At 74.1% G+C, this 114,159-nt stretch carries 102 protein-coding genes and 1 tRNA gene (2 of these 103 only partly in view); 60 read left to right on the forward strand and 43 right to left on the reverse strand.

Annotated elements, in window-relative coordinates; translation table 11 throughout:
- From V6V16_RS01295 to V6V16_RS01315, 5 genes are all read left to right on the forward strand, one after another.
- Positions 1-89, forward strand: partial view of an acylase gene (locus tag V6V16_RS01295; protein WP_334558659.1) — the 3' end only. It extends 2,290 nt beyond the left edge of the window; only the last 89 of its 2,379 coding nucleotides appear in the window; its start codon lies off the left edge, out of view; it ends in the stop codon at positions 87-89.
- A gap of 300 nt (positions 90-389) precedes the next feature.
- On the forward strand, positions 390-1,532 hold the full coding sequence (locus tag V6V16_RS01300) for a hypothetical protein (RefSeq protein ID WP_334558661.1): 1,143 nt from the start codon (positions 390-392) through the stop codon (positions 1,530-1,532).
- Positions 1,533-1,684: 152 nt separating this feature from the next.
- Positions 1,685-2,119 (forward strand): membrane protein insertion efficiency factor YidD, encoded by a 435-nt coding sequence (yidD, locus tag V6V16_RS01305; protein ID WP_334558664.1) that lies wholly within the window; start codon positions 1,685-1,687, stop codon positions 2,117-2,119.
- Positions 2,120-2,190: 71 nt separating this feature from the next.
- A complete protein-coding gene (locus V6V16_RS01310; RefSeq protein WP_334558666.1) occupies positions 2,191-2,679 on the forward strand; it encodes a WapI family immunity protein in 489 nt (162 codons plus the stop codon).
- A 96-nt stretch (positions 2,680-2,775) separates the two neighbouring features.
- Positions 2,776-3,591 (forward strand): hypothetical protein, encoded by an 816-nt coding sequence (locus tag V6V16_RS01315; RefSeq protein ID WP_334558668.1) that lies wholly within the window; start codon positions 2,776-2,778, stop codon positions 3,589-3,591.
- Position 3,592: 1 nt separating this feature from the next.
- On the opposite strand, the gene V6V16_RS01320 is transcribed toward V6V16_RS01315, so the two are convergent.
- Complete coding sequence (locus V6V16_RS01320) at positions 3,593-4,111, reverse strand: VOC family protein (protein ID WP_334558671.1); 519 nt, start codon at positions 4,109-4,111, stop codon at positions 3,593-3,595.
- A gap of 99 nt (positions 4,112-4,210) precedes the next feature.
- Complete coding sequence (locus V6V16_RS01325; RefSeq protein WP_334558673.1) at positions 4,211-4,654, reverse strand: MarR family winged helix-turn-helix transcriptional regulator; 444 nt, start codon at positions 4,652-4,654, stop codon at positions 4,211-4,213.
- A gap of 79 nt (positions 4,655-4,733) precedes the next feature.
- Here V6V16_RS01325 and V6V16_RS01330 point away from each other — a divergent pair, with 79 nt between their 5' ends.
- Together V6V16_RS01330 and V6V16_RS01335 are read left to right on the forward strand one after the other, a co-directional pair.
- Positions 4,734-5,966, forward strand: a complete 1,233-nt coding sequence (locus V6V16_RS01330) for a multidrug effflux MFS transporter (protein WP_334558675.1) — start codon at positions 4,734-4,736, stop codon at positions 5,964-5,966.
- A 100-nt stretch (positions 5,967-6,066) separates the two neighbouring features.
- A complete protein-coding gene (locus V6V16_RS01335; RefSeq protein WP_334558677.1) occupies positions 6,067-7,242 on the forward strand; it encodes an aminoglycoside phosphotransferase family protein in 1,176 nt (391 codons plus the stop codon).
- A 64-nt stretch (positions 7,243-7,306) separates the two neighbouring features.
- Here the strand turns inward: V6V16_RS01335 and V6V16_RS01340 are convergent, their stop codons facing one another.
- The 4 genes from V6V16_RS01340 to V6V16_RS01355 all read right to left on the reverse strand — a co-directional run bounded on the left by V6V16_RS01340 (position 7,307) and on the right by V6V16_RS01355 (position 10,220).
- Entirely contained in the window at positions 7,307-7,513 is a 207-nt protein-coding gene (locus V6V16_RS01340) for a DivIVA domain-containing protein (RefSeq protein ID WP_334558679.1), read from the reverse strand.
- Between the two features lie 121 nt (positions 7,514-7,634).
- Positions 7,635-8,105 carry a macro domain-containing protein gene (locus V6V16_RS01345; RefSeq protein ID WP_334558681.1) on the reverse strand — a complete coding sequence of 157 codons (471 nt, stop codon included), beginning with the start codon at positions 8,103-8,105 and terminating at the stop codon, positions 7,635-7,637.
- A 12-nt stretch (positions 8,106-8,117) separates the two neighbouring features.
- Positions 8,118-9,128, reverse strand: coding sequence for a hypothetical protein (locus tag V6V16_RS01350; RefSeq protein WP_334558684.1), 1,011 nt, complete (start codon positions 9,126-9,128; stop codon positions 8,118-8,120).
- 378 nt (positions 9,129-9,506) lie between these two features.
- Positions 9,507-10,220 (reverse strand): poly-gamma-glutamate hydrolase family protein, encoded by a 714-nt coding sequence (locus tag V6V16_RS01355; protein WP_334558686.1) that lies wholly within the window; start codon positions 10,218-10,220, stop codon positions 9,507-9,509.
- A 440-nt stretch (positions 10,221-10,660) separates the two neighbouring features.
- Between V6V16_RS01355 and V6V16_RS01360 the strand changes: the two genes are divergently transcribed.
- From V6V16_RS01360 to V6V16_RS01380, 5 genes are all read left to right on the forward strand, one after another.
- Positions 10,661-10,924 carry a hypothetical protein gene (locus V6V16_RS01360; RefSeq protein WP_334558688.1) on the forward strand — a complete coding sequence of 88 codons (264 nt, stop codon included), beginning with the start codon at positions 10,661-10,663 and terminating at the stop codon, positions 10,922-10,924.
- Positions 10,921-11,217, forward strand: coding sequence for a hypothetical protein (locus V6V16_RS01365; protein WP_334558690.1), 297 nt, complete (start codon positions 10,921-10,923; stop codon positions 11,215-11,217). The genes V6V16_RS01360 and V6V16_RS01365 overlap by 4 nt, the downstream gene beginning before the upstream one ends.
- A gap of 113 nt (positions 11,218-11,330) precedes the next feature.
- Entirely contained in the window at positions 11,331-12,677 is a 1,347-nt protein-coding gene (locus tag V6V16_RS01370; protein WP_334558692.1) for an AAA family ATPase, read from the forward strand.
- Positions 12,678-12,793: 116 nt separating this feature from the next.
- Positions 12,794-13,438, forward strand: a complete 645-nt coding sequence (locus V6V16_RS01375; RefSeq protein ID WP_334558693.1) for a hypothetical protein — start codon at positions 12,794-12,796, stop codon at positions 13,436-13,438.
- 186 nt (positions 13,439-13,624) lie between these two features.
- Positions 13,625-14,530, forward strand: coding sequence for a hypothetical protein (locus V6V16_RS01380; protein ID WP_334558696.1), 906 nt, complete (start codon positions 13,625-13,627; stop codon positions 14,528-14,530).
- 108 nt (positions 14,531-14,638) lie between these two features.
- Here the strand turns inward: V6V16_RS01380 and V6V16_RS01385 are convergent, their stop codons facing one another.
- Positions 14,639-15,550 carry a cellulose binding domain-containing protein gene (locus V6V16_RS01385; RefSeq protein WP_334558698.1) on the reverse strand — a complete coding sequence of 304 codons (912 nt, stop codon included), beginning with the start codon at positions 15,548-15,550 and terminating at the stop codon, positions 14,639-14,641.
- Positions 15,551-15,754: 204 nt separating this feature from the next.
- Between V6V16_RS01385 and V6V16_RS01390 the strand changes: the two genes are divergently transcribed.
- The 4 genes from V6V16_RS01390 to V6V16_RS01405 all read left to right on the forward strand — a co-directional run bounded on the left by V6V16_RS01390 (position 15,755) and on the right by V6V16_RS01405 (position 20,635).
- A complete protein-coding gene (locus V6V16_RS01390) occupies positions 15,755-16,453 on the forward strand; it encodes a hypothetical protein (RefSeq protein WP_334558701.1) in 699 nt (232 codons plus the stop codon).
- A 16-nt stretch (positions 16,454-16,469) separates the two neighbouring features.
- Complete coding sequence (locus V6V16_RS01395; protein WP_334558703.1) at positions 16,470-16,730, forward strand: hypothetical protein; 261 nt, start codon at positions 16,470-16,472, stop codon at positions 16,728-16,730.
- Positions 16,727-17,128 (forward strand): hypothetical protein, encoded by a 402-nt coding sequence (locus V6V16_RS01400; protein WP_334558705.1) that lies wholly within the window; start codon positions 16,727-16,729, stop codon positions 17,126-17,128. Before V6V16_RS01395 ends, V6V16_RS01400 begins: the two co-directional genes overlap by 4 nt.
- A 150-nt stretch (positions 17,129-17,278) precedes the next feature.
- Positions 17,279-20,635, forward strand: a complete 3,357-nt coding sequence (locus V6V16_RS01405; RefSeq protein ID WP_334558707.1) for an ATP-binding protein — start codon at positions 17,279-17,281, stop codon at positions 20,633-20,635.
- Positions 20,636-20,756: 121 nt separating this feature from the next.
- Here V6V16_RS01405 and V6V16_RS01410 read toward each other — a convergent pair whose 3' ends face one another.
- From V6V16_RS01410 to V6V16_RS01420, 3 genes are read right to left on the reverse strand one after another with little or no spacing between them, the layout of a single operon-like run.
- On the reverse strand, positions 20,757-21,617 hold the full coding sequence (locus V6V16_RS01410; protein WP_334558709.1) for an ABC transporter permease: 861 nt from the start codon (positions 21,615-21,617) through the stop codon (positions 20,757-20,759).
- Positions 21,614-22,627: an ATP-binding cassette domain-containing protein gene (locus V6V16_RS01415; protein ID WP_334558711.1), complete on the reverse strand. Its 1,014-nt coding sequence runs from the start codon at positions 22,625-22,627 to the stop codon at positions 21,614-21,616. The genes V6V16_RS01410 and V6V16_RS01415 overlap by 4 nt, the downstream gene beginning before the upstream one ends.
- 26 nt (positions 22,628-22,653) lie before the next feature.
- Positions 22,654-23,208, reverse strand: a complete 555-nt coding sequence (locus V6V16_RS01420) for an NADPH-dependent FMN reductase (RefSeq protein ID WP_334558713.1) — start codon at positions 23,206-23,208, stop codon at positions 22,654-22,656.
- A 613-nt stretch (positions 23,209-23,821) separates the two neighbouring features.
- On the opposite strand from V6V16_RS01420, the gene V6V16_RS01425 reads away from it, so the two are divergent.
- A complete protein-coding gene (locus V6V16_RS01425) occupies positions 23,822-25,288 on the forward strand; it encodes a serine hydrolase domain-containing protein (RefSeq protein WP_334558715.1) in 1,467 nt (488 codons plus the stop codon).
- A 47-nt stretch (positions 25,289-25,335) separates the two neighbouring features.
- On the opposite strand, the gene V6V16_RS01430 is transcribed toward V6V16_RS01425, so the two are convergent.
- The 5 genes from V6V16_RS01430 to V6V16_RS01450 form a co-directional block, all read right to left on the reverse strand.
- Complete coding sequence (locus V6V16_RS01430) at positions 25,336-26,754, reverse strand: amino acid permease (protein ID WP_334558718.1); 1,419 nt, start codon at positions 26,752-26,754, stop codon at positions 25,336-25,338.
- Positions 26,755-26,971: 217 nt separating this feature from the next.
- Complete coding sequence (locus V6V16_RS01435) at positions 26,972-27,511, reverse strand: SOUL family heme-binding protein (RefSeq protein WP_334558721.1); 540 nt, start codon at positions 27,509-27,511, stop codon at positions 26,972-26,974.
- 39 nt (positions 27,512-27,550) lie between these two features.
- A complete protein-coding gene (locus tag V6V16_RS01440; RefSeq protein WP_334558724.1) occupies positions 27,551-28,294 on the reverse strand; it encodes a YqeB family protein in 744 nt (247 codons plus the stop codon).
- Between the two features lie 2 nt (positions 28,295-28,296).
- Complete coding sequence (locus V6V16_RS01445) at positions 28,297-29,088, reverse strand: ABC transporter permease (RefSeq protein WP_334558727.1); 792 nt, start codon at positions 29,086-29,088, stop codon at positions 28,297-28,299.
- Positions 29,085-29,981, reverse strand: coding sequence for an ABC transporter ATP-binding protein (locus V6V16_RS01450; RefSeq protein WP_334558729.1), 897 nt, complete (start codon positions 29,979-29,981; stop codon positions 29,085-29,087). Before V6V16_RS01450 ends, V6V16_RS01445 begins: the two co-directional genes overlap by 4 nt.
- A gap of 132 nt (positions 29,982-30,113) precedes the next feature.
- Here V6V16_RS01450 and V6V16_RS01455 point away from each other — a divergent pair, with 132 nt between their 5' ends.
- The 3 genes from V6V16_RS01455 to V6V16_RS01465 all read left to right on the forward strand — a co-directional run bounded on the left by V6V16_RS01455 (position 30,114) and on the right by V6V16_RS01465 (position 32,529).
- Positions 30,114-31,367, forward strand: a complete 1,254-nt coding sequence (locus V6V16_RS01455) for a sensor histidine kinase (RefSeq protein ID WP_334558731.1) — start codon at positions 30,114-30,116, stop codon at positions 31,365-31,367.
- Entirely contained in the window at positions 31,346-32,071 is a 726-nt protein-coding gene (locus tag V6V16_RS01460) for a response regulator (RefSeq protein ID WP_442934012.1), read from the forward strand. Before V6V16_RS01455 ends, V6V16_RS01460 begins: the two co-directional genes overlap by 22 nt.
- Positions 32,072-32,169: 98 nt before the next feature.
- Positions 32,170-32,529 carry a hypothetical protein gene (locus tag V6V16_RS01465; protein ID WP_334558737.1) on the forward strand — a complete coding sequence of 120 codons (360 nt, stop codon included), beginning with the start codon at positions 32,170-32,172 and terminating at the stop codon, positions 32,527-32,529.
- A gap of 98 nt (positions 32,530-32,627) precedes the next feature.
- On the opposite strand, the gene V6V16_RS01470 is transcribed toward V6V16_RS01465, so the two are convergent.
- Positions 32,628-33,416, reverse strand: a complete 789-nt coding sequence (locus V6V16_RS01470) for a D-Ala-D-Ala carboxypeptidase family metallohydrolase (RefSeq protein WP_334558739.1) — start codon at positions 33,414-33,416, stop codon at positions 32,628-32,630.
- A gap of 304 nt (positions 33,417-33,720) precedes the next feature.
- Between V6V16_RS01470 and V6V16_RS01475 the strand changes: the two genes are divergently transcribed.
- Both V6V16_RS01475 and V6V16_RS01480 read left to right on the forward strand, forming a co-directional pair.
- Positions 33,721-34,359 (forward strand): DUF6642 family protein, encoded by a 639-nt coding sequence (locus tag V6V16_RS01475; protein ID WP_334558741.1) that lies wholly within the window; start codon positions 33,721-33,723, stop codon positions 34,357-34,359.
- A gap of 77 nt (positions 34,360-34,436) precedes the next feature.
- On the forward strand, positions 34,437-34,901 hold the full coding sequence (locus tag V6V16_RS01480; RefSeq protein WP_334558743.1) for a PPOX class F420-dependent oxidoreductase: 465 nt from the start codon (positions 34,437-34,439) through the stop codon (positions 34,899-34,901).
- 48 nt (positions 34,902-34,949) lie between these two features.
- Here V6V16_RS01480 and V6V16_RS01485 read toward each other — a convergent pair whose 3' ends face one another.
- A complete protein-coding gene (locus V6V16_RS01485; RefSeq protein WP_334558746.1) occupies positions 34,950-35,591 on the reverse strand; it encodes an NAD(P)-dependent oxidoreductase in 642 nt (213 codons plus the stop codon).
- A gap of 179 nt (positions 35,592-35,770) precedes the next feature.
- On the opposite strand from V6V16_RS01485, the gene V6V16_RS01490 reads away from it, so the two are divergent.
- Positions 35,771-36,643, forward strand: coding sequence for a hypothetical protein (locus tag V6V16_RS01490; protein ID WP_334558749.1), 873 nt, complete (start codon positions 35,771-35,773; stop codon positions 36,641-36,643).
- Between the two features lie 15 nt (positions 36,644-36,658).
- On the opposite strand, the gene V6V16_RS01495 is transcribed toward V6V16_RS01490, so the two are convergent.
- A complete protein-coding gene (locus V6V16_RS01495; protein WP_334558752.1) occupies positions 36,659-37,891 on the reverse strand; it encodes a serine hydrolase domain-containing protein in 1,233 nt (410 codons plus the stop codon).
- Positions 37,892-37,969: 78 nt separating this feature from the next.
- Between V6V16_RS01495 and V6V16_RS01500 the strand changes: the two genes are divergently transcribed.
- From V6V16_RS01500 to V6V16_RS01515, 4 genes are all read left to right on the forward strand, one after another.
- Positions 37,970-38,563 (forward strand): pentapeptide repeat-containing protein, encoded by a 594-nt coding sequence (locus tag V6V16_RS01500; RefSeq protein WP_334558754.1) that lies wholly within the window; start codon positions 37,970-37,972, stop codon positions 38,561-38,563.
- A 46-nt stretch (positions 38,564-38,609) separates the two neighbouring features.
- Positions 38,610-39,056 carry a pyridoxamine 5'-phosphate oxidase family protein gene (locus tag V6V16_RS01505; protein WP_334558757.1) on the forward strand — a complete coding sequence of 149 codons (447 nt, stop codon included), beginning with the start codon at positions 38,610-38,612 and terminating at the stop codon, positions 39,054-39,056.
- 116 nt (positions 39,057-39,172) lie between these two features.
- Complete coding sequence (locus V6V16_RS01510; protein ID WP_334558760.1) at positions 39,173-39,610, forward strand: nitroreductase family deazaflavin-dependent oxidoreductase; 438 nt, start codon at positions 39,173-39,175, stop codon at positions 39,608-39,610.
- A gap of 155 nt (positions 39,611-39,765) precedes the next feature.
- Positions 39,766-40,092 carry a hypothetical protein gene (locus V6V16_RS01515; RefSeq protein WP_334558762.1) on the forward strand — a complete coding sequence of 109 codons (327 nt, stop codon included), beginning with the start codon at positions 39,766-39,768 and terminating at the stop codon, positions 40,090-40,092.
- A gap of 37 nt (positions 40,093-40,129) precedes the next feature.
- Here the strand turns inward: V6V16_RS01515 and dacB are convergent, their stop codons facing one another.
- On the reverse strand, positions 40,130-41,713 hold the full coding sequence (gene dacB, locus V6V16_RS01520; RefSeq protein ID WP_334558766.1) for a D-alanyl-D-alanine carboxypeptidase/D-alanyl-D-alanine endopeptidase: 1,584 nt from the start codon (positions 41,711-41,713) through the stop codon (positions 40,130-40,132).
- 136 nt (positions 41,714-41,849) lie between these two features.
- Here dacB and V6V16_RS01525 point away from each other — a divergent pair, with 136 nt between their 5' ends.
- On the forward strand, positions 41,850-42,923 hold the full coding sequence (locus V6V16_RS01525) for an NAD(P)-binding domain-containing protein (RefSeq protein ID WP_334558769.1): 1,074 nt from the start codon (positions 41,850-41,852) through the stop codon (positions 42,921-42,923).
- Positions 42,924-43,094: 171 nt separating this feature from the next.
- Positions 43,095-43,376 carry an adhesin gene (locus V6V16_RS01530; protein WP_334558772.1) on the forward strand — a complete coding sequence of 94 codons (282 nt, stop codon included), beginning with the start codon at positions 43,095-43,097 and terminating at the stop codon, positions 43,374-43,376.
- A gap of 38 nt (positions 43,377-43,414) precedes the next feature.
- Here the strand turns inward: V6V16_RS01530 and V6V16_RS01535 are convergent, their stop codons facing one another.
- The 4 genes from V6V16_RS01535 to V6V16_RS01550 all read right to left on the reverse strand — a co-directional run bounded on the left by V6V16_RS01535 (position 43,415) and on the right by V6V16_RS01550 (position 47,237).
- The gene (locus tag V6V16_RS01535; protein ID WP_334558775.1) at positions 43,415-44,509 is read right to left on the reverse strand and encodes a beta family protein; all 1,095 of its coding nucleotides are present in this window, start codon (positions 44,507-44,509) and stop codon (positions 43,415-43,417) included.
- Positions 44,510-44,591: 82 nt separating this feature from the next.
- Positions 44,592-45,137, reverse strand: coding sequence for a PepSY domain-containing protein (locus V6V16_RS01540; protein WP_334558779.1), 546 nt, complete (start codon positions 45,135-45,137; stop codon positions 44,592-44,594).
- A 136-nt stretch (positions 45,138-45,273) separates the two neighbouring features.
- A complete protein-coding gene (locus V6V16_RS01545; protein ID WP_334558782.1) occupies positions 45,274-46,548 on the reverse strand; it encodes a sensor histidine kinase in 1,275 nt (424 codons plus the stop codon).
- Positions 46,545-47,237 (reverse strand): response regulator transcription factor, encoded by a 693-nt coding sequence (locus V6V16_RS01550; protein ID WP_334558785.1) that lies wholly within the window; start codon positions 47,235-47,237, stop codon positions 46,545-46,547. Before V6V16_RS01550 ends, V6V16_RS01545 begins: the two co-directional genes overlap by 4 nt.
- A gap of 102 nt (positions 47,238-47,339) precedes the next feature.
- Here V6V16_RS01550 and V6V16_RS01555 point away from each other — a divergent pair, with 102 nt between their 5' ends.
- The 3 genes from V6V16_RS01555 to V6V16_RS01565 all read left to right on the forward strand — a co-directional run bounded on the left by V6V16_RS01555 (position 47,340) and on the right by V6V16_RS01565 (position 50,301).
- Positions 47,340-47,798: a septum formation initiator gene (locus V6V16_RS01555; RefSeq protein ID WP_334558787.1), complete on the forward strand. Its 459-nt coding sequence runs from the start codon at positions 47,340-47,342 to the stop codon at positions 47,796-47,798.
- Between the two features lie 255 nt (positions 47,799-48,053).
- Positions 48,054-48,446, forward strand: coding sequence for a cupin domain-containing protein (locus V6V16_RS01560; protein ID WP_120727133.1), 393 nt, complete (start codon positions 48,054-48,056; stop codon positions 48,444-48,446).
- Positions 48,447-48,504: 58 nt separating this feature from the next.
- Positions 48,505-50,301 carry a glycoside hydrolase family 15 protein gene (locus V6V16_RS01565; RefSeq protein WP_334558793.1) on the forward strand — a complete coding sequence of 599 codons (1,797 nt, stop codon included), beginning with the start codon at positions 48,505-48,507 and terminating at the stop codon, positions 50,299-50,301.
- A 24-nt stretch (positions 50,302-50,325) separates the two neighbouring features.
- On the opposite strand, the gene V6V16_RS01570 is transcribed toward V6V16_RS01565, so the two are convergent.
- Complete coding sequence (locus tag V6V16_RS01570; RefSeq protein WP_334558795.1) at positions 50,326-51,519, reverse strand: threonine synthase; 1,194 nt, start codon at positions 51,517-51,519, stop codon at positions 50,326-50,328.
- A 16-nt stretch (positions 51,520-51,535) separates the two neighbouring features.
- Entirely contained in the window at positions 51,536-52,597 is a 1,062-nt protein-coding gene (locus V6V16_RS01575; protein WP_334558797.1) for a DNA polymerase ligase N-terminal domain-containing protein, read from the reverse strand.
- Between the two features lie 95 nt (positions 52,598-52,692).
- On the opposite strand from V6V16_RS01575, the gene V6V16_RS01580 reads away from it, so the two are divergent.
- The 7 genes from V6V16_RS01580 (at position 52,693) to V6V16_RS01610 (ending at position 69,816) form a co-directional block, all read left to right on the forward strand.
- Positions 52,693-53,481: an aldo/keto reductase gene (locus V6V16_RS01580; protein WP_334558799.1), complete on the forward strand. Its 789-nt coding sequence runs from the start codon at positions 52,693-52,695 to the stop codon at positions 53,479-53,481.
- Positions 53,482-53,667: 186 nt separating this feature from the next.
- Positions 53,668-53,832: a hypothetical protein gene (locus V6V16_RS01585; protein ID WP_334558801.1), complete on the forward strand. Its 165-nt coding sequence runs from the start codon at positions 53,668-53,670 to the stop codon at positions 53,830-53,832.
- On the forward strand, positions 53,832-54,797 hold the full coding sequence (locus V6V16_RS01590; protein WP_334558802.1) for a golvesin C-terminal-like domain-containing protein: 966 nt from the start codon (positions 53,832-53,834) through the stop codon (positions 54,795-54,797). Before V6V16_RS01585 ends, V6V16_RS01590 begins: the two co-directional genes overlap by 1 nt.
- A 1,118-nt stretch (positions 54,798-55,915) precedes the next feature.
- Positions 55,916-59,053: a DNRLRE domain-containing protein gene (locus V6V16_RS01595; protein WP_334558804.1), complete on the forward strand. Its 3,138-nt coding sequence runs from the start codon at positions 55,916-55,918 to the stop codon at positions 59,051-59,053.
- A gap of 113 nt (positions 59,054-59,166) precedes the next feature.
- Positions 59,167-62,634, forward strand: coding sequence for a LamG domain-containing protein (locus V6V16_RS01600; RefSeq protein ID WP_334558999.1), 3,468 nt, complete (start codon positions 59,167-59,169; stop codon positions 62,632-62,634).
- Between the two features lie 91 nt (positions 62,635-62,725).
- The gene (locus V6V16_RS01605; protein WP_334558806.1) at positions 62,726-69,523 is read left to right on the forward strand and encodes a polymorphic toxin-type HINT domain-containing protein; all 6,798 of its coding nucleotides are present in this window, start codon (positions 62,726-62,728) and stop codon (positions 69,521-69,523) included.
- Positions 69,520-69,816 (forward strand): Imm32 family immunity protein, encoded by a 297-nt coding sequence (locus V6V16_RS01610; protein WP_334558809.1) that lies wholly within the window; start codon positions 69,520-69,522, stop codon positions 69,814-69,816. Before V6V16_RS01605 ends, V6V16_RS01610 begins: the two co-directional genes overlap by 4 nt.
- 254 nt (positions 69,817-70,070) lie before the next feature.
- Here V6V16_RS01610 and V6V16_RS01615 read toward each other — a convergent pair whose 3' ends face one another.
- The gene (locus V6V16_RS01615) at positions 70,071-71,219 is read right to left on the reverse strand and encodes a GH12 family glycosyl hydrolase domain-containing protein (protein ID WP_334558810.1); all 1,149 of its coding nucleotides are present in this window, start codon (positions 71,217-71,219) and stop codon (positions 70,071-70,073) included.
- 304 nt (positions 71,220-71,523) lie between these two features.
- On the opposite strand from V6V16_RS01615, the gene V6V16_RS01620 reads away from it, so the two are divergent.
- Both V6V16_RS01620 and ctaD read left to right on the forward strand, forming a co-directional pair.
- Positions 71,524-72,630, forward strand: a complete 1,107-nt coding sequence (locus tag V6V16_RS01620; RefSeq protein ID WP_334558812.1) for an FAD-dependent monooxygenase — start codon at positions 71,524-71,526, stop codon at positions 72,628-72,630.
- Positions 72,631-72,784: 154 nt separating this feature from the next.
- The gene (gene ctaD / locus V6V16_RS01625) at positions 72,785-74,545 is read left to right on the forward strand and encodes an aa3-type cytochrome oxidase subunit I (protein ID WP_334558814.1); all 1,761 of its coding nucleotides are present in this window, start codon (positions 72,785-72,787) and stop codon (positions 74,543-74,545) included.
- Positions 74,546-74,658: 113 nt separating this feature from the next.
- Here the strand turns inward: ctaD and V6V16_RS01630 are convergent, their stop codons facing one another.
- The 4 genes from V6V16_RS01630 to V6V16_RS01645 form a co-directional block, all read right to left on the reverse strand.
- Positions 74,659-75,876 (reverse strand): MFS transporter, encoded by a 1,218-nt coding sequence (locus V6V16_RS01630; RefSeq protein WP_334558817.1) that lies wholly within the window; start codon positions 75,874-75,876, stop codon positions 74,659-74,661.
- Positions 75,877-75,941: 65 nt separating this feature from the next.
- On the reverse strand, positions 75,942-76,523 hold the full coding sequence (locus V6V16_RS01635) for an isochorismatase family protein (protein WP_334558820.1): 582 nt from the start codon (positions 76,521-76,523) through the stop codon (positions 75,942-75,944).
- 13 nt (positions 76,524-76,536) lie between these two features.
- A complete protein-coding gene (locus V6V16_RS01640; RefSeq protein ID WP_334558823.1) occupies positions 76,537-77,823 on the reverse strand; it encodes a nicotinate phosphoribosyltransferase in 1,287 nt (428 codons plus the stop codon).
- A 16-nt stretch (positions 77,824-77,839) separates the two neighbouring features.
- On the reverse strand, positions 77,840-80,515 hold the full coding sequence (locus V6V16_RS01645) for a LuxR C-terminal-related transcriptional regulator (RefSeq protein ID WP_334558825.1): 2,676 nt from the start codon (positions 80,513-80,515) through the stop codon (positions 77,840-77,842).
- A 198-nt stretch (positions 80,516-80,713) separates the two neighbouring features.
- On the opposite strand from V6V16_RS01645, the gene V6V16_RS01650 reads away from it, so the two are divergent.
- The 10 genes from V6V16_RS01650 (at position 80,714) to V6V16_RS01695 (ending at position 88,638) form a co-directional block, all read left to right on the forward strand.
- The gene (locus V6V16_RS01650) at positions 80,714-82,267 is read left to right on the forward strand and encodes a hypothetical protein (protein WP_334558828.1); all 1,554 of its coding nucleotides are present in this window, start codon (positions 80,714-80,716) and stop codon (positions 82,265-82,267) included.
- A 148-nt stretch (positions 82,268-82,415) separates the two neighbouring features.
- Positions 82,416-82,706: an ATP-dependent Clp protease adapter ClpS gene (gene clpS, locus V6V16_RS01655; RefSeq protein WP_089001780.1), complete on the forward strand. Its 291-nt coding sequence runs from the start codon at positions 82,416-82,418 to the stop codon at positions 82,704-82,706.
- A 2-nt stretch (positions 82,707-82,708) separates the two neighbouring features.
- The gene (locus V6V16_RS01660; protein WP_334559001.1) at positions 82,709-83,203 is read left to right on the forward strand and encodes a DUF2017 domain-containing protein; all 495 of its coding nucleotides are present in this window, start codon (positions 82,709-82,711) and stop codon (positions 83,201-83,203) included.
- 53 nt (positions 83,204-83,256) lie between these two features.
- A complete protein-coding gene (locus V6V16_RS01665) occupies positions 83,257-83,745 on the forward strand; it encodes a M67 family metallopeptidase (RefSeq protein ID WP_334558831.1) in 489 nt (162 codons plus the stop codon).
- A 73-nt stretch (positions 83,746-83,818) separates the two neighbouring features.
- On the forward strand, positions 83,819-84,172 hold the full coding sequence (locus V6V16_RS01670) for a MoaD/ThiS family protein (protein WP_334558834.1): 354 nt from the start codon (positions 83,819-83,821) through the stop codon (positions 84,170-84,172).
- A 14-nt stretch (positions 84,173-84,186) separates the two neighbouring features.
- Entirely contained in the window at positions 84,187-85,152 is a 966-nt protein-coding gene (locus tag V6V16_RS01675) for a PLP-dependent cysteine synthase family protein (protein WP_334558836.1), read from the forward strand.
- 289 nt (positions 85,153-85,441) lie between these two features.
- Positions 85,442-86,188, forward strand: a complete 747-nt coding sequence (locus V6V16_RS01680) for an MBL fold metallo-hydrolase (RefSeq protein ID WP_334558838.1) — start codon at positions 85,442-85,444, stop codon at positions 86,186-86,188.
- Between the two features lie 55 nt (positions 86,189-86,243).
- Positions 86,244-86,975, forward strand: a complete 732-nt coding sequence (gene rph, locus V6V16_RS01685; protein ID WP_334558840.1) for a ribonuclease PH — start codon at positions 86,244-86,246, stop codon at positions 86,973-86,975.
- 108 nt (positions 86,976-87,083) lie between these two features.
- The gene (rdgB, locus tag V6V16_RS01690; protein WP_334558843.1) at positions 87,084-87,701 is read left to right on the forward strand and encodes an RdgB/HAM1 family non-canonical purine NTP pyrophosphatase; all 618 of its coding nucleotides are present in this window, start codon (positions 87,084-87,086) and stop codon (positions 87,699-87,701) included.
- 13 nt (positions 87,702-87,714) lie between these two features.
- Positions 87,715-88,638 carry an AEC family transporter gene (locus V6V16_RS01695; RefSeq protein WP_334558846.1) on the forward strand — a complete coding sequence of 308 codons (924 nt, stop codon included), beginning with the start codon at positions 87,715-87,717 and terminating at the stop codon, positions 88,636-88,638.
- A gap of 7 nt (positions 88,639-88,645) precedes the next feature.
- On the opposite strand, the gene hutH is transcribed toward V6V16_RS01695, so the two are convergent.
- The 6 genes from hutH to V6V16_RS01725 form a co-directional block, all read right to left on the reverse strand.
- The gene (gene hutH, locus V6V16_RS01700) at positions 88,646-90,184 is read right to left on the reverse strand and encodes a histidine ammonia-lyase (RefSeq protein WP_334558848.1); all 1,539 of its coding nucleotides are present in this window, start codon (positions 90,182-90,184) and stop codon (positions 88,646-88,648) included.
- Positions 90,181-91,380: an imidazolonepropionase gene (hutI, locus tag V6V16_RS01705; protein ID WP_334558851.1), complete on the reverse strand. Its 1,200-nt coding sequence runs from the start codon at positions 91,378-91,380 to the stop codon at positions 90,181-90,183. Before hutI ends, hutH begins: the two co-directional genes overlap by 4 nt.
- Positions 91,377-92,735 (reverse strand): formimidoylglutamate deiminase, encoded by a 1,359-nt coding sequence (locus tag V6V16_RS01710; protein WP_334558853.1) that lies wholly within the window; start codon positions 92,733-92,735, stop codon positions 91,377-91,379. The genes hutI and V6V16_RS01710 overlap by 4 nt, the downstream gene beginning before the upstream one ends.
- Positions 92,736-92,847: 112 nt before the next feature.
- A complete protein-coding gene (locus V6V16_RS01715) occupies positions 92,848-94,047 on the reverse strand; it encodes an allantoate amidohydrolase (RefSeq protein ID WP_334558855.1) in 1,200 nt (399 codons plus the stop codon).
- A 232-nt stretch (positions 94,048-94,279) separates the two neighbouring features.
- Positions 94,280-95,938, reverse strand: a complete 1,659-nt coding sequence (hutU, locus tag V6V16_RS01720; protein ID WP_334558858.1) for a urocanate hydratase — start codon at positions 95,936-95,938, stop codon at positions 94,280-94,282.
- Between the two features lie 17 nt (positions 95,939-95,955).
- The gene (locus tag V6V16_RS01725; RefSeq protein ID WP_334558861.1) at positions 95,956-96,807 is read right to left on the reverse strand and encodes a MurR/RpiR family transcriptional regulator; all 852 of its coding nucleotides are present in this window, start codon (positions 96,805-96,807) and stop codon (positions 95,956-95,958) included.
- Between the two features lie 227 nt (positions 96,808-97,034).
- On the opposite strand from V6V16_RS01725, the gene V6V16_RS01730 reads away from it, so the two are divergent.
- From V6V16_RS01730 to V6V16_RS01755, 6 genes are all read left to right on the forward strand, one after another.
- Positions 97,035-98,261 (forward strand): hypothetical protein, encoded by a 1,227-nt coding sequence (locus tag V6V16_RS01730; protein ID WP_334558863.1) that lies wholly within the window; start codon positions 97,035-97,037, stop codon positions 98,259-98,261.
- A 63-nt stretch (positions 98,262-98,324) separates the two neighbouring features.
- Positions 98,325-99,461, forward strand: coding sequence for a glycosyltransferase (locus V6V16_RS01735; protein ID WP_334558865.1), 1,137 nt, complete (start codon positions 98,325-98,327; stop codon positions 99,459-99,461).
- Positions 99,448-100,575, forward strand: a complete 1,128-nt coding sequence (locus V6V16_RS01740; RefSeq protein WP_334558867.1) for a glycosyltransferase — start codon at positions 99,448-99,450, stop codon at positions 100,573-100,575. The genes V6V16_RS01735 and V6V16_RS01740 overlap by 14 nt, the downstream gene beginning before the upstream one ends.
- A 2-nt stretch (positions 100,576-100,577) precedes the next feature.
- Positions 100,578-101,750, forward strand: coding sequence for a glycosyltransferase (locus V6V16_RS01745; RefSeq protein ID WP_334558869.1), 1,173 nt, complete (start codon positions 100,578-100,580; stop codon positions 101,748-101,750).
- Positions 101,747-103,570 (forward strand): O-antigen ligase family protein, encoded by a 1,824-nt coding sequence (locus tag V6V16_RS01750; RefSeq protein WP_334558871.1) that lies wholly within the window; start codon positions 101,747-101,749, stop codon positions 103,568-103,570. Before V6V16_RS01745 ends, V6V16_RS01750 begins: the two co-directional genes overlap by 4 nt.
- A 3-nt stretch (positions 103,571-103,573) precedes the next feature.
- Positions 103,574-104,824 carry a hypothetical protein gene (locus V6V16_RS01755; protein WP_334558873.1) on the forward strand — a complete coding sequence of 417 codons (1,251 nt, stop codon included), beginning with the start codon at positions 103,574-103,576 and terminating at the stop codon, positions 104,822-104,824.
- A 234-nt stretch (positions 104,825-105,058) separates the two neighbouring features.
- Here the strand turns inward: V6V16_RS01755 and V6V16_RS01760 are convergent, their stop codons facing one another.
- From V6V16_RS01760 to V6V16_RS01770, 3 genes are all read right to left on the reverse strand, one after another.
- Positions 105,059-106,441, reverse strand: a complete 1,383-nt coding sequence (locus V6V16_RS01760) for a glycosyl hydrolase family 28-related protein (protein WP_334558876.1) — start codon at positions 106,439-106,441, stop codon at positions 105,059-105,061.
- A 92-nt stretch (positions 106,442-106,533) separates the two neighbouring features.
- Positions 106,534-107,925, reverse strand: coding sequence for a sugar transferase (locus V6V16_RS01765; protein WP_334558878.1), 1,392 nt, complete (start codon positions 107,923-107,925; stop codon positions 106,534-106,536).
- A 278-nt stretch (positions 107,926-108,203) separates the two neighbouring features.
- Positions 108,204-109,286 (reverse strand): LCP family protein, encoded by a 1,083-nt coding sequence (locus V6V16_RS01770; RefSeq protein ID WP_334558880.1) that lies wholly within the window; start codon positions 109,284-109,286, stop codon positions 108,204-108,206.
- Positions 109,287-109,440: 154 nt separating this feature from the next.
- Here V6V16_RS01770 and V6V16_RS01775 point away from each other — a divergent pair, with 154 nt between their 5' ends.
- From V6V16_RS01775 to V6V16_RS01785, 3 genes are all read left to right on the forward strand, one after another.
- A complete protein-coding gene (locus V6V16_RS01775; protein ID WP_334558881.1) occupies positions 109,441-110,274 on the forward strand; it encodes a class I SAM-dependent methyltransferase in 834 nt (277 codons plus the stop codon).
- A gap of 70 nt (positions 110,275-110,344) precedes the next feature.
- Positions 110,345-111,163: an MOSC domain-containing protein gene (locus V6V16_RS01780; RefSeq protein ID WP_334558883.1), complete on the forward strand. Its 819-nt coding sequence runs from the start codon at positions 110,345-110,347 to the stop codon at positions 111,161-111,163.
- Between the two features lie 203 nt (positions 111,164-111,366).
- Positions 111,367-112,347 (forward strand): expansin EXLX1 family cellulose-binding protein, encoded by a 981-nt coding sequence (locus tag V6V16_RS01785; protein WP_334558885.1) that lies wholly within the window; start codon positions 111,367-111,369, stop codon positions 112,345-112,347.
- A 13-nt stretch (positions 112,348-112,360) separates the two neighbouring features.
- Here V6V16_RS01785 and V6V16_RS01790 read toward each other — a convergent pair whose 3' ends face one another.
- From V6V16_RS01790 to V6V16_RS01805, 4 genes are all read right to left on the reverse strand, one after another.
- Entirely contained in the window at positions 112,361-112,900 is a 540-nt protein-coding gene (locus V6V16_RS01790; RefSeq protein ID WP_334558887.1) for a GNAT family N-acetyltransferase, read from the reverse strand.
- A gap of 67 nt (positions 112,901-112,967) precedes the next feature.
- Positions 112,968-113,050, reverse strand: a tRNA-Leu gene (locus tag V6V16_RS01795).
- A gap of 103 nt (positions 113,051-113,153) precedes the next feature.
- Entirely contained in the window at positions 113,154-113,630 is a 477-nt protein-coding gene (bcp, locus tag V6V16_RS01800) for a thioredoxin-dependent thiol peroxidase (protein WP_334558888.1), read from the reverse strand.
- Between the two features lie 342 nt (positions 113,631-113,972).
- Positions 113,973-114,159, reverse strand: the 3' end of a protein-coding gene (locus V6V16_RS01805) for a hypothetical protein (RefSeq protein ID WP_334558889.1). The gene runs 911 nt beyond the window's last position; only the last 187 of its 1,098 coding nucleotides appear in the window; its start codon lies beyond the right edge, outside the window; the stop codon is at positions 113,973-113,975.

Raw genomic sequence — 114,159 nt, forward strand, 5'->3', positions numbered from 1 at the left:
GCTGGGACACCATCAAGTACACCGAGGCGCAGATCGAGGCCGACCCGAACCTGCGCACCTACCGGGTGGGGGAGGGCCGCCGCAACTGACACCCGCCGCGGCGCGTCGCGCCAGCCCGGTTCCGGCGACCGGGCGGGCGCGAACGCGTCCGCGCGGCCCGGGCTGACCTCCGCGCCACCCGGGAGTGGCGCGGGGCCGCCCGCCACCGTCGCGCCCGCGCGCCCGTCGACACGCCCGACGGACGCGAATCGACTCGGCGAAATCCACCTATCGCCCGATTTGGCCCGCCGTTCGGCCATTTTGCCCGTTGCGGCGTGCCCCCGCCGGCCGTTGTCGCAGTTGACACCTGTGACACCCCGGTTGGTGGCCTGCGCGGCGAAGGAGTCGGCGTGGCAAGGACTGATTCGACGGGTTCGACCTGGCGGTACCGGTGGGCGCACCGGCAGAACGAACGGCGGCGGCGGGTGTTCCGCAGCGCCGACCAGGCATGGCGACGGCGCGACGACGAACTGCGCCGCCTGCGCGGCCTGGCCGAGAACTTCCAGGGTTCGGCGGCGGCGGGCGCCGGCCTGCCGCTGGGACTGGCGCCCGACGAGGCGGTGTTCTGGGTGCTGCCGGCCGCCCAACTGGTCGAGGTGCGGCACACCACGGTGCTGCCCGCACCCGACCTGACCGTGGCCCCGGCGGCCACGCCGCCGCGGCCCCGCCGGCCCGACGGCATCCGGGTCGCCGACGCCGGCCTGGCGGTGATCACCAACCGCCGGCTGGTGCTGCTCGGCGGGCGCGGCCGGCGCGACTGGGCGTACGGGAAGATGACCGGCCTGGCCCACGACCCGCACGCGCCGGTCACCCTGATCCAGGTGCTGGACCGGCGGCGCGCCTCCGGGCTGATGCTCCCCCCCGACGTGGCCGCCGACTTCCGCTTCAAGCTGACCCTGGCCTTCGCCGACGCCATCGAGCAGCGCGGCGCCGTGCTCGACCAGATCGACGAGGCCATCGCCGAGCACGCGCAGCTCAAGCCGTTCCGGCCGCTGATCGCGACCCCGGCGCAGGCCCGGCCCCTCGCGTTCGTACCCGGTGGCCGACGCACCGTGGCGGTCGCCGCCGGCATCGCCCTGCTGGTGCCCGCCGCTCTGCTGGACACCGACCCCTCCGACCCGACCCGCCCCGAGGTCGCCGTCGCCGCCACCCCGGCGCCCGCCGGGAGCGCCCCGCCGGTGGCCCTCCCGGCCGCCCCGGTCCGGGGCCCGGTCGCGTCGAAGCCGCGACGCGGCACCACGCCGCCCACGCCGACGCCCGCCGGGAAGCGGCTCTGCGGCGCCCCCGACAACCCGATGGGGTACGACTTCTGCGGCGGCGACCGCATCCGCCGGCCGGCCGCCGAGGTCTGCGACTGGTTCGACTGCGTGCCCGAGTTCTGGGCCGGCCGGGGCTACCTGGTGCAGTGCCGCGACGGCTCCGTCAGCCTCACCGGCGGGCGGCGCGACGCCTGCGCCGCGCACGACGGGGTGCGCCGCACGCTCGGGCGCTGACCTTTCCGCCCGTTCGACGGGCAGTCGGCGGGTCCAGGGTCCACGGCCATGCCCCGGAACCCGGGCAGGCCGACCGTGTTCCATGGGGGACATCCCGGACCGGCCACCCCGGGCACCGCCCGAGGATTCGCGGGTGGCGCGGCCGTCGCATGATGTTCCCTGTGATCAACCTGAGAGGCAACCGCCGTCGCAAGAAGAAGAGGGACCACTTCGACAACTGCGACGTGCTCAACTGCGACGCGTGCGACTGCGACGTGCCCTGCTGCGACCTGGGGCTCTTCTCGTTCCTGCTCACCCTCGGTGCGCTGCTCGCCCGGCTCGTGGCACCCGGCCGGGCCTCGGCGCCGACCGCTCGCGCCGGACGGGCGCCGCTGGTGGACCGGGCCGGGCGGGCCGCGATCCTCGGCTACCGGCGCTGGCTGTCGCACCGCTGGCCGGGCCGCTGCCGCTTCGCCCCCACGTGCAGCGCGTACGGGCTGGCCGCCGTGGAGCGCTACGGGCTCGCCGTGGGCGGGCGGATGGCCGCCGACCGACTGCGCCGCTGCCGGCCCGGGGTGCGGTGCGGCACCCACGACCCCGTCCGCTGAACCGCCCGGGCGGCTGCCCTGACCTGCGTGGATGCCCCACCGGCGCGGTGCGGATCGGCCATGATGGAGGCATGGAGATCCGCTCCGACGACGGGGCCCGGGTGAGGATCCGGCCGGTGGGCTACCAGCCCGGAGTCGAGCCGCCCGACGACCCGGACGAGGCGGCGGAGTGGGACGACTGGTTGCTCATCGAAACCGACGCCCGCACCGCCGACGGGCAGGCGTGGTCGCACTTCGAGCCCTGCCTGACCGTCACCGAGGCGTACGCGCTGGCGGGCTGGCTGCGGCAGCAGGCCGAGACGACCGGCGATCCGGCGGAGCCCGCCGCGGTGGCCCGCTTCACCGAGCCCAACCTGGCCTTCCGCACCCGCGTGCTGCGGCGCCGGCGGTTGGCGCTGACCGTCGAGTTCGCGTACGAGTCGCTGCCGCCGTGGATGCGGCGGCAGCCGCCGGGCGCCGTCTACCCGCTGACGCTCACCGTCTCCGCGGACGCCCTCTCGGCGGCCGCCGAGCAGTGGGCGCGGGAAACCGACGCGTACCCCCGCCGGGCCACCTGCTGACGGACGGCCCGCTCGCAAGTCGGCTTCCCGGCTGGCGGGCCATCGCGTGGGGGCGGCGCGGCGACACTGGACGGACGACGAAGCGCAGGGGGCGGGATGGCCGGCGAGGAGCGGACGGAGATCCGACGGTGGAGACCGCGACGGGTCTGGACGCTGGCGCTGCTCGGTGCCGGGGTCACCCTCGTGGCACTGGCCTTCGCCGTCGCCGCCATCGTCCATTCGTCGGACAACCCGGGCAGCCCCTCCGACCAGGTCGAGTATCAGGCGCGAATCCGTGCCAGCCGGTCCGCCCTCTTCCCCGGCACCCTCCATGTGGCGGCCGAACGGCGGGTGAGGGTCGGCGAGGAGAGCAGGATCGGGATCTGGGCGTGCGGCCCGGACAGCGGCGTAGCCTGCCCGGCCGGCACGGCGACGACCGGGACCGGCCCGGTCCCGGATGCGAGCCGCGAGCCGGTGGCCGTCCCGCTCGGAGCCCGGGTGCGGATCGACCTGGCCGGCGGCAACCCCGAGGCGATGACCGTCCGGTCGGTCGACGCGGGCGGGGACCCGGCGCAGCCCCTGACCGAGCGCGACGACGTGGCCTACTGGGCCTGGTTCGTCGAGGCCACCCGGCCCGGCACCTACCCGCTCGTCGCGAGCGTCTCGGTTCTCGCGGCCGATTCCGAGGCGCTGCTGATGCCCCGGGAGCGGGTGGACATCGAGATCACGGTGACCAGGACGGGCGCCTACACCGCGCGCGAGGCGACCCGGGGTGGCTGGGCGGTGACCCAGTGGGTCGTCGGCACGGTGATCGCGCTGCTGGGCACCGGGCTGGTCACCGCGGCGACCCTTGCCCGATGGCGGCGCCGGCACCGGGCCGCGGCCGGTGGGTCGCGGCGCCGGTCGGCCCGGGTCGGCCGGCCGGACGCCTGAGTCACCCCGGGCCGCTGCCGCCCTCCGTGGGCCCGGCGGCCCCGCCGAGGTCGGGGACGGTGAGCGAGCCGTCCGGGCCGAGGGGGAAGCCCGAATTCCAGGCGATCTCCCAGACGTGCCCGTCCGGGTCGGCGAAGCAGCCGGCGTAGCCGCCGTAGAAGGTCTCGCGCGCCGGCACGGTCACCTCCGCCCCGGCGCCGGCCGCCGCCGCCAGCAGATCGTCGACCTCGCCCCGGGAGCGCACGTTCTGCGCCAGCGTCACCCCGCCGAACCCGCCCGCGCCCCCGTCGTGCACACCGGCGTCGGCGGCCAGCCTCTCCCGCCCCCAGAGCACCAGCGCCAGCCCGCCGGCCTGGAAGAAGACGGTCTCCTCGACCTCCTGCCCGCGCCAGCCGAGCCGCTCGTAGAAGGCGCGGGCCCGGGCCACGTCGGCGACCCCGAGGGTGACCAGGCTGATCCGCTGCTCCATCGGCCGGCCCCCGGGAGGGCGGGCGTCGGGCTCGCGGACGTGATCGGTCATCGAAACCTCCAGCTACGACCGGGTGCCGTTCGCCGTCACCGTAACGCCGGCACCCGACGCCTCGGCGCGGCGGCGCTCCCGGCCCGCGGCCCCCGGGGCTCAGTGCCGGCCCGCCATCGTGTCGGCGAGGCGGCGCAGCGCCGGGGCGGCGGCCAGCAGCGCGTCGCGGTCCGGGCCGTCCAGCTCGGCCAGCGCGGCGCCGATCAGGTCGCGCCGGTGCCGCCCGTACGCGGCCATCCGCTCCCGGGCCGCGACGGTGAGCTCCAGCCGGACCGTCCGCCGGTCGGCCGGATCCCGCTCCCGGCACAGCAGGCCGGCGGCGGTCAGCTCGCCGACGAGGGTGCTGACCGTGTTCGGCGCGGTGCCCAACCGCTCGGCCGCCTCGCGCACGCCGATCCCCGGCCACCGCTGCACCAGGCGCAGCACCTCCACCTGGGCGTCGGGCAGGGCGACCCGACCGGCCCGCTGGGTGGCGGCCCGGCGCAGCATCCGGTGCAGGTCGCCGAGCGCCCCGCCCAGCTGGTCGACCGTCTCGTCCGTCACAGGAAGGCCCTCCGTCGGTGCAATAGCTCTGATCTCAGAGCTATCGTATGCCGGTCGAGCCGTCAGCGAGGGGACCACCATGCCGCACGCCACCGCGCCGCCCGTCCGGCCGGACGAGCGCGTCGCCGCGCCCACCGGGCGGGCCGCCGCCGTGCTGCTGGCGCTGCTCGGCACGCTCACCGCGTTCGGGCCGCTCTCCCTGGACACCTACCTGCCGGCGTTCCCGGAGATGACCCGCGACCTCTCCGCCAGCCAGGCGCAGATCCAGCTCTCCCTCACCACCTGCCTGATCGGCATGGCCCTCGGCCAACTCGTCACCGGGCCGCTCAGCGACCGCTTCGGGCGGCGCCGCCCGGTGCTGGTCGGCGTCGCCGCGTACACCCTGCTGTCGTTGGTCTGCGCGGCCGTGCCGTCGGCCGAGACCCTGGCCGCGGCGCGGCTCGCGCAGGGCTTCGCCGGCGGCATGGGCGTGGTCGTCGCCCGCGCCGTCGTCCGCGACCTCTACGCCGGCCGCGAGGCCGCGAAGTACTTCTCCCGGCTCACCCTGGTATTCGGCATCGCCCCGATGGCCGCCCCCGCCCTCGGCAGCCTGGTGCTGCGCTTCGGCGACTGGCGTACGGTCTTCGTCGCCCTCGCGGTGATCGGCGCGCTGCTCGCCGCCGCCGTGGCGTGGCGGCTGCCGGAGACGCTGCCCCCGGCCCGGCGCAGCACCGGCGGCCTCGCCGCCACGGCCACCGCCGCCCGCTCGCTCTTCACCGACCGGATCTTCCTGGGGTACGCGCTGGCGCAGGGCCTCGCCTTCGCCGCGCTGTTCGCCTACATCTCCGGGTCGTCCTTCGTCTTCCAGGACGTCTTCGGCGTCTCGGCCGGCGCGTTCAGCCTCGTCTTCGGCGTCAACGCGCTCGCCTTGGTCGCCGCCGGCCAGCTCAACGCCCGCCTGCTGGACCGGTTCGAGCCCCGTACGCTGCTGGTGCGCCCGCTGGGCGTGGGGCTGCTGGCCGCCGCCGTCCTGCTCGTGGGCGCGCTCCTCGGCAGCCTGCCGCTGGTGGCGGTGGCGCTCTTCGTCTTCGTCGGCTCGCTCGGCATGGTGATGCCGAACGGCACCGCGCTCGCCCTGGACCGGCACCCCGCCCACGCCGGCACGGCCGCCGCGCTGCTCGGCACCATCCAGTCGCTGGTGGGAGCGATGGCCGCGCCGCTGGTCGGGCTCGGCGGCGAGGGCAGCGCCGTCCCGATGGCCGTGGTGGTCGCGGGGGCGGCGGTCGCCAGCCTCGCCGTCGTCGGCACCCTGGCCCGAACCCGCCGCCGCTGACGACCCTTCCCCCCGGTGCGGGCCGCCGCACTGATGGCCCCGCCCGCACCCGCCGGTTAACCCCTCGCCGGGGCCCGGCGGCCGGCGGTAGCGTGCCGGCGTGTCCCGCACCGTGACCCTCGTCTTGGTCGACGCCGGCGGCGCCCCGCTGGGAGCCCTACCGCCGTTCGACGTCCCGTCGCCCTGGTGGCAGGAGGTCGGCCCCGTCGTGGCCGAGGCCCGCCGGCGGTACGGCGTCGACGTGGCCGTGCTCCGCCTGCTGACCGGCGACGCGCCGCAGCCGATGGGCGGCGCGGTCACGTACCTCGCACAGGTCGACGCGCGACCCGCCACGCCGCTCGTACCGGCGAAGCTCGACCTGCCGGCGGACCCGCTGCGCGCCCCCTACGCCGAGCCCGGCGGACCGGCGCGCAGCCTTGCCTGGGCGACGGCGCAGCTGCGGCGGCTCGGCCGCCCGGCGCAGACCGCCGCCCAGCAGCGCACCTGGAACCTCTCGGCGGTCTGGCGGCTCGACGGCCCGGGCGGGACGGCCTGGCTGAAGCAGATACCGCCGTTCTTCCGGCACGAGGCCGCGGTGCTGCGCTGGCTCGGCCGGGCCGCGCCGGGGAGGACGTCGACGCTGCTCGCCGACGACGGCGACGGCCGGATGCTGATCGAGCACGTACCCGGCGAGGACCGCTACGGGGCGCCGATTCAGGAGCGGCTGGCGATGGCCGCCGGCTTCCATCCGGTGCAGCTACGGTCCGTCCCGGACGTGGCGGAACTGGTCGCGGCGGGCGTGCCCGACCTGCGCGCCCACGCCCTGCCAACCTGGATCCGCGACCGGCTCGCCGCTCACGACACCTCTTCCGTGGCGTCCCTGCTGGCGGGCCTGGAGGCGCGGCTCGACGAGGTGCGCGGGTGCGGGCTGCCGGAGACGCTCGTGCACGGCGACCTGCACCCCGGCAACGTGCGCGCCGACGTCGGCCGGCATGTCGTCATCGACTGGGGCGACGCGTTCGTGGGACACCCGGCGTTCGACGCGCTGCGGCTGGCCGAGGGGCTGCCGGACGACGCGGCCTCCCCGGTGCTCGCCGAGTGGTGCGCCCGGTGGCGGGCCGACGTGCCGGGGTGCGCGCCGGAGCGGGCCGTGGGGCTGCTGCGGCCGGTCGCGGCGCTGCGGATGGCGGCCGTGTACGCGATGTTCCTCGACGGCATCGAGGCGAGCGAGCGGGTCTACCACGCGACCGACGTCGACACCTACCTTGAGCGGGCACTCGCGTCCGCTGCCCCCTGACTCCCCTGTCCGGGATGCAGGGACACCCGCACGCCCGGCGGGCCCGATCCGGTGGTGGGACGGCTCACGCAGGCTTGGCGTCCTCGTCGCCCCACCTTGCCAGCGTGGCCGACAGTTCTTCCAGCAACGCGTCGACCTGTCCGCGGTCGTAGCCGCGCACGGCAACGGGAAGGGCGGCGCGCGCCTCGTCAAGCTCGGCCTTGGCCCGGTAACGCTGCCATGTCTCCTTCGCCATCAGCGCGTCCTGTCCCCGCCGGATCAGCTCGTCCACCCGCGCCGGGTCGTAACCGCGCAGCCCGATGCTGAAGTCGGGTGAGTCGAACCGCTCTCGGCGTAGTTGCCGGACGTCTCTGAAGTGGCTTCCTCCGAAGCGGGCGAGGGCCGCCGCCACCTCATCTGCCGATTGTCGTACGTCGTCGAGGTCGAGGAGGAGCAGGCCCGGCCGGCAGGTCGGCGAGAGCGGCCTCTATCAGGGGGCGGATCTCGGCCCAGTCGAGGCCGCCGTTGCCGCAGCCGAGCCCCGGTACCGCCACCGAGGCGATGCGGTTGTCGCGCAGGACGCGTACCAGCTTGGGCAGCCCGGCCGCGATGTCGGCGAGGCGTGACGACGAGCGCCAGTGACCCTTGGTCGGGAATTTGATGACGTAGCGGTGCCGGCCCGGCACGCCGGAGTCGTACACGAACATCCGCCCGAGGTGGACGGTGTCGGCGGCGCACGCGGCGCGGTAGGCGGTGAAGTTCGCGGGGTGGGCCCGCCTGAAGGCCAGGGCGAGGCCCCTGCCCATCACGCCGACGGTGTTGACGGGGTTGACGAGAGCCTCGACGTCCGCGTCGAGCAGGTCGCCGTGCCGGATGCCGATCACCGCACCATGCTGTCAGCCGGCTGTGACACCACCCTTGGGCTGTTCACCCTTGGTCACCTTGGGCGAGCGGCCACGGTAGCCGATGGCGCCCTCGCCCACCCGCTGGTACGTGCCGACGAAGGCGTCGCCGGGGCCGGTGAACGCGACCGTTCCGGTGTTGCCCCGCTTGTCGCGCCAACTGGCCCTGGTCAGTAGCAACGAGTCGGCGCCGATCGCGAAGACGAATTCGTTCGAGCGGTGCCAGCCGCCGCCCCACCCCTCCTCCGTCTCGAACGAGCGCCTCGCCACGGCGGCGTCGGGGTGATCGGCCCGCCACCGCCCGGTCAGCTCGCCCCGGATCTCACACGGAGGCTTCGCGCCAGCCGGTCGGCACCAGCCGTAGAAGGCGTCCAGCTCGGAGGTGAGGGTGACCGCGTACTCCGCGCCGGAGGCGTCCGCCCAGGCGAGGTCCGTGAGCAGGCTCTGCTCGCCCCGGTCCACATACACGGTGATGTCCGGGCCGGGCTGCCACCGGCGGCCCCTGGCCGGCAAGATGCGCGTCGAGTACCGGAGCACCGGTTCCTCGGCCTCGCGCTGGCCCATGGCCCGCGCGGATCGGCCCCGGTCGAACACCGCGTCGATGGTGATCCGGTTCAGCCAGAGCGTGCTGCGGGCGTCGACGGCAGTGGCGAGCCGGAGCGTGTTGGCGCCCGGCCGCAGCCGTCCGGCGGGTACGACGAAGTCCATCTGCTGAAAGAGGTCGCCGCCGCCCGGGATGCGCCAGCCGTGTACCAGGCAACGGTCGTTGACGGTGATGTCGAGCGGCGCGAACCCGACCGCGCCGCCCAACCTGGACACCAGCGCCACGATCCCGAGGGTGGCCTCCCCGCCGGCGTCCGCCGCCGGAACGTCGAACGTCATCTCCACGCAGCCGTCGGCGTCGAGCGTGAGATAGCCCCGGGTCGGGGTGCCGCGGTCGATGCGCAGGACGGCATTCGCGGTCACCGCCGAGCGCCCGGCGAAGGTCGCATAGGTCGGTTGCATCGCGCGATGCTATCCACCGGGCACAGAGGCAACGGCTCTGCCCGGGTTGGCGTCCTCGTCATCCCACCGGGCCAGGGTCCGTCCGGCGGGTGGACGGGAGGAGGAGACGCTGCACCGGGCGGGCGCTCAGCATGAGACTCGACGTCAGATTCGCTCCGGACGCCGACGCCGCCTGAGCGTTCCTTGCCCGAATCGGTTCGCCGTTCCTAGGCGGCGAGGGACTCGCCTTTGAATACCTCCCGGCGGTGCCAGGAGATGTGCTCGATAGCGGGGGAACCCGCGTGCCATGGGGTACACGCCGCATCGGGCTACGGCTGGGGGCGCGCAGCGCCCACCCCTGACGGGTCAGCGACGCGGACGATCCGCAGGTGTCGCCGGTCAGGCGTACACGCCCTGCACGGCTGCGACGAACGCTTGCCCACTCGCCGACGGCGGCCCATCCTTCGTCGGGAACAGCTCCATCCGCAGGTCGTACGTCAGCTCAAGCTGCACTCCGGCACCGTCGGCGTCCTTGTTGACGAAGTTCGCGGCGGACGTGCCGGCGATGTCTGCGGGCGCGGGCTGGACGACGCTGGAGCCAGCGGCGCGTAGGGCTGTTGCCAGCTCCGCGCCGGTGGCTATGTCCCGTCCGCCGATGTAGACGACCTTGCCCGCCCTGGACGTGCCGTGAACCGACAGTGCGTGGGTCCGTTGGCCGATCAGGATCAGGCACTCCTCGACGTCCCAGTTTTCGCTTGTGACGTGTAGTCGCGGGAAGTTCTGGCCAGCCGGCAGCATGCCCTTGAACTGGCACTGGGTGTGGTTGGTGCCCGCGACTGCGCTCGCAATCTCGCTGGTGCGTGATTCGATCGAGCCACCGTGTGGGGCGACGACGATCAGCGGTGAGTTGGTGATCTTCCAGCTGAGCTCGTAGGCGACGCCCGCCTCTTCGACCTTGCGCAGCGCAGTCATCGACGGATACTCGCTCACGCTGCCTGCTGGGGCGGCTGCCTGCTGCTTCGGCGCGTTGCCTACCCCGGCGATGCCGTATCCCATCAGCGACACGAGCGGAACGGCGAGGGCACTGAGCATCCATCGCACATGTCTGTTCAACGGGATTCTCCTTGTGGCCGCGTCGATCTCGCCTCGTTGACTCTATCCACTGAAGTCGCTCCGTGAGGGTCCGGTATGCGCAGCGCGTATCCGGACGGTCCTCTACGTCACGCAGCCGAAACCGAGGCACGTTAGTGACGAAGTGCATGCACAGCATGCATCACCGTCATGATCATCGCGGCATGCCGGAAGCCCCGACCGGAGTCGAAAGTGGACGCGCCGCTGCTCTTCGCCGCACTCGGCCGCCTCACGGTCGGCGGCGACGATCCGGCCGGGCGGGTTGTCGCTGCTGGCGGTGCTCGGCCGCGCGTACCGCCGGCACCGCCTGCTGCCACACGTCGCCACGATCGGCGACGCGCTGCTCGCCGCCGTCGCCCGGCACGCCCGCCGCACTGTGGACGACGCAGCTCGCCGAGGCCTGGAAGCGCGCCGCCGAGGCAGTGCGCCGCCCCGCCGCCCGCGCCGAGGATGGCCCGGCCTCGTGGCCCGCCGAGGTGATCGGCCACGACCGGCCCTGCGACGCCATCGCCATCCTGACCGTACGCCCCGGCGAGCTGCTCTGGCTCGGCCCGCCGTCCTTCGCCGGCCTCGGCCTGGACCCGTCCACGCGGCGGGACCTGCTGCTCGTGGCCGGGGGCACCGGGCTGGCGCCGCTGCGGCCCCGGTCGAGCAGGTCGCCGCCGCGCCCGACGGCCGGCGGGTGACCCTGGTCGTCGGCGCGCGCACCTTCGCCGACCTCTACGACCCGGTCACCCTCGACAAGCTCCAGCAAGCCCACCACTGGCTGACCATCGTTCCCGCCTTCAGCCACGATCCCTGCGCCGAACCGGTTGAGCGGGGCGACGCCCCCACCATCGCCCTCGACCACCACCGCCCCGACCAGGACGTGTACGTCTGCGGCCCGCCACCGATGCTCGCCGGCGCGCGGCTGCGGCTGCTCGCCGCCGGGGTGCCCGCCGACCGTATCCACCTGCCCGACGCTCAGGGCCGACTATGACGGGCAGCCGCCGGACGGCCCCGGGGACGGAGTCGTTGGGCGCGGGGGACCTCACCCGCCGGCAAGGTGCGGGGCGTAATGTCCCGGGCACTGCCCTTCGGGAGGTGAGGTCGATGCCGGTCGGGCTGGAGTTGCCACCCGCGGTCGAGGCGGAGCGGGTCATCGCGGCCGTGCTGGCCGACCTGCGCTCCGGCGACCACCGCGGCGTGGTGGTCGACTCGCCGCCGGGGGCCGGCAAGTCGACGCTGGTGGTGCGCGCCGCGGTGGAGCTGGCCGCCGCCGGCGAGCCGCTGATCATCGTCGCGCAGACCAACGAGCAGGTCGACGACCTCATCGACCGCCTGGCGCGCAGGGCGCCCGAGCTGCGCATCGGGCGGCTCTCCGCCGCCGACTACCGGCCGTCCGAGCGGGTCAGGGGCCACGAGACGGTCAGGGTCGCCGCGAAGGTCGCCGACCTCGGCGGTCCGGCCGTCATCATCGGTACGGCCGCCAAGTGGGCCACGGTCGCCGAGGGCTCCTGGCCGTGGGCGATCGTCGACGAGGCGTACCAGATGCGCTCGGACGCCCTGCTGCGCGTGGCCGGGCGGTTCGAGCGGGCGCTGTTCGTCGGCGACCCCGGTCAGCTCGACCCGTTCTCGACGGTGGAGACGGGGCGCTGGACGGGCCTGACCTGGGATCCGATGCAGTCGGCGGTGGCGGTGCTGCTGCGGCACAACCCACAGCTGCCGGTGCACCGGCTGCCGGTCTCCTGGCGGCTGCCCGCCTCGGCGGCGCCGGTGGTGGCGGCGGCCTTCTACCCGTTCACCGGGTTCCGCGCCGGCACGTCCGCCGCCGACCGGACGCTGAGCCTCACCGACGCGGGGCGGGGGGACGCGCTGGACCGGGTGGTGGACCTGGCGGCGGCCACCGGCTGGGCGCTGTACGAGCTGCCGGCGCGGCAGACCCTGCGTACCGATGCCGAGGCCGCCTCGGCCTGCGCGGCGCTGGCGCTGCGGGTGCTCGAACGCGGCGCGGTCGCCGTCTCCGAGCACGCGCCGGCGGGCGCGCCGGTCACCGCCGACGGGATCGCCGTCGGCGCCGCCCACCGCGACCAGGCCGCGGCCATCCGCGCGCGCCTGGGGCCGGCGGGGGCCGGCATCACCGTCGACACCGCCAACCGGCTCCAGGGCCGGGAGTACGACGTGACGATCGTGCTGCACCCGCTGTCGGGGCGACGCGACGCGACCGCGTTCCACCTGGAGTCGGGGCGGCTCTGCGTGCTGACGTCGCGGCACCGGCACGCGTGCGTCGTGGTGGCGCGCGCCGGCATCGGCGAGCTGCTGGACGCCCACCCGTCGACCGAGACCGTGCATCTCGACGTGCCGGTCAAGTTCCCGGACGGCTGGGAGGCGAACCAGACGATCCTCGCCCTGCTCGCCGGTGCCGGCGTGCCGGCCGACGGTATCCGGCATCCCGGCTGACTCGCCTCTGGCGGGTCCGCCCGCCGTCGGAAGCGCAGTTGAGGGGCTTTCGGACCCATCGATCACCGTGAGAGGGTGCTACCCAGGGTGTGTGGGCGAGCACATGAGGTGATGGTGTGGATGCTTCCGGCGGTCCATCCCGGTGGTCGGTCGAGAGGTTCGGCCACCCGCTGGCGGCGGCCCTGCGCCAGGAGATTCCAGCCGCCCTCCATCGCGCCGTCGAGCTGGCGCGAGGCGCGCGCGAGGCGTCGGCACTCGACACCGACCACGCGTTCGGGCCGGTGCGCTGGAAACAGCAGTACGAGGTGCTGCACGAGCACCTGATGGAACTCCCCGGCGTGACGGACGTCCATCCTCCCCGCGCCCAGGTGCGCGTCACCATCTGCCGCGACCATCTCCTGCTGCCCTGGCGGTACGCGAAGCGCGGCGACGTCGACATGAGGGACGTCCGGCCGGGCAACGACCTCAGCCGGTTGATCCGGGACCTGCTGATCCTCTTCGGTCCCGAGCCGAGCCACCGGGAGGTGCCGTTGCCGCTGATGCCGCTGACGCCCGAGGAGGAGCGGGACCGCTCGGCCCTTCGGGAGGCCATCGAGAAGCTGGCTCCCCGGCCGAGCGTGCTGCTGGTCGGCTTCGCGTGCAACTCCGACGCGGGCCTGCTCCGGGTGTCCTGGGGCGAGGCGGCGCTCATCGGGAATCGGGAGCTGGAGTGGGGGCACGTCGAGGACCTGCCGCTGCCCGGGAGGCGCGCCGGATCGTGAACCGTCGTCGCGTCACCTGACAAGGAGCGTGTGGCGAGTCGGTTACCGGACGTAGTCGGCTTGGGGATAATGCCTGGTCGGCTGACTACATAGCGTGAGCGCGTCATTCGGAGTGCCTCGGTTGCGCGTGTACGGCCCGTCGTGACGCGGGCCTTCGCCGGCCGGGGCGACAGACAGGAGAGTCAGATGTCAGCTCAGGCAACAGCCCGCCGGCTCGGCCCCCGCGCGCTCAGGATCGCCGTCGGCCTCGCCGTGGCGGTGGTGGTGGTCGTCCCGGCCGCCCCAGCGTCGGCCGCCGTCCCCGGCCTCGTCCGCGTCGCCGTGACGAGCGCCAGCAACTCCACCGACTTCCGCAGCGTCACCGCCACCTGTCCGGTGGGCAAGGTGCTGACCGGCACGGGGTACGAGCTCAACGGGGCGACCGGCGAGGCGGTGGTCGACGACCTGCGCCCCAACGGCGGCCCAGCCGTCGCGCCGACCGCGGTGACCGTGGGGGCGTACGAGGCGGAGGCGTTCGCGGGCAACTGGTCCCTCACCGCGTACGCGATCTGCGCCAACCCGGTCGCGGGCCTGGTGCGGGTCTCGGCGAGCACCGCCAGCAACTCGAACGACTTCCGCAGCGTCACGGCGACCTGCCCGGTGGGCAAGGTGCTGGTCGGGACGGGGCACGAGCTCAACGGCATCATGGGTGAGGGCGTGGTCGACGACTTCCGGCCCAACGGTGGCGCGGCCACCGCGCCGACCTCGGTCTTCGTGGGCGCGTACGAGGCCGACGCCTTCGCCGGCAACTGGTCCGCGACGGCGTACGCGATCTGCGCCAACCCCCTCGCCGGCCTGGTCCGCATCTCCGCGGTGAGTCCCAGTGACTCGAACGACTTCCACAGCGCCGTCGCGGCCTGCCCGTTCGGGAAGGTGCTGACCGGAGCGGGCTACGAGCTCAACGGCATCATGGGTGAGGGCGTGGTCGACGACTTCCGGCCCAGCGGTGGCGCGGCCACCGCGCCGGCCGCCGTCACCTCCGGCGCGTACGAGGAGGACACCTTCACCGGCAACTGGACCGACACCGCGTACGCGATCTGCGCGACCGCGTAGTCACCGGAGCCGGCCGGTGGTGCCGCCCCCGAGCCGGGGTCGGTGCCTCCGGCCGGTTCCTCGCCTGCCCGCGTCGGTCACGGCGCACCCGCGCTCGCGGCCGCCGCGTCAGGCGAACGTGTCGCCGAACTCGCGCACGCCGTCGACGTCCAGGGTGATCCGGCTGTTGTCGGCCCACTGGCCGGTCGCGGCGCGCCAGCTGCGGTCGTCGCGCTCGTCGATGTCGGTCCAGTCGTGCCGGTGGTGGCGCAGCTGGATCGGCCCCGTCGACCCGCCGGGGGCGAGGACGCCGCCCGCGAAGGTCAGCTCCACCCAGCCGGGGATCGGGGTGCCCGGCGGCGGGTACCGGGTCGGCGTCGGGCTCGGCGTGGGCGGCGCGGTGCTGCCGGGCGGCGAGGCCGGTGGCAGCGGCGGCGGGAAGAACGTCATGGCGCGCCGGACCCGGTCGCAGCCGAGCGCCGCCCAGTCGCAGTTGAGCGCCAGCGAGGTGTTGCCGCCCTCGAAGGTCAGGTGGTAGCGCACCCGGACGGTGGCGAGGTCGAGCGGCCCGGTGCCGGTGTTGGTGACCTGGAGGGCGTGCTGGATCTGGTTGTTCGTCGGCGACCAGTCGAGGTTGAGGTAGCCGACCTTCGCCCGCCCGTACGCGGTGCGCACCGGCGTGACGGGGGAGGGGTCGGAGTAGCCGCCGGGGGCGTAGGCGCCGATCACGAGCTGGTACTCGCTGCCCGGCGCGAGGTCGGTCAGCGTCAGGCTGGTGGCGGTCGTGTTGCCCAGGGCGCGGTAGACGTGCGGGCCGAGCCGCGCCCGCACCTCGTAGGTGATCGGCTCCGCGCCGGCCGGCTCGCCCACCCACGTCGAGGGCGTCCAGGACAGGGTGAGGCGGTGCGGCTCGTTCGCCACGACGACCGGGCTGCCGGGCGTGGTGAGGGCCGGGGTGTCGTCGGCCCGCGCCGCGCCGACGGCGAGCAGGCTCAGCAGCGCGGTGAGGATGCCGGCGGTGGTGACGCGACGGGCACGCATGACGGGGATGCTACGAGAATTGATGGACGCTTATCAATCGTCAGACGGGCATCCGACCCGGGCGGCGACCGGCAGCACACCGGCCGCTATTCCGCCGCCGTCGATCACCGGCGTCGATGTCGGTTCACCGATAGCGGGGCACCCCTCCTGATCTACGTCTGTCGATAGCGTGTCGTGGCACAGGCCGTCCAGGAAAGGCGGACCATGAACGATTCCCACACCTCACTGTCCCGGCGCCGGATCCTGCTCGGTGCCGCCGCGGCCTCGGCGGTCACCGTCGCCGGGGCGACCACCGCCCACGCCGCGCCGCCCACCGCACCGGCCGCCGGGAAGGCCTCCCCGGCGCGGGAGGCCCGGCGTCTCGTCGTCCGGGACCGGATCGCCGGCGCCCGCCTCACCGGCGGCCCGGCCCGCTTCCAGGCCGACCTGTACGAACGTCTCGACGCCTGGCTGGCCTTCTGGTCGGCCAACTCGCCGCGGGTCTGGAGCGCGCCCGTGGAGATCGAGGGCCGGGTCGGCGCCGACGGCGACGCCTTCACACTGCACGCGATCCGGGTCTCCCGCGACGACGAGACGCGGGACGCCTTCGCCGCCGGGCGGCCCGACGCCGCCCACCTGGCCACCCTCGCCAGCCTGCACCACCACTTCCCGACGGTGCGCGTCGAGGCCGGCGGCGCGGTACGGGTGGCCGACGGCCCCGCCGGCTGGACCGCCTCGGGCGAGCAGGTCGCGTTCGCGGTCACCGCCTGCCGGGAGCTGTGGGGGCTGAGCACGGCCGACCCGACGCACTGGCGGGAGCACGTCAGCCGGGCAGGGCACGCGGTCGACCCCGCCTCCCGATCCGGCTGGGCGGCATTCACCAGGGCGAGTCTGCGGCGCGGGCTGCGGACCGAATCGTACTGACCACCGGAGGTAGCACATGGCACGCAGCGAATTCCGTTTCGTCGTCGACGGCGTCGACCTGACCACCGAACAGCAGAGCCTGATCGCGAGCGAGATCCAGAAGGCGGGTCTCAACGCCCTCTCCGTCGCCGGCAGCAAACTGACCACGCCGCTCGCCGTCGGGCACGCCAACCTCAAGCTCCGGCCCGAGTGGTACGGCATGTGGGTCATCGACGGCCCGTTCGCCCAGGAGCTCGGCCAGAAGATCAACGACATCGGCTTCTGGATGCAGCGGTGACGGATTCCGTCCACCGGCCGGACCCGCCGGAGCGGATGTGCCCGAGCACCCCCGCGGCCAACGCCACGGTGTTCCTCGGCATGATCACTCCGGCGGGGCGGGTCGCCTACGTGACGCCCCCGCTCCCGGCCGAGGTCGCCCTCGCCGGGGCCGGCACCCAGACACCGGTCGAGGCTCGCTACCGGCTGGCGGGCCCGTGTGTCACGGCGAAGTGCGGCTTCTGGACGGGCGAGCACTGCGGCCTCGGCGAACGGGTCGCGGCGTCCTTCCAGGAGACCGCCGGCACGGCGGAGGACGACCTGCCGCGCTGCGCGATCCGCCGGACCTGCCGGTGGTACGCCGAGCAGGGCCGCGCAGCCTGCGCCGCCTGCTCCTACGTGGTCACCGACGCCCGCTGAGCCCTCGCCCGACCGATGACCGACTGTCGTGCCCTCTCCGGACGATCGCGCGGCACCTCGTGGAGGCCTGGTGCGAAATCCGCCCGTGGCGCGGCGTCCGCCGGGTAAAGGGCTCGCGATGTCCCACCGTTCCGCTACCGTCTGGGCGTCATGGAGCCGCGGTACGACGAGGCCGTCATCGGGCGGGAGCATCCCGCGGGTCTGCTGCGCGCCGAGGTCGACAGGGCGACCGCCAGCCACGGCGGCCTGGTCCTCGTCGCCGGGGAACCCGGGATCGGCAAGACGACGCTGGTCACGGCGGCGGCCGACGAGGCCCGTCGGCGGGGTGCGCTGGTGCTCGGCGCCGCCTGCTGGGATTCCGACAGCGCGCCCGGCTACTGGCCGTGGGTCCAGGTGCTGCGCGGCCTGCGTCGCTCGGCCGACGACTGGGCACTGGCCCGCGAGACCGCCGAGCCGGGCCTCGCGGCGCTGCTCGGCGAGGCCACCGGTGGCGCCCTCGGCGAGCCGGCGGACGACGGCACGCCCGGCCGGCCGGGGGAGGGCGACGCCGCGGCGGCCGACGGCACCACCGGCGAGGCGACCGACCGCCCGAGCGGCGACGACCACGGCGACCAGGAGGAGTTCGGGCTCCACGACGCGGTGACCACCGCGCTGGTCGCGGTGTCCCAGCGCCGACCGGTCGTGGTCGTGCTCGACGACCTGCACTGGGCCGACCCCGCCTCGATGCGGCTGCTGCGCTTCGCCGCCCAGCACACCTGGTTCGAGCGGCTGCTGCTGGTCGGCACCTACCGCGACGCCGAGGTGGAGGCCGCCGACCACCCGCTGCGCCCGCTGCTGATGCCGCTGGTGGCGAAGGCGACCAGCATCACCCTCACCGGCCTGTCCCGCGACGAGGTGGGCGCGCTGATGAGCCGCACGGCCGGTCGGGAACCGGACGCCGACCTCGTCGACGAGGTGCACCGGCGCACCGGTGGCAACCCGTTCTTCGTGGAGCAGACCGCCCGGTTGTGGCGCACCGACGGCCGGGTGGGCACGATCGCCCCCGGCGTACGGGAGGCGGTGCGGCGGCGGCTCGCCCAACTGCCCGCGGCGGTGGTCGAGGTGCTCACCGTGGCCGCCGTGCTGGGGCGCGAGTTCCACCGCCAGGTCCTCGCGGCCGGCGCGAGCGTCCCGGCGGCGCAGGTCGACCGGCTCCTCGACCGTGCGGTGACCGCCCGGCTCGTGCTGGCCCACGGCGGCGGTCGCTTCGCCTTCGCACACGACCTGGTCAGGGAGACCCTCTACGACGGGCTCACCGACGGCGACCGGCGGTCCCGGCACGCCGCCGTGGCCCGGGCGCTCGACGGGTCGGCCACGCTCGCCGAGCGGCTGATCCCGGCCGATCTGGCCCGCCACGCTCACCTCGCCGGCGACGAGTTCGACCCGGCGCGGGCGGCCGTGCTGCTGGTGGCCGCGGCGCGGGACGCGAGCGGCCGGCTGGCGATGGACGAGTCGATCGTCCACTTCCGCCGGGCGCTGGAGGTCGCCGAGGACCCGACCCGGCGCGTGAAGATCATGGTCGAGCTGAGCCAGCTGCTGCACCACTGCGGCGAGAGCGGCGAGGCCCAGCGGCTCGTCGCCGATGCCGCCGCGCTGGCCCTGACGGTCGCCGACCCGGTGGTGCTGGCCCGCGTCGCCCTCACCCTCCATCGGCACCAGGGGGCGGGCGCCACGGGCACGGTCGACCGGGACGGCCTGCTGCGGGAGGCGTACCGGCGGCTGATCGGCGAGCCGGAGGCCAGCGCCGGGGTAGGCGCACTGGTCACCGACCTGATCACCGCCACCGAGTCGATCGCCCGGCGCGGCCACGACGACGAGGCGCTCACCTTCAGCCTGTGGGCCCGGCACGACACCACCTGGGGGCTCGGCACGGCCGCCGACCGGGCCGCCATCACCGCCGAGATCCGCGACGTGGCGCGCCGGATCGACGACCGGGAGACGCGGCTCTGGGCGACCTCGCTGCGTTGGGTTGCACTGCTGGAACTCGGCGATCCGCGCTACCACGACGAGCTCACCGCGTTCGTCGCCGAGGCCCGCGAGGGCGACGTCCGGCACCGGATGGCCGCCACCATCGACGGCGGCATCATCGCCGCGTTCCGGGGCGACTTTCCGCGCGCCTGGGAGCTCTTCGCCGAGCTGGACGACCTCAGCGAGTGGGGCCAGTCCGACTTCGCCTTCATGACCCACCACCTGCGCTGGTCCTGGCTGCTGCTCCAGGGCCGGCACGACGAGGTCGACGCCCTGCTCGACGGGCTGGAACCCGACGGCCACCCCTACCCGCAGCTGGTCCGGGCCATCGCCGCGGCGGAGCGGGGCGACGGGGCGACGGCGCTGCGCCTGACCGCCGGGATCGAGGCCGTCGGCCCGGCGTACGGCCGGGCGGTGACGCCGCTGTGGCTGCGGCTGCGCGCCCAGGTCGCCGCCGCGACCCGCGATCCCCGGCGCTGCGCCGAGGCCCGGGAGTCGCTGCGGCCGCACCGCGGGCAGTGGATGTCCGCGCTGTACGGCTGCGACGTCAGCGGCCCCGTCGATCACTGGCTGGCCGCCGTCGACGCGGCGGAGCAGCGCTGGGACGACGCGGTCGCCGGCTTCGCCGCGGCCCGCGACTCCGCCGACCGGATGGGGGCCCGGCCGTGGTCGGTGCTGGCCCGCGCCGCGCTGGCGGACGCGCTGAGCGGGCGTGACCGCCCCGGCGACGCGGCGGCGGCCACCGCGCTGCGTGCCGCCGCCCTCCGGGACGCCGTCGCCCTCGGCATGCGGCAGGTGGGCGGCCCGCCCGCCGTCGCCACCCCGGTCGCCCCGGCGGGGCGTCAGCACGCGGCCGCCGGGCCCGAGTCGGTCGCCCCGGCGGGGCACGGGGTCGCCGCGCCCGGCGCGCCGCCGCGGGGGGCGCAGCCGTCCGCCGGGCGACCGCCGGTCGAGGCGTACGAGTTCCGCCGCGACGGCCCGGTCTGGCAGCTCGCGTACGCCGGCACGGTCGTGCACCTGCCCGGCGCCAAGGGCCTGCACGACCTGCACCTGCTGCTGAGCCGGCCCGGCGTCGACGTGCCCGCCGTCGAGCTGCTCGACCCGGCCGCCGGGCCGGAACTCGTGGCGGCCCGCCGGATGGGCGGCGACCCGGTCCTCGACGACGAGGCGAAGGCCCGCTACCGGCGGCACCTGGAACGCCTCGACGAGGAGATCGACCGGGCCGCCGAGCGCGACGACGGGGCGAAGGTGGCCGCGCTCGACGCCGAGCGGGCGGCGCTGCTCGGGCAGCTGCGTGCCGCCGCCGGGCTGGCCGGCCGCAGCCGCCGCCTCGGCGACGAGGCGGAACGGGCCCGCAAGACGGTGACCGCCCGCATCCGGGACGTGCTGCGCAAGCTCGACGACCGGCATCCGGCGCTCGCCGCCCACCTGCGCGACACCGTCACCACCGGCGGCACCTGCCGCTACCTGCCGCCCGAGCCGCCGCCCTGGCGCCTCTAACCCCCGGGCAGGGTGCCCTCGTCGCCACCGAGGGCGCGGCGCCGAGCTACCGGGTCGGCGCCGGGCGGTGGCACGACGACGGGCACCACCACCTCCGTGGCGGTGCCCGTCGTCGGGGGGATCAGCGGCGGTTGTAGCGGTACATGGTCAGGGTGCCGAAGACGACCAGGAACGCGGCGCTCCACAGCAGCGTCCACATCGTGCTCGACGCGTCCGGAGCCCCCGACATCACGGCCCGCACCGCCGCCACCAGCTGGCTGATCGGGTTGACCTTGACGAACGCCTGGAGCCAGCCGGGCATGGTGGCCGGCTCGACGAAGACGTTGCTCAGGAAGGTCAGCGGGAAGAGCACCATCATGCTGACGCCCATCACGGACTTCTCGCTGCGCAGGACGAGGCCGAAGAACGTCCAGACCCAGGAGAAGGCGAACGAGAAGACCACCAGCAGGCCGATGCCGCCCAGCACGCCGGGCAGCCCGCCGTCGGGGCGGAAGCCCAGCACCAGCCCGACGCAGAGGATGACCACGGCGGCCAGCACGTAGCGCAGCACGTCGCCGAAGATCATGCCGACCAACGCGGCGGGGCGCCAGACCGGCAGCGTCCGGAACCGGTCGAAGACGCCCTTCTCGATGTCGGTGTTCAGGCCGACCCCGGTGTACATGGTGATCATGACGACGCTGGTCACCATGATGCCGGGCAGGAAGAACTGGAGGTAGTCGCGCGGGCTGTCGGCGAGGGCGCCGCCGAACAGGTACGTGAACATCAGCACCATGATGATCGGGAACGCCGTCACGTCGAACAGCTGCTCCGGCACGTGCTTGATCTTGAGCATCGCGCGCCAGCCGAACGTCAGCGACGCCGCCAGCGCGCTCGGCCGGGGCGGCCGGGCACCGGGTGCGAGGACGGTCGACAGCGCCTCCGCCGAGGGTACGAAGACCGACGGGGCCGGCCCGGTCGTGGTGGTGGTGGCGTTGCTGCTCATCGGGCTGCCTCCAGCTGCTCGTCGCGCTCGTCGGCGCCGACGGCGGGGTGGTCGGTCAGGGCCAGGAAGACCTCGTCGAGGCTGGGCTGGCCGAGGGAGAAGTTGTCGACGACGATGCCGGCGCGGGCCAGGTCGCCGAGCACCCGGGCGGCCTGCTCGCTGGCGTCGAGCTCGCCCCCCTCGCCGCCGACCCGGACGGTCAGCGCCACCGGGTCGGGTTCGAGCTGCACGGGCGCGTCCAACGCCGCGCGCAGCAGCCGCTCCGCCTCGGGCCGCTGGTGCGCGTCGCGCAGCCGCAGGTGGACGGTGCCGGACCCGACGGATGCCTTCAGCTCGCCCGGGGTGCCCTCCGCGATCACCCGGCCGTGGTCGACCACCGCGATCCGGCCGGCCAGCTGGTCGGCCTCGTCGAGGTACTGGGTGGTCAGCAGCACCGTGGTCCCGTGCGCCACCACGGCCCGGACGATCTCCCACACCTGGTTGCGGCTGCGCGGGTCCAGGCCCGTCGTCGGCTCGTCGAGGAAGAGCAGGTCGGGGGTGTTGAGGATGCTCGCCGCGATGTCGATGCGCCGCCGCATGCCGCCCGAGTACTTCTTGACCTGCCGCTCGGCCGCGTCGGTCAGCCCGAACGCGGCGAGCAGGCTCTCGGCCCGCTCCCGGGCGGCCGGCTTCCGGTGACCGAGCAGCCGGCCGAGCAGGACGAGGTTCTCCAGCCCGGTCAGGTCCTCGTCCACCGAGGCGTACTGGCCGGTCAGGCTGACCCGGGCCCGCACGGCGTCGGCCTCGTCCACCACGTCGTGACCGAACACCCGCGCCCGCCCGCCGTCCGGGCGCAGCAGCGTCGCCAGCACCCGTACCGCCGTGGTCTTGCCGGCGCCGTTGGGGCCGAGCACCCCGTAGACGGTGCCCGCGGGCACCGAGAGGTCCAGGCCGTCCAGCGCCCGGGTTTCCCCGAACGAGCGGGTCAGGCCCTCGGCCTCGATGGCCGGGCCGGTGCTGCGTCTATTCATGTTCCCTACCCCTTCTTCTCGAACTATCAGGAGACGTACGGCCGTGCGGCGCGGCCGTCGCGCAGTGCCAGGCCCCACCAGCAGAGCTGGTCGAGCAGGACGCGGGCGGCCCGGCGCAGTTGGTCGGTGGCCAGCGGCGTCGGATCGCCGCAGAGCAGGTCCACGCCGACGACGTCGCGCATCGTGACGGCGTGCAGGGCGGTGAAAACCGTGCGGAGCTGGTCGACCGCGTGCAGGCCGACCGAACCACAGCCGTACGACACGAAACCGACCGGCTTCGCCTGCCACTCGTCGTACGCGTAGTCGATCGCCTGTTTCAACGACGCGGGGAAGCTGTGGTTGTACTCCGGCGTGACCACGACGAACGCCTCCGCCCGGCCCACCTGGGCGGCGAAGGAGCGCATCGCCGCGGTCGGCTCCGCCGGATAGCCGGCCGGGAAGTCGTACGCGGCGAGGTCGACCACCGTGACCGCCAACCCGTCGTGCCGCTCCGCCCGGTCGACGAACCAGCGGGCGACCCGGTCGCCCACCCGCCCCTCCCGCGTGCTGCCGATGATCACGGCGAGCCGCAGTGCGTCCATGGTTCCTCCTCCCGGCCGCTCCGGTCCCACCCGTCAGGCGCGAGACCGCCCCCGGCGGTCCGCGAGATCCGATCTGGCGGCCCCGCGAGGCGCCGCCGCGCGTGCCTCCACGGGGCCCGAGGCCCCTCCCGGCTCCGCCGGCGGCGGCGGTCGACCCGGGCCGGCCCGGCCAGGAGCACCGCCAGCCCCGCGAGGTGGCGCGCGGACCGCCGGTAGCGGGTCGCCGCCACCATCCCCTCCCCGGCGGCCATCCGCGAGGATCAATTGCAGCAGCGGCACCCGAGGATCTGGCCCGGCTGGTTGTCCGGGTTCGATCGAGCTCGTTCGAAGTCGCTCCGTGGGCCTGGGGGCCGTCTCGACACTCCGCGGTAGGTGGCGTCCGCGGGCCCGCCGCGGACGAGCCGGGAGCGCCGAGGACCGCCCCGGTTGCGGGCGACCACGAACGTTCGCACCATCGACGTGTGACGCGGACCGAGGACCGGACGGCTGCGCTGGAGGCCCAGTTCGCCGCGCCGGTCCGACGGCTGGGCGCGGCACCGTCCCGGCGGTCGCCCGCCGCTGACCCTTTTCGGCCGGCACGCCCGGTACCGGAAGCCCCGAGGGAAGGAACACCATGCGCAAGCCGATCGTGCTCGTCCTGGTCGCCGGCCTCGTCGCCGCGGTCGCGGCCATCGGGATCATGCCGAGGGCGCCGCGGCTGACCGACCGGAGCACAGGCGACGCCGCGCTGGCGGCCGCCGTCCGCGCGGCGGTCTCCGACCCCGGGGGCCACCGCGGCCTCGCCGTCGCCCTCGTCGAGGGCGGCCGGGTCCGCACCGCCGGCCTGGGCGACCGCGACCCGGACGGCCGACCGGTGGAACCGGGCACCGCGTTCGAGATCGGCTCGGTCACCAAGGTGATGACCGGGATGCTCCTGGCCCGGCAGGCGGCGGCCGGCGCGGTACGCCCCGACGACCAGGTCGGCGACGCGCTGCCCGAGCTGACCGGCCCGGCCCGCGAGGTCACCCTGGCCGAGCTGGCCAGCCACCGCTCCGGCCTGCCCCGCCTCGCCGGTACCTCGGTCGGGGACCGGGTCGGCACCTGGTGGACCGGCATCACCGGCGGCAACCCGTACGCCGGCCAGGACGTCGACTGGCTGGTCGACACCGCCGGGCGGGAGGGACCCGGCGAAGGGCGCGGCAAGGTCCGCTACTCCAACCTCGGCATGGCCCTGCTCGGGCAGGCGCTCGCCGCCCGGGCCGGCACGTCGTACCCGGAACTGCTCGACCGCGAGCTGCTGCGACCGCTCGGCATGGCGGCGACCGTGGTGGCGACCGACGCCACCGCCCCGCCCGCCGGGCACGCGGTGGGATCGACGGCCGGTGGCCGTACCGTCGACGCCTGGGTCGGCGGCGGCTACGCGGCGGCCGGCGTCGGCCCCTGGTCGACCGCCGAGGACCTGGCCCGGCTCGTCGCCGCGACGCTCGCCGGCACCGCCCCCGGGGCCGACGCGGCCACCCCCCGCTTCACCGAGGACGACCGCACCCGGATCGGCTACGGCTGGTTCACCACCCGGCACGGCGACCGGGAGATCATCTGGCACAACGGCGCCACCAGCGGCTTCACCGCCTACGTGGGCTTCGAACGGGCCACCGGGCGCGGCGTGGTGGTGCTCGGCAACACCGACGAGCGCGTCGCGCCGATCGCGCTGCGGCTGCTCGGCGTGCCGGCGCAGGACGCCGGCGGCGACTCCCCGCCGCTGCCGCTCTGGATCGGCGGCGGGCTCGCCCTGGTCTTCACCTTCCTCGGCGGGCTGAGCCTGCTCGCCACGGCCCGTCGGGCCACCGACCGGCTCAGCCTGGTGCCCGAGGTCGCGTGGGCGGCGGCCTCCCTCGGCCTGGCCCACCGGCTGGGGAACTGGGCGGTGATCCCCGGCTGGCTCTGGCCCGTCGGCGTCGGCCTCACGGCGGCCGGGGTCGCGCTGGCCGCGTACCGCTGGCGGGGGCTGCCCTGGCTGACCGGCGCGCCGTGGCGGCGGCTGACCCCGGCGGCGTTCTCGCTGCTCTTCACGGCCCTCGCCGTCGCCGTAATCGTCAGCTGACGGCGGCCGGCATGGTCCACGTCGGCCACCGGTCGCGCCGCGCGCCCTCAGTCCCGGCGGGCGAGCGCCGAGCGGCGGTAGCCGTAGAGGGCGTAGACCAGCGCGCCGAGCAGGAACCAGGCGGCGAAGCGCAGCCACGTCGCGGGCGCCAGGAAGGTGATCAGCCAGAGGGAGAAGACCGCGCCCAGCGCCGGCACCACGGGCATGCCCGGCAACCGGAAGGTACGCGGGGCGTCCGGACGGCGGTAGCGCAGCACGATCACCGCGACGCAGACCACCACGAAGGCCAGCAGGATGCCGATGTTGGTCAGCTCGGCCGCCTCCCGGATCGGCAGGAAGCCCGCGATCAGGGCCGAGCCGACGCCGACGATCCAGGTGACCCGGCTGGGCACCCGCCGGACGGGGTGCAGCTTGGCGAACCAGCCCGGCAGCAGCCCGTCCCGGCTCATCGAGAACCACACCCGGGTGACGCCGAGCATGAAGGTGAACATCACGGTCAGGATGCCGATGATCGCGCCGACCGCGATCACGCTGGCCAGGCCGGAGAGCCCGACGGAGGCGAAGGCGGAGGAGAAGCCGCTCTCCGGGTCGATGTCCCGGTAGTTCTGCATGCCGGTCAGCACCAGGGTGGCCAGCACGTAGAGGACCATCGAGATCGCCAGCGAGTAGATGATCGCCTTGGGCATGTGGCGGCGGGCGTCCTTCGACTCCTCGGCGGCGGTGCTCATCGCGTCGTAGCCGAACACGGCGAAGAAGACCGTGGCCGCGCCGGTGAACGCCCCGCTCAGTCCGAAGGGGAAGAACGGCGAGTAGTTCGCGGTGCTGATGTGGAAGAAGCCGACCACGACGACCAGCAGCACCACGGCGACCTTCAACCCGACGACGATCGTCTCGAAGCGGGCGGCGGACTTGATGCCGAGGTTCAGCAGGAACGCGATGAAGAGGCAGAGCACCACCGCGAAGAGGTCGACCACGCGCCCCTCGCCGGTGCCGGGGGCGCCGAGCATCCAGGCCGGCAGGTCCGCCCCCAGCTCGCCCACGAGGAAGGAGAAGTAGCCGGAGATGCCGATCGCCACCACGGCGACGATGGCGGTGTACTCCAGCAGCAGGTCCCAGCCGATGAACCAGCCCACCGCCTCGCCGAGCACCGCGTACCCGTAGGTGTAGGCCGAGCCGGCCTTCGGGATCATGCCGGCGAACTCGGCGTACGACAAAGCCGCCGCCGCGCTGGCCAGCCCGGCGATCAGGAACGAGACCAGGACGGCCGGGCCGGCCGTCTCGCTCGCCACGGCGCCGGCCAGGGCGAAGATGCCCGCGCCGATGATGCCACCCACCCCGATGGCGGTGAGCTGCCACAGGCCGAGGGAGCGGGCCAGTCCGTCCCCGGTCTCGTCGGCGATCTCCTCGACCGGCTTGCGGCGGAAGATCCCCGTGCCGCCGCCCGCCGCGCTTCCCGTGGAGGTCATCGTCATCCCCCTTCCCGGCCCTGCCCCGAACCGTCCGACCCGCACCGGACGCGGCGTGCCGCCCGTACGGACGCACCCGCCCGCGACGTCCGTCCCGGACGCGACACCCGTACCGGCGCGACGGCCGTGCCGTCCAACGCGATGCCCGTGCGGTACCCGCGAACGACGCTGATAAATCTCCAACGAGGAGACCGGCGCGGGGACGCGGTGCCCGGGCTCACTCGGCGACGGGCAGGACGACCTCGTTGTGGCGCAGGAACCACGGCTTCCAGGGCGGATCGAAGCGGGCGTAGCGGACCGCGCCGGTGGGGCGCAGCCCGGCCGCGGTGACCGCCCGGCCCAGCGTGGTCGCGCGCCGGTCGAACGCCCGCGCCGTCCAGCGGCCCGCGAACCGCGCGGCGGCGGCCAGCTGCTCCGGAACCTCCCGGGTGTGGATCCGCGGGTCCGCCGGCTCGGGCAGCGCGTCGGGGGTGAGGCCCGCCGGCAGCACGAGCCACGCCAGCCAGCGGCCCGGCCGGTCGCCCTCCTCCTGCACGAAGGGTGCGACCGCCCCCGGGCCCGCCCCGCGCGCCACACGGTCGGGCCCCCGACGGCGGCCGGCGCCCGCGACGTACCCGGCCAGGGAGCGGAACGCGTCCCGGGCGGCCTGCTCGAACCCGCCCTCCGCCCGCACCTCGGCTACCAGGTGCGCCGGGTAGCGGCGCAGCTCGAAGCCGGGGTGCCTCGACACCACCCGGTACGGCTGCTGCTCGGCCATCGCGCGCTCCCCGTGCCCAGGGCCCCGTCTCCGGCAACGCTACCGTCCGTCGACCCCCGGTTCGGGGGAAGTCGCGTCCCGGGGGCGGGGACGCGGTGCGGTGCGCGTCAGCCGCCAGTACTGCCGCTTGCCGTCGTCGCGGATCACCACCCCGCTGCGGGCCAGCTCGCCGCGCAGCTCCCGGGCCTCGCCGCCCCGGTCGGCGTCGAGTGCCCGCTGCCGGGCCCGCAGCAGCGCGTCCGCGCCGGTCGGCAGCCCGGGCAGGTCCGGCACCCACCGCCGGTACGCGTCCCGGTGCGGGTCGCCCTCCGCCCAGGGCCAGCCGTGCGCGCGGAAGGCGGCTCGCAGCCGGTCGGCGGAGAGGTCCGACCGTTCCCGGGCCACCTCCTCGTCGTCCGCCCCGAGCAGCACCAGGTGCTTGCCGTCGACGAAGACGGCGTGCACCGAGCGCCGCTCGACGTGCCGTTCCGCGCGGTCGCGGCGCAGCCGGACCCGCTCGGTGCCGACGCTGACGCTGAGCCGCTCGGCGGTGCCGACGGCGGCGACCACCAGGCCGCCCAAAGTGCCGATCGCCACCCCGCCGAGGCCGGCCTGCGGGTCGGGCAGCCGGGCGACCAGCTCGAAGAGGTCCTGCGCCGGAACCCAGGGCTGCCCGGCGAGCCACCCCGCGCCCTTGGCGAGCAGCCACCCGGCGCCCGCGCCGAGCGCCGGGAGGCCGCCCCAGAGCACCGCCAGCTCGGCCGCGCCGCCGTCGACGACGGTGGGAGTGCCGTAGCCGTCCACGCTCAGGAAACCTCGCGCCGCAGCGTGCGGACCAGCCCCGCGACCAGCGGCACGACCAGCCAGGCCAGCAGCGACACGGCGAACCGCCCCCACTGCCCGGCGGTCACGTCCGCAGTGAGCAGCGGTTCCATGGTCCGCCCGGTGTCCAGCCAGCCCGCCGGGCCGCGCAGCGGCCGGATCATCTCGCCGAGGATCGACCAGAGCGTGGGCAGCAGCAGGTAGCCGACGATGGCCAGCGGCGTGTTGACCAGCAGCAGGCCGAAGCCGGCGCCCATCAGCACGTTGGCCACCTGGAGCACGACGGCGTGCAGCAGCAGCGATCCTTCGAGACGCCAGCCGGCGGCGCCGCCGGTGACCCCGGCGACCAGGTTGCCGACGGCGGCCACGCCGAGGCTCACCAGCACCGACGCCAGGGCCGCCAGCACCATCGCGGCCAGCTTCGCGGCGACCACCCGCCCCCGGCGGGGCACCAGGGCGAACGTGGTCAGCGCGCTGCGCTGCGACCACTCGCTGGTGATCGAGAGGATGCCCAGCACCGGCAGCAGCAGGCCGATCGGGAGCATCGAGGGGAGGAAGAAGTTGGGGAAGGTCTGCTCGGCGTCGGGCGCCCAGATCAACTGCACCACCACGAGGGCGGCGGCGAGCAGCCCGATGGTGATCAGCAGCCAGAGCCCGGCCCGGGTGTCGACGAGCTTGCGCAGCTCGACCCCGGTGAGCCGGGGCAGCGAAGGCCGGCGTACGTCGGCGCGGCGCTGGGCGGCGGCGGTGGGTGGGGTCGCGGTGGTGGTGCTCATCGGACGGCCTCCTGGGTCGACGCGCCGGCGGTCAGGGTGAGGAAGAGCTGTTCCAGGCCGCCGCTGCCGGCCGCCCGCAGTTCGGTGAGGGCGATGCCGGCGTCGGCGGCGACCTGACCGACCGCCTCGGCTTCGGCGTGGACCAGCAGCCCGTCGGTGCCGTCGGTGACCGCCAGTCGGGCCCGGTCCAGCGCGCCGCGCAGCGCCGCGGTGTCCCGGGCCCGGACCAGCGTCCCGCCGCCGGCCAGCAACTCGTGCTTCTCCCCCTGGGCCACGATCCGGCCACCCCCGATGACCACCAGCCGGTCCGCGACCGCCTCCACCTCGCGCAGCAGGTGGGAGGAGAGCAGCACGGTGCCGCCCCGGTCGGCGAAGTCCCGCAGCAGGCCGCGCATCCAGAAGATCCCCTCCGGGTCGAGGCCGTTGGCCGGCTCGTCGAGGATCAGCACCCGGGGGTCGCCCAGCAGCGCGTGCGCCAGGCCGAGGCGCTGCCGCATCCCCAGCGAGTACGCCCGGACGCGGCGCTTCGCCGCGACCTCGTTCAGCCCGACCAGGTCCAGCCTGGCGGCCACCTCCCGGCGGTCCACGCCCATCGTCGCGGCGGCCACGGCCAGCGCCTCTCGGCCGGTGCGCCCGGCGTGCTGGGCCGAGGCGTCCAGCAGCACGCCCACCTCCCGCCCGGGATTGGGCAGTTCCCGGTACGGCCGGCCGCCGACGGTGGCGCCACCGCCGCTGGGCGGGGTGAGCCCGCAGATCATCCGCATGGTGGTGGACTTGCCGGCGCCGTTGGGCCCCAGGAAGCCGGTGACGGTGCCCGGTTCGCAGCGGAACGACACGTCGTCGACGGCGGTGTGCCGCCCGTACCGTTTGGTGAGGTGTTCCACGCTGATCATGCCGCTCACGCTGCCGGAGCCAACCGGTCGCCCGCTGCGGCCGACGGTCTCGCACGCCGGCTACCGAAGTCGACGCCCGGCCTCGACTTTGGTAGCTGGTCGGCGCGCCGGCCGCCTGCCTAGCATGGCCACGTGACCCGCGCCGCCGTCCCGGAGCACCCCTGGCTGCTGCCGGGGGCGCTGAGCGTCGACGCGGCGGCGCGGGCGGGGCGGGGGCCGCGCCGCACCACCCGCGACTGGGTGGTGGACAGCATCTGCTTCCTGCTCTCCCTCGGCTGGGTGCTGCTCGCCACCGCCGACGCGGTCGGCTCCGACCCGCAGTTCTCCACCCCGCTGTCGCAGCGCTGGATGGTCCCGGCCGACGCGCTGCTCGGGCTGGCCTGCTGCGCGCTGCTCTGGGTGCGACGCCGGTGGCCGTTGGGGCTCGCCGTCGCGACCACGCCGCTCACCCTGTTCTCGATGGCGTCGGCGGTTCCGCTGCTGATCCTCTACTTCACCGTCGTGGTGCACCGCCGCACGGCCGTCGCGCTGGCGGTGACCGCCGCCGGCCTGATCACCAACTTCGCCTTCAACTACCTGCGTCCCGATCCCCACATGCCGTACTGGGTGACGGTCGCCTGGGGGGTCGTGATCAGCCTCTCCGTGCTGGCGTGGGGGATGTTCGTCCGGGCGCGCCGGCAGCTCGTCGTGTCGCTGCGCGAGCGGGCCGAGCGGGCCGAGGCGGAGCAGCAGTTGCGGGTGGCGCAGGCCCGGCACCTGGAGCGCACCCGGATCGCCCGCGAGATGCATGACGTGCTGGCGCACCGGATCTCGCTGCTCAGCCTGCACGCCGGCGCGCTGGAGTTCCGGCCGGACGCGCCGCCGGAGGAGGTGGCGCGGGCGGCCGGGGTGATCCGGGGCAGCGCCCACGCCGCGTTGCAGGACCTGCGCGAGGTGATCGGGGTGCTCCGCGCGGAGACCACCGCCGAGGAGGATCCCGAGCGCCCGCAGCCGACCCTGGGCGACCTGCCCGCGCTCGTCGAGGAGTCCCGGTCGGCCGGGGCGCGGATCGGCGTCCGCGAGGTGGTCACCTCGGTGGAGCGGGTGCCCGCGGCGGTGGGGCGCAGCGTCTACCGGATCGTGCAGGAAGGGCTGACCAACGCCCGCAAGCACGCCGCCGGCGCGGCGGTCACCGTCGACGTGGCCGGCGCCCCCGGCGACGGGCTGACCGTGGAGATCCGCAACCGGTGGCCGGTCGGCGGCGTCGCCGGCCCGGAGATCCCCGGCGCCGGCACCGGCCTGGTCGGCATCGCGGAGCGGGTCAGCCTGGCCGGCGGCCGGCTGGAGTACGGGCGCGACGACTCGGGCGACTTCCGGCTGGCGGCCTGGCTGCCGTGGCCGGCGTGACCGGGTCGGCGGCGGCCGGCCCGCGGCCCACGTCCGGCCGGCCGGTGCGGGTGCTGATCGTCGACGACGACGCGCTGGTCCGGGCCGGCCTGTCGATGATCCTCGGCGGGGTGCCGGACCTGCTCGTGGTCGGCGAGGCCGCCGACGGTGGCGAGGTGCCCGCCGCGGTGGCCGCCTGCGCGCCCGACGTGGTGCTGATGGACATCCGGATGCCCCGGCTCGACGGCCTCGCCGCCACCGAGGCGCTGCGCGCGTCGCCCGACCCGCCGGAGGTGCTGGTGCTGACCACCTTCGACGCCGACGAGCAGGTGCTCCGGGCGCTGCGGGCGGGGGCCGGCGGCTTCCTGCTCAAGGACACCCCGCCGGCGGAGATCGTGCGGGCGGTGCGCCGGGTGGCGGCGGGGGAGGCGACGCTCTCCCCGGCGGTCACCCGCCGGCTGATCGACCACGTGACCGGGCCGGGCGCGCCCGGAGGCCCCGACCCGCGCCGGGAGCGGGCGCTGCGGCAGCTCGCCGGGCTCAGCGAGCGGGAGCGCGAGGTCGCGGTCGCGCTGGGCCAGGGCCGGACGAACGCGGAGATCGCCGCCGAGCTGTTCATGAGCGTGGCGACCGTCAAGGCGTACGTGTCGCGGCTGCTGGTGAAGCTCGGCCTGAACAACCGCGTCCAGGTCGCCCTGCTGGTCCACGACGCGGGCCTCGTCTGACCGGGATCGAACCTTTCCCGGCCGGGGCCCGTACCAGTTGCCGAGGATGCGGTGCGGCGGGTCAGCCGCACCGCTGCCGGAGCCGCGGGAGGCCAGCCGTGCGAGTCGGTGAACAGTCGACGGATCCCATCGACCAGATCCTGGGCGAGCTGCCGGTGCCGGCGCCGCCGACGCCCGAGGACGTCCGGCTCGCGGTGCGGGCGGTCGTGGTGCACGCCGCCGAGGAGTGGCCGGCCGGCCCGCTGTGCCGCGACGACGGCGCGACGTACCCGTGCCGCCTGCACCGGTGGGGCCGGCGGGTGCTGGAGCGGCACGGGCTCAACGGGCGGCAGGTCGACGCCCTGGTGCGGCACGGCAACCCCTTCGTGCACGTGCCGTTCCCGTTCCCGGTGACCGGCCCCGCGCGGACGGGCCACCCGCCCCCCGCCGCCGCGCCGCGCTGGCCCCGGGCGAGCTGAGCGCGGTACGCCCGACGGCACGACCGGGACACGACGCCGGCCCGGCGCGTGGGGGTTCGTCCCCCGCGTGCCGGGCCGGCGCCGCCGTCCGGGGCGGCTCAGTCGTTGCCGGCGCCGATCCCGCAGTCCGGTGCCGACCAGCTGGTGGTGTTCGCGGTGCCGTCGCGGTTGTTCTCCCGCCGCGAGTCGACGTGCACGTGGTCGTCGTGGTCCGGGTAGCCCGGCCCGTAGATCCCGCTGAAGCCCCGGTTGCGGGCGTCGCGCGCCAGCTGGCACAGGGAGCTGGTGCGGGAGGTCAGGTCGGCGGCGTTGCCGTAGAGGTGCTGGCTGTCCGAGGCCCCGCCCACCTGGCTGTTGCAGGCGCGGCTGCGGAAGCCGCTGCTCACGCGGAGCGGCTTGTCGCCGAGGCTGCGCCGCATCGCCTCCAGCTTCCACATCGTGCGCAGCGCGTTCTGCCGGGTCTGCGCGGGGGAGAGCGGACCGCCGCTCCAACCCCCACGGCCGCAGCCGTCGTCCATCTCGGCGAAGCTGAAGTGCCGCGGCGTGCAGTCGTTGTCCTGGAGGTCGTAGAGCTTGCCGTACGTCTGGGGCCCGGCGACGCCGTCGGCGCGCAGCCCGTACGCGGACTGGAACCGCCTGACCGCGGCGGCGGTCTTCGGCCCGTAGCGGCCGTCGTTCTCCACGATGTCGCGGTTGCCGGCCCAGCCGGCCACCCGCAGCTGCAACTGGCGGACGTCGTCGCCGGAGCGCCCCTGGTGGAGATTGCGTTTCCACGTGTAGCAGCCGTCCGCGTGGGCCGCCGGCGCGGCGACCACCGTGGCGACAGCGGCGCCCGGCAGCGCCAGGGCAAATACGACAGCTGCCCGTTTCAAGGTGTTTACGCGCACAGAAGTCCTCCCGACAGGAAGTGCGAATGGGGTGGCCTCGGGGACATCGACCGGGACGTCCCGCCTTTCCCACCATGGCAGGGCGGCGGGCGGTTGGCGGCAATTAACGAGAATTGTCCTCGCTTTCGGCCGTTCCTGAGTCCTGCCTGGGAATTGGGTCGAATTGCGAAACGCCCATTCCCGGCAGGCGGCGACAGGCGGCGCGGGAGGCACGGATGGTCGCAGTCGGCCGTACCGAGGGTGATGTTCCGGCGCGCGTCCCACCCGGTAACGTCAGCGCCGGCGGGACGGGGAGGAGGCGGCGGTGGCACGCGGTGGCGTCTTCTGCGTCGAGGGTCAGTGGCACCGGGACCTCAACGAGCGCGGCTCCGTCCTGCCCACCCTGGAACTGCTCGAACGGCTCGGGAAGATCCGCTTCATCCACAAGGACGCGGCCACCCGCGACGAGCTCTTCTACTTCGTCGACCGCTGGCTGCTCAAGCAGTACGCCGACCACCGGGTCGGCTTCTTCGCCATGCACGGCGAGCCGAGCCGGCTCTGCCTCACCGACTGGGAATCCGTGCCGCTCGCCGAGTTCGCGGAGCTGATGGCGGGTCGCTGCGACGGCCGCCGGCTCTACTTCGGCAGCTGCTCGGTGCTGCGCGCCTCCGACGCGGTGCTGCGCGGCTTCCTAGACGCCACCGGGGCGGCGCTGATCTGCGGTTTCACCCGCGAGGTGGACTGGGTCGAGTCGGCGGCCTTCGAAACCGTCCTGCTCGACGTGCTGGCCAACGGCCAGCGCCACAACGCCGCCGAACTGCGGATGGGCTCCGCGCACTGGGCGCCGCTCGCCTCGTACCTCGGCTTCCGGGTGATCTACGCCAACGGCCGTGCCTGGCGGCCCTCCGCCCGCCCCCGGGTGCCCGCGCAGGCCGCCGGCCGCGCCGCCGCGCGACCCCGGTGACGTCGCCGCGGCGGGGGATCCCCCGCCGCGGGCCCGGTGCGGTCGCCGCGGCTCCGTGGCCCTGGTAGGAACGAACGATGGCACCCAGCATCGCGACGAACACCCGGGTCGACCGGGCCGAGCTGACCGAGTTCCTCCGGCCGCGGCACCGGGTGGTGCTGACGACCACCCGCGCCGACGGCCGCCCGCAGTCGTCCCCGGTCTCCGCCGGGGTGGACGGCGAGGGGCGGCTGGTCGTCTCCACCTACCCGGAGCGGGCCAAGGTCGTCAACATCCGCCGCGACCCCCGGGTCTCGGCGTGCGTCCTCTCCGACGACTGGAACGGCCCGTGGGTGCAGGTCGACGGCACCGCTGAGGTGCTGGACCTGCCCGAGGCGCTGGAACCGCTCGTCGACTACTTCCGCAGCATCTCCGGGGAGCATCCGGACTGGGACGAGTACCGGGCCGCGATGCTCCGGCAGGGCAAGTCGCTGATCCGGGTGACCGTCGAGCGCTGGGGTCCGATCGCCACCGGCGGCTTCCCCGCCCGCCTCGCCGGCTGACGGCGCCGGACGGTTCACCACCACCGCGCGGCTGACCGGGCCCGCCCTTCAGTACGCGGCGGTGAAGCGGGCGTTCTCGTGGCGTGGCTCTTCGATCTCGTCCACGATCGCCACCGCCAGGTCCTCGTAGCTGAGCACCGAGCGGCCCTCGTGGTCGGTCACCGGCTGGTCGCCCCCGGTGCGGTAGTGCCCGGTGCGCTCGCCCGGGTGGAACTCCAGCGGCGGCGGCGAGACGTACGTCCAGCTCACCCCGTCGGCGGAGGAGCGGTAGAAGTCGAGGGCGTCGGCCTGGCCGAGCGCCGCGTCCCGGTAGTCCCGCGGGAAGTCCGGCTCGTCGAGGTAGCGGGTGCCCCTCGGGGTCAGCAGGGTCGAGCCGCCGCCCACGTGGATGATCCGGGGCGCGGCCGGCAGCCCTCGCAGTACGCCGACGAGGTTCCGCGCCGCGTCGAGCCAGAGGTCGTGCCCGCCGCCGCCGATCGCCACCACCATGACGTCGGCGTCCGGCGCCAGGTCGCGTGCGCTCCGCTCGCTGGTGGCGTCCCCGGTGACCACCGTGACCGCCGGCGGCAGGTACGAGGTGGCCTCCGGGCGGCGCACCGCCGCGGTGACCCGGTGCCCGCGGCCGACCGCCTCGGCGGTGATCCGCGATCCCGCGGTGCCGCCCGCGCCGAACACGACGATGTTGCTCATGACCGCCTCCCGCCAGGCCCGCCCGGCCCGGCGGACGTAGCCGACTCCAGGCTATTGAGCGGCGCCGCCGCGCGCTGGCGGACCGGGGATCCCGGCCGGCTGCGGCGGCCCCTTGCGCTGTCACGCGGCGTCAGGTGCACTGGTACGGACCGTGACGGCTGAGGCCGGGGGTGGGCCCGATGGCGGAGGCACGCGACGCGCCCGTCGAGACGCCCGGGCCCACCGATCCACCGGCGGAACCCCGGGAGCCGACGCCGGGGCCACGCCCGTCGGAACGGCTGCGGGCACTGCTGCGCCGGCTCTCGCCCGCCGGCCGCTGGTTCGCCGGGGTCCTCGCCGCCGTCCTCACGACGGCGTTGACCGCCTGGCTCCTCGCCTGGGGCCTCCTGCCCGGCAACCCCCCGCCGCCGCCACCGCCCGACCCCGACGCGCCGCCCTTCACCGTCGCGGTCCGGGTCGGGCACGAGGCGGCGGACGGCTGGGTGGTGGAAACCCCGTGGGCGGACGTCCCCGCCCGGCCGGGGTGGGCGGGCGACTGGGGGGCGTGGTCCCGGGAGGCCGCCGGGGTGCCGGCCGCCCGGCAGCACGTCTACTTCACCGTCCAGGGCGTCGACGAGGCGCAGGTGACCCTCACCGACCTGCGGGTGCGGGTCGTGGCGCGCCGCCCCGCCCTGCTCGGCGTGTTCGCCGCCCCGGGCGGGGGCGGCCCGAGCGCCTACCGGTGGGTGGAGGCGGACCTGGACGAGGAACCCCCCGCGCTCACCGCCGGCATGTTCCGCCTGGGCGAGCAGAGCATGCCCGAGCACGAGCGCAAGGAGATCCGCTTTCCGTACCGGGTCTCGGTGACCGACGCCGAGACCTTCCTCGTCGTCGGCCACACCGAGCGCTGCGACTGCGACTGGCGGATCGAGGTCGACTGGGCGTCGCGGGGGCGCGTCGGCACCGTCACGGTGGACGACGGGGGGCGTCCCTTCCGGGTCACCGGCTCGACCGGGGCACACCTGCACTGCCGGGTGCTGCCCGACGAGGTGGAGCGGTGCGAGGGCGCCTGACGGCGGCGGGGGCGCTCAGTCCAGCAGGGCGGAGTAGACGAGCTGGCGCAGCTGCGGCCGGATCGGGTGGGTGCTCGACGGCATGAGCTGGGTGAAGAACAGGGCCGTGATCTCCTCCGCCGGGTCGACCCAGAACGCCGTGCTCGCCACGCCGCCCCAGTAGTACTCGCCGGGACTGCTCGGCACCCGGCTCGGCACGGGGTCGTCGACCACGGCGAAGCCGAGCCCGAAGCCGACCCCGTCGAGGGTGGTCTCGGCGAAGCCGCCCGTGGAGAGGGCGCTCAGGTCCCGACCGCCGGGCAGGTGGTTGCGGGTCATGAAGCGCACCGTGCGCGGTCCCAGCAGCCGCACCCCGTCGAGCTCGCCGCCGCGCAGCAGCAGCTGGGTGAAGCGGTGGTAGTCGGCGGCGCTGGAGATCAGGCCTCCGCCGCCGGAGAGCAGCAGCGGCTTCTCGTACGCCAGCGCGCCCAGCTTGTCGTAGCGGAACGCGCGGCCGGTGCGCGGGTCGGGCGCGTACAGGGCCGCGAGCCGGTCCGCGGCGTCGCCCGCGGCCCACCAGTGCGTGTCGGCCATGCCCAGCGGGCGGAGGATCCGGTCGGCGAAGAAGGCGTCCAGGCTCTGCCCGGAGACCACCTCGACCAGCCGGCCGAGCACGTCGGTGGCGACCGAGTAGCCCCAGGCGGAGCCGGGCTGGAAGAGCAGGGGCAGCTCGCCGAAGGCCCGGCAGGCCGTGGCCAGGTCGACGTCCGCGGGCGGGTACAGGTCGTAGCCGGCGGCCCGGTAGATGCCGTCGACCACCGAGGTCTGCATGAAGCCGTACGTCAGGCCGGCGGTGTGGGTGAGCAGGTGCCAGACCCGGATCGGCTCGGTCGCCGGCACGGTGTACGGCTTGAGCACCGAGCCCTTGGAGTAGACCCGCAGGTCGGCGAACTCGGGCAGCCAGCGGCTGATCTCGTCGGTCAGCTCGAAGCGGCCCTCCTCCCAGAGGATCATCGCGGCGACCGAGGTGATGGGCTTCGTCATCGAGTAGATGCGCCAGAGCGTGTCCGCCTGCACGGGGGCGCCCGCCTCGACGTCGCGCAGCCCGTACGTCGACGAGTGGGCGATCTCGCCGCGCCGGGTGACGAGCACCTGGAAGCCGGCGAGCCGGCCGTCGTCGACGTACCTGCCGAAGTGCTCGTCGATCCGCGCCAGCCGGGCGGGGTCGAAGCCGATCTGGTCCGGGTCGATGCTGCGGGCCACACTCACGACGCCGAACCTACTAGCCGGTACGCCGCACCGGAAGGGCCGCCGGCGGATGTCCGACCCCGTCGGTAGCCTGGTCCGATGCCCGAATTGACCGTGGACGCGACCTTCCGCGACGAGGACTGGTACGGCGAGGAACTGGCGGACCGGCGCTTCGTCGGCTGCACGTTCCTCCACGTCGACCTGACCGAGGCGACCAGCCGGGGCGCGGTCTTCGACGGCTGCACCTTCGGCAACGTACGGTTCAACGCCTCCCGCCACACCGACTCGGCGTTCACCCGCTGCTCCTTCCGGCGGTGCAACCTCTTCGAGGCGGAGTTCACCGGCTGCAAGCTGGTCGGCAGCACCTTCGCCCAGTGCGACCTGCGGCCGTTGACGATCGCCGGCGGCGACTGGTCCTTCGTCGCGCTCCCCGGCGCCGACCTGCGCGGGGTCCGCATCACCGACGTCCGGATGCGTGAGGCCGACCTGACGGGGGCCAACCTGACCGGGGCCACGGTCACCGGCGTCGACCTCTCCGCCGCGCAGCTGCACGCCTCCCGGCTCTCCGGCGCGGACCTGCGCGGCAGCGACCTGACCGCGCTCGATCCGACGGTGGTGGAGCGGGCCGGGGCGCTGGTCGACGCGGAGCAGGCCGTGGTCATCGCGCAGGCCCTCGGCTTCGAGATCCGCTAGCGAAAGCAGACGCGGGTTGTCCGGATTGCCTGCCAGCCTGGGGCGCATGACATGGTGGTCCGACCTCCTCCGCGAGGAGCCCGAGTTCGCGGGGCGCGTCCGGGCGCGCTTCGCGGTACGCAAGCACGGCACGATGGCGACGCTGCGCCGGGACGGCTCGCCGCGGATCAGCGGCAGCGAGTTCGACTTCGGCGCCGAGCACCTGCGGCTGGGCAGCCTGGCGGGCGCGGTCAAGGCGCTCGACCTGCGCCGCGACCCCCGGGTGGCGCTGCACTGTCCGACCGAGGACACCCCGGCGGACGATCCGGGCTCCTGGGGTGGCGACGCGAAGATCGCCGGCCTGGCGCACGAGGAGCCGGCGGCCGGGGACGGCTCGCACCGGTTCCGGATCGAGCTGACCGAGGTGGTGCTGACCCGCGTCGGCGACCCGCCGGACCACCTGGTCATCGAGAGCTGGCACCCCGGTCGGGGCCTGCGCCGGCGCCGGCGGTGAGCCGGCCGCCGCCGGGGCCGGTGCCCACCGTGGACGGCGGCGTTCACCCGGCGGCTGGGTGCGGCCCGGAGTAGCGTGGTCGCGACGACCGGGTGCGACGGCGAACGGGAGGACCGATGACGTCGAGCGAGCAGGTGCTGGACAGCCCGCAGGGCTGGGTGGCCGACCACATCCGGCGGTACCTGGAGACCGACGGCGCCGAGGGGCACGAGTGGCGGCCCGGGGTCTTCACGCTGCTGCTGACCACGCGGGGCCGGCGCAGCGGCAGGCTGCGGCGCACCGCGCTCATCTACGGCCGCGACGGCGACGCCTACCTGGTGGTCGCCTCGCAGGGCGGCGACCCGAAGCACCCGGCCTGGTACCTCAACCTGCTCGACGAGCCGCTGGTCGAGGTGCAGGTGGGCGCCGAGCGGTTCACCGCGCGGGCCCGTACGGCGGCAGCGGGGGAGAAGCCGCGGATGTGGTCCACGATGGCCGCCATCTGGCCGGCGTACGACGAATACCAGGCGAAGACCGACCGGGACATCCCCGTCGTCGTGCTCGAACGCGTCTGACAGTGCGCCGTCACGACGCCCGCCGGGCGGGCGCGGGCGGCCGGCTGACCGACGGGTCCGTCAGTCCGGCGGGACAGTTTGTCCGTCGCGCGGTGTCCGGCCTGTCGTAGTTTTCTGCTGTCCGCGTCCGTCCATCCCTTGTGGAGGTTTGGCCGATGTTCAGCACCACCACCCGCACCGTCCGTCCGACCGCCCCCCGGGGCGCCGGGGAGCCGTCCGGGGAGGTGCTCCGGGAGATCCCGCTGCCGCCGTACGTGACGGTCGAGGACGCCCAGTTCGCGGTGCGCGCGGTCGTGGTGCACGCGCCCCGGTTCTGGTCCGGCGGGACGGTGTGCCGCAACGACGCCAGCCCGCACCCGTGCCGGCTGCACACCTGGGGGACCCGGGTCCTGACGCAACGCGGCCTGCGCCCGGCCGAGATCGCCGCGCTGATCGAGCGCGGCGATCCGGCGGCCGAGCTGCCGCACCGCCCCGGCGCGTGAGGGTGTCGGCGGGGCCCGCACCGGCCCCGCCGACCCGTCAGCAGGCGCTCGGCTTCACCCACGAGCACTCCCGGCCCTCCGGGGCCCGGGGTGCCTCGGGCGCCGCCGGGGGCGCGACCCGCGCCGCGCTCGTGCCCTTCGCGGTGTACGCCGCCAGCGCGATCGCGATCTGGTCCTCCAGCGTCTTGACCGACGCGGCCAGATAGTTGTTGAGCAGGATCGAGAACGCCAACAGCCGCCCGTCGGCGTCGGTGACGTAGCCGGACAGGCCGGAGACGCCGGTCAGGCTGCCGGTCTTGGCGTGTACGTTGCCCGCCGCCGGGGTGCCCCGCATCCGGGTGCGCAGCGTCCCGCCGACGAACCGCTCCGCCTCGCCGGCGATCGGCAGGGCCGCGTACCAGGTGTCGAACCAGGGCTCCGCGCGTACGGCGGTGAGCAGGTCCACGAACTCCTCGGCCGGGATCAGGTTGCGCCGGGAGAGCCCCGAGCCGTCCCGCTGGCGCAACGTGCCGGTGTCCATCCCGGCGTCGGCGACGTACTCGCTGATCGCGGCCAGCCCGGCCGACCAGGTGCCGGAGCCGGAGAGCACCCGCCCGATCTCCTTGGTCAGCACCTCGGCGTGCCCGTTGTTGGAGAGCTTGAGGAACGGCACCACCAGCTCGGCCAGGGGCATCGAGCGGTGCCGCCCCAGCTCCGAGGCGCCCTCCGGGGTGGCCTGGCCGAGCACCGTCCGGCCGAGTACCCGTACGCCGTGCCGGCGCAGCGCGGACCGGAAGACGTCGGCCGCGTAGCCGGTGGGCTCCCAGACGCTCACCCAGTCGCTCGCCGGCTCCGCGCCGAGCGCGATCTGCCCGGTGACGACGACCGTGTTGCCGCCGTGCTCGCGCTCGAAGGAGAGCGAGGTCTCCCCGCCCGCGACCGTCTCGGCCCGGTTCTCGATCTTCAGGTAGCGGGTGGCCGGGGTCGTGGTGACGACGGGGCGCGCCCCGGCGGTCCCGCCCGGGGCGGCGCTGACGATGACGGTGCCCGCGTCGTAGTCGGTGTCCGGCGCCACGGTCAGGGCGGAGACCTGCGCGGCGTAGTAGTAGGGCTCGTCGTCCCAGGTCCAGTCGGGGCCCAGGCGGGTGCCGTCGTAGCGGGTGTCGTCGGCCACCAGGTTGCCGGTGACCACCCGTACGCCGGCGGCGGCGACCTGCGCGGCCAGCGCGTCGTAGTCGGCGGCCAGCATGGTCGGGTCGCCGCCGCCGCGCAGGTAGAGGTTGCCGGAGACCAGGCCGGCGCGCCGGGTGCCGCTGCTGCGCACCTCGGTGCTGAAGCGGTGGCCGGGCCCGAGCAGCTCCAGCGCCGCCGCCGAGGTCAGCAGCTTGGTGTTCGAGGCGGGCACCAGGCGGCGGTCGCCGTTGCGGTGGTAGACCGTCTCGCCGGTGGTCGCGTCCTTGACCACCACCGAGGCCTGCGCCCCGGCCAGCCGACCGTCGGCGAGGATCGCGTCGATGGTGGCGTTCAGGCGGGTCTCCGCGGGGGTGGGCGACTCGGCGGTGGCGATGGGCGCGCCGGCCGTGGCCGCGGTGGCGACCAGCGCCAGCAGCGCGAGCGCCCGGGGGAAGAGACGACGATGCATGGGCTGATGCTGCCATGGAGATATCTGCCAGGAAAGACCGTCGATGGAAACTATTCTTCGGCTCCCGGCGGCGGGCTGTGAGCGGGGAGACCTCCCCGGCGGGCAGCCGGACGGGCCCGCCGGTGTTGTACGCGGTATGGACGAACGCTCCGTCGACGTGCTGGTGATCGGGGCCGGTCAGGCCGGCCTCTCCGCCGGCTACCACCTGCGCCGCGTCGGCTTCGCCCCCGGCGACGGCTTCGTGATTCTCGACGGGGACGACGGGCCGGGCGGGGCGTGGCGGCACCGCTGGCCCACCCTGCGGCTCGACCGGGTGCACGGCTTCCACGACCTGCCCGGCCTGCCGTTCGCGCCGACCCGGCCCGACCTGCCGGCCGCCGACGCGGTCAGCGCCTACTTCGCCGCGTACGAGCGGGAGTTCGCTTTGCCGGTGCGGCGTCCCGTACGGGTCCGTGAGGTGCGCGACCGGCCTGACGGCCGGCTGGCCGTGCACACCGACGCCGGCTCCTGGACGGCCCGCGCCCTGGTCAACGCCACCGGCACCTGGACCCGGCCGTTCTGGCCCCACTACCCGGGCCGGTCGACGTTCCGGGGGCGCCAGCTGCACACGGCGGACTACCGGGGTCCGGCGGAGTTCGCCGGTCGGCGGGTCGTGGTGGTGGGCGGCGGGACGTCCGCCGTGCAGCTGCTCGCCGAGGTCTCCGCCGTCGCCGCCGGGACCACCTGGGTGACCCGCCGCCCGCCCGAATTCCGCGACGAGGAGTTCACCCCCGAGCGGGGACGCGCCGCGGTCGCCCTGGTCGACGCGGCGGTACGCGCCGGCCGCCCGCCGGCCAGCGTGGTGGGGCTGACCGGGCTGCCGCTCACCCCGGAGCTGCGCCGGCTGCGCGAGCGCGGCGTGCTCGACCGGCTACCCGTCTTCGACCGGATCACACCCGACGGGGTGGCCTGGGACGACGGGCGGTTCGTGGCGGCGGACGCCATCCTCTGGTGCACCGGCTTCCGGGCGGCGCTGGAGCATCTCGCGCCGCTGCGGCTGCGCGGGCCGGGCGGGGGTATCACGATGGACGGCACCCGGGTGGTCGCCGACGAGCGGATCCACCTGATCGGGTACGGCCCCTCGGCGAGCACGATCGGCGCGAACCGGGCGGGCCGCGCGGCGGTGCGCGACCTCCGCGCCAGGTTCGCGCCGGCCGGCGCCCGGCACTGACCCCGCTCTATTTGACGGATCCCCCGGCAGGGGGCAACGTAGGCCGGGAGGGCCCTCAGCCGCCCGCGTCGGCGACCACCTGCCGCCCTTCCACCGCCTCCCACGTGCGCTCGTCCGCGGGCCGATCCCGGTCCCGCGCCGCGAAACCGAGAATCCACGAGGAGTTCCGCCATGCTCACCATGACCGACAACGCCGTTCTGGTGATCCGGGACCTGGCCAACCAGCAAGACGTCGCCGAGGACGGCGGGGTGCGCATCGCCGCCGACACCGACGCCGGCTCGCTCACCGTCGAACTGGTCGCCGAGCCGGTCGAGGGCGACCACGTGGTCGACAACCAGGGCGCTCGGATCTTCCTGGACTCCGACGCCGCCGAGCTGCTCGGTGAGGCGTCGGTGGACGCGAGCGTCGACGACGAGGGCGTGGTGCAGTTCGGATTCACCGAGAAGCAGTGACGGCTCGGCCCGCGCGGCCGCCGGCTCGGCCCGTGGGATCAACCGGCCCGGCGGGACTCCCCGTTGCGGTGCGGCCGGCCCGGGCGGCCGTGCTCCGGGGCCCACAGGCCGGAGGGCCCGGTCTCCCGTTCCGGGTGCGTCAGCGTGGCCAGCACGTGCGCCAGATGGTGCGAGGTGCCCCACGCCGCCCAGTTGCTGGCCGAGCCCGCGCCGGCGGCGCCGCGCCGGGCCCGCCGCAGGATCTCGTGGTCGCCCCAGGAGAACGCCGCGCCGGTGGTCGGCCAGTGGGGCGCCGAGACGAGCGTCCGGCACAGGTCGGCGAACCGGTCGTCGCCCCGGCCGCCCCGCCGGGACCACCGGTACACCCACCAGGCGCCGTCGGTGGTGTACCGGACGGTGGGCAGCCGGTCGCCCGGCTGTTCGGCGCCGGGCACCGCGGAGCCGACGCCGTAGTCGCCGTATCCGACGTCGAGGTCGGCCAGCCGCTGCCAGAGCTGCCAGTCCCAGCGGTCGAGGCGTACCGGTTCGTCGGTGGGCAGGCCGGACACCGTGGGGGGCATCGCGCCCGCCGCCACGCTCACCGCGTGCCAGGCGTGCCGGCGGGCCCACTCCAGCAGCCGGCGGATCCGGGGCTCGGCCATCCGGATGTCGGCCGGGCAGCAGACGTCGCCCGCGTCGAGGAGCAGGTCGCACTGCTCGGGCACCAGGCGGGCGAGCCGCCAGACGCGCTCCGCCGCCGCGGTGGCCGCGTCCGGGCCGGCCCGGTCCCGGCCCACCCGCAGCCGGACGACCGCCCGCTGGGCGTGGGCCCGGGCCGCGACGCCGTGCGCGACCAGGCGCCGGTCGCTCTCCGCGAGCCCGATGACCGGAACCAGCGGTACGCCCCAGCGGACCAGCTCGGTCTCCGGGGTGTCGGGCAGGCCGGTGACGTCGACGGCCGTGCGCAGCCCCTCGGGCAGCCGGCCGAGCACGTCCAGGGTGAACCGGTCCAGGACGGACACCTGGAGGACCGGGGCGAGCAGGGGCGCGACGACGTCGTCGAGATGACCGAGCGCCTCCAGCTCGCCCCGCCGGTTGGCGAGGATGGGGCGGTAGACCGGTTCCGCCGCCCGGCCCCGGTGGGCGGGCACCATACCTCAGCGTAGCCAGACATCGGTGACCGTCACAGGGACGATCGGTCCGTGCCGGCCGCCGGAGCCGGCGGTACGCGGCGGATCAGTCGTCGTCGCCGTCCTTGTCGTCGTCCTCGTCCTCGTCCTCGTCCTTGTCGTCGTCCTCGTCGCCGTCGTCGTCCTTGTCGTCGTCGACCGGCTCCTGCTCGGCCTTGACCACCGTGCCGTCGCCCCGGTCGACGTCGACCTCGTGCTCGGTCTGCCCGGCCACGATCTCGACGCTCCACACGGCCCGGCCGTCCTCGTCCTCGCGCTCGACCTCGACGATCTTCCCGCCGCCGGCCCGGGCCAGCGCGATCTCGCCGGCCCGCTGCTCGGTCACCGCGTCGCCGCCGGTGCTCGGCGCCGCGCTGCCCGCCGGGCTGCCGGGCGCCGTCGGGGTGCCGCCGGTGCTCGGCGCGCCACCCGTCGTCGGGGCGCCGCTCGGGGTGCCCGGCGTGGCCGCGGCCGTCGGGGCGGTGGTGGCGGCGGCCAGGGTGGTCGCCCGGGCCGGGCCGCCGTCCGCCGCCGCGACGCCGAAGGTCGCCCCGGTCACGGCGAGCGCGGCCACGCCTCCCAGCGACGCCAACATCAGGGACTTGCGCTTCATCTCGTTCACCCTCTCCTCGGTTCCGGCTCCCAGGATCGCGCCCGTCCGGATAGGGCCACGCTGCCCGGACGCTAAGGCCGGGTTAAGCCGCGCCGCGCGCCGGCGGCCGGGCCGGACGTAGCGCGCGACGGCGGGCTCAGGAACGGGGCGGACCGAGTTCGAGGCGCACCTCGGTGCCCCCCGGGGGCGAGGCGTGCAGGGTCAGGCGACCGCCGCCGGCCTGGGCGGCGCGGCGGGCGATGTCCAGGCCGAGGCCGGTCGAGCCGGCCGTGCTGGCGCCCCGGTCGAGCGTGCCGGGCGGCATCCCCGGCCCCTCGTCGGCCACGCTCAGCACCGCCCGGCCCGCCTCGGCGACCAGCCGGACGGCGAACGCGGTGCCGTCCGGGGTGTGCGCGAAGACGTTGCCGAGCAGGGCGTCCACCGCCGCTGCCAGCTCGTCGGCGGGTACGCCGACCGGCAGCGGTCCCGGCGCCACGTCGAGCGTCACCGCCCGCCCGGTGTCCTCCGCCAGCACGGACCAGAACGCCACCCGCTCGGCCACCACGGCCGCCGCGTCGCAGCCGGCCGCCCCGGCCGTCGGGGCCCGCCAGCGGGCCTGCCGGATGAGGCCGGTGACCGCCCGCTCCAGCCCGTCCACGGCCGCCGTCACCCGGGCCGCGTCCTCGGGGTCGCGCAGCGACTCGGCCTCCAGCCGCAGCGCGGTCAGCGGGGTGCGCAGCCGGTGCGAGAGGTCGGCGACCTCCTCCCGCTCCTGCACCAGCAGCACCTGGATGCGGCCCGCGAGGTGGTTGAGGGCGCCGGCGACCTCGCGCAGCTCCGGTGGGCCGGCGGGCGTGACGCGCGCGTCGAGTTCCGCGTTCGCCAGCCGGTGCGACACCGCCGAGAGCTCCCCGATCGGCCGGACCAGGGTGTGCGCCAGCCGGTCGGCGACGGCCAGCCCGATCAGCACCAGCAGCACGCCGAGCAGCGCCAGGACCAGCCAGGACCGGGTCACCCCGGCGGTCAGCTCGGCCGGCGGGACCACCGTGCGGATCACGCCGGTGCCGTCCGGTCGGCCCTGCACCGCGATCACCACCTCCCGCCCCCGCCCGGACTCGGCGGTGAGGCTCTGCCCCCGGGCCGCCAGCGCCACGGCGGGCGTACGCGGTGCCGGGGCGCCCAGCACCGTGCCGTCGGGCAGGAAGACCGTGACCGGCCGGTCGGACTCCGCCGACAGCTGCTCGACGGTCAGCCGGATCGTCGCGGTGTCGGCGGTGCCGACGACGGTGACGAGGCTCTGCGCGTCGGCGGTGGCCCGCAGGGTGGCCCGGTCCTCGGCGACGGTACGCACCAGCAGCGCCAACGGCACCAGGAAGGCGACCAGGGTCAGCACGCTGACCGCCGCGACCAGCAGGGCCATCCGGGCCCTCATCCGGCGCTCCCGGGCGCTTCGAGCCGGACCCCGACACCGCGCACGGTGTGCAGGTAACGGGGTGCCTGCGCGCTCTCCCCGAGCTTGCGGCGCAGCCAGGACAGGTGCACGTCCACGGTCTTGTCGGCGCCGCCGTACGGGACCCGCCACACCTCGGCGAGTAGCTCCCGCTTGGTCACCACCTGGCCGGGCCGGCCGGCGAGGTGGTGCAGCAGGTCGAACTCGCGCGGGGTCAGCTCGACGGGCTCGCCGTCCAGGGTGACCTGCCGCGACCGGGGATCGACCCGTAGCCCGCCGACCGCCAGCGCCGGGTCGTCCGGGGCGGAGCCCGCCCCGCGCCGCAGCACCGCCCGGATCCGCGCGTCGAGCTGTGCGGCGGTGAACGGCTTCACCACGTAGTCGTCGGCCCCGGCGTCGAGCACCCGGACGATCTCGGTGTCGTCGTCGCGGGCGGTGGCCACGATGACCGGCACGGCGCTGACCGCGCGGAGCATGCGCAGCAGCTCCCGGCCGTCCAGGTCGGGCAGTCCCAGGTCCAGCACGACCAGGTCGGGCCGGTCGTCCAGCGCGTCGCGCAGGCCGGTCATCGCCGTCGAGGCGGCGGCGACCGCGTGCCCCCGCTCGCGCAGCGCCCGCAGCAGCGGCGTACGGATCGTCAGGTCGTCCTCGATGAGCAGCAGGCGGGCCACAGGAGGCAGGCTAGCCGCCCGACGAGGCGCCGGCCCGGACCTTAACCCTCCCTTTGCCTCGCCCGAAGCCGCGCCGAACCCGGGATCGGTCAGACTCGGGGGATGCGCCGCCGTTCGTTGCTCGCCGTCGCCGGGTGGCTGGCCACCGCCACCCTCGCCACCCTGATCGGGGTGGCCGCGATCCGCTGGGTGGGGGAGAGCATCGCCGGCACCCCCGGCGGGGTGCTCAGCCAGGAGGAGGTCGAGCGGGCCCTCGCCTCGCCCGGGCCGACCGCCGGCGGGCCGCCGGCGGCGACGGGGACCGGGGAACCGTCGGCGGGTGCCGCCACCGGGGCGGGGCGGCGCCGGGCCTTCGGCACGGCGGGCGGCAGCGCGGTGGCCGAGTGCGGGCCGGCGGGGGTGCGGCTGGTGTCCTGGACCCCGGCGCAGGGCTACCGGGTCGCGGACGTCGAGCAGGGGCCGGACGACGACGTGGAGGTCACCTTCGCGGGTCCCGCCGGCGAGTTCGAGCTGAAGCTGCGCTGCGTGGGCGCGGAGCCGGTGCAGGCCGACGACGACTGACCCCGCGTCGCCCGGACCCGGACGCGAGCGCACGGCGCCGCTCGGATCCTGTGGATCGGAACGTCGCCGCGCTCTGGCCGTCTCCCACCACCGCAGCCGTACGGCGGTACGTCGGCGGGGACCTGGCTCCGCCGGTCTTGGCCGGCTCTACACTCGATCCCCGCTGCGGGCGGAACGAAACCTCCGGGCAGTGGCGAATTCCACCATCCGTGAGTCCCGGCGTGGCGCCGGGCCGCAGCGGGTATGTGCGTCGGCATGGAGCATTTCACGATCGCGACCGTCGCCGAGAAGAGCCCGGATTTCCGGCGGGTGCTGTGGACCGGGGAGCACACCCAGCTGGTCATCATGACGATTCCGCCGGGTGGTGAGATCGGCGAGGAGGTCCACGAGGACATCGACCAGATCCTGACCTTCGTCAGCGGCACGGGCGAGGCCCGGGTGGCGGGGGAGAAGCGCGAGGTCGTGCAGGGCGACCTGGTGGTGGTGCCGGCCGGCACGAAGCACAACTTCGTCAACACCGGCCCCAACCCGCTGGTGCTCTACACGGTCTACGGCCCCCCGGAGCACGCCGACCAGGCGGTGCACCGCACCAAGGAGGAGGCCGACGCTGCGGAGGCCGCCGGCGAGGACGAGCCGCCCACCTCCTGACCGTCCGCGCGCCACGCGGCTGCCGCCTGATGCGGGCGGAAGCGGGTACCCGCAGCGGGTGGACCAGTTGGCGATCTCCGACTACGGGTTCCTCTCGGACTGCCGCTCGGGCGCCCTGGTCGGTCGGGACGGCTCCATCGACTGGTGGTGCCCGGACCGGTTCGACTCACCGTCGGTCTTCGGCCGCGTCCTGGACCCGGACGCCGGCCACTGGCGGCTGGCGCCGGCCGCCGCCGGGCTTCCCGGGCACCGGGTGGAGCGGGCGTACGTCGCGGACACGCTGGTGCTGCGCACCGTGCACCACACCCCGGAGGGGAGCGTCGCGGTCACCGACGCGCTCGCCGCCGAGTTCGGCGCGCGCGGCCACCAGCTGGGGATGAACTCCCCGGCGGTGCTGCTGCGGATCGTCGAGGGGCTGACCGGGCGGGTGCGGATGTCGTTCGACTACCGCCCCCGCCCGGAGTACGGGCTGCTCACCCCGTACCTGTGTGAGCAGCCCGACGGCGGGGTGCTGGCAGCCGCCGGGCCGGTGGTGCTCCAGCTGCACGCCGGCGGGCTGCCGCCACGGGTCGACCGGGACCGGGTCCGGCAGGAGTTCGAGGTCTCCGCCGGGCAGGTGATCGGCTTCGACCTGGCGTACGGGCGGGCGTACGGCACGGCGCCGGTCCGGCTGGACCCGGCGGTCGCGCTCGCCGAGACGGTGCGGGCCTGGCAGGCGTACCGGGAGTCGCACCACTACGACGGCCGCTACCCGGAGCAGGTGCGGCAGAGCGCGACGGTGCTCACCGGACTCACGTACGCCCGCAGCGGCGCGGTCGCCGCGGCCCTGACCACGTCGCTGCCGGAACGGATCGGCGGCGACCGCAACTACGACTACCGCTTCGCCTGGCTGCGCGACTTCGCGATGACCCTGCGCGCCCTCTGGGTGGCGGCGTGCCCGTCCGAGGCGTCCCGGCTCTTCGCCTGGGCGGCCCGCTCGATCGGCCGGGTCGGTCCCGAGCCCGTGCCGGTGCTCTTCGGCCTGGAGGGGGAGCGGGACGTCTCCGAGTACGAGTGCGTCCACCTGCGCGGCTACGGCGGCAGCCTGCCCGTGCGGGTCGGCAACGACGCCTGGCGGCAGCGCCAGCTCGACGTGCCGGGCGAGGTGCTGTCGGCGGTCTGGCAACTGCGCGAGCACCTGGGCGACGCCTTCGACACCGAGCTGCGCGAGATGGTGCTCGGCCTGACCGAGCAGGTGGCCGCCACCTGGCAGCTGCCCGACCGGGGCATCTGGGAGGCCCGGGACGCCGACCGGCACTACCTCAGCTCGAAGGCGCTCTGCTGGGTGGCGCTGGACCGGGCGGTGACGCTCGCGCCCCGGCTCGGCGACCGGGCCGACCCCCGGCGCTGGGCGGCGATCCGCGAAGAGGTCCGGGCCGCCGTGCTGCGCGAGGGCTGGAACGAGCGGGCCGGCGCGTACGGCGGCGTGTTCGGCTCGCCGGAGCTGGACGCCTCCGTGCTGCTGCTGCCGCTGGTCGGGTTCCTGCCGGCGACCGATCCGCGGATGCGCGCCACCATCGAGGCGGTGGAGCGTGAGCTGGGTGCCGGCGACGGGCTGGTACGCCGCTGGGACACCGATCCGGCGGGCTTCCTGCCCTGCTCGTTCTGGCTGGTGGAGTGCCTGGCGATGGCCGGCGAGCGGGACAGGGCCGAGGCGCTCTTCGAGCGGCTGCTCGGGCACGCCAACGACGTCGGCCTGTTCAGCGAGCAGATCGACCCGCGCTCCGGCGCACAGCTCGGCAACACCCCGCAGGCGCTGTCGCACATCGGCCTGGTCAGCGCCGCCTGGCGACTGACCGATCCCGCCACCGACTGACGGCGGGCGGGGACGGCCGTCGGGTCAGGCGGGCAGCACCGGCACGTCGGCGACGTCCACCGTCTCCGGGTACTTGACGCCGGCCCCGGTGTTGAGCACCACCACCCGCTCGCCGGCCCGGATCCAGCCGCCCGCGCGCAGGTGCCGGGCGGCGGTCAGGCAGGCGGCCCCCTCCGGGCAGAGCAGCAGCCCCTCGCGGGCGGCGAAGTCCCGCAGGTCGGCCAGGATCTCGGCGTCGTCCACCGCGATCGCGGTGCCGGCGCTGGCGCGCAGCGCGTCGAGGATCAGCTCGTCGCCGAGCGGGGCCGGCACGGTGATGCCGAAGGCCACGGTCCGCGCGTCGGCCCAGGGCCGCGCCCGCTGCTCCCCGGCGGCGAAGGCGCGCACGATCGGCGCGCAGCCCGTCGACTGCACCGCGACGAGGCGCGGCAGCTTCTCGTCGATCCAGCCCAGCTCGCGCAGCTCGTGCAGCGCCTTTTGGATGCCGATCAGGCCGACCCCGCCCCCGGTGGGATAGATGATCACGTCCGGCACCTGCCAGCCGAGCTGCTCGACGATCTCGTACCCCATCGTCTTCTTGCCCTCGAGCCGGTACGGCTCGCGCAGCGTGCCGGCGTCGAAGATCGCGCCGCCGGCGGCGGCGAGCAGGTCCGCGACGTGTCGGCCGGCGTCGCTGATCAGCCCGTCGACCAGGCGCAGGTCGGCTCCGGCGGCCACGCACTCCCGGCGGCAGATGGCCGGCGCGGAGAGCGGCATGACGATCGTCGCCCCCAGCCCGGCCCGGGCGGCGTAGGTGGCCCAGGCCGCGCCCGCGTTGCCGTTGGTGGGCATCGCGATCCGCTGCACGCCCAGCTCGCGGGCCCGGCTGACGCCCACCGCCGCGCCGCGCGCCTTGAACGAGCCCGTCGGGGTGAGCCCCTCGTCCTTGACCATCAGCTCCGCGATGCCGATCTCCGCGCCGTAGGCCGGGGCGCGTAGCAGCGGCGTCCAGCCCTCGCCCAGCGTGGTCTCGTGCCGGGGGTCGGCCACCGGCAGCAGCTCCCGGTAGCGCCACAGGTCGGCCGGGCGCAGCGGGAACCGCTCCGGGGTGAGCACCTTCGCCACCGCGGCCAGGTCGTAGCGGGCCAGCAGCGGCGAGCCGCAGTCGCAGAGGTTGGCCGGCCTGCCGGCGTCGTGCTCGCGCCCGCAGCGCGGGCACTCCAGGTGCGTCAGGTACACGGTGCTCCTCGCCGTCTCAGCTCGCGTCCCGGCCCGCGTCGATGCTCAGCCAGCGTCGGCTGCGCCCGCCCGGCTCGTAGACCGAGTCCAGCCGCTTCGCCACCACGCCGGGCAGCCCCTGTTCCCGCCCGGTCCGCAGCGCCTCCCGGCCGGCACCCGGGAACCACGGCGGAGTCTGCCAGCGCGGGCCGGCGAGCGCCAGACCGTCGAGCAGCTCCCGGCGCTGCGCGTAGGGCAGGTCGGTGCTGGCCACCCCCTCCATCCAGAGCAGGTCGAAGATCAGGTACTGGGCGTCGGGGGTCCGGCGTCCGCCACGGGCCGGGCGCACCCGCCCGGCGGTGTCGATGCGGACCAGGACGCCGTCCAGCACGACCTCCGTGGGCGCCAGCTCCTCGGCCAGTTCCCGCAGCCAGGGGTACGTCCCGGAGACGTCCTCGTCGTCGTCGGCGAGCAGCCGCAGCCGCCCTCCCGAGACGTACGCGACCGCGCGCACCCCGTCCCAGCGCAGCTCGTAGCCCCACCGGGTCTCGTCCGCCGGCAGCCTCGCCGCCCGGGTGGGGCGCATCGGGCGGACCAGTTCGGGCATGCCCGTCCAACCCTCCGGCGGCGGGTCGGTGCGCCGGACCATCCAGTCCCGTCCGCCCTTGCCGCCGGTGGCGAAGAGGACGTACCGCCCGGAGGTGCGCTCGCCGTCGAGCACCACGATCACCTCGTCGTCGCGCCACTTCTCGCAGTGGTAGGTGCCCCGGTCGTGGACGGTCATCCGCCCGCCGCCGTACTCGCCGGCCGGGATCTCGCCGTGGAAGTCGAGATATTCCATCGGGTGGTCCTCGGTGTGCACGGCAAGGTGGTTGCGGCCGGTGTCGCGGGGCAGCCCGCGCGGCACCGCCCAGGAGGCCAGCACCCCCTCGTGCTCCAGCCGCAGGTCCCAGTGCAGGCTCCGGGCGTGGTGCTGCTGGATGACGAACCGGGCCGTACCGTCGGCGGGCTTGCCGCGCCGCGGGGCCCGCTTCGGCACCGGCTCCGGGGTGCGCGCCGCGTCCCGTTTGCGCCGGTACTCCTCCAGCGGGTCAGCCACACCCGCATTCTCCGGCAATCCACACCCACCCGCCGGCCGCCCGCGTGTCCGGTTCGGCGGGCATGGCGTAGGTCAGCATGGGTAAGACCCGCGACATGGACCATGACGACCAGCCCACCGTCCCCCTCCCCGGCGAGGTGCGGATGCCCCTGCTCGGCTTCGGCACCTGGCAGGCCACCGGCCGGGCCGGGTACGACGCCGTGCTCGCCGCGCTCGACGCCGGCTACCGGCACGTGGACACCGCCACCATGTACGGCAACGAGGAGGAGGTCGGCCGCGCGGTCCGGGAGAGCGGGTTGCGCCGCGAGGACGTCTTCATCACCACGAAGCTGCCGCCGGACCGGGTCGGGCGGGAACGGGAGACGATCGAGGCGAGCCTGAGCGCGCTCGGCGTCGACCAGGTCGACCTGTGGCTGGTCCACTGGCCGCCGGCCAACCCGGTGGACAGCATCCCCGTGTGGCGGGAGATGCTGGCGGCCCGGGACGAGGGGCTGACCCGGGCGGTGGGGGTGAGCAACTACAGCACCGCCCAGCTCGACGAGCTGATCCAGGCGACCGAGGAGAACCCCGCCGTCAACCAGGTCAAGTGGAGCCCCTCGCTGTACGACCGGCAGCGGCACAGGGAGCACCGGGACCGGGGCGTGGTGCTGGAGGGCTACAGCCCGTTCAAGACCAGTGACCTCGCCGATCCGGTGCTGGCCCGGATCGCCGCCGCGCACGACGTCTCCCCGGCCCAGGTGGTGCTCCGCTGGCACGTCGACCACGAGATCGTGGTCATCCCCAAGTCGGTGACCCCGGAGCGGATCCGGGCGAACGCCGACATCTTCCACTTCTCGCTGACCGCCGAGGAGATGCGCGACATCGACGCCCTAGGCAACCCCTGACCGACCCCTCCGGTACGTCCCGAACACGGGGCGTACCGGGTCGGACCCGGACCGGTGTTGCCAAATTCCTTCAGCGCGAATAGTGGCGGTGAAGGGTATCGACATAGATGCTCGTGACGATATAACGTGCCCGTCACCAGTTCATCGATGAGTCGGAACCCCTCCGCCCTTGTCTGAAGGAGCGCCATGAACGCGTCCGAACCCGCCCGCCTGCCACGCCGTGGCGTGCTGGGCATGTCGGCCCTGGTGGCCGCCGCGGTGGCCGTCGCCGTCAAGCCGGCCGCGGCCAGCGCCGCGCCTGACGCCGCGCCGAAGGCCGAGTGCCTCGCCGACCTGCTCGGGGGGTCCTGATGGCCACGATTCCCTGGCTGGTGGACGTCCTGCGGGGGGCGGGCGTCCAGGTCGTCACCCACGGCGACTGGGTCAACCGCATGCGTCCCGGCTCGTTCGACCCGATCGGCGTGCTCTGGCACCACACCGCCGCCACCTCCAGTGCCAGCAACCCGCACCCGGCGCTGAACGTCTGCATCAACGGCCGGTCCGACCTGCCCGGCCCGCTCTGCCAGGCGCTGGTCGACTACCACGGCGTCTTCCACGTCATCTCCGCCGGCCGCTGCAACCACGCGGGCGTCAGCCGGGGCAGCGGGCCGATCCCGGCCGGCGACGGCAACACCCTGATGATCGGTTGGGAGATCGACTACAACGGGGTCAACCAGGAGATGACGGCGGCGCAGTACAACGCGTCGATCGCCGCCACCGCCGCCGTGCTCAAGCGACTCGGCCGGGACGCCAGCCACGCCCGCGGCCACCGCGAGACGAGCACCAGCGGCAAGATCGACCCGTCCTTCATCGACCTGAACACGATGCGCGCCGACGTCGCCGCGAAGATGGCGGGCGGCGGCGGCACCTGGAGCGCGGTGGTGGACAACAACACCGCCGGCCGCTTCACCGCCAGCGCCAACTGGGGCACCTCGGCGTACTCGGCCCAGCGCTACGGGACCGACTACCGCTTCGCCGAGCCCGTCGCCGCCAGCGACGCGGCCTGGTACAAGTTCAACCTCCCGGCGACCGCCAACTACCGGGTCGACGCCTGGTGGCCGGCGGTCTCCGGCTACAACTCCGCGACTCCGTACATCGTGTCCACCACCACCGGCAACCGGACGGTCGTCGTCGACCAGCGGGTGACCGGCGGCCAGTGGCGCACCCTCGGCACCTTCACGCTGCCGGCCGGGGACGCCAACCGGGTCGCGGTCAGCCGGTGGACCTCCGCCGCCGGCCTGGTGATCGCCGACGCGGTCCGCATCACCCGGGTCTGACCCTTCGGGCGGATGGCGGCTCCGGGGACCCGGAGCCGCCATCCGCCCGCGTGCACGGGGCCGTACGCCGTTGCCGGTCGCCTGCCGTCGCGCGTGTCACAGGGTCCGGTCGACGACGTCGCCGTGGGCGCCGTCGGCCTCGGCCTGGGCGGGCCGCCGGACCCGCTGCACCTCCGCCGAGCCGACCGACTGACGGGTCACCCGGGACGGCTTCGCGATGCGGCCGGACGGACACCGGGCAGCCATCCCCTGCCTGCGTTGGACGGGGCCGAGATTCGTCGCTCCCGGGACAACCACCCCGGCCGGATCGCCGTTTCCCCGGGGAGCGGAAGTAATGTGGTCGGTGCCGCGGTCGCGGCACCATTTCGTGGCGGAGCCGGGCCGGCCGCGGGGATTTCGGGCGCTGCTCCGGTGCCGGTCGACCCTGCTCGCACAAGTGCCCCGAGTGGTCGTCGAAAGATGCCGTCGAAGCGCCTTCCACCGTCGATTCCGGGAAGGGCCCCGCGGATCGACCGTCAGGCCACCTGAGCAGGGGCTCTGCCTGGCCGTCAACCGATCGGGAGGGCCGCCCCTCGCGGGGTCCCCGCGTCATTTCCGCCTGCCCGCTCGTCGCGCTGCCCCGGCTCGGGGAGCGTCTCACGGCGCCTTCAGGGTGGTGTCGTCATCCGGTCGGGGGATGGCAGCTCTTCGTGGTCGCTCGTCACTCGCGGTGAAATAGATCCGTATCGTCCACAGCGGTTATCCGGCGGCGAGGTTGCGTCCGGCCGGGCCTGATCCCTGATTGGCCGATCAGCTTAATTTCGCGTTCACCTGCACTTCTCTGTGTTCCCTGCCCGGGTGCGGCGCGTGCCGCCTGGGTTCCGGTGGGGCGCGCCGGGTCCGGCAAGCCGCAGACCCGGCAGGTCGACGCCGGACGGGCGATTGCTCAACGTGACGCGGGTCTGGGGAGTTGTCCGGTTCGCCAACATCCGTCCTCACAACTTGTGACCGGCCTTGTGCTCTCTGCCATGCGGTCCATAGAGTCCCGGCTCGCACAAGTTAAGAGACACGGGGGAGGGTTCGTGGACCGTCGTAAGACGGCCACCGTTCGTTCATGCCTTGCGGCAGGCGTCGCGGTCATGACGGCAGTCGCGTTGTTTGGCATTTCCGGGGAGCCGGCGGAGCTTTTCGCCGCTGGCCCGGACGGCGTGACAGGTGGCGTTCAGAGCAGGTCGGACGAGGCGGTGGCCCTGCGCACCGCACGTGAGAGTGGCAAGCCGGTGCAGGTCGAGGACCTCACCTCCGAGACAACCGAGGTCTTCGCGCTGCCGGACGGACAGTTCCGGGCCGAGATCGCCGCCGGGGTGCAGCGGTTCAAGCGCGACGGCGGGTGGGTGCCCGTCGACCTCACGCTCAGGGCGGCGCCCGACGGCTCCGTCGCGCCGGTCGCGCACCCCAACGACCTGCGGATCTCCGGACCGGCCGGAGCGGGTGAGCACGAACTGGCCGCCGTCGGGCTCGGCGACGACCGGGTCGCGATGGGCTGGTCGGGGGCGCTGCCCACGCCGGTGCTGACGGGTAACCGGGCCACCTACGTGGACGCGCGGCCGGGCGTGGACCTGGTCGTCGAGGCCACCCGACTCGGCTTCGAGCAGTTCCTCGTCGTCAAGACCCGGTCTGCCGTCCCCCAGGTCAAGCAGGTCCGCTTCCCGTTCACCGGGCCCGGTGCGGCGTCGTCGGCCCGGGGCGAGGACGGCGCCGTGACCCTGACCGGCAGCTCCGGGAAGCAGACCGCCCGCATCCCGGCACCGCTGATGTGGGACGCGAAGAAGACCGTCACCGGTGCTCCGGCGCAACGCCGGGCGGTGCGTACCGACCTCGCGCGGCGGAGTGGCGGTGTGGAGCTCACGCTCACACCGGACGCCGGCTGGCTGGCCAGCAGGGCCACCAACTTTCCGGTGACCATCGACCCGACGGTCAACCCGCTGACCACCACGTTCGACACGTACGTGCGGCAGACGGTGACCACCGACATGAACCAGGAACCGGACCTGCAGATCGGCCTGCTGCCGACCACCCCGGCCACGCTGACCCGCTCGTTCCTCACCTGGGACACCACGGTCCTCGCCGGCAAGCAGATCACCGCCGCCACCGTCTCGTTCTGGAACTTCTGGTCGCACACCTGCACGCCCACGTCCTGGGAGATCTGGTCGACCGGCGCGTCGACCTACACCACGACGTTCACCAACCAGCCGTCCTGGGACCACCCCGAGGCCACGTCCACCGCCACGCACGGCTCGACCAGTTGCGCCGACGCGTGGGCGAGCATCGACGGCCAGAGCTTCTTCCAACGCGCGGCCAACGCGAACAAGACCCGCGCCGGCATGGGCGTCCGGGCCACCGACGAGACGGTTGCCGCCGGATTCAAGCAGTTCCGGTCCCGCGAGGGCGCCGCGGCGACCGAGGACCCGAAGGCGTCGGTCACGTACAACTCCTGGCCGACCGTCACCACCCGGGCCACCGTCCCGGCCACCAGCTGCGCGACCGGCTCGGCCCGGCCACAGGTCAACACCCTGACCCCGCAGCTGAAGGCGACCGTCTCCGACGGCGACGGCACCGCGATGGCGGTCACCTTCGAGTGGTGGGCGATGAACGCCGATGTTCCGATCGGCTCCGCCACCTTCAACAACGTCGCCTCCGGTGCCACCGCGGCGGCCACCGTGCCGGCCGGCGCCTTCGTCGACGGCGGCACCTACCGCTGGCGGGTCAAGGCGGCGGACGGGGTCGGCGGCAGCGACGTCTGGTCGTCGTTCTGCGAGATGAGCGTCTACACCACCGTCGCCCCGGTCACCGGCTGCGTCGGCGGCACCGACAGCGACTTCAACGGCGACGGCACGACCGACATCGCGGTCGCCGACCCGGAGGCCACGGTGGGCGGTGCCGTCCGCGCCGGCCGGATCCACGTGACGTACGGCGGCAGCGCGACCGTGCACAGCCTGCACGAGGGCGCCGCCAAGGTGCCGGGCTCGGCCGAGGCGGGCGACCGGTTCGGCATGTCCATCTCCGCCTACGACGCCAACAACGACGGGTGTACGGACCTCGCGGTAGGCGTGCCGTTCCAGAACATCAGCGGCCAGCCCTATGCCGGTGCCGTCTACGTGCTGTTCGGCTCACCGGCGGGCCTGGCGCAGGGGCCGACGTCCCTGGTGTACCACCAGGACTCCACGAACGTCCCGGACGCGGCCGAGGCCAACGACTGGTTCGGCCAGGCCGTGGCCGGCAGCCGGACCGCCAGCGGCGAGCCGTACCTGGTGATCGGGGCGCCCGGCGAGGGCCTGCCCACCGGCGCCCTCGCCGGCACCGTGCACTACCTGCGGGGCAACCTGAATCTCATGCTCAGCCAGGGCAGCGGGATCCCGGGCGCGGCGGAGATCGACGACCGCACCGGCTTCGCCGTCGCCGCTTCCAAGCACCACTGGGCGGTCGGTTCCCCGGGCGAGGCGATCGGCACGCAGACCTTCGCCGGTGCGGTGAACGTCTTCGGCCACACCCTGACCAACGGGTTGCCCACCCTCGCCGCCGAACTGAACCAGGACGCGGCGATCCTGAACGGGGCGAACGTCTCCAACGTCTCGCAGGCGGACGACAACTTCGGCAAGTCCATCGCCCTGGCGCCGTACCGTCCGGTCGGATCGCCGGCCGGGCAGCGGGACTCGCTGCTGGTCGTCGGCGTGCCGGGGGAGGACATCACCGTCGCGGGGACCGGAGCGCCGGAGACGGACGCCGGCCTGGTGCACCGCTTCCACATCACCGCCGCCAACGCCGCCGCCGAACTGCCGGCGATCACCTACGCGTCGAAGGACGGCAACTACCTCGGCGAGAAGGTCGCGGTGACGAACACCGCGCCGGCCAACGAGGGCACCAACGCGACGATGTTCATCGCGATCGGCGCACCGGGTTACGACGCCGGGGCGACGGCCGACTCCGGCCGGGTGCGGATCTTCCCCGCCCTGGCCAACCCGATCGGTACCCCGGTGACCCTGGAGCGCGGTGGCGCGAGCATGCCGGGCTCCGTACGGGCGCAGGAACTCGTCGGCACCTCGTTCGGCGTGACCGCGCAGCGCCTGTACGTCGGCACGCCCTACGGCCTCGACGCGGTGTACGGCTTCACCTGGGCCGACCTCGCCGCCGGTAACCACGTTCCGAGCATCACGCTGCAACCGGGCCAGGGCGGCCTGCCCACCGGGCAGAGCACGTTCGGGGTGGCGGTCAGCTGATGACACACATGGATTCGCACAGCTCAACGGGGGAGGACTTGAGGGTGGCCAGTCGTAGGAGAAAGCGGGGCCGGCTCTTCACGGTCGGTCTCTCGCTCGGCCTGGCCGGGCTGATGTCCGCGATGGTCGTCGTCTCGCAACCAGAGCCGGCACCGCCGGTGGTGCCCACGGCCGCGCTGGAGCAGGACCCGATCCGGGACACCGAGGCCGAGGCGCTGGTCGCGGCCAAGGCGCTCAACCAGCCGGTCGAGGTGCTGTCGCATCGCACGGAGCACCGCGACGTCTTCGCGCAGCCCGACGGCACGCTGATCGCCAACGACCACGCCCAGCCGGTCCGGGTCACCCAGGGCGACGCCTGGGTGCCCGCCGACTCGACCCTGACGGTCCTGCCCAACGGCGCCTACGGGCCGACCGCCGCGCTGCTCGGGATGGAGCTGTCCCAGGGCGGCACCGCGCCGCTGATGGTGGTGACGCGGGACCAGAAGAGCATGACGCTGACCTGGCCGCACGGGGCGCTGCCCGCCCCCCTGGTCCAGGGCAGCCAGGCGACCTACCCGAACGTGTTCCCGGACGTCGATCTGGTGGCGACCGTGACCGTCGAGGGCTTCTCGCATGTGCTCCTGGTCAAGACGCCCGAGGCGGCCAACCTGCCGGAGCTGCAGAACCTCCAGCTCGGCGTCACCGCCGCCGGCCTGACCATCCAGGAGACCGGGGACGGGGGCGTGGTGGCGCTCGACCCGGCCACCGGCAACCCGGTCCTCGAGGCCGACGCCCCGACCATGTGGGACAGCGGGACGCCGGACGGCGAGGGCGTCGCCGCCCGGTCGTCGTCCACCGGCACCGATCCGGGTGCGGCCTCGGTGCAGGGCCCGGGCGACACGTCCGAGGTGGCCCAGGTCGGTCTCGACTACACCGGCAACACCCTGACGCTGACGCCGAACCGGGCCATGCTCACCGACCCGGAGGCGTCCTTCCCGCTGTACATCGACCCGGTGTGGCAGAGCAGCACCAACAGCGGCTGGGCGATGGTCGACAGCGGGTACCCCAGCGAGGAGTACTGGAAGTTCGACGGCAAGCGGCACGAGCGGATCGGGCTCTGCCCCAGCTCGTGCAACAGCTCGAAGATCAAGCGGCTGTTCTACCGGCTGGCCACGCCGTACTCCGGAAAGACGATCCTGAGCGCCGAGTTCCGGGTGACGATGCAGCACGCATGGAACTCGACCGCCCGGGCCGCCTCGCTCTACCTGATGCCGCTCACGTCCACCATCGGGACCTCGACGAACTGGGGCAACCAGCCGGGGGGCTCCGGCTGGAGCGGCTCGACCCTGCTCGCGACGGCGTCTCCCACCAGCGTCCAGTCGTCGTGCACCTCGACCAACCAGAACGCGAGCTGGAACGCCAAGAGGGCGGTGGAGATCGCCGCGGAGGAGAACAAGGGATCGGTGATCCTCGGCCTGCGGGCGACGAACGAGAGCGACTACACGCACAGCAAGCGGTTCTGTGACAACGGCGTCCTCTCGGTCCGCTACAACCGGTCGCCGCTCATCCCGAACCTCAACGAGCTGACCATGTCGCCCGGCGGGCAGTGTGTCTACGGGGCGAACGCGCCGTACGTGGACGTGCCGCCGAGGCTGAACGCGGTGCTGCGGGACCCGGACCACTCCTCGGCGCACACGGAGCAGGTCAAGGGCGAGTTCAGGGTCACCTGGACACCGGCCGGTGGTACGACGCAGACGCGCACGTACGTCACGCCCCTGAAGGCCAGCGGATCGGTCTTCTCCTACACCGTGCCGAGCGACATCCCGCAGAACGTGCTCATCTCCTGGGACGTCCGAGGCAGCGACAACACCAAGGCGGGGCCGTGGAGCAGCGACGGCACCCGCGACGTCTGCCAGTTCTGGTACGACACGACCAGTCCCAGCGCCCCGGATGTCGACTCCGCCGTCTACCTGCCGCAGGACGCGGCGGACAACGGCACGGCGGGGGCGTCCAACTGCGTCGAGAGCGACGAATGGCTGGGTTCGATCGGTGTGCCCGCCAGCTTCACCTTCGATTCCGCCGCCACGGACGTCGTGGAGTACCGATACGGGTTCAACACCAACCCGGTGCCGACGAACGTGCTGCGGCCGACCACCAGCGGCGGTCCGGTCACGCTCAACAACTGGCACCCGGACAAGGAGGGCCCCCGGACGATCAACGTCCAGGCCGTCGACCGGGCCGGCCGGTCGAGCACCATCGCCTCCTGCACGTTCCGGGTGGGCAAGCGGCCACCGACGTCGCAGTGGTCCCTCGGCGAGGTCGCGGGTCAGGACCAGGCGCACGACGGCCTCGGTGAGAACGACGCGACCGTCGGCAGCGGCATCGCCTTCGGCGTCGAGGGCCCGGGCGGCCCGTCCGACACGGCCGCCCGCTTCGACGGCACGGCGAACGCGTACCTGACCACCGCCAAGCAGGTGCTGACGGACACGTCGGCGAGCTTCGCGATCACCGGTTGGTTCAAGGTCGACGACCCCGCCCGGAGGCAGGTGGCGATCAGCCAGGACGGCACCGGCGAGCCGGGCCCCACGCTGGGGATCGACGAGGGTGTCTGGTACTTCCGGATGCCGGTCAACGACGTCGTCACGCTGGGCCGGTGGCAGGTGATCGGGGGCGCGGCCACGACGGGCTGGACCTACGTCGCGGCCATCTTCGACGGCACGAAGAAGGAGATGTCCCTCCAGGTGGGCACCGGCGCCCCGGTCGTCGCCCAACGTCGGTCGTTGACCAAGGCGCGTGGCCCGCTGCAGATCGGCCGCACGCTGACCAGGGGTGGCTACTTCGACAACTGGCAGGGGTCGATGGCGGACGTCTCGGTCTTCGACCGGCTGATCCTCCCGGCGGAGGTCACCGGTCTGAAGAAGACGGCGCCGAACCGCAAGGCGTACTGGCGGATGAACGCGGAGACCAGCAGGGTCAGCCCCGAGGACAAGGGTGGTGCGGGCGTCACGTTGGGACCGGCGGCGACGATCTACCGCCACCCGGCACTCTCGCTGCTCGGCGGCGGGCACCTGGCGCTCAACGGCCAGCCGGAGAGCTACGCGAGCACGCCGACCAACGCCGACATGGCGGGCAGCTTCTCCATCGGGGCCCGGGTCAAGCTGACCAGCAACTGTGCGGGTACCCCGATGACGGTCTTCTCGCAGAAGGGCAGCCACGGCAGCTCGGTGATCGTGCGCTGCAACAACGAGGGCGCGTGGGAGCTGGCCATGGCCGAGACCGACGTGGCGGCGCCGGACTGGACGACGAAGAACTCCGGTGAGGCACCGAAGCTCATCGGTAAGGGCGACCACCTCACCCTCGTCTACAACGGCTACATCCGCGAGATGGCCCTCTACGTCAACGGGTCCTTCAGCGAGGCAATCGAGCTCAAGTCGCCCTTCGCCGCCACCGGCGGGGTGCAACTGGGCCGGGCGTTCATGGGCGGCGTGTACGACGAGCACCTCTCCGGCGCGATCGACGACGTTCGCGTCTACGACGGGGTGGCCGATCCGGTGCTGATCCAGAAGCTCAACGTCTCGGTACGCGAGCAACTGACGCTCTGACGCGACAGGCGGTGGGTCCGTCCCTTCCGGTCGGGCCCGCCGCCGCGCGCAGCGGTCTTCTTCTCCTTTCTCCCTGACCCCTGGAGGGGTGATGTTCTCCCGACCTCCGGTCCGCTCCGGTGTGTTCAACCGCCGGTTCATGAGGCCGATCTCCTGGGCGATGACGGGCGTGATGGGGGTGAGCCTCATCCAGATTGCGGCCACCCCCGCCTCGGCTGAGCCGAAGTCCAATCGCCCGTCGACGCCCGACTCGTCCAAGATCCTCCCCAAGCGGGATCCGCTGCCGGTGAAGCCCCGCAAGGCGAACCCGGCGGTGGCCGCCGCGTCCACCGAGCCGGCGAAGGTCGCCTGGCCCTCGGCCGGTGCCGTGGACGTCTCCGTACCGGCGCCCTCAACCGCCCGGTCGGCCGCTTCGACCGCGACCGTCAAGGTCGGCGGCCTGCCGGTCTCGGTGTCCGCCGTGCCGGCCGCGGCGAAGCCGTCCCCCGGCGGGAGCGGCACCGCGGCACCCGTCGCCCCGACCACCGCCTCGGCCCCGGGCAAGGTGCGGGTCGAGGTCCTCGACCGCGAGGCCTCGCAGCGGGCGAAGGTGAACGGCCCGCTCGTGCGGGTCACCCGCACCGACGGACGCCCCGCGGCCGGGAAGGTCCGGCTCGGCCTCGGCTACGAGGGCATCGCCGGCGCGTTCGGTGGCGACTTCGGCGCCCGGCTGCGGCTGGTGCGGTTGCCCGAGTGTGCCCTGACCACCCCGGAGCGGGCGGACTGCGCCGGCGTACCGGTGCCGACGACCAACGACGGCGAGTCGAAGACGCTCTCCGCCGAGGCGGGCACCGGCGCGCTGTTCGCCATGACCGCCGCGGACGCCTCGTCGCAGGGCGACTACGGCGCGACGAGCCTCTCGCCGTCGTCGAAGTGGTCGGTGGCCCCGTCCACGGGCGGCTTCTCCTGGAGCTACCCGCTGCGGACGCCACCGGTGCCCGGTGGCAACGCGCCGGGCGTCACGCTCGGCTACTCGTCCCAGTCGATCGACGGAAAGACCGCCACCACGAACAACCAGGGCTCGTGGATCGGTGAGGGCTTCAACTACGAGCCCGGCCACATCGAACGCCGGTACAAGCCCTGCGCGGAGGACGGGCACAACCAGTACGCCGACCAGTGCTGGGCGTTCGACAACGCGACCATCCTGCTCAACGGCAAGTCGACGGAGCTGGTCAAGACCGGGAGCACCTGGCGGTTCGGCACCGACGACGGCTCGAAGGTCGAGCGCCTCTCCGGCGCGGTGAACGGTGACAACGACGGCGAGTACTGGCGGGTCACCACCACCAACGGCACCGAGTACTACTTCGGCATGAACCGGCTCCCCGGCTGGAGCTCCGGCAAGGAGGAGACCAAGTCGGCCTGGACCTTGCCGATCTACGGTGACGACTCGGGCGAGCCGTGCTACAACGCGACCTTCACCTCCGCGTACTGCGACCAGGCGTGGCGGTGGAGCCTCGACTACGTCAAGGACCGCTACGGCAACGTAACGTCGTACTACTACAACCAGGAAATCAACTACTACGCCCGCGGCAACAAGACCGACGTCAACGGCGTGCCGTACGTGCGGGGCGGCTGGCTGAAGCGCATCGACTACGGCCAGCGCCACAACGCCGTCTACACCACCAACGCCCCGGCCCGGGTCGTGTTCGCCACCAAGGAGCGGTGCCTGCCGAGCGGCAGCGTCGACTGCGACCCGCAGGATCTGACCGCCGCCACCGCGTCGCACTGGCCGGACGTGCCGTTCGACCGCAACTGCGCCGTGAACACCAAGTGCAAGCTCGACCAGATCACCCCGACGTTCTGGACGCGGGTCCGACTGACCGGCATCACCACTGAGATCCGCGAGGGCACCGGCTGGACGCCGGTGGACGCCTGGAAGCTCGACCACCTCCTCACCGACAACGGCGACGGCTCGCGGACCCTCTGGCTACACAAGATCACCCACACGGGCAGCTACGGCCCGGGCGCGGACATCGCCATGCCGTCGGTCGAACTGGGCGGCCTGCAACTGCCCAACCGGATCGACCGCGACGGCGACTTCATCGCCCCGCTGATCCGCTTCCGGCTGGCCACGGTGTGGAACGACTCGGGCGGGCAGGTCGACGTCAACTACGCCGCGCCGGACTGCACGCAGAGCACGCTGCCCACGCCGGGCAACAGCACGCGGCGCTGCTATCCCGTGAAGTGGAAGCCGCTGGGCAGCGGCGACGCCATCACCGACTGGTTCCACAAGTACGTGGTCGAGCAGGTCGTCGAGACCGACCGGACCGGCGGCGGGCCGGACATGGTGACCCGGTACCAGTACCTGGACGGGGCGGCCTGGCGGCACGCGGAGCCCGACGGGTTCTCCAAGCCGGAGGACCTGACCTGGAGCGACTGGCGCGGCTACGGCCACGTGGTCGTGACCGCCGGCGACGGCCAGACCCAGACGACGAAGACGACGTACCGCTACCTGCGGGGCATGCACGGCGACAAGGACCCGGACGGCGGCACCCGTTCGGTCACCGTCACCGATTCCACCGGCGGCACCCACACCGACCACGCCGAGTTCTCCGGGCACCAGCTGGAGAGCGTGGTGTACGACGGCGCCAAGCAGGTCAGCAAGAGCATCGCGGTCCCGTGGCGGCACAACACCGCGACGGAGACCTTCAGCTGGGGCAGCAAGAAGGCCTGGTTCATCAACACCACGGCGGCGCGGAGCCTGGTGGCGCTGGCCGCGGGCGGCTGGCGGGAGACGAAGCAGACCTCGGTCTTCGACACCAGCTTCGGCCGGGTGACCCAGACCGAGAACGAGGGCGACGTCGACGTCGCGGGCGACGAGTCGTGCAGCCGCACCAGCTACGCCGACAACGCCACCGGCCACCTCTACGGCCTGGTGTCGCGGGTCGAGTCGGTGTCGGTGGCGTGCTCCGTCACCCCCGACCGCAGCAAGCAGGTCATCTCCGACACCCGGACGCTCTACGACGGCAAGGCGTTCGGCGTCGCGCCGACGCTGGGCAACCCGACCCGCTCCGAGCGGCTGAAGAGCCACAACGGCACGACGGCGACCTACATCCGCGCGTCGGAGGGCACCTTCGACTCGTACGGGCGGCCGCTGACGGCAGTCGACGCCCTCGGCAACCTCACGAAGACCGAGTACACCGACACGAACGGCCTGACCACCAAGATCAAGCAGACGAGCCCGCTGCTGCACGTCACCACCACCGACTACGCCCCCGCCTGGGGCGTGCCGGTGACCCAGGTGGACCCGAACGGCCTGAAGAGCGTCCTCGAATACGACCCCCTGGGCCGGCTGGCGAAGGTGTGGATGCCGGACCGGACCGGCACCGCCGGGCTGGACCCGAGCATCCGGTACACCTATCTCGTCCGCACGGACAAGCCGGTCACCATCAAGACGGAGAAGCGGCAGAACGACGGCTCCTACAGCGTCGAGTACAAGCTGCACGATGGCCTGCTGCGTCCCCGGCAGGTGCAGTCGGAGGGCCCGAACGGCACCCGGACGGTCGCGGACACCTTCTACACCGCGACGGGCAGCCTCGCCAAGACGTACGCGACCTACACGGTGGCGGGCGCGCCCAGCGACCTGATCTATCCGGCGGTCAACGGCGACGTCAACGGCCAGACCCTCTACGTGCACGACGGGGCGGACCGGGTCACGGCGGCAATCTTCGCGGTTGCCGGAAACGAGAAGTGGCGCACCACGACCACGCACGGCGGCGACCGGGTGTCGATCGACCCGCCGGCCGGCGGCACACCCACCACGGCCATCACGAACGCCCTGGGGCAGACCACCGAGCTGCGGCAGTACAAGGGCGACGGTCCGTCGGGGGAGTACGACAAGACCGAGTACACCTACACCCACGCCGGTCAGCTGAAGACGGTCAAGGATCCGGCCGGCAACGTCTGGTCGCACGAGTACGACCAGCTCGGCCGCAAGACCAAGTCGGTTGACCCGGACGCCGGCACGTCGACGGTGGCGTACGACGACCTGGACCGCGTCGTCAGCTCCACCAACGGCGTCAACCAGACGGTCAGCACCAAGTACGACGCGATCGGCCGAAAGACCGCCGTCTACAAGGGAGCGGCCGACACCGGCACCCTCCTCAGCAGTTGGACGTACGACCTGGAGATGGTCGGCTACCTCTCGGCGACGAGCCGGTGGGTCGACGGTGCCGAGTACGCCACCTACTACTCGAACTACGACGAGTTCTACCGGCCGCACGCCACCCACATCCAGGTGCCCGACCACGCCGGAGCGGAACTCGCCGGCACGTACGCGTTCGGCGCGGAGTACAACCGGGACGGCACCGTCCAGTCCTTGAGCATGTCGGACGGCGGTGGGCTGCCGTTCGAGACCATCGCCTACACCTACGACGGCCTGGAGCGGCTCACCGCGACGACGGGTGACGACGCCTACCTGACGGACATCGAATACGCCAGCACCGGCGAGGTCCTCCAGACCGAGGCGCAGGTGGGCACCCGCAAGGTGTGGTCGACCTACGAGTACGAGCAGGGCTCCAAGCGGCTCACCCGTCAGCGGCTGGACCGCGAGTCGGCCCCGGTCGTCGACATCGACGCCCGCTACACCTACGACGCGTCCGGCAACATCCAGCGGATCGCGAACAACCCGTCCGGCACGCAGGACACGCAGTGCTTCACCTACGACTACCTGCGCCGCATGGACCGGGCGTGGACGTCGGCGAGTACCGCGACGGACCCGTGCGCCGGCGGCCCGTCGGTGACCGGCGTGGGCGGCATCGCGCCGTACCACCACGCCTACACCTTCGACGCGACCGGCAACCGCAAGACCGAGGGCCAGTACGCGGCCAACGGCACCCCGCTCATCGAGCGCAGCTACACCTACCCCGCCGCAGGTCAGGCACAGCCGCACACGCTGCGCCAGATGACGGAGAAGACGCCGGCGGGCGACCGGCTGTACTCCTACCAGTACGACGCGGCCGGCAACACCACGAAGCGGACGAGGACAGGCGAGGACCAGACCCTGGTCTGGGACGCGGAGGGCAACCTCGAATCGGTCACCGACGCCGCCGGCAAGAAGACCAGCTTCACGTACGACGTCGACGGCTCCCGGATGCTGCGCAAGGAGCCGAACGCCACCACCCTCTACCTGCCGGGCATGGAGATCCGGCTGAACCACCAGACCCGGGTCACCGACGCGACCCGCTACTACGGCCTGCCGGGTGGCGGGACGCTGGTCCGCAAGACCGACGGCATCCGGTACGTGGCGAACGACCACCACGGCACCGGCCAGGCGACTGTCGACGAGTCCGGTGCGGTCACGCACCGGCGGACCACCCCGTTCGGTGAGTCCCGGGGGACGCCACCGGCGCCGGGTCAGTGGCCGACGGAGAAGGGCTTCGTCAACGGCAACATCGACTCGACGACGGGCCTGGTGAACATCGGCGCCCGCGAGTACGACACGATCGCCGGCCGGTTCATCTCGGTCGACCCGATCATCGACGTCAACGACCCGCAGCAGATGAACGGGTACGCGTACGCCAACAACAACCCGATCTCGTACTCGGACCCGGACGGGCTGAAGGCGTGCTCCGACGACGTCTGCGGCCCGGGCGCCGACTACGAGGACATGTACGGCAACTACCACAAGGTCAAGGGCCACAACGACGGCTGTGGTGGCTGCTCGGGCGCGTACGACCCGGACGAGCCGACGAAGAACGTGCACAACAACCCGCGGGCGTCGGCCGACGAGCGGGCGGCGGCTGCCCGCGCGGCGGCGGAGAAGGAGCGGCAGCGCCGCATCGCCGAGGCCAAGGCGAGGATGCTCAACGTCGCCAAGGCCCTGGGGAAGATCGCGATGGAGGAGCTGGGCATCACCGATGCCCTGGACTGCTTCCTCAAGGGCGACATGGACGGCTGTATAGCCACGGCGATCAACGTGGTGTCCGCGGCCTTCGGTGGTGCCCTCGGCAAGCTGGCCGCCAGGTACGGCGCGCCATGGAAGTGGGAGAAGGCCGCCGCGCTGGTCAGCCGCGTCAAGGGCCTGCTCAAGGATTTGATCAGCAGCGCGAAGAAGTTCATCGACTGCAAGAACAGCTTCGTGCCGGGCACGTTGGTGGTGATGGCCGACGGGTCGCGCAAGCCGATCGAGGACGTCAGGACCGGTGACGTCGTGCTGGTGACCGATCCGGTGACCGGCAAGACGACAGCCAAACCAGTCGTGGCGACCATCATCGGCCAGGGCACCAAGCACCTGGTCGAGGTCACCATCGACCCCGACGGCGACGAGGGCGACGCCACGGAGAGCGTCGTCGCCACCGACAACCACCCGTTCTGGGTTCCGGGGCTCGACGAGTGGGTCGACGCCGCTGACTTGCGGGCTGGCCAGTGGCTGCGTACCTCGGCCGGCACCCACGTGCAGATCAGCGCGACCCGGCAGTGGACGGAGCCGGCGCAGGTCCACAACCTGACGATCGACGACATCCACACGTACTTTGTGGTGGCTGGCTACACGTCGGTTCTCGTACACAACTGCACGCCGGGTGCGGACAAGCCGGGCGTCCCCGGAGGTGTGAAGAACCTCGGCGACGTCCAGATGGCCACCGACGATGCGCTGGACACCGCGGTAGAGTTCCTCGGAGCTGATTATCAGGACATGGGCGATGGGCGATACCTCAGCGCTGACGGCCTGCGTCAGGTCCGCATGACCGACCGCGACACTCGGCACCCGACACAGAATCCGCACATCAACTTCGAGACGTATCGGAACCCGATCGGCCCGGGGCGTCGCGGTGGTAGGCCCGTGAGCAACCATCACGTCTATCTGCCGCAGGAGAAGGGGTGGCACCCGTGTCAGGTATGCCAGCCGTGAACGACCCCGACGAGCCGTCGAAGGAGCCTGTCGTTGTCGGAATCATCCCGTACGACCCCCGGCGTGGCCTGATCAGCGACTGGGACGACGACACCGTGCTGCGGGTGGAGGTGCTTGAGACGACGGCGAAGACTATCCTCATCTCGGGGAACTCGGCCGGGCTGACCTCGCTCGCCCGTCACCTGCTCACCCTCGCGCAGCCCACCGCTCCAACCGGGTCGCACCTGGACTTCGACGACTACTGCGGCTGGTTCGAGGAAGGCTCTTTCGGAATCCGGATTGAGCTGAAGTAGCTCTTCGCTGACGCCGGGCCGTGAACTCGTTCACGGCCCGGCGTCATTCCCCACTTCCTCGAAGGGCGTTCCGAGCCTGTCGAAAACGGCTGTCCGAATTCATTCTGGGTCATCGGGCAACCCCTAATTCCCGATGCTTCCCTCTTCGAACGACAGGAAATGATCGGCAAGGCGTGGAAGTGGGGACAAGCGCGAGCGGCATGGTGCGGGGGCGTAGCCGGAAGGCTCCGCCCCCGCACCATGTCAGTACGTCGTCAGGCGCGTGAGCACGTGACGCCGTTGAGGGTGAAGTTCGTCGGGGACGCGTACGCCCCGCTCAGCGTGCCCTGGTAGCCGAAGCTGGCCGTCCCGCCCGGGGCGAGCGACCCGTTCCAGCTGATGTTCCGCGCGGTGACCGCCGAGCCGCTCTGGTTCACCGTGGCGTTCCACGAGCTGGTGATCTGCTGGCCGGCGGGCAGGTTGTAGTTCAGCGTCCAGCCGTTGATCGCGCTCGTCCCGGTGTTGGTGATCTGCACGTCCGCGGTGAAGCCGTTGCTCCAGGAGTTCGGCGTGTACTTCACCGAGCATCCGGTGCCGCCCGGCGGCGGCGTGGTCGGCGGGGGAGTCGTCGGCGGCGCGGTGGTGGGCGGCGGGGTCGGGTTGCCGCCGCCGTTGACCGCGGCCGAGAACGAGGTCACCGCGAGCCCGGCGCCACCCTGCCAGGGCTCGAAGCCGGCCTGGATGCTGGTCAGGTACCAGGAATTGGTGATCGCGCCCCGGTTGCGGGTGTCGTTGATGAACGCCAGCAGGTTGAGGTTCGCGCTGCTGATCGCCGACGGCGCCAGGTAGGAGATCACGTTGTTGGAGCCGTTGCTGCCGCGCCAGACCTCCCAGCTGCGGCCGTCGATGGTGGCGGTGCCGACCGGCGAGCCGATGGGCTGGATCGGGCCCTGCCGGTTGAGCCAGATCATGATTTCCATCTGGTTCACCCCGTCGCGCTTCGGCGACGGGTCCAGCCAGATGTCGTACGAGGCGTTGTAGACGGCGTTGCTGACGTACCGGTAGGAGATGTTGCTGGTGGCGCTGCTGATCTGGCTGACCTGGATCGGCAGGTTGGTGCCGGGGGAGCAGTTGGTGTAGTGGCAGCCGAGATAGATCGACGGGTACGCCGTCGGCGCCCCGTTCGTGGGGTTGCTGCCGTTCTGGGTGGTGATTTCGAAGCCGCTGTCGGTGACGTTGATGCACTGCTGGGCCGTGGTGCCCCAGCGGTTGTTCTGCACCACGTACCGGCCCTGGACGGTGGTCGAGCCGTACTGCTCGCAGATCTGGGTGTCGGCGCTGGCGGTGCCGCCGAGGGCCACGGCGACGATCGAGCCGGTGGCCAGCACGACGGCTGCCGCGAGGGCCCGCAGTGGACGTTTCATGATGCTCCTTGGCTTCGGCGGGGGGGACGCCGGGCGGCGTCGGCCGGTACGGCGCGGGAGCGCTCCCACACCACCCGACACATTTACATCTCTGAAACCGTGGCGCAACGGGAGTGGGGTATTGGCACCCTAAGTGAAGTTTGTCACGCCCAGGCCGGACGGTGGGCAGGTGATCCGCCGAAGCGCCGGTCGACGCCGCCGAGGAATGTTTCATCTGGGGCGATTGACTCTGGTGTGTGCCGATTGCGCCGAGTAGTGTCTTGCCTCCAACGCGTGCCGACCCCCTCCGGAGGCGTACACCACCATGGGTGGCTCTCCCCTGCGCATCCTCGTCGTCGGCGCGGGCATCGCCGGTCTGGCCGTGGCCCGGGCGCTGCGGATGGTGGGCTACCGGCCCGACGTCACCGAGAGGCTGCCGCCCGGCGAGAGTGCCGAGATCGGCCTCTACCTTCCGGGCAACGCCGCCCGGGCACTGCGCCGGCTCGATCTCGACGGCCCCGTCCGCCCGCTCGGACACCTCGTGCACCGGCAGCGGTTCCTCGACGCGGCCGGGGCACCGCTCTGCGAGGTGGACCTCGACACGCTCTGGTCCGGGGTCGGCGACTGCCGCGCCCTGCCCCGGTCGGAGCTGCACCGGGTGCTCCTCACCGGTGCCGGCGGCGCCGTCCGGCACGGCGCCGAGGTGCGCACCGTCGAGCTGCTGCCGCACTCCGTCGGCGTCACCTTCGTCGACGGCACCGCCATCGAGTACGACCTGGTGATCGGCGCCGACGGGCCGCGCTCCTCGATCCGCGCCCTGGCCGCGCTCGGCGGCCCGCCCCGCCCCGCCGGCCAGGTCGTCTACCGCGCCGTGGTGCGCGACGGCCCCCGGGTCGAGGAGTGGACCGCCCTGCTGGGGCAGCGCGCCGGCTTCCTGGTGGTGCCGCTCGGCGCCGGGCGGCTCCACTGCTACGCCGACGAGGCCGGCACGGTCCCGCCGGCCGAACCGGCGGCCCGGCTGCGCGAACTCTTCGGCGGCTACGGCGGCCCGGTGCCGGCGGTGCTGGAGGTGCTGGACCGGGTGCACGTCGGGATCACCGAGGAGGTGGAACTGGGGCGCTGGTCCCGGGGGCGGGTGCTGCTCGTCGGCGACGCGGCGCACGCCACCGCGCCGACGCTGTCGCAGGGCGCGGCGATGGCGCTCGAGGACGCCGTGGTGCTCGCCGAGTCGCTCCGGGCGGCCGACGACGTGCCGACGGCGCTGGCCGCGTACGAGAGTCGTCGTCGTCCGCGTACCCGATGGGTGCGGGACCGGACCCGGGACCGCAACCGGACCAGGGACGTGCCGCCGGCGCTGCGCGACCCGCTGCTGCGCGGGCGCGGCGGCCGGATCTTCGGCGAGCACTACCGGCTGCTGCTCGGCCCGCCGTAGCGTCGCGGCCGGGGAGCCTCCGCGCCGGCGTGGCGCAGGCTACCCGCCCACCCCACGCGGCACACCCACCTGCCGGGGACTATCCTCCTTGCGGATGACGGCTCGCAGATAACCACGCGCGCCGAGCGGGACAACCCAGAACCGGAGGCCACTCGTGACCACCGTCGCACCCAAGCCGGTCGTGACCCGGCCCTGGCCGGTCCGAGCGCCGGTCAAGGGGTCGGCCATCGCGCGGCTGCTGCGTACCACGGACGCGAAGCAGATCGGGATCATGTACATGGTCACCGCGTTCGTGTTCTTCATGATCGGTGGCCTGATGGCCCTGATCATGCGGGCCGAGTTGGCCCGGCCCGGGCTGCAGTTCCTGTCGCCCGAGCAGTACAACCAGCTGTTCACCATGCACGGCACGATCATGCTGCTGTTCTTCGCGACGCCGATCGTGTTCGCCTTCGCGAACTACGTGGTGCCGCTGCAGATCGGCGCGCCCGACGTGTCGTTCCCCCGGCTGAACAGCTTCGCCTACTGGCTGTTCCTGCTCGGCGGGTCGATGACGATGGTCGGCTTCGTCACCCCGGGTGGGGCCGCCGACTTCGGCTGGACCGCCTACACGCCGCTGAGCAACGTCGAGCACTCCCCGGGCGTCGGCGGCAACCTGTGGGTGGTCGGCCTGGTCATCTCCGGTCTGGGCTCGATCCTCGGCGCGGTCAACCTGATCACCACGATCCTGACCCTGCGCGCTCCCGGCATGACGATGTTCCGGATGCCGATCTTCACCTGGAACATGCTGGTCACCAGCCTCCTGGTGATCCTGGTCTTCCCGCTGCTGGCCGCCGCGCTGATGGCGCTGGCCGCCGACCGCATCCTCGGCGCCCACGTGTACGACCCCGCGACCGGCGGGCCGATGCTGTGGCAGCACCTCTTCTGGTTCTTCGGCCACCCCGAGGTGTACATCATCGCGCTGCCGTTCTTCGGCATCATCTCCGAGATCATCCCGGTCTTCTCCCGGAAGCCGATCTTCGGATACAAGGGCCTGGTCGCCGCCACCATCGCCATCGCGGGCCTGTCGATGAGCGTCTGGGCGCACCACATGTTCGCCACCGGCCAGGTGCTGCTGCCGTTCTTCAGCTTCCTGAGCTACCTGATCGCCGTGCCGACCGGTATGAAGTTCTTCAACTGGATCGGCACCATGTGGCGCGGCCAGGTCAGCTTCGAGACGCCGATGCTCTTCGCGATCGGCTTCCTGGTCACCTTCCTCTTCGGTGGCCTGACCGGCGTGCTGCTGGCCAGCCCGCCGCTCGACTTCCACCTGCACGACTCGTACTTCGTGGTGGCCCACTTCCACTACGTGCTCTTCGGCACCATCGTGTTCGCGGTCTTCGGCGGCATCTACTTCTGGTTCCCGAAGATGTTCGGCCGGATGCTCGACGAGCGGCTGGGCAAGGTGCACTTCTGGCTGACCATGATCGGCTTCCACACCACGTTCCTGGTGCAGCACTGGCTGGGCAACGAGGGCATGCCCCGCCGGTACGCGGACTACCAGCCGCTGGACGGGTTCACCACGCTGAACATGGTCTCCACGATCGGCGCGTTCATCACCGGCATCTCGACCCTGCCGTTCATCTGGAACTGCTGGAAGTCGTACAAGGCCGGCCCGGTGGTCGAGGTCAACGACCCGTGGGGTCACGGCAACTCGCTGGAGTGGGCGACCAGCTCGCCGCCCCCGCTGCGCAACTTCGACCGGATGCCGCGGATCCGCTCCGAGCGGCCGGCGTTCGACGAGAAGTTCCCCGAGCTGGCGGCGGGTGGCCAGAGCCTGGCCGGTCCGCCGGAGGGTGGCGCCAAGCCGCTCACCAGCGAGTCCGACGGGGGCGCCAGCTACCGCGAGGACACCGCGAGCGACGCCGACCGGCGCTGACGCTCCGCATCCCGTACGACCAGGACGGGCGCCACCCCACCCGGGGCGGCGCCCGTCCGGCGTCGGTGAGAGGTGCGTACGCCCGGTGCGCGGCCGGGGCGTGCGAGCGAGGCTCAGCCGGCCGTCGCGGGGGCGAGTTCGGGACTTGGCGTGCGGGCGGCGGCGGTGCGACGGCGGCGTAGCTCGACGGGGAGCACGGCCAGCGCCACCAGCGCGCCGACCGCGCCGGTGACCGCGAAGCCCCAGGCCGGGGCGGAGGCGTCGATGACTGCACCCGCGAGGGGCGCGCCCACCGCGATCCCGACCGTGACGGCCGAGCCGTGCAGGCCCATCGCCTCGCCGCGTACGGACGCGGGGACGAGGCGGCTCACCGCGTCGGAGGTGGCCGCGATGGTCGGCGCGCAGAGCGCACCGGCGGGGATCAGCGCCAGGCAGAGCAGCCACCAGTGCGCCCCGCCCAGCCCGACCGGGATCGTGCAGAGGCTGAGCGCGGCCATCAGGACCAGTGGCGAGAAGGAGCGGGTGACCGCGCCGTACGCGAAGCCACCGGCCAGCGAGGCGACCGCCCAGACGGCGAGGACCGCGCCGGTCCATCCGACGTCGCCGTTCTCCCGGAGCACGGCGACCACCGCCACGTCGGTGCCGCCGAGCACCAGCGTGCCGGCGGCGCTGACGGCCAGCACGGCGAGCAGGCGCGGGGTGAGCCACGACCGGCGGGGCACCCGCGGGTGCGGCCCGGCCGGCTCGCCGCCGCCCCTGGTGGGCGGGTCGAGCAGCCAGAACGCGACGCCGGCGGCCACGATGCCGGCCCCGACCAGGTAGAGGGTGGTGCGGGCGGAGAGGGCGGTGGCCGCCGCCACGGCCAGCGCCGGGCCGACCATGAACGACAGCTCCACCGACATCGAGTCCAGCGCGTACGCCGGGCGGCGCCGCTCCGGCGGCACCATCGCGGCGATGGACTGCCGGATCACCGAGAAGATCGGCAGGGCGAGCGAGCCGGCCAGGAACGCGGCGGGCAGCAGCACCGGGTACGGCAGGATCGGCGCGGTGGACCAGAAGAGCGCCTCGGCGATCCCGGTCAGCACCAGCACCGGACGCAGCCCGCGCCGATCGACCAGCCGGCCGAGCAGCGGGCCGCCGATCGCGGCTCCCACGGTGATCGCCGCGCCGACGAGCCCGGCCGCTCCGTAGCCGCGCCCGAGGTCGAGCACGACGTAGAACGTCAGGGTGACGCCGGTCGCGGTGAGCGGGATCCGCGCGAGCACCGACACCAGCAGCAGCGACCGGAGACCGGGCAGGGCGAGCGCCTCCCGGTAAGGCTTCAGGTTCATGTCGGTGCGTACCTCCGCCGGACATCCTCGGCCCCGGGTGCGACGCCCGCCAGCGAATTACCGCCTCATGCTGCTCTGACCACCGGCTCCCCGCGCGTCGCGACCCCGGCGCCCTCCAGCGCGCGTAGCGCCACGTCCGTGGTGGCCGGGGCGACCCCGGCGGTCAGGTCGAGCAGCACGGTGGTGGCGAAGCCCTCCCGCGCGGCGTCCAGGGCGGTGGCCCGAACGCAGTGGTCGGTGGCGATTCCCACCACGTCGACCCGGTCCACGCCGTGCCGGCGCAGCCAGTCGGCCAGGCCCTCGCCGTCCTCGGCGTGCCCCTCGAAGCCCGAGTACGCGGCCGCGTACTCGCCCTTGTGGAAGATCGCCTCGATCCGGTCGGTGACCAGCTCGGGGTGGAACTCCGAGCCGGGGGTGCCCACCACGCAGTGCCGCGGCCAGGAGTCCACGAAGTCCGGCGGGTCGCCGAAGTGGGCCCCCGGGTCGACGTGGTAGTCCTTCGTCGCGACCACGTGCTGCCAGCGGTCCGGCTCGGCGGCGAGCAGCCGGCTGATGCCGGTCGCCACCCCCGCCCCGCCGCCGACGGCCAGCGAGCCGCCCTCGCAGAAGTCGTTCTGCACGTCCACGATGATCAGCGCGTTGCTCACCGGAATGCTCCTCTCAGTCGGCGGGGACGACCGTGACCGGGATGGCCGGGTCGCCCGCGGAGAGCTTCAGGCCCTCCCAGGGAATGGAGATCAGGCACTGCCGCAGGTGCTCCCGCGACTCGTCCAGGCTGGGCCGGTCGACCGGCTCGCCCCCGGCCAGGAACGAGTGCTGGAGCAGCCGGTCGTTGGGCCGGGGGTCCGGCACGCCCTGCGGCACGACGACCTCCTCGGTGGCCGTGCCGGTGGGCTTGTGCCGGCGTACGGCCACCTTCCGGCCGCCGATCGTCGCCTTGTGCTCGGAGCGCTTGACCACCGGGCGCCCCTCGACCTCGACGAGCTTGTAGACCAGGCCGGCGGTCGGCGCCCCGGAGCCGGTGACCACGGCGGTACCCGCGCCGTACATGTCGACCGGCTCGGCGGCGAGCGAGGCGATGGCGTACTCGTCGAGGTCGCCGGAGACGATGATCTTGGTCTCGGTGGCGCCGAGGGAGTCGAGCAGCTCGCGGGACTGCTGGGCGATCACGGCGAGGTCGCCCGAGTCGATCCGGACCGCCCGCAGCTCCGGCCCGGCGACCGCGATCGCGTTGCGGATGCCCTGGCTGATGTCGTACGTGTCGACCAGCAGCGTGGTCTCCTTGCCCAGCGTGTCGACCTGCGAGGCGAACGCGGTCCGCTCGTCGGAGTGCAGCAGCGTGAACGCGTGGGCGGCCGTGCCGGCGGTCGGGATGCCGTAGCGCAGGCCGGCGGCGAGGTTCGACGTGAACCGGAACCCGGCCAGGTACGCGGCCCGCGCCGCGGCCACCGCCGCCTCCTCGTGCGCGCGCCGCGAGCCCATCTCGATCAGGGTCCGCCCGCGGGCCGCGGTGACCATCCGGGCGGCGGCGGCCGCGACGGCGCTGTCGTGGTTGAGCACGGAGAGGATGAGTGTCTCCAGCACCACGCACTCGGCGAAGCCGCCGGAGACCGTGAGGATCGGGGAGGTGGGGAAGAACAGCTCACCCTCGGCGTAGCCCTCGACGTCGCCGGTGAAGCGGTAGTCGCGCAGCCAGGCGGCGGCCCGCTCGTCGACCACCCCGGTACGCCGCAGGAAGTCGACCTCCTCGGCGTCGAAGCGGAAGTCGCGGATCAGCTCCATCAGCCGCCCGGTGCCCGCCACCACCCCGTAGCGGCGACCGGCGGGCAGTCGCCGGCTGAACACCTCGAAGACGCAGCGGCGGTCGGCGGTGCCGTCGCGCAGGGCGGCACTGACCATGGTCAGCTCGTAGTGGTCGGTCAGCAGCGCGGGGCGAAGGGTGCTCACCGCCCCAGCCTAGAGTTCACCCGCTCTCGCCGCCGTCGTGGCCCGGGATCGCGCGCAGGGCGGCCCGCAGCTCGGCCCGGCCGGCCACGCCGAGCTTGCTGTAGATCCGCTGGAGATGGTTCTCGACGGTACGGGCGGAGAGGTAGAGCTGCACCGCGATGGCGCGGCTGGTCACCCCGTCGGCGGCGAGCCGGGCCACCTGCCACTCGCGCTCGCTGAGCGTCGGGGCCCCGGCCTGCAACGCCGGGGTGCGGATCAGGTCGCACCGGTTGAGCAGGGTGGCGAGGCGTTCCCGGGCGGTGGCCGCGGCCGGCGACCGCTGCCGGCGCATCCGGTCCAACGCGGTGGCGGTCGCCTCGGCCGCGTAGACGGCCAGGCCCAGCGCGTCGAAGTCGTCGGCCACCGCCAGCAGCTCGTCGGCGGAGCCGCCCGCAACGGCCCGGGCGTGCCGGGCGAGCAGCGGCGGCAGCACCCCGTCGACCCGTTCGGAGAGCTCCGCCAACCGCTGCGCGACGCTGCGCCGGCTGCCGTCGGAGCAGGTCGGCCCGAGCGGCGCGGCCGCCTGGTCCAGCCGGACCAGGTCGTGCAGCACGTGTACCTCGTGGCCGGCGAAGCCGTCCGCGCGGAGCCGGTCGGCCAGCCCGCTCAGGTGCTTGACGGCGCCGGAGACGTCGCCGCCGGCGGCGAGCGTCGCGCCCCTGGCCTGCTCCAGCCAGGGGTAGAGCACGACCATGCCCGGGGCGTGGGTGCGGTCGGCCTCCGCCATCGCCTCCGCGGCCTGCCCGGCGTCGCCGCGCAGCGCCGCCGCCTGGGCCCGTTCGGCCTGGGCCAGCCCCGCGTAGACCCGGCTGGTGGCGAGGACCGCGCAGGCGCCGAGGCTGGTCCGCAGGGCCGCGTCGCTCTGGCCGCGCAGCCGGGCCGCGTACGCCTGGAGGATGGCCAGGTAGCCGGTGCCGAGCCGGAAGTCGCCGGCCCCGGCCAGGTCCGCGAACTCGTCGGCCACGATCGCGTCGATGCCCGCGAGGTCGCCGGCGAGCGCCAGCCGGGTGCCCCGGGCCAGCTCCAGGGCCAGTTGCAGGTACGGCATGTCGGCCCGCCACCGGCCCACCTCGGCCTGCACCTGGTTGATCGCGGTGGCGCTGCGGTGCAGCTGGCCCTGCGCCGCCTGGAGGTGGGCGATCGTGCTGCGCGCCAGTTCCCGGGCGGCGACGCTCGCGGCCGGGCGGTCCAGCACCGTCTGGCCGAGCCGCAGCGCGATGGCCGTGTCCAGCCGGTGCAGCCGCATGATGGCCTCGAAGGCCAGCACCCGGGCCTGGTCGGCGGAGTCCGTCAGGGTCGACCGGCGGGCCGCGATCTCCTCCACGGTGGACTCCCGGCTCAGGCCCCAGTAGCTGACCATTCCGCGCACCGTGAGCCACCTGCTGAGCCGCCGGTCGCCCTCGATGGCCGAGGAGACCGCGTCGAGCACCTCCATCGCCTCGTCCGGCCGGTCGGCGAACATCAGGATGGTGGCCAGCAGCTCCGCGGCGTCGAAACCGCCGCCCGCGTCGAGCGCCGCCCGGGCCAGCCGGGTCGCCAGGGGCACGTCGTAGCGGGCGAACGCCTGCCCGGCCGCGTCGAGCAGCATGGCCGGGTCCTGCGCGGTGCCCGAGTCGAGCCGCCAGACGGCCACCCGGAGCAGGTCGTCGCGGCGCCGCTTGCCGACCCGTTCCAGCAGCTCGGCGAGGTTGGCCTGCAACCGGCGCGTCCGGCTGACCGGGCAGCGGCGGCGCATCACCTCGCCGTAGAGCGGGTGGGCCAGCCGCACGTTCGCCCGCCGGTCGTCGTGGACCACGGCGATCAACCCGCGCTCCTCGGCATCCTCCACGTCCTGCGGGGCGGCGGCCTGGCTGAGCAGGTGCAGGCCGAGCGGCTCGCCGAACGCGACTAGCTCCACCACCCCGCGTACGCCGGGGGTGAGCTGCCCGATCCGGATGTCGATCAGGTCGGTCAGGTTGGGCGCCAGCTCCAGCCGGCCGGTCCACTTCCAGATCCCGTACGTGCGGGTCAGCTCCCCGCAGTCGGCGGCGAACACCAGCTCCCGCAGCAGCAGCGGGTTGCCCTCGGAGAGCCGGCCGAGGCGGTCGGCGGAGGTGGCGTCCACCGGCCCGTTCAGGATCTCGGAGAGCAGCCGGGTGGTGTCGGCCGGCGCCAGCGGCTTCAGCTCGACGTGGTCGGCCAGGTCGTCGGTCCACAGGGCCCGGATCGGCAGCGGGAGCTGCTCGCCGTCGCGCAGAGTGCCGATCACCGTGGCGTTCTCGGCCCGGCCGACCAGGTTCACCAGCGCGGCCGAGGGCGGGTCGAGCAGGTGCGCGTCGTCGATCGCGAGCACGATCTGGCGGCCGGCCGCCTGCTGTTGCAGCACGTCCACCGCCCAGCGCAGGATGCCGGCGGGGGTGAGGCCGTGCGGCTGCTCGGTCGGGAGCACCTGGATCAGCCCGCCGAAGGGCAGCGCGGCGGTCGTGGCGCTCGCCGCGATCGACCAGACGGCGTACCTGTCGCGGGGGAGGGCCGCCACCCCCTCGCGCAGCAGCCGGCTCTTGCCGATGCCCGCGTTGCCGCTGAAGAAGATGCCCCGCCCCTCCGTGCCGGTGACCGCCGACAGCAGACGGTTGAGCTCATCCGTTCGGCCGACGAAACTCCACCGACTCATCGGGGCAGCATATCGATTGGATTCCGTGCGCGCGCACGCCGTCACGCAACGAAGTTGAGTAATCTCGTCGTTACCGCTGAGTATTCGAGGTGTTCCGTCCGGGGACCGGGTCGCCCGTACTCTTCCGGCATCCGGATGCCGTCACCGGACATTTCACTGCGGCCGGCCCTGCCGGCCGCCTGCCACGGGAGGACGCTTTTGAGCAAGCCCGGTCCTCTCCCCGCCGTCGACGTGCCCGACGACACGGCCGGGGCCGCGGAGCTGCCCCGGCGAGGTCGGCTGCCCACCAGGCTGGGCGTCACCGAGCCCGGCCCGGAGGAGCCGCTGGCCGTGGTCGCCGTCGGCCCCGCCGGCGCGGGGCGCTCCGAGGTGCTCGCCCGGCTGCTCCGGCTCGATCCCGGCATGCTCGCCGCGCCCGCCGGCAGCTGGCTCGTGGTTCGCCACTCCCGGGTGCCGACCCGGGCCGCCTACGTGCCGGGCTACCGCCAGCCCCACTCGTACGGGGCTGACCGGCTGGCCGCCGGGCCGGCGCTGGCCCGTCCGCCGCGCCGGGTCGAGCTGAGCGTGCCCGAGCCGCTGCTGCGGCACTTCAGCCTCGTCGACACGCCGGACACGGCCGTCCTCGGGGTGGCCGGCGGGCAGCTGCTGCGCGACGCGGCGGGGCGCTCCGGGGCGGTGCTCTTCGTGATCGCCGCCGACCAGGCGTTCGCCGCCGCCGAACTCAACCTGCTCGCCGAGGTGGCCCGCGCCCGCGTCGAGGTCTTCTTCGCGGTCACCCCGGGTGCGGGCGGCTGGGCGCCGGTGCCCGACGGCACGGCGACGACGGAGGGCGCGGGGGCGTCCGTCGCGCCGGTCCGGGGCGGCGACCCCGCCCCGGTGGACCCGGTGGCCGTCACCGTCGAGGCGCACCGGGCGGCCCTGCTGGCCGCCGTCCCGGGGCTGGCCGACGCCCGCTGGTTCGCGCTCGCCGGCAGCGACGGGGCGGAGCTGCGCCGGGCCCTGGTCGGCTGGGCCGCCGACGAGGGACTGCGGCGGGCGAGCGCCGAGCCGCCGGTGCTCCCCGGCTCGCACGGCCGCGTGCCGGTGGTGGCCGACCCGGGCGACTGGTCCGAGGAGCTCGACCGGCAGGCGCGCTCCTGCTCCCGGCGCATCCGCCAGCACCTGGCCCTGGAGTTGGCCAACACCCACCTGCGGGTGGTGCAGGAGATCGTCTTCGGGGTCGGCTGCGCCGGCCTGCCGCAGCTGCTCGACCGCGAGATGGAGGCGCTGTCGCTGCTGGCCACCGCCCAGCGCGACCAGGCGGTGCGCCGGCTCGTCGAGGAGGCCGCCGGCCGGGTCTTCGGCACGCCGCTGCCGACGGGCGTCGTGCGGCGCCTCTTCGCCCCGGTGCGCTGGGGCCTGACCGACCACCGGAGCGACCACGAGCTGGACCGCGTCCTGCTGGTCACCAGCACCGGGGGCGTGGCGGGGCTGACCGGCGCAGGCGCGGCCGACGCCATGGCCAGCTGCCCGGGGGCGGAGCGCGTGGAGGTGCTCCCGCCGGTCGCCGTGGCCCTGTCGGGCGGCTGCTGGCAGCACTGGCGCAGCCCCGGCAACGACGACCCCAACGCCGCCCGGGCCTGGGCCCAGCGCGCGCTGCGCGAGGTCGAACTGGAGCTGTCGCGGGAGGTGGCCCGGCGGTTCGAGGTGGTCCGCCTCTCGCTGGACGGGGTGCTCTCCGATGCTGTCGACCACGGCATCCTGCTCGCCTGACGGCGGCCCGCCCGCTCGCGGCGCGCGTCCGGCGCCGGGCCGGACGCGGGCCGCCGCCGACGCCCCTGACCAGGCCGGACTCGGTGATCCGCGCCGGGCCGGCGTTCCGGTTCCTCGGTTCGCCGAATCCGGTGGCACGATGGGGGGCATGGCGGCTCCGCAGGTTGCACCTGTCGAGACGCCGGACACCGATGAGGTGCCGGCGTCCGACCGGCCTTGGGTGACCATCGTGTGGGACGATCCGGTCAACCTGATGACGTACGTGACCTGGGTCTTCCAGAAGCTCTTCGGCTACAGCCGGGAGAAGGCGGAACAACTGATGCTCGACGTGCACCACAAGGGCCGTGCCGTGGTCTCCAGCGGCGCCCGGGAACGGATGGAGCACGACGCGTCGCAGCTGCACGCGTACGGGCTGTGGGCGACGGTGGACCGGTCGTGAGCATGTTCCGTCGCCAGGGCGACCGCTACGTCGCCAGCTTCGCCGTCGACGAGGTGCGGGTGCTGCGCAAGGTGGCCTCCGAGGTGGTCGGGCTGCTCACCGACGGCTTCGACCACACCGATCCGGTGGTCGGCCGGCTCTTCCCCGAGGCGTACCCGGACGATCCGTCCGGGGCGGCGGAGTTCCGCCGCTACACCGAGGGCGACCTCAAGACGGCCAAGATCGACCAGGCCGGCGCGATCCTCGCCGCGCTGCCCGACTCCGCCGGTGGCGAGGTGCGCCTCGACGCGGAGGCGGCCGAGGCGTGGCTGCGGGCGCTCAACGACGCCCGGCTCGCGATGGGCGTCCGCCTGGAGATCAAGGACGGCACGGATCTCGGCGAGGAGCTCGACGACGCGGTCGCCGAGGACCCGGCGTCCAGCCGGGTGTTCCAACTGTCGGTCTACGCGTACCTCGGCTATCTCCAGGAGTCCCTGCTCAACGCCTTGATCGACTAGGCGTGACCGCGGCCACCTTAAGGTGGCGGCCGGTACGCGTTAGGCTGGGAGACGTGCTGAGCATCGACCGGTCGATCATCGACGCGATCGTCGCCCACGCCCGTCGCGACCACCCCGACGAGGCGTGCGGCGTGGTCGCCGGTCCCGCCGGCAGCGACACCCCCACCCGGCACATCCCGATGGACAACGCGGCCCGCTCCATGACCTTCTACGAGTTCGACTCGATGGAGCAGCTGCGGGTGTGGCGCGAGATGGACGACCGGGACGAGGAGCCCGTCGTCATCTACCACTCGCACACCGCGACGGAGGCCTACCCGTCCCGGACGGACGTCTCCTTCGCCGGCGAACCGGGGGCGCACTACCTGCTGGTCTCCACCCGCGAGCCCGACACGGAGGAGATCCGCTCCTTCCGGATCGTCGACGGAGTGGTGACCGAGGAGCCGGTCCGGATCGTGGAGGCGGGGGTGGACCCGCACGCCGTGCAGTCCTACATGTTCGGGCAGAGCCCGGCGACGGTCGACTACGAGTGTTCCGGCCGCTGATCCAGCGCCCGCGACACCCGTCCACGTCCCGTCACCCTCCGGCACGCCCGATCACACCGAGGAGCACGTCACCATGGCCATCGAGGTTCGCATCCCCACCATCCTGCGCAGCTACACCGGCGGCGCGAAGGTCGTCGAGGGAGCCGGCGACACGCTGGGCGACCTGCTCGCCGACCTGGACTCCCGGCACGCCGGCCTGCGGGGCCGGCTGGTCACCGACGCCGGTGCGCTGCACCGCTTCGTCAACGTCTACGTCAACGACGAGGACGTCCGCTTCCTCGGCGCGCTGGACGCCAAGCTCAACGACGGCGACAGCGTGACCATCCTGCCGGCCGTCGCCGGTGGCGCGTTCGGCTTCGCGGCGGCTGCCGCGATCGCCCAGCACGGCGCCGCGACCGCCGCCCGGTCGGCCGTCGCCGCCCGCTGACGGCGGCGGTCACCATGGCGCGGTACGACAGCCTCCTCGACGCCTGCGGCGGGACGCCCCTGGTCGGGCTGCCCCGGCTCTCCCCGACGGTGCCCGACGGGGCGCCGCCGGTGCGGCTCTGGGCGAAGCTGGAGGACCGGAACCCGACCGGCAGCATCAAGGACCGGGCCGCCCTCTTCATGGTGCGCGCGGCCGAGGAGGCGGGCCGGCTCCGGCCGGGCGACACCATCCTCGAACCGACCAGCGGCAACACCGGCATCTCGCTGGCCATGGTGGCCAAGCTGCGGGGCTACCGGCTGGTCTGCGTGATGCCGGAGAACGTCTCGACCGAGCGGGTGCAGCTGCTCCGCATGTACGGCGCGGAGATCATCTTCTCGCCCGCGGCGGGCGGCTCCAACCAGGCCGTGGCGACCGCCAAGCAGATCTCGGCCGAGCACCCCGACTGGGTCATGCTCTACCAGTACGGCAACGAGGCGAACGCCCGGGCGCACTACGAGACCACCGGTCCGGAGCTGCTGCACGACCTGCCCACGATCACGCACTTCGTGGCGGGCCTCGGCACCACGGGGACGCTGATGGGCACCGGGCGCTACCTGCGGGAGAAGGTCGAAGGCATCCAGGTCGTCGCGGCCGAGCCGCGCTACGGCGAGCTGGTCTACGGGCTGCGCAACATCGACGAGGGGTACGTCCCGGAGCTCTACGACGCCACGGTGCTCTCCCGGCGCTTCTCCGTCGGCACCCGGGACGCGGTGCTGCGGACCCGGCAGCTGGTGGAGGTGGAGGGCGTCTTCGCCGGGTTCTCCACCGGAGCCATCCTGCACGCCGCCCTGGCGGTGGCGCACGAGGCCGTCCGGGACGGCCGCCGGGCCGACGTCGCCTTCGTGGTCTGCGACGGCGGCTGGAAATACCTCTCCACCGGCGCGTACGGCGGCACCCTCGCCGACGCGGAGGAGGCCCTGGAGGGCCAGCTCTGGGCCTGACGCCGCCGCGACGGGGCCGCCGACACGCGTCGGCGGCCCCGCGCGGTCGACGCCCGTCGGCGGCCCGTTCACGCAGCGCTACCCGCGCACGTCGATCCGTCGCGCGGCACGGGCGGAGCGGCGCGCCGGGGTGCGGGCGGGTGTCACGTTCGTGACATCTTCCAGTGGAAGACTCTTGCCGTCGCGCGCGCGAGCGTAGGCTGCCCTGCGTGGCGTACGCGTCGGTAGAGATCATCGACAGGGCGACCGTCGGCACGGACGCTACGCACCGTGACAGTGAGACAACTCGATGCGACTGACCGTCCTGGGCTGCGCGGGCAGTTTCCCCGGCCCCGAGTCCCCCTGTTCGGCGTACCTGGTCGAGGCGGACGGCTTCCGGCTGCTGCTCGACTTCGGCTCCGGCTCGCTCTCCAACCTCCAGCGCTACGCGGGGCTGCACGCCCCCGACGCCATCGTCCTGACCCACCTGCACTGCGACCACATCCTCGACGCCGCCTCGTACGTGGTGGTCCGCCGCTACGCCCCGGACGGCCCCTACCCGTCGCTGCCCGTCTACGCCCCGTCCGGCGCCCCGGACCGGCTGGCGGCGGCGTACGGGCAGGAGGACAGCACGGTCGAGGACGTCTACCGGTTCTACGCCCTCGAACCCGGCAGCTTCCCGATCGGCCCGTTCACGGTCACCGTCGACCGGGTCAACCACCCCGTGGAGACGTACGGCGTCCGGCTGGAGCACGACGGCCGGGTGCTCTGCTACTCCTCGGACACCGCGCCCTGCGACGCCCTGCTCCGCCTCGCCCAGGACGCCGACACCTTCCTCTGCGAGGCGAGCTACCTCGACGGCGTGGAGAACCCGCCGGACCTGCACCTGACCGGCCGGGAGGCCGGCGAGGCGGCGACCAAGGCGGGGGTGGGCCGGCTGCTGCTCACCCACCTGGTGGCCGCCTGGGGCAGCGAGGCACACACCGTCGAGTCGGCCGGCGCCGCGTACGACGGGCCGCTCGAGGTGGTCCGGCCCGGCGCCAGCTACGAGATCTGACCCCGGTCGGGACACCCCGGGACGCTCCGATCGGGGCACCGCATAAGGTGCAGGGATGGCGCGACCTGACGGGCGGCGACCCGACGAACTCCGACCTGTGACGTTGACCCGGGGCTGGAGCACCCATCCGGAGGGCTCGGTGCTCGTGGAGTTCGGCGGGACCCGGGTGCTCTGCACCGCCAGCGTCACCGAGGGCGTGCCGCGCTGGCGCAAGGGCTCCGGGCTCGGCTGGGTCACCGCCGAGTACGCGATGCTGCCGAGGGCCACCAACACCCGCTCCGACCGGGAGAGCGTGAAGGGGCGTGTCGGCGGGCGCACCCACGAGATCTCCCGCCTGATCGGCCGGAGCCTGCGGGCGTCCATCGACCTGAAGGCCCTCGGCGAGAACTCGATCGTGCTCGACTGCGACGTGCTCCAGGCCGACGGGGGCACCCGCACCGCCGCGATCACCGGCGCGTACGTGGCGCTGCACGACGCCGTGACCTGGCTGGCCGGGCGCAAGTCGCTGGCCGGCAAGCCGGAGAAGGTGATGCACCGCTCGGTGGCCGCGGTCAGCGTCGGCGTCATCGACGGCGAGCCCCGGCTGGACCTCGACTACGCCGAGGACGTGACCGCCGAGGTCGACATGAACGTGGTGTGCACCGGCGCGGGCGACTTCGTCGAGGTGCAGGGCACCGGGGAGGCGGGCGTGTTCGCCCGCGAACAGCTCGACGCCCTGCTCGACCTGGCCGTCGCCGGCTGCGTGGAACTGGCCGAAGCCCAGCGGAATGCGCTCTCGCTCCCGTGAGCGCGAGGAGTGGGCTCGCGACCCCGCGGCCGCGAAACGAAGGTGAGACCTCGTGAGCGCGAGGAGTGAGCTTGCGAGCCCCGCAGTCGCGAACAAAGGTGGATTCTGATGACCAAGGTGCTGCTCGCCACCCGTAACCGCAAGAAGCTCGTCGAGCTCCAGCGGATCCTCGACGGCGCGCTCGGCGCGCACCGCGTCGCCCTGATCGGGCTGGACGACGTCGAGGAATACCCGGAGCTGCCCGAGAGTGGCCTGACCTTCGGCGAGAACGCGCTGATCAAGGCGCGGGAGGGCTGCCGGCGCACCGGCCTGCCGACGATCGCCGACGACTCCGGGCTCGCCGTCGAGGCGCTCAACGGCATGCCCGGGGTGTTCAGCGCGCGCTGGGCCGGCCGGCACGGGAACGACCAGGCCAACCTCCAGCTGGTGCTGGACCAGATCGCCGACCTGCCCGACGAGCACCGGGGCGCCTCGTTCGTCTGCACGGTGGTCCTGGTGCTGCCGGGCGGCAAGGAGCACCTGGTCGACGGCCGGCAGTCCGGCCGGCTGCTCCGGGCTCCGCGCGGCGACGGCGGCTTCGGCTACGACCCCATCTTCCTCGGCGACGGGCAGGACCGCACCAACGCCGAGCTGACGCCGCAGGAGAAGGACGCGGTCAGCCACCGCGGCAAGGCGCTGCGGGAGCTGGCCAAGCTGGTCGCCAGGGTGCTGCCGCCCGCGAGCTGACGGCCCACCCCCGATGCGAGGGGTACTCACGGGGTTCGCCGTCATCGGCACCGTCATCGCCCTCGGCTGGGCGCTCGGTCGCGGTGGCGTGCTGGGGCCCGAGGCGGCCACCGTCCTGTCCCGGGTCGCCTTCTTCGTGGCGACCCCGGCGCTGCTGTTCGGGACGGTGGCCCGCTCCGACGTCCGGGCGGTCGTCTCGTCCGCCCTCGTCGTCACCGTGGTGAGCACCCTCGCCGTGGCGTCGGTCTTCGTGGCCGTCGCGAGGCTGCGCTGGCGACGCTCCGTACCGGAGGCGACGATCGGCGCCCTGGCCGCCTCGTACGTCAACGCGGCGAACATCGGCATCCCGGTCGCGGTGTACGTGCTCGGGGACGCCGTCTTCGTCGCGCCCGTGCTGATGTTCCAGCTCGTGGTGATGACGCCGCTCGCGTTCGCCGCCCTGGAGCTGGGCACGGCGGGCAGCCGTCCCTCGCTCGGCGCGGTGGTGCGCCAGCCGCTCACCAACCCCGTCACCATCGCCTGCGCGCTGGGCGTGCTGGCCAGCCTGACCGGGTGGCTGCCGCCGGAACCGGTCCTGCGGCCGATGGAGCTCGTCGCGGCGATGGCGGTTCCCGCCACCCTGATCGCCTACGGCATCTCCCTGCACGGCGCACCCGCGCCCGGCTCCGGAGAGACCGGGCGGGACGTCCGGCTGGCGGTGCTGTTCAAGACGATGGCCCAGCCCGCCGTCGCCTACCTCGTCGCCCGCTTCGCGATGGGGCTGCCGCAGAGTCTCGTGCTGGCCTGCACGGTCACCGCCGCCCTCCCGACGGCGCAGAACGTCTTCGTCTACGCGGTCCGCTACGACCGGGGCGTCGTCCTGGCGCGCGACTCGATCCTCCTGTCGACCGTGGCGGCGGTACCCGTACTGATCGGCATCGCGGTGCTGGCCGGCTGAGCCGCCGTCAGCCGAGGGGGCCCACCTCGCGTTCGATCGCGGCGCGCAGCTCGGGCCCGGCGAGCACCGCCCGGGCGGCCTCCATCAGCGGGGCGAGGAAGACGTCCGGCCCGGGCTCCCCGGCGATCCCGTGCAGCGCCGCGACGGCGGCCCGCCCGGCCGGTGAGGGGACGAGCGGGGCGCGCAGCTGGAGTCCGCGTACGGCGGCGAGCAGTTCCACTGCCAGCAGGCTGGTCAGGTTGTCCAGCACCGTGCGCAGCTTCTTGGTCGCCGACCAGCCCATCGAGACGTGGTCCTCCTGCATGCCGCTGGTGGGCAGCGAGTCCACCGAAGCGGGCGCGGCGAGGCGCCGGTTCTCCGCGACGATCCCGGCCGCCGTGTACTGGGCGATCATCAGCCCGGAGTTGACCCCGGCGTCGGGGGAGAGGAACGCCGGCAGCTCCCGGGACCGGGTGACGTCGAGCAGCCGGTCCACCCGGCGTTCGGCGATCGCGCCCACCTCGGCGGCGGCGATGGCCAGGAAGTCCGCGGCGAAGCCGAGCGGCGCGCCGTGGAAGTTCCCGGTCGACTCGACGCGGCCGTCGGGCAGCACCACCGGGTTGTCCACCACCGAGACCAGCTCCCGCCCGGCAACCGTGCGGACGAAGTCCAGCGTGTCCCGGGCGGCCCCGGTGACCTGCGGCGCGCAGCGCATCGAGTACGCGTCCTGCACCGCGTGCGCCAGGTCGTCGCGGTGCGAGTCCATCACCCGGGAGTCCTGGAGCAGCCGGTGGATGTTCGCCGCCGAGGCCGACTGCCCCGGATGGGGCCGGATGGCGTGCAGCTCCGGCAGGAACGGCCGCTCCGAGCCGAGCATCGCCTCGATCGCGAGGGCGGCGGTGACGTCGGCCATCGTGAACAGGTGCGCGGCGTCGTGGATCGCCAGCAGCAGCATGCCGAGCATGCCGTCGGTGCCGTTGATCAGGGCGAGCCCCTCCTTGGCGGCCAGTCCGACCGGCGCCAACCCGGCCCGGCGCAGCGCGTCGGCGGCCGGCAGCCGTTCCCCGGCCGGGCCGAGCACCCAGCCCTCGCCGAGCAGCACCAGCGCGCAGTGCGCCAGCGGCGCCAGGTCGCCGGAGGCGCCGAGCGAGCCGTGCTCCGGCACCCACGGCGTCACGTCGTGGTTGAGCAGGTCGACCAGGGCCTCGGCGAGCAGGGGCCGTACGCCGGAGTGGCCGAGCGCCAGCGAGCGGACCCGCAGCAGCATCATCGCCCGGACCACCTCGCGGGGCATCGGCGCGCCCACCCCGGCGGCGTGCGAGCGGATCAGCGCGTGCTGGAGCTCGGCCCGCCGCTCGGGCGCGACGAAGGTGTTCGCGAGGGCGCCGAACCCGGTGGAGACGCCGTAGACCGGCCTCCCGGCGGCCTCGATGCCGTCCACGATGGACCGGCTGGTGGTCATCGCCTCCACGGTCGCCGGGTCGAGGACGACCTTTGCGGAGCCGCGCGCGACGGCGAGCACGTCGGCGGGGGAGATCCCGGTGGGCAGGATGGTCACGGTCGTCATCGCGGTACTCCGTTGTGCAGGACCTGGCGGATCAGCGGTACACCCGGCCGGTAGGCCAGGTGCAGGTGGGACGGGGCGTCGAGGATCATCAGATCGGCGCGGGCCCCGCGCCTGAGCACCCCGACGTCGTCGCGGCGCAGCGCCCGCGCGCCGCCGGCGGTCGCGGCCCAGACCGCCTCCGCCGGGGTCATCCCCATCTCGCGTACGGCGAGCGCGACGCAGAACGGCATCGACGAGGTGTACGACGAACCGGGGTTGCAGTCCGTCGCCAGCGCCACGGTGACTCCGGCGTCGAGCAGCCGACGGGCGTCCGGGTACGGCGAGCGGGTGGAGAACTCGGCGCCGGGCAGCAGGGTGGCGACCGTGGTCGGCACGAACCCGGAGACCCAGGTCTCGCCGGCCGAGGCCAGCGCGTCGACGTCGGCGTCGGTCAGGTGCGTGCAGTGGTCGACGCTCGCCGCGCCCAGCTCCACGCCGAGCTGGACGCCCGGCCCCGGGCCGAGCTGGTTGGCGTGCACCCGCGCGCCCAGCCCGACGGCCTGACCGCAGGCCAGGATGGCGCGGGCGTGGTCGGCGTCGAACGCGCCCCGCTCGCAGAAGACGTCGATCCAGCGCGCGTGCGGCGCGGCGGCGGCCAGCATCGGCCCGCAGACCAGGCTCACGTAGTCGTCGGGGCGGTCGGCGTACTCGGCGGGAACCACGTGGGCGCCGAGGAAGGTGGTCTCCTCGCTGACCTCGGCGGCGATCGCCAGCGACCGGGCCTCGTCGGCGACGGTGAGGCCGTACCCGCTCTTGATCTCCATGGTGGTGGTGCCCTGCCGCATCGCCTCGCCGCGCAGCCGGCGCACGGTGGCCCGCAGCTCGTCGTCGGAGGCGGCCCGGGTCGCGCCGACCGTGGTCCGGATGCCGCCGCCGGTGTACGGCTGCCCGGCCATCCGGGCGGCGAACTCGGCGGCGCGGTCCCCGGCGAAGACCAGGTGGGCGTGGCTGTCCACGAAGCCGGGGAGCACCGCCGCGCCCTCGGCGTCGACGCGCCGGTCGGCGGCCGGCGCCTCCCGGGCCGGCCCGACCCAGGCCACCTGCCCGTCCTCGACCAGCAGGGCGGCGTCACGCCAGATGCCCAGCGGGCCATCCTCGCCGCCGGGCGGGTCGTTGGTCACCAGCTCGCCGATGTTGTCGACCAGCAGACTGCTCAAGAGGTCACCTCCGCGATCGCCGTCGCCAGCTCGGTCGGCACGTCGACGGTCAGATGGCGGCCGTCGCGCACCACCGTCCGGCCGTCCACCACCACGTGCGTGACGTCCGCGGCGCCCGCCGCGAACCACACCCCCACCGGGGGTACGCCCGCCGTGCGCGGGCTGTCCAGCCGTACCGTCACCAGGTCGGCGCGGGCCCCCACGGCGATCCGCCCCGCGTCGCGCCAGCCCAGCGCGGCGTGACCGGCCGAGGTGGCCGCGTCCGCCAGCTCGGCCGGGCCGAAGTGGCCCCGCCGGCGGGTGCGCAGCCGCTCGTCCAGCTCCACGGCGCGGGCCTCCTCGAAGAGGTCGATCACGGCGTGGCTGTCGCTGCCCAGGCTGAGCGGCAGGCCGACGTCGGCCATCCGACGGGCCGGGCCGATCCCGTCGGCCAGGTCCCGCTCGGTGGTCGGGCAGAGGCAGACGCCGACGCGGTGCTCCCCGAGCAGCGACAGGTCGGCGCCGGTCAGGTGGGTGGCGTGCACGGCGGTGGTGTCCGGGCCGAGCGCCCCGTGCTCGGCGAGCAGCCGGGCCGGGGTGCGGCCGTGCACGGCGCGGCAGGCGTCGTTCTCGGCGGGCTGCTCGGAGAGGTGCACGTGCAGGGGCGCGCCCCGTCGGTCCGCCCACCCGGCCACGGTGGCGAGCTGCCCGGCCGGCACCGCGCGTACCGAGTGGATCGCCGCGCCCACCCGGGCGTGGTCGTCGGCGGGCCGGAACGCGTCCGCCCGCTCCGCCCAGCGCAGGGCGTCGCCGTCGCCGAACCGCCGCTGCGGCCCGGCGAGCGGCTGCCCGTCCACCGTCGCCGTCAGGTAGCAGGCGTCGAGCAGGGTGATCCGGATCCCGGCGTGCGCGGCGGCCTCGACCAGCGCCTCGCCCATCGCGTTGGGGTCGGCGTACGGGGTGCCGTCCGGGTTGTGGTGCAGGTAGTGGAACTCGCCGACGCAGGTGATCCCGGCCAGTGCCATCTCGGCGTAGACCGCCCGGGCCAGGGCCAGGTACGAGTCCGGGTCGAGGCGCCGCGCCACCTCGTACATCCGGTCGCGCCAGGTCCAGAAGTCGCCGCGCCCGTCGTGGGTGCGCCCGCGCAGCGCGCGGTGGAAGGCGTGCGAGTGGGCGTTGGCGAGCCCGGGCAGGGTCAGCCCGGGCAACCGGACGGCGTCGCCGAGCACCTCCACGCCGGCGCGCGGGCTGCTCCCGGCGGTCAGGGGGGTCACACCGGTGATCCGCCCGTCCGCCGTTTCGACGAGCACGTCGGCGGTCGGTCCGGCGCGGCCGGGCAGCCACGCGTACTCGGCGAGCCAGCGGGTCCCGGTCATCTCGTGCGCCTCCTTTCGAGCTGAGTCGTCTGCGACATCAGTCGATCATCGCGCGGGCGAATCGTCCGCGACATCAGCTCGACAGGCCGCTGACGGCGTCCCCGCACCGCGTTCACCGGCACGCCAGTTCCTCCAGCACCCGGGCCAGGGCGGTGACCCCGGCCGCGCAGTCGGCGTCGGTGGCCGACTCCGCCGGCGAGTGCGAGACCCCCGTCGGGTTGCGCACGAAGAGCATCGCCGTGGGCAGGTGCGCGGCCAGCACCCCGGCGTCGTGCCCCGCCCCGGTCGGCAGCACCGGCGCGTCGAGCAGCGCGGCGAGCCGGCCCGCCAGGTCGCCGTCGAAGGCGACCAGCGGGGTGGCCGACTCCTCGGTCAGCGCCACCTCCGTGCCGTCGCGCCGGGCCCGCTCGGCGGCCTTCGCGCGCACCGCGTCGACCAGCCCCGTCAGGGTCTCCGGCTCGGCGGCCCGGGCGTCCAGCCAGCCGGTCACCTTCGACGGGATCGCGTTGGTGGCGTTCGGCTCCACCGCCACCCGGCCGACGGTGGCGTGGGCGCCGCGCAGCCGCGCCTCCTTGTTGGCCGCCAGCACCGTGAAGGCGTACGTCAGCATGGGGTCGCGGCGGTCGGCCATCCGGGTCGTGCCGGCGTGGTTCCCCTCGCCGGTGAACTCGAAGCGCCAGCGGCCGTGCGGCCAGATGGCGCTGGCCACCCCGACCGGCGCGCCGGCGTCCACCATCGCGCGGCCCTGCTCGACGTGCAGCTCGACGAAGGCGGCGAAGCGGCCGAGCAGCTCGGGGCGGGCGCCCGCCGGCCGGACGCCCAGCGCCTCGGCGAAGCTCACCCCGCCGGCGTCGCGCAACCCGGCCGCGCGCTCCACCGCGATCTCCCCGGTGAGCAGGCGCGACCCCAGGCACGGTACGCCGAAGCGCGCCCCCTCCTCCTCCACGAACGCGCCCACCACGACGGGGCGCCCCGGCGCGACGCCCGCCGCGCGCAGCTCGTCGACGGCGAGGAACGCGCTGACGATGCCGAGCGGCCCGTCGTACGCCCCGCCGTGCGGCACCGAGTCGAAGTGGCTGCCGGTCAGCAACGCGTCGCCGGCCTCCGGGTCGCCCCAGTGGGCGAAGAGGTTGCCGTTGCCGTCGTCGGTGACCGGCATGCCCCGGCGGTCGGCCTGCGCGCGGAACCACTCCCGCAGCCGCAGCTCCGGGTCGGTCAGCGCGTACCGCAGGTAGCCGCCGCTGCGCTCGTCCCGCCCGACCGGCGCGATCTCGTCCCACAACGCCCGGAACCGGCCGGCGGGGCCCGTCACGCGGCACCTCCGTTGTTCGCGACTGCGGGGCTCCGCTGCGCTGCACTCCTCGCGCTCACGCGGCACCTCCGTTGTTCGCGACTGCGGGGCTCCGCTGCGCTGCACTCCTCGCGCTCACGCGGCACCTCCGTTGTTCGCGACTGCGGGGCTCCGCTGCGCTGCACTCCTCGCGCTCACGCGGCACCTCCGTTGTTCGCGACTGCGGGGCTCCGCTGCGCTGCACTCCTCGCGCTCACGGGTTACCCCCCTCCGCCATCGGCACCCGCACGCCGGTGGCCTCCGCGACCTCGCGGGCGGCGTCGTAGCCGGCGTCGACGTGCCGGATGACGCCCATCGCCGGGTCGTTGGTCAGCACCCGCTCGATCTTCTGCCCGGCCAGCGCCGTGCCGTCGGCCACGCAGACCTGCCCGGCGTGGATGGACCGGCCGATGCCGACCCCGCCGCCGTGGTGGATCGACACCCAGGACGCCCCGCTGGCGGTGTTGACCAGCGCGTTGAGCAGCGGCCAGTCCGCCACCGCGTCGGAGCCGTCGGCCATCGCCTCGGTCTCCCGGTACGGGCTGGCAACGCTGCCGCAGTCGAGGTGGTCCCGGCCGATCACCACCGGCGCGGAGAGCTCCCCGGAGGCGACCATCTCGTTGAACCGCACGCCCGCCCGGTCGCGCTCGCCGTAGCCGAGCCAGCAGATCCGCGCCGGCAGGCCCTGGAAGGCGACCCGCTCGCCGGCCATCCGGATCCACCGGGCCAGCGGCTCGTTCTCCGGGAACAGCTCCAGGATCGCCCGGTCGGTGGCGGCGATGTCGGCCGGGTCGCCGGAGAGCGCCGCCCACCGGAACGGGCCCTTGCCCTCGCAGAACAACGGCCGGATGTACGCGGGCACGAAGCCGGGGAAGTCGAAGGCCCGGTCGAACCCGCCGAGCCTGGCCTCGCCCCGGATCGAGTTGCCGTAGTCGAAGACCTCCGCCCCGGCGTCCAGGAACCCGACCATCGCCTCGACGTGCTTCGCCATCGACGCCCGCGCCCGGTCGGTGAACTCGGCCGGCTTCGCCGCCGCGTACTCCCTCGCGTCGGCCAGCTCCACCCCCTCCGGCAGGTACGACAGCGGGTCGTGCGCGCTGGTCTGGTCGGTGACGACGTCGACCTCGACGCCCCGGCGCAGCAGCTCCGGGAAGACCGTGGCCGCGTTGCCCACCACGCCGACGCTCAGCGCGCGGCGGTCCCGCTTGGCGGCCAGCGCCCGCGCCACGGCGTCGTCCAGGGAGTCGGCCACCTCGTCGAGGTAACGGTCGTGCACCCGCCGGTCGAGCCGGCCGCGGTCGACGTCGACGACCAGGCAGGCGCCGCCGTTCATGGTGACCGCGAGGGGCTGCGCCCCGCCCATCCCGCCGCAGCCGGCGGTCAGCGTCAGCGTGCCGGCCAGGGTGCCGCCGAACCTGCGCGCGGCGACGGCGGCGAACGTCTCGTACGTGCCCTGGAGGATGCCCTGCGTGCCGATGTAGATCCACGAACCGGCGGTCATCTGCCCGTACATGGTCAGGCCGAGCTGTTCCAGCCGGCGGAACTCCGGCCAGGTGGCCCAGTCGCCGACCAGGTTGGAGTTGGCCAGCAGCACCCGGGGCGCCCACTCGTGGGTACGCATGACGCCCACCGGCCGGCCGGACTGCACCAGCATCGTCTCGTCGTCGCGCAGGTCGGTCAGGGTACGCACCAACGCGTGGTACGACGGCCAGTCCCGAGCCGCCTTCCCGGTGCCGCCGTAGACCACCAGGTCGTCGGGGCGCTCGGCCACCTCGGGGTCGAGATTGTTCATCAGCATCCGCAGCGCGGCCTCCTGCGGCCAACCACGGGCGGTGCGTTCGGTGCCGCGTGCGGCGCGGACGGGCTGGTTCATCTCGGGTCTCCTCCGGGTCATCCGAGGAACAACTGGCGGCGGGCGGCGGAGGCCTCGAAGGCCTCCAGCCGGCGCTGGGTGTCGGCCGGGGCGGCGTCGCAGATGGCCTGGAGCACCACCATGGCCAGCGTCATCGGGGCGGTGTGCAGGTCGAAGACGAGCTGGGCGCCGACGGCGGCGGGCAGCACCTCGTCGGCGTACTCGGTGGCCGGGCTGACCGGCGAGTCGGTGATGGCCACCACGGTCAGGCCGGCGGCCCGGGCCTCGCGCAGGGCGTCCAGGGTCTCCCGGGGGTAGCGGGGCAGGACGAAGGCGAGCAGGGCGCCCGCCCCGGCCTCGGCGGCCTGTTCGAGGCGGTCGGCCAGCAGGCTGCCGCCGTCGTCGAGCACCCGCACGTCGGGGTGCACCTTGGCGGCGAAGTAGGCGAAGTAGGCGGCGAGCGGGGCGGCGGCGCGCAGGCCGAGCACCGGCAGCGGGCGACTGGCGGCCAGCAGCCGCCCGATCCCGGCGATCCGGTCCCGGTCGGCCAGTTGCCCGGCGAGGCGGTCCAGGTTGCCGATCTCGGCGCGTACCGCCTGCTGTAGCTCGTTGCCGGCGTCGGCGGCGCCACCGGGGGCGCCGGCGGCCAGCTCGCGCAGCCGGCGGCGCAGCGCGGGGTAGCCGTCGTGGCCGAGCGCGACGGCGAACCGGGTGACCGACGGCTGGCTGACCCCGGCCAGTTCGGCGACCTCGGCCGCCGACAGGTACGCCGCAGTCGGCGCGTGCTGCACCAGGCAGTGCGCGATCCGACGCTGGGTCGGGGTGAGCCGGACCCCCTGGAACAGGTCCAGCACCTGCTCGGTGGGGGCCACGACAGCGCTGCCATTCATGCCTGGACTCTATGCATGAAAACTTTCACAGGGCAACCGGTCGGTCCGCCCGGCATGGCCGGGTCGCCCGGCGGGACGCGGCCGGAGGGTGGGCGGCCCGGGCGTCCCGTCAGGTGTCCGGCCGGCGACGGGCGGGCGGAATGGCTGGCGCGGCCTCTGTAGGATCCGCACGGCGGTTGAACAGAGGAGTTGGCATGCAGCCGGGTGGCCCCTACAGGTTCACGCACATGCTTGGCGAGTGTCAGGTGGGTAAGGCCTGGGCTGCCGTCGACGGGCAGGGCCGGTTCGCTGCGGTCGCGCTGCTGGAGGGGCCGGCGGCCGCGGATCCGCGTTGGCGCGAGGCGTTCGCCAACGCCGTGTACGCCCTGGCGCAGGCACCGGACGGGCTCCGTTACGCCAACGTCGACTTCTCGTCCGCGAGCCCCTGGGCGGCGTACGGCCCCGACGCGGGCAACGCTCCCCAACGGCTCTTCGAGACCCTCGGCCAGGAGTACCGGCCCGGTCCCGCCGTCGCGTCGTCCCCGGTCGTGGCGTCCGTTCCCGCGCCGGTCAGCGGGGTGCCGACCCCCGCCCCGGCGAGTTCGCCCCCGGCGGCCCCCGCCGCATCGGTCTCCGGGGTGCCGTCCGCCGGCCCGGATCCGGCACAGCCGACCTCCGGCCCGCCCCAGCTGCCGTGGGCCGCGCAGGCCTGGTCGATGCCCGCCCAGCAACCGGTGTCGGGGGCGCCCACGTCAGCCCCCGCCGCGCCCACCTCGGCGCAGCCGGCGACCTCGCACGACCCGTTCGCCTCGTCCGGGCGGCGCATCGCGCCGGCACCGCGGGAACGGCGCCGGATGCCCTGGCTCCTGGTCGGTGTCGGCGCGCTGGTGCTCGCGCTGCTCGCCGGCGGCGGGGGGTTCGCCCTGGGCAACGCCGGCGGACCGGAGGAGGGGCCGGTGGCGGCCCCGTCGAGCAGCCCCTCACTCGCACCGTACGAGGCGACGCAGTTCTCCATCAACAAGGCCAAGTTCGAGGGAGAACTCGCGCCGCTGGCGGAGCCGTGGCTGGCCCGGATCGGCGGGTGCGCCGCCGACACCGACGCCGGTGGACCCAAGCTGCCGGCCGACGAGAAGCGCCACGTGTTCTGCCGGTACGGCGGGGTGTCCCTACACTTCGCCCTCTATCGGGCGAAGGCTGAGAAGGACGCCGCGCGGGCCTACCGGCAGCAGCTCAACCTCGCCGGCGGTGCCCTCGCCCCCGGACTGCGCGAGGCGACCCGGACGACAGGTGGCGTGAGCGGTGCCGCCGGCAGTTACGTCGAGTACGCCTTGAAGGGTGACGATGACCGGACCATCTGTGGCCTGTGGTGGGACCGCGACGACGTCGACGCCGCGTTCTACGTCGAGACCCTCTGCGAGGCGGGCATCGCCGGCAACTGGGACGCGCTGCGGGATCTCTGGCGGCGCAACAGCTGACGGATCGGCGGCACGACGCCCGGCGGGACGCGCCGAGTGCGGGCGGCGGAGGGGCGACAGACGATGACGGCGCTGGACGACCCCCACCCCGTCGCGCCGCCGGCTGCCGGGGCGCCCCTGCTCGCCGGTCGCAGCGTCGCGCTGGTCCACGAGTGGTTCGGCGCGACCGGGGGCTCGGAGAACGTCTTCCTCGCCATCGCCGATCTCGTGCCGCACGCCCGCCGCATCGTGCTCTGGGCGGACCGGGACGTGGAGGTCGACCGGCTCGGTCTGCGCGAGACGTGGCTGGCGCGCACGCCGCTGCGCCGGAGCAAGGCCCTCGCCCTCCCGCTGATGCCCCTCGCCTGGCGCACGGTCGGCGACGACCGGTACGACGTCGTGATCTCCTCCAGCCACGCCTTCGCCCACACCGTCCGGCTCGGCTCGCCGGAGCGGACCCGGCACCTGAGCTACGTGCACGCGCCGGCCCGTTACGTCTGGAGCCCGGACTTCGACGGCCGTGGCTCCGGAGCGCTGCTGAGCGGGCCGCGACGGGCCCTGCAGGCGGTCGATGTCCGGCTCAGCCGACACGTGCACGCCTACGCGGCGAATTCCCGCGAGGTCCAGGCGAGGATCCGGCGGTTCTGGAAGCGCGACGCCGTCGTGATCCATCCGCCGGTCGACGTCGACTTCTTCGGCCGGGCCGACGTCTCGCGGGCGCCGCGGGACTACCTGCTCGGCGTGGGCCGCTGGATCCCGTACAAGAACTTCGACCTGATGATCGAGGTCGCCGCCGAGGCGGGGATGCCGCTGACCATCGCGGGATCCGGCCCGGAGGAGGACCGGCTGCGGCGGGCGGCCGCAGCGGTGCGAGTGCCCGTGACGTTCGAGGTCCGGCCGACCCGGGAGCGGTTGCGTGAGCTCTACGCGGGCGCCAGGGCGCTGTTGTTCCCGGCCCACGAGGACTTCGGCATCATCCCGGTGGAGGCCCAGGCCTGCGGCACGCCGGTGATCGGCCTGGACAGCGGCGGCCTGCTGGAGACCGTCGTCGACGGGGAGACCGGCTTCCTCGTCGGTTCGATGCGGCCGGCCGACCACGCCGCCGCCGTTCGCCGGCTTGGCCCGCTCTCCGAGACCCGCATCCGGGAGCACTCCACGACCTTCTCCCAGCAGCGGTTCGCCGCCCGGATGAGCGAGTGGATCGCGCATGAGTCCCGCTGATCCCGGCACCGTCGTCGACTGCAGCGGGGTCGGCCCCGGCGGCATCACCCGCGTACTCACCGAGGTCGTGCGGCACTGGCCGGCGGGGCACCGGCTCCGGCTGGTCGCCGTGCCCCCTTCCTGGCAGCCGCCGGCGACGACCCGCGCCGAGGTGCAGGTGATCAGCCGGCAGTCGCCCGACCGGGCGCGCGCCGTCGCGTCCGCCACCAGCACGCTGCGCCGGGTGACCGCCGCCGCCCGGGACGACGCGTCGTCGACCCGCGTCCTCTCGCTGAGCCCTTCGGTGGCGGTCGTCGGCAGCCAACTGCCGGTGACCACGATCGTGCACGACCTCGCGTTCAAGCTGTGGCCGCACGGCCTGCCGACCACCGTGCGACAGTACCGCCGGGTCAGCTACGGCGCGGCGATCAGCCGCTCGGGCCGGCTGCTCTGCGTCAGCGCGCGCACCCGCCACGACCTGCACGGGCTCTACGGCGTGCCGGAGCACCGCAGCGCCGTCTGGCAGCCGGGAAGCGATGTGGAGGTGGTCCCCGGGGAACTGCCCGAACGCCTGGCCGCCGTCGTCCGGGCCGGGCAGCCGTACCTGGCCGTCGCGGGGCACGCGGCGCACAAGGGGGTCGAACTCGCCGTCGAGGCGCTGCCAGACCTGCCGGGGTACGTGCTGGCCGTGCTGACCGGCGGGCAACGGGTCGAACGGTTCGAGGCGGCGGTGGCGGCCTCCCCGGCCGCCGACCGGGTACTGCTGCTCGACCGGCTCTCCGACGCCGGCTACGCCGCGACGATCGCCGGCGCGGCGGTGTTCCTGATGCCCAGCCACTTCGAGGGGTACGGTCTGCCGGCGGCCGAGGCGCTGCGGTTGGGCACCCCGACGGTGATCTCGCCCGACCCCGCCCTGCACGAGGCGACCGACGGGCGCGCCGTACGGATGACGACCTGGACGGCCGCCGCGGTGACCCGGGCGGTGACCGAGGCGTACGCGGCGCCCCGTCCGCCGGCCGGCCGGACCGGCCGGTCCTGGCGGGAGGCGACGGCCCACCTGGTCGCGCTGCTCGCCGCGGTCGACGACCTGCCAGGACCCGGGGTGGCCACCTCCTCCACGAGCTGGAGGGGCTGACCGTGCGCGTCGCCATGGTGCACTCCTCGTTCGCCGTCCGGGGCGGGGCCGAGCAGTACGTCCGGGATCTCTCCGCCGCGCTCGTCGGACGGGGCCACGAGGTACGGGTCTTCGCCCGCCCCTCGGCGCAGAGCGCGCCCGACGACGTGCCGGTCGGCACGCGGCTGGCGGCCCGGCTGACGGGACGCGACCCACGCGTGGGCAAGCTGCTCACCCACCTGGGCGACCTGGTCGACCCCACCGGCCTGGCCGTACGGACGTTGCGTGACTTCGCCCCCGACGTGGTGCACGTGCACAACTGGCAGGGCCTCGGGGTGCTCCCGGTGGCGCGGCTGGCGCGGCAGTGGCCGACCTGCCACACCGTCCACGACTACGCCATCTGCGACCCGAACAACTCCCTGGCGAACCAGGGCCGCTCCGGGCTGACGGACCGTCTGCTCCGGCTCCGCTCCGCCTGGCTGGTACGGCGGCTGCGGCGGGTGTCCCTGCTGTGGCCGGCCGCGCGTACGCGGGACATCGCGCGGCGTCATCTGCCGTCCGGGTCGCGGCTGGGTGGCCTCGTCGTGCCGCTCGCGGTGCCGCAGACGGGGGCGCCCGCCGACTGGCCGCCCGGCGACCCGCGGGTGTTCCTGTTCCTCGGCGCGCTCAGCGGCCACAAGGGGATCGACGTCCTGCTCGACGCGTGGCGCGAGGCCGCCGGCGAGCTGGACGCCACCCTGCTGGTCGGGGGTGACGGCGATCGCCGCGACGCCGTCGCGGCCGCGGCCCGTGAACTCCCCGGCGTCCATCATCTCGGCTTCCTCGACGCCGGGGGCAAGGAGGCCACGATGCGGCGCGCCGGCTGGCTCGTCTTCCCCAGCCAGTGGGCGGAGAACTTCCCCATCTCCTGCGTGGAGGCGCTGCGCGCCGGGCGGCCGATCGTGGCCAGCGCCGTCGCGCGGCCGCCGATGGCCGCCGACTCGTCGCTCCTGGTCTTCGACTCCCCGACAGGGCTGGCCGACCTCCTCCGCCTCGCCGCCACGATGTCCGCCGACCGCTACGCCACGATGGCGGCCTCGGCCGCGGCCGACGGTCGGCAGCTCAACTGGGACCGGCACGTCGACGCGGTGCTCGACGCCTATGCCGCGCTCGGCGTCGCCCGGGACCATCCGCCGCCAGCGGTAGCCCGGCGATGACCTCCCGCACCGACGGCCGGCGCGAGCCCATCCGGTGGCGGACGGTCAAGCTCCTGGTCGCCGTTGCGGTCGCGGTCCCGGTCGCCGCGGTGGCCTGCCTGCTCGCGGGGCTCTCCCCACTGCTACCCGTGTTGCTCGCCGCGTTCGGCCTCCTGGCCGTCTGCCGGGTGCCCGGGCTGGCGTACGTGTTCGTCGTGCTCAACGCCCCGCTGGGGCTTCGGTTCGTCGGCGTGGAGGGGCTGGTCGGGGACGCGTTCGGGGGCCGCGACTACGCCCTGGGGCTCTCCGCCGTCGCCGTGGTCTGCTCGCTCACCCTGCTGACCGTGCTGCGCGGCGGGTGGCGGCGCGCCCAGGTCGTCACCGCCGTGCTGACGCTGCTCGTCCTGCTCGTGTGGAGCCTGATCGGGATCGCCCACCACGGTCCGGCCCAGACGCTGGTCGGCCTGCGGCTGACCGTACTGCCGCTGCTGCTCCTGCTGGTGGTGGCGGCGTCGCCGAGGGGGCGCGTCACCGCCCTGATCACCGTCGCGGCCTGGCTGATGGTGGCGAACGCGCTGGCGACCGTCGCCGAGCTGGCGGTCGGCCCGGCCCGGCTGGTGCGGTGGGGTTTCGAGGAGGGCCGGGCGGTCCGCTACATCGGCGACACCTTCCGGGCCCCCGGGCTGACCGAGTTCAACGCGGAACTGGGCATCCTCGCGGGCGCCTACCTGCTCGGGTACGTGGCGTTGTGGTTGACCCCCGCCGCCCGGCCGACCCGGTGGGCCTGGCACGTCGGAGCGCTCTCCGCGGTCGTCTGCCTCGCCCTGAGCACCAGCCGCTCGGGGGCGCTGTTGGTGGTCGGTGGGGTGGTGGCCGCGGCCGTGGCGAACCGCTCCGGCAGCGCGGGCGCCCGGCGTCGGGCCCGGCTGGTCGGGCTCGGTGTGGTGGCCGCGGTGGCGGTGGGATTCGTGGCGGTGGGCGCCACCGGAGCCCGGAGCCTCTTCCAGCGCTTCGACGTGTGGTCGGGACTGCTCAGCGAGGACCTGCCCCTCTGGGGCCGGGGCATCGGCGCCGTGGGCGCGGCCACGGTGTCCCGGGTGGCCTCCGGTCAGCAGGTCTTCGTCGACAACTACTTCGTCAGCGTGGCCCTCCAGTACGGGCTGCCGATGATGGTGGCGCTGCTCGGCGGGACCGGCTTCCTGCTGGCGCGGCTCTGGCGACGCTCGGCGGAACACCCGTCGGCCGTGCCGCTCATCGCCGTGCTGGTCGGCCTCTGCGGCGCGTCCCTCGTGGTGGAGGCCTGGGAGTACCCGGGCGCCATGATGTGCCTGGCGATCTTCGCCGGCTACGGGCTGCGCCTCGACGCGGGCGTCGCGGCGGCCGGCGCCGGCCACTCTGCGCCCCGGCCACGGGCGGCCGGCGCGCACGGTCCGGCGCCCCGGCCGGCCGTGGACGCGGACACCGTCGTGCTGCCCCCCGTCGGCAATGCCCCGCGGCGATCCGCGCAGGCCCCACCCGAACGGCGGCGGCCAACCGGCCCCGGTCCGGCGCGACCCCCGTCGGCCGACGCCGACACGGTCGTGCTGCGGCCCGTCGACGCGGACACCGTCGTCCTGCGGCCCGTCGACGCCGACACGGTCGTGCTGCCGCCGGTCGGCACCGGGCGGCATCGGTCGACGGAGTCCGCGCCCGGGCGGCGGGCCCCCGACGGCGGCGCACCGACGCGGCGATCCCCGACCGACGGCGCACCGGCGCCGCGGCCGCCAGCGGACGCCGACACGGTCGTCATGCCTGCGGTCGAGCCCACCGAGCGGCCCGTCGACGACCCCTGGCGGCGGTGACCCGTGAAACTCCTCGTCGACGGTGTGGCCCGGGTGCAGCGGTCCCAGGTGTCGGTGCAGGCGCTCAGCCGCCTGTGCAGCGTCTTCGTCTTCCTGCTCGCCTCCTGGGGGGACACCGACCGGCTGGCGCTGGTCGCCCTCCAGGGGGCGCTCCTGGCCATCCCCTACACGTTGATAGAGGCCCTCGTCGGCCGCCCGCTCTCCGCCGGGGCCGTCCCGGAGCACTGGAACGTCGAATGCTGGGCCAAGCGGGTCGCGGCGGCCACGCTGCTGCCGGTCGGGTTGGTCGCGTTCCTCTCCGCCTCCGTCGCCCTGCCACAGACCAGCGTCGCGGACCGACTCGTCATGATCGCGCCCGTGCTGCTGCAACTGCCGGTCGAGGCGATGTTCTGGAGCTGCGCCCGGACGCGCTCGCCGGCGCGGGCCAACCTGATCCCGCAACTCACCGCCCTCGGTACGCTGCTCGGCGCGACGCTCCTCGTCGCGGCGGACCTGCGCGTCGACGTCGCCGCCGTGCCGGCGCAGGTCGCGGTCCTGGCGTGGGTGCTGCTACGTCGGCCGTCGGCGGGACATGGGCAGACGCGGCCCGGCCTGCGGGCGAGCATGTCGGCGGGCTCGGTCTACTGCCTGGCGGCGGTCGTCGACCTCTCGTACACCATCGCACTGCCGTCGGTGGCCGGGGCCGCCGCCGGGCAGAGCGCGGTCGTGGTGCTGCGGGCGCTGGATCTCGCCTTCGGCCCGTTCCACGTGGTGCTCTCGGCGAGCACGCGCGAGGACATCGTCGCCGGCCGGCGGGTCCGCTGGTTCACCGCCACCCGGGCGCTCACGGTCGCGACGTGGCTCGGGGTCTCGGCGGTGGTGCTCGCCAGCGAGCGGGTCAGGGGCATCCTCGCCACCGAGTTGACCACCCTGGGCGTCCTGGCGCTCTGCGGCTACTGCGCCTACAAGCTGCTGCTGATGCTCTCCACCTGGGCCTCGACCCGGCACATGATCCATGCCCGGCCGCGACGCTACCTCGCCTCCGCGATCGGCTCCCGGGTCATCGCCTTCGGCGGGGTGGCCGTCGCGCTCGTCTGGGCCGAGCGGGTCGCGGACCTGATGCTTCAACTGCTGGTCTGCGAGGCGCTGGTCGCGGCGTGGTTCGCGGCACGGATGCGGCTGGGGCGGCGGGAGACGCCCCCCGGCCCGGCCCCGGAGGGGCGCGCGGCCTCCATACCCGCCGGCCCGCCGCCCGCCGCCGACAGCCGCGTCTAGGGCCGGTCCTGTCGATCTTGGAAGTCGGACGACGACCGGCACCGGCTCCGCCCGGAGTCCTCCAGCCGTTCACCCGCCGCGAAGGTGGTCGGGCGGACTTCGCACTTCGGCCGACCGGCGCGATCACGTCGACCACCATCGCCTCGTGCGGCCTCCTCGCCGACGCGGCGCCGCTCTGCCGCTGACCGGTCAGCCCGGACCGTCAGGAACCGGGCCGTCGGCCGGGCGCCCGGCTCAGGGCTCGGTGGCCATCACCTGCACCGCGCCACTGGGAAAGAGCGCGCACAGTTGGGTCCTGCCGCCCACGTCCCGCGCGAATATGCGGACGCCGCCGTCCGTCGGGCGCCCCGGGGTCGGCTGCGCACGCAGGTCGAAGGCCGGGCGGACGACCAGGTTCCGGCTCGGGTCACCGAGACCCTGGGTGATCTCGACCTGGGTGGTCGGGGCGGGTCGGCCGATCCAGCCCAGCCCGGTCTTCGGGATGCGCTGCCCGTCCTCGCCGAGCGCACCCGGCTGGGAGAGGCTGACCCGGACCGTGGAGAGCCCTCGGTCGGCGCCGAAGTCGACGGCGGCCGTGCCACAGTTGACGACCTTGCTGTCGACGAGGCAGCCGGAGGGCTCGTCCGGCTGGCGGCCGGGCACGAACTGCACGCCGATCTCCTGGTGCGGGTGCGACTGGTTGTAGCCGAGGATGAACCCGCCGATCCACCGGCAGTCGTTCCTGGAGATCCGCACGCCCACGCCCCCGTTCAGATCGGCGTAGCAGTTCACGCACCCGACGCTGGTCGCCCCCAGGTCGAAGGAGACGTTCTGTTTGATGCCCCAGGCGTGGCAGTTGACCATCTGGGTGCCCGTCGAGTCCCCGGCCAGCCGGAAGCCGGCACCGGCGTTCTCGAAGGTCACGCAGTTGAGGAACATCGAGTCGTGCGGGCCCTGGAAGTTGACGCCGTGGCCGTCGTTGCCGTGCGTACGCACAGCCGTCAGGCGCGCCTCCATCTGGTGCGAGGGGGCGGGCAGGGCCGCGGCCGGGCCCCACTCGCTGAGGATGCCGTCCCCTCGACAGTTGAAGACGATCACCTCGGTGATCTCGTAGCCGTACCCGTAGACACGCAACCCGTGGCCGCCCTCGGGGTTCTGCTCCTTGTTCCCGTCGAGCGTGAGGTCACGCAGGCTGAACAGGGTGATGCCGTCGTCGGACCGGGTGCCGCTGAGTCGGGCGAAACCCTCCGACTCCAGGATCGCCGAGTTCGCGCCGGCCTTGAGTCTGAGCGTGGTCGCGTCGCCGCCGGAGCCACGCAGGTGCACCCGGGAGTGGAGGGTCAACCGGCGCGTGAGGTATGTGCCGGGCGGCAGGAAGACGATGCCGCCGGTCGACCGCACCCGGTCGATCGCCGCCTGGAGCGCGGCGGTGTCGTCCGCCGTGCCGTCCCCCTTGGCCCCGTGCTCACGGACGTTCACCACGGTTGCGTCGCCGGCGGAGGAGAGGCCGTTCGCGACGGCCGTGCCGCCGATGCCCACAGTGCCCACCCCTGCGGCGATCGCTCCGCCGCGGAGCAGCGCCGAGCGCCGGGTGACAGCCCTGGACTCGGATCGTCCGCTGGTGCCGTCGTGGGTCATGGTCCGCCTCCCTGACACGGTGGACGGCTGATGGTCCCACGACGTGCGGCGGGGGCGACAGGCAGTCTCCCCTGGTCCCGGGTCGCGGAGGGTCAGCGGCCGCCGCCCCGGAAGACCTCTGCGACCGTCCGTAGCATCACCTTGACGTCCAGCCACGGCGACCAGTTCTCGATGTAGTAGTTGTCGAACCGGGCCCGGTCGGAGATGGGCGTGTCGCCGCGTAGCCCGCTGACCTGCGCGAGCCCGGTGAGCCCCACCGGCACCCGGTGCCGCATGGCGTAGTTCGGGTACTCCGCGGAGAACTTCTCGACGAAGTACGGTCGTTCGGGCCGGGGCCCGACCACGCTCATGTCACCGCACAGGATGTTCCACAGTTGGGGGAGCTCGTCCAGCGACGTGCGGCGCAGCAGGCGGCCGACGGGGCCCACCCGCCGGTCGTGCGCGATGGACCAGTTGGTCTGCGACTCGTGCTCGTTGACCGGCCGCATCGACCGGAACTTGATGACGTCGAAGGGTCGCCCGTGCCGGCCGATCCGCTCCTGCCGGAAGAAGATGCCGGTGCCCCCCTCCAGGAACACCGCGATCGCGCAGAGCAGCAGGACCGGGCTGAGCACCACCAGCGCCACGGATGCGAAGAGCACGTCGATGAGGCGCTTCACCGCCCAGCGCGGGCCGGAGAGTGTGGTGTCTCCGATCTTGACGATCGGGATCGCCCCGATGTGATCCGGATTGCCGGCCTGGGCGCGGGATCCCCAGAGCCGGGGTGCCGCCCACAGGTCGCACGACGCGCTCAACGGCCGCCGGAGAAGCTCCATCAGGGTGGACTCCGGACAGGTCGGGTCGGCGATGATCAGTACCTCGCACTCGAGGAGGCGGACCAGGTGCTCCAGCTCCTCGACCGTGCCGATCAGCGGTTGCCCGGAACCGGCCGGCCGCGATCCGCTGTCAACGCAGCCGACGAAGCGCAGGCCGTACTGCGGGTAGCGGCGCAACAGGCGGCCCAGTTCGACCCCGATCGGCCCGCCGCCGATCACGATCGCGTTGTGCTCCACCCACCGCCGTCGCCGGGCCGTGACGATGGCGGCGCGGGTGATCCCCCGGCCGACGATCACCAGGGCCGCCGACAGCAGCACACCGCGCATGAAGCCGCTGACGTACGCGGCCGACTCGTGCCGCATCGCGGCGATGATGGCGACGATCGCCGCGGTGGCCAGCAGCCGCCCGCTCAGGGCGGGAAGCTCGTCGAGGATGCTCACGTGCCGCCGGGCGCGGTAGAGGCCGCCGGCGGTGAAGACGGCCACCGTCAGGCCGGCCATGGCCAGGGTGCCCCGCCAGTAGTGCTCGCTGAGCAGCAGCGGCGTCAGCAACGCGGCCAGATCGACCGGGGCCGTGAGCATCCAGGCCCGGAGCAGGCGGGTGCGGCCCGAGGTCCGCGAACTGGCGTAGGGCAGGACGGTGGTGGTGTCCAGGCCGGGACGGGTCACGCCGGCCGCGTCGGACTTCGCGCCGCGCTGGCGCTGCGTCGGAACGTCCGCGTCTTCCTCGTCGGATTCCTCCGATTCCGTCGGAGCGGAGTGGGATGGCCCCGGAACGTCACCGCGTGTGCTCGCGGCGAGCCCGGTCGTCGATTGGCTCGACATGTTGGTGTCCTTCCCCCGCGGAGGCCGCGGCGGCGCGAGGAGCCACCGGGCGAAGGGATGATACGACCGCCGTCGGCCCCGTCGCCATGCCCCGTAGGGGCAGAAGCCGCCCGGGCCAGCGGTCAGGAGGCCGCCCCGGACTTGACGATCTCCGCGACGGAGTCCCGCCGCACGGCGTCGAAGAAGGCGCGCGCCTTCGCGGTGTCCGCGAGCACCACGCTCTCGCTGCCGATCCGGCCGGTCCCCCTGGTCGGGCTCGTGTAGAAGCCGAGGTTCCCGCTGCGCAGGTGGCGCAGCTCCATCCCGAGGTCCACGATGGAGAGGGACTTGTCCACCGAGACCGAGTCGGCGGTGGCCTTGATGAAGGCGTTCAGCTTGCCGGGGTTGGCCAACACCCCGCCCGAGGACGCCTTGTCCAGGATCGCCTTGATGACCTGTTGCTGGTGCCGGATGCGACTGAAGTCCCCGTCGGCGAAGGCGAACCGCTCCCGCGCGTAGTCCAGGGCGGCGGCCCCGTCGATGGTCTGCCGGCCGGCCCGGAAGGTCCTGCGACCGTCGGGGTTCAGCGAGTGGGTCGAGGTGAAGCCCTTCTCGATGGTGATGTCGATCCCGCCGAGGGCGTCGACGATCTCCTTGAACCCGGCGAAGTCCACCATCGCCACGTGGTCGACCCGGACCCCGGTGAACTTCTCCACGGTCTGCACCATCAGCGGGACGCCGCCCCAGGCGTACGCCGCGTTGATCTTTGCGTCCCGGCCGCCCTGCCTGCCGTCCTTCGACCGGGGCACCGGCACCCAGGTGTCGCGGGGGATCGAGATGAGCTGTGCGCTGGACCGGTCCTTGGGCAGGTGGGCCAGGATGATGGTGTCCGTGCGCGAGCCGGAGTCGCTCTCCGGGTTCCGGGTGTCACTGCCGAGGACCAGGATGTTCATCGCGCCCTTGGCCGCCGCGGGCGGCCGGGCCTCCGCCGGCACGTCGGTGAACGCGTCCACCCGCTCGATGTCCGACTCCACCGACCGCAGGTAGAGCCCGCCGGCGATCGCGGCGCCCCCGCCGAGCAGTGCGATCACGAGCAGGCCGCCCAGGACCGCCCGCCGCCATCGTCGGGGCCGCCGGTGCTGGGGCCGCCCGGCGCGCTCCCGCTCGTCGGGCGCGTCGCTGACGGCCGCCGGCGCTGGTTCGACGGGCTGCTGGGGCGAGGGCATGCGGCGATGCTACTAACCCGGGGCGCTGGTCCTGAACCGTCGTGCCGGCATCCTGACCGACCGGTGGCGTCGCGGCGACGGACGGTCGCTCGCGCCACGGATCAATGGACGGCTTCCACTACACCCGTTCGCCCGCGCCTGGTAGAACCCTTGCGTGGACGCCACGAAGCTTCGACGGGCCATCGCCCGCACCCCCCTCGCCCCCGTCGCGGCCTTCCCCAAGCGACTGGCCCGGGTGGCCCGCCACGACGCCAAGGTGCTGCGCACCTCGGTGCGTTGGCTGGTCACCTCCCGCGAGCACCACAACTACACGTACGAGCTGACGAAGCTCAGCCGGCACCACCTCGCCTGGTTCGTCAGCGTGGTCTGCGACGTGCCCGTCAAGCAGGTCCGCGGGTACTTCGCCGAGATCGAGTCGGACGACGCGCTGCGCCGGCACATCGAGTCCGCCACCGCAGGCGCCGCCCGACGGGGCCTCGCCGACCGGCAGGTCCGCTACGCCCGCCGGATCGGCTGGTACGCCATCGTCCGTGCCCGGAAACCGGCGCACGTGGTGGAGACCGGCGTCGACAAGGGACTCGGCAGCTGCGTACTCGCCGCCGCGCTGCTGCGCAACGCCGCCGAGGGGCGGCCCGGCCGGGTCACCTCGCTGGACATCAACCCGGAGGCGGGCTACCTCGCCCGGGAGGCGCCCTGGTCGGAGGTGGTCGACCTGGTGATCGGCGACTCGATCGCCTCCATCGCCGCCCTGGACCGTCCGGTCGACCTCTTCCTGCACGACAGCGACCACAGCCGGGCCCACGAGAAGCGCGAGTTCGAGGCCGTCGAGGCCAAGCTCGCGCCGGGCGCGATGCTGCTCACCGACAACGTCACCGCCACCAACGTCCTCGGTGAGCACGCGGAACGCACGGGACGGCGGTTCCTCGCCTACCGGGAGACCCCGGCACAGCACTGGTACCCCGGGGACGGCATCGGCGTGGCCTGGTGAGGGCGGCGGGCCGCCGCCGCCCGTCGGGGAGGGGACACCGGCCCGCGCCGTGCCATGGCAGGGTGAACGCATGCGGTTGAGCGGGATCCACACGTACCCCGTCAAGGGCTGTCACCGGCTGGACCACGACGGGGCCCGGGTGGAGCCGTGGGGCCTCGCGGGCGACCGGCGCTGGATGGTCGTCGACGCCGACGGCGTCGGCGTGACCCAGCGGGAGAGCACGCGCCTGGTGGCCCTGCACGCCGTGACCCGCGACGGTGGGCTGCTGCTGCGCGCCGAGGGCCACGACGACCTGGACGTGCCCGAGCCGGGCGGCGGCGAGCCGGTCGCGGTGCGGACCTTCCGCAACCGGAAGCTGGCGGTGCCCGCGCTCCCCGCCGGAGCGGCCGCCGACGCCTGGATCAGCGCGTTGCTGGGCCGCGCCGCCCGGCTGGTCTGGCTCGCGCGACCGGCCCGGCACATTCCGCGGAGCGACCGGGAGCACGACACCGGCGAACAGGTCAGCTTCGCCGACGCCTATCCGCTGCTGCTGGCCAACACCGCCTCGCTCGACGCGCTCAACGGGTGGCTCGCGGAGGCCGGTGAGGAGGCCGTGCCGATGGCCCGGTTCCGCCCCAACCTGGTGGTGCGGGGCGCGCCGGCCTGGGCCGAGGACGACTGGGTCGGCCGCCCGCTGCGCATCGGCGGGGTCCGCTTCCGCGCCGCCGGGCCGTGCGACCGCTGCGTGGTCACCACCACGGACCAGGAGACGGGGGTACGCGGCAAGGAACCGCTGCGCACCCTGGGCCGACACCGCAACGTCCGGCAGAAGCTCCTCTTCGGGCTGAACCTGGTTCCGACGGCCACGGGCGGCGTCGCGCTCGGCGACGAACTGGTGCTGGAGGACTGACCGGCGGGGCCACGATACACCGGCGACCGGCGACCGGCGACCGGCGACCGGCGACCGGCGACCGGCGACCGGCGACCGGCGACCGGCCGGACCGTGGCCGGGTCCGCTTCGCGCGCTGGCGGCGCCGCGCGTGGCAGACCTCGGCGTAGCGCCCACCCGGCCGACTTGTCCTCGGCGGCACCGGTACGGCAGCATCGACCGGCGTGATCGACGGCACCGCTCCCACGGCCGGCGTGCGCGCCCCCGGGCGCCGCCGCGCGCCGCGTTCCCCGGCCCGCCGCTGGCTGGCCGCCGGCGGTGTCACGGCGATCGCCGCTGTGCTCGGCCTCAGCCTGACCCTGCGCTCCGGACCCACTCCCGCCTGCGCCGCGCCGCCCGCCCTCGCCGCGCCGCCCGCCGCTGGTGTCCTCCACGAGGGAGAGGCGACCTTCTACGACTCGAAGGGCGCCGGCGGGAACTGCTCCTATCCGGCCGCGCCCTTGAACCGGCTCTACGTCGCGCTGGGCCCCGACGAGTACGCGGCCGGCGCGGCCTGCGGCGGGTACCTCGACGTCACCGGCCCGCAGGGCACCGTGCGCGTACTTGTCATGGACCAGTGCCCGGAGTGCGCGCGCGGCCACCTCGACCTCTCCCCGGAGGCGTTCGCCCGGATCGCCGACCCCGTGGAGGGCGTCGTGCGGGTCCGCTACCGCGCGGTGGTCGACCCGCCGCTGCCCGGCCCGCTCACCTTCCGGATGAAGGAGGGCTCGTCGCAGTGGTGGTTCGCCGTCCAGGTCGCCGGCCACGGCAACCCGCTGCGCGCCGTCGAGGTCCGGCAGGCCGGCGCCGGCGGTTGGCGCTCGGCGGCGCGGGAGGACTACAACTACTGGCTCGTCCCGTCGGGCGCCGGGCCCGGCCCGTACGAGATCCGGGTCACCGACAGCCGGGGACACCGGGTCACCGCCACCGGCGTCCGGCTGGCGCCGGGGCAGGTCCAACGCGGCGCGGTCCGGATGTACGGCCGCGGCGCGGCCGCTGCGAACCGCCCGCCGTCGGCCACGCGGTCGCCCTCGGCCCGACCCGGCCGGCCCGGCACCGCCCCGGCCACCCCACCGGCGGTACCGGCCTCCGGCGGGCCGTTGACGGCCGCGGCGGCCCCGCCCGGCGCCTCCGGCCCCGCGTCGCCGCGCGGCTGCGGAGCCTGAGGCGGGGTTCGGCTCAGCCCGCGGGGGTCGCCGGGGCGGTCAGGTCCAGCCACATGAGGACCTCGTCGCGGTCGTCGCCGGGGGCGACCCGCAGCGCGCCGGGCAGCCGGCCGATCTCCCGGTAGCCGAGCCGGCGGTAGAAGCGGTCCAGCCCCAGCCCGTCCCGGACGGTCAGGTGCAGCGCCTCCCAGCCCAGCTTCCGGCCGATCCGCTCCGCCTCGCGCATCAGCGCCAGGCCGTACCCGTGACCCTGGGTGTCCGGGTGGACCATCACCCGTTGCAGCACACACCAGTGCGCCTTCAGGTCGAACCGGTTGTCGCAGAAGACCAGCGCGGCGACCAGCCGCTCGCCCGCGTAACCGACCAGGAGCCGGTCGCGGCCCTCGACGATGCCGGCGAAGGTCGGGTCCGCCAGGTGCCGGACGTCGGCGGCGGTGACCGGGGGCACGAAGCCGACCGCACCGCCGGCGTTGGTGACGTCGACCCAGAGGGCGACGATCCGGTCGCGCAACTCGGGGCTCGTATCGGGGTCTAGGACGAAGCGCAGGCTCACCCGATCATCCTGACCGCGCCGGCCCCTCGCCGACCCGGGATCGTGACGCGCCCGACAGGGTGCTCGGTGCGGGAGGGGGGATTCGAACCCCCACGTCCTTTCGGACAATAGGACCTAAACCTACCGCGGCTGCCATTACGCCACTCCCGCCGACCCGCTGAGTCTAGAGTGTCGGACCGCGGCGGTGGTGGGCCCGCCCGCACCGGCCTCCCGTCCGACCCCGGCGGCGGCGCCCGCCGGCCGCGAGCGCGGCTCAGTCCAGGCCGAGGTCCCGGTGCAGCTTGGCGACGTGGCCCGTGGCCTTGACGTTGTAGAGCGCGCGCTCGATCTTCCCGTCCGGGTCGATCACGAAGGTCGAGCGGATCACGCCGGTCACCGTCCTGCCGTACGACTGCTTCTCGCCGTACGCGCCGTACGCGGTCAGCACGGACCTGTCGGTGTCGGCGACCAGCGGGAAGGTGAGGGCGTCGCGCTCGCGGAACTTCGCCAGTTTCTCCGGCTTGTCCGGGGAGATGCCGACGACCTCGTAGCCGGCCGCCTGGAGCGAGGCCAGCGAGTCGCGGAAGTCGCAGGCCTGCTTCGTGCAGCCGGGCGTCATGGCCGCCGGGTAGGCGTACAGCACGACCCTGCGGCCGCGCAGGTCGGTCAGCGAGAGCGTCTCGCCGGTGTCGGTGGGGAGGCTGAACTCCGGCGCGGGGTCACCGGGGGAGAGGCGGTCGGGCGCGGTCATGGCACGACCCTACCGCCGGCTCCGGGGACCCGGCGGCACGCCGCCGGTCCGCCGGTCGGGCTGTTGCCAGGCATTGGCAACAACGGGTACGAGAAATGGCGACGCCCGACATCCTCGCCGACACCGACCTCCTCTCCCGCCACCGCCTGGAACTCCCCCGCGGCTTCACCCCCACCCCCTGACCCCCCGCCCCGCCCCGTCGCCCGCTCCCGCCCCCGTCGCCCCGGCGATCTTGCACTTTCCGTCCCGGCAAAAGGCGCACGTCGCCCACGGCGAGGGCCGAAACCGCAAGATCGCCGCCGTGGGGGAGGGGGAGGGGAGGGGGAGGGGAGGGAGCGCGGGTCAGGGGTGGGGGTAGGCGGGGGCGGGGAGCGGGGGGTGGGTGGGGCGGGAGGTGGCGTGCAGGCGCAGGGCGCCGGCAGCGGTAACACCCGCGCCCGCGATTAGGACGACGGCGATCATGGTCCGGGCCGTGGTCGCCGGCCACGGCACGGGCGCGACGGCGCGGGCGAAGACGGCGGCGTTCGCC

The sequence above is a fragment of the Micromonospora sp. CPCC 205561 genome, from assembly GCF_036906775.1.
Lineage (GTDB): Bacteria > Actinomycetota > Actinomycetes > Mycobacteriales > Micromonosporaceae > Micromonospora.

Coding starts and splice junctions, on each gene's coding strand:
- yidD (WP_334558664.1), top strand. CDS start 1,685: ATGTTCCCTGTGATCAACCTGAGAGGCAACCGCCGTCGCAAGAAGAAG.
- V6V16_RS01310 (WP_334558666.1), top strand. CDS start 2,191: ATGGAGATCCGCTCCGACGACGGGGCCCGGGTGAGGATCCGGCCGGTG.
- V6V16_RS01315 (WP_334558668.1), top strand. CDS start 2,776: ATGGCCGGCGAGGAGCGGACGGAGATCCGACGGTGGAGACCGCGACGG.
- V6V16_RS01320 (WP_334558671.1), bottom strand. CDS start 4,111: ATGACCGATCACGTCCGCGAGCCCGACGCCCGCCCTCCCGGGGGCCGG.
- V6V16_RS01330 (WP_334558675.1), top strand. CDS start 4,734: ATGCCGCACGCCACCGCGCCGCCCGTCCGGCCGGACGAGCGCGTCGCC.
- V6V16_RS01350 (WP_334558684.1), bottom strand. CDS start 9,128: ATGCAACCGACCTATGCGACCTTCGCCGGGCGCTCGGCGGTGACCGCG.
- V6V16_RS01370 (WP_334558692.1), top strand. CDS start 11,331: ATGCCGGTCGGGCTGGAGTTGCCACCCGCGGTCGAGGCGGAGCGGGTC.
- V6V16_RS01380 (WP_334558696.1), top strand. CDS start 13,625: ATGTCAGCTCAGGCAACAGCCCGCCGGCTCGGCCCCCGCGCGCTCAGG.
- V6V16_RS01385 (WP_334558698.1), bottom strand. CDS start 15,550: ATGCGTGCCCGTCGCGTCACCACCGCCGGCATCCTCACCGCGCTGCTG.
- V6V16_RS01390 (WP_334558701.1), top strand. CDS start 15,755: ATGAACGATTCCCACACCTCACTGTCCCGGCGCCGGATCCTGCTCGGT.
- V6V16_RS01395 (WP_334558703.1), top strand. CDS start 16,470: ATGGCACGCAGCGAATTCCGTTTCGTCGTCGACGGCGTCGACCTGACC.
- V6V16_RS01405 (WP_334558707.1), top strand. CDS start 17,279: ATGGAGCCGCGGTACGACGAGGCCGTCATCGGGCGGGAGCATCCCGCG.
- V6V16_RS01410 (WP_334558709.1), bottom strand. CDS start 21,617: ATGAGCAGCAACGCCACCACCACCACGACCGGGCCGGCCCCGTCGGTC.
- V6V16_RS01415 (WP_334558711.1), bottom strand. CDS start 22,627: ATGAATAGACGCAGCACCGGCCCGGCCATCGAGGCCGAGGGCCTGACC.
- V6V16_RS01420 (WP_334558713.1), bottom strand. CDS start 23,208: ATGGACGCACTGCGGCTCGCCGTGATCATCGGCAGCACGCGGGAGGGG.
- V6V16_RS01425 (WP_334558715.1), top strand. CDS start 23,822: ATGCGCAAGCCGATCGTGCTCGTCCTGGTCGCCGGCCTCGTCGCCGCG.
- V6V16_RS01430 (WP_334558718.1), bottom strand. CDS start 26,754: ATGACCTCCACGGGAAGCGCGGCGGGCGGCGGCACGGGGATCTTCCGC.
- V6V16_RS01435 (WP_334558721.1), bottom strand. CDS start 27,511: ATGGCCGAGCAGCAGCCGTACCGGGTGGTGTCGAGGCACCCCGGCTTC.
- V6V16_RS01445 (WP_334558727.1), bottom strand. CDS start 29,088: ATGAGCACCACCACCGCGACCCCACCCACCGCCGCCGCCCAGCGCCGC.
- V6V16_RS01450 (WP_334558729.1), bottom strand. CDS start 29,981: ATGATCAGCGTGGAACACCTCACCAAACGGTACGGGCGGCACACCGCC.
- V6V16_RS01480 (WP_334558743.1), top strand. CDS start 34,437: ATGGCACCCAGCATCGCGACGAACACCCGGGTCGACCGGGCCGAGCTG.
- V6V16_RS01485 (WP_334558746.1), bottom strand. CDS start 35,591: ATGAGCAACATCGTCGTGTTCGGCGCGGGCGGCACCGCGGGATCGCGG.
- V6V16_RS01490 (WP_334558749.1), top strand. CDS start 35,771: ATGGCGGAGGCACGCGACGCGCCCGTCGAGACGCCCGGGCCCACCGAT.
- V6V16_RS01500 (WP_334558754.1), top strand. CDS start 37,970: ATGCCCGAATTGACCGTGGACGCGACCTTCCGCGACGAGGACTGGTAC.
- V6V16_RS01505 (WP_334558757.1), top strand. CDS start 38,610: ATGACATGGTGGTCCGACCTCCTCCGCGAGGAGCCCGAGTTCGCGGGG.
- V6V16_RS01510 (WP_334558760.1), top strand. CDS start 39,173: ATGACGTCGAGCGAGCAGGTGCTGGACAGCCCGCAGGGCTGGGTGGCC.
- V6V16_RS01515 (WP_334558762.1), top strand. CDS start 39,766: ATGTTCAGCACCACCACCCGCACCGTCCGTCCGACCGCCCCCCGGGGC.
- dacB (WP_334558766.1), bottom strand. CDS start 41,713: ATGCATCGTCGTCTCTTCCCCCGGGCGCTCGCGCTGCTGGCGCTGGTC.
- V6V16_RS01525 (WP_334558769.1), top strand. CDS start 41,850: ATGGACGAACGCTCCGTCGACGTGCTGGTGATCGGGGCCGGTCAGGCC.
- V6V16_RS01530 (WP_334558772.1), top strand. CDS start 43,095: ATGCTCACCATGACCGACAACGCCGTTCTGGTGATCCGGGACCTGGCC.
- V6V16_RS01535 (WP_334558775.1), bottom strand. CDS start 44,509: ATGGTGCCCGCCCACCGGGGCCGGGCGGCGGAACCGGTCTACCGCCCC.
- V6V16_RS01540 (WP_334558779.1), bottom strand. CDS start 45,137: ATGAAGCGCAAGTCCCTGATGTTGGCGTCGCTGGGAGGCGTGGCCGCG.
- V6V16_RS01545 (WP_334558782.1), bottom strand. CDS start 46,548: ATGAGGGCCCGGATGGCCCTGCTGGTCGCGGCGGTCAGCGTGCTGACC.
- V6V16_RS01555 (WP_334558787.1), top strand. CDS start 47,340: ATGCGCCGCCGTTCGTTGCTCGCCGTCGCCGGGTGGCTGGCCACCGCC.
- V6V16_RS01560 (WP_120727133.1), top strand. CDS start 48,054: ATGGAGCATTTCACGATCGCGACCGTCGCCGAGAAGAGCCCGGATTTC.
- V6V16_RS01580 (WP_334558799.1), top strand. CDS start 52,693: ATGGACCATGACGACCAGCCCACCGTCCCCCTCCCCGGCGAGGTGCGG.
- V6V16_RS01585 (WP_334558801.1), top strand. CDS start 53,668: ATGAACGCGTCCGAACCCGCCCGCCTGCCACGCCGTGGCGTGCTGGGC.
- V6V16_RS01590 (WP_334558802.1), top strand. CDS start 53,832: ATGGCCACGATTCCCTGGCTGGTGGACGTCCTGCGGGGGGCGGGCGTC.
- V6V16_RS01595 (WP_334558804.1), top strand. CDS start 55,916: ATGACGGCAGTCGCGTTGTTTGGCATTTCCGGGGAGCCGGCGGAGCTT.
- V6V16_RS01600 (WP_334558999.1), top strand. CDS start 59,167: ATGTCCGCGATGGTCGTCGTCTCGCAACCAGAGCCGGCACCGCCGGTG.
- V6V16_RS01605 (WP_334558806.1), top strand. CDS start 62,726: ATGTTCTCCCGACCTCCGGTCCGCTCCGGTGTGTTCAACCGCCGGTTC.
- V6V16_RS01615 (WP_334558810.1), bottom strand. CDS start 71,219: ATGAAACGTCCACTGCGGGCCCTCGCGGCAGCCGTCGTGCTGGCCACC.
- V6V16_RS01620 (WP_334558812.1), top strand. CDS start 71,524: ATGGGTGGCTCTCCCCTGCGCATCCTCGTCGTCGGCGCGGGCATCGCC.
- V6V16_RS01630 (WP_334558817.1), bottom strand. CDS start 75,876: ATGAACCTGAAGCCTTACCGGGAGGCGCTCGCCCTGCCCGGTCTCCGG.
- V6V16_RS01645 (WP_334558825.1), bottom strand. CDS start 80,515: ATGAGTCGGTGGAGTTTCGTCGGCCGAACGGATGAGCTCAACCGTCTG.
- clpS (WP_089001780.1), top strand. CDS start 82,416: ATGGCGGCTCCGCAGGTTGCACCTGTCGAGACGCCGGACACCGATGAG.
- V6V16_RS01660 (WP_334559001.1), top strand. CDS start 82,709: ATGTTCCGTCGCCAGGGCGACCGCTACGTCGCCAGCTTCGCCGTCGAC.
- V6V16_RS01670 (WP_334558834.1), top strand. CDS start 83,819: ATGGCCATCGAGGTTCGCATCCCCACCATCCTGCGCAGCTACACCGGC.
- V6V16_RS01675 (WP_334558836.1), top strand. CDS start 84,187: ATGGCGCGGTACGACAGCCTCCTCGACGCCTGCGGCGGGACGCCCCTG.
- V6V16_RS01680 (WP_334558838.1), top strand. CDS start 85,442: ATGCGACTGACCGTCCTGGGCTGCGCGGGCAGTTTCCCCGGCCCCGAG.
- rph (WP_334558840.1), top strand. CDS start 86,244: ATGGCGCGACCTGACGGGCGGCGACCCGACGAACTCCGACCTGTGACG.
- rdgB (WP_334558843.1), top strand. CDS start 87,084: ATGACCAAGGTGCTGCTCGCCACCCGTAACCGCAAGAAGCTCGTCGAG.
- V6V16_RS01695 (WP_334558846.1), top strand. CDS start 87,715: ATGCGAGGGGTACTCACGGGGTTCGCCGTCATCGGCACCGTCATCGCC.
- hutH (WP_334558848.1), bottom strand. CDS start 90,184: ATGACGACCGTGACCATCCTGCCCACCGGGATCTCCCCCGCCGACGTG.
- V6V16_RS01710 (WP_334558853.1), bottom strand. CDS start 92,735: ATGACCGGGACCCGCTGGCTCGCCGAGTACGCGTGGCTGCCCGGCCGC.
- hutU (WP_334558858.1), bottom strand. CDS start 95,938: ATGAACCAGCCCGTCCGCGCCGCACGCGGCACCGAACGCACCGCCCGT.
- V6V16_RS01725 (WP_334558861.1), bottom strand. CDS start 96,807: ATGAATGGCAGCGCTGTCGTGGCCCCCACCGAGCAGGTGCTGGACCTG.
- V6V16_RS01730 (WP_334558863.1), top strand. CDS start 97,035: ATGCTTGGCGAGTGTCAGGTGGGTAAGGCCTGGGCTGCCGTCGACGGG.
- V6V16_RS01735 (WP_334558865.1), top strand. CDS start 98,325: ATGACGGCGCTGGACGACCCCCACCCCGTCGCGCCGCCGGCTGCCGGG.
- V6V16_RS01740 (WP_334558867.1), top strand. CDS start 99,448: ATGAGTCCCGCTGATCCCGGCACCGTCGTCGACTGCAGCGGGGTCGGC.
- V6V16_RS01750 (WP_334558871.1), top strand. CDS start 101,747: ATGACCTCCCGCACCGACGGCCGGCGCGAGCCCATCCGGTGGCGGACG.
- V6V16_RS01760 (WP_334558876.1), bottom strand. CDS start 106,441: ATGACCCACGACGGCACCAGCGGACGATCCGAGTCCAGGGCTGTCACC.
- V6V16_RS01770 (WP_334558880.1), bottom strand. CDS start 109,286: ATGCCCTCGCCCCAGCAGCCCGTCGAACCAGCGCCGGCGGCCGTCAGC.
- V6V16_RS01780 (WP_334558883.1), top strand. CDS start 110,345: ATGCGGTTGAGCGGGATCCACACGTACCCCGTCAAGGGCTGTCACCGG.
- bcp (WP_334558888.1), bottom strand. CDS start 113,630: ATGACCGCGCCCGACCGCCTCTCCCCCGGTGACCCCGCGCCGGAGTTC.